The following is a 115,343-nucleotide window of genomic DNA, read 5'->3' on the forward strand; positions in this document are numbered from 1 at the left end:
ATGATGATGAATTTAAGGAAATGGTTGAGGATGTGAATGTTTATGCGAGGGTTTTTCCTGAACAGAAGGTTCGTATCGTTGAAGCGTTGAGATCAAGGGGACAGGTGGTGTCCATGACAGGAGATGGTGTAAATGATGCACCCGCCCTTAAAAAGGCTGCGATTGGTGTTGCAATGGGTTCAGGCACAGATGTTGCAAAAGAATCTGCTGACATGCTCCTTCAAGACGACAACTTTGCCACCATAGTTAAGGCAGTTAAAGAAGGACGTACTATCTTTGATAACATAAAACGTTTTGTAAAATTCCAGCTTTCAACAAACATTGGGGCAATACTCACGATAACTGTTGCATCAATTTCTAACTTACCCATACCCTTTAATCCAATTCAAATACTCTGGATAAACATAATAATGGACGGCCCTCCTGCCCAGTCTCTGGGTGTTGAACCATCGGAGGCAGATGTTATGGAGCGCCCTCCAAGTAAGGGAAATATTCTCAATAAAAAGAATCTCACGAGGATAGCAATTGCTGGAGTTGTAATGAGCATAGGAACGCTCATATTGTATTATTTCGAACTTAAAAGTGGTGTACCTGTCATTAAGGCAACAACCATAGCTTTCACAGTATTTGTGATGTTCCAAATATTCAACGTGTTCAACTGCAAAGCCAAAGGCATGGTACCTAACAAAACACTTATCATTGCTGTTGCAGCTTCATTCCTGCTTCAAGTATGTGTTATTTACGTGCCGTTACTTCAGGGCATATTCCGGACAACTGCCCTCTCACTTGTGGATTGGGGACTTATCTTGGTGGTTGCAGCCTTGATATTTGTAAGTGAGTTCATTTCAGAGAGGATATTAAATGAATGGGGATAAAACTAACAGATGAAACAGGATGGCAGGTACGCAAATGAAAGCAATTATGATGGTGGGTGCATAATGAATGTAATTGTAATGGCAGGTACATCTGATTCGGTTCGCATTATAGAAAAACTCCGCGACTTTAAAGATATTGAAATATTCGCTACAACAACAACAAGGTATGGTGCAGAACTTGCAAAATCTGCAGGTGCCCATGATGTTATATCACATGGACTTCGAGACGAGGAAATTGTTGATCTTATAAATAAAAAAAATATAGATCTGTTGGTAGATGCGACCCATCCATTTGCAGTTGAAGCGACTAAAAATGCCTTAAAATCAGTTCATAAAACTGGAATAAAATATTTTAGGTTTGAAAGGCCACAAATTATCGTTCCGGAAAGTGAATTTGTACATGAAGTTCAATCCTTTGAAGACGCTGCATCAAAGGTTATTGAGTTGACTGATAAATCCGTATCCATAAATAGAAAAATAATGCATCTTGCAGGGGTTTCGACCATCCATTACCTTACGGAAGTTATGGAATCAGAACGGATCATTGCGAGGGTTATCCCTTCTGTCTTTTCCATTAAAAAATGTCTTGAAATGGACCTTCCTGGTGAGAATATAATTGCCATGCAGGGAACTTTCTCCAAAGAGTTTAACAAGGCTTTGATGGAAGAGTACAACGTATCTTTAATTGTTACCAAGGAAAGTGGTGAAAGTGGTGGAACTCCTTCAAAAATAGAAGCTGCAATTGAACTGGGGATTCCTATAATTATTGTTGTAAGGCCAGAAGTTCTAGAACTTGAAAATGAAACTGTTTTTAATGATATTGATGATATTTGTGATGAAATAATGTTTTTTAGGCATGTTCTATAACGTTTTGATTGTAACTTTTTATTAAAATTATTCTTTATTTATTCCTTATTTTTCTGATATTTTAAATTCTAATTTTAAAAATATTGTAAAAATAGATTAGTTGTAAAAAGTAGATCTAGATCTAAAATACTAAAAGATTAGATCTAAAATAGTTTAATATGGTTAAAATTGTTAATTAATAATTAGTTATTACAGACAAAATTAAGTAAGCCTCAGTTCGCCCATCAGTCATCACGTATCAGAGCTCATAGGGTTCATCACAGGCTTAATGGTTTTTGATTATCAATATATTTCTAATTTGTATATCATTATTATTCATCCATAGTGAATCAAGTCGCGTTTGAATATTTAATTCACAAAATTGATCTTGAAAATAAAATATTATGAATGCAAATATAAACTGGAATTATCTGACACAGTTTATCTTATAATAAAATTATTGCCCTCCACATTATAATAGTTTACTTTTTATTTAACTGATTTATTATACTTACCATTATATTTCTCTAATTTAAATGAAGCATTGAACGTGTTGTTATATGATGAACAGTTAAGTTTAAGTTACTGATTCGGTTTAAGTGAGTTATTGCCATCTAATTCTGCACCAAAAATATATCGAAATTGGAGATTTAAAAATTATTGATGTATTCTTAATTTTAAGGAAGTAATTCGTTTTTTTTATACATTTTTTTTAATGAAATCATAATCCTTTTAATATCATTTCTAATGGTATGGTGAATAAGTACACTATCGAAGACCATTGAGGGATTATAAATGAAAGAAATATTGCTAAAACTGCAAGAATAACGAAAGAAAGGTTAATTCTTTTAGTGAATGTTATTTGGTTATCATCTACTTTTTCATGAATAAAGTTACTTCGAGTGGCGTAATGCCAGTTCAAATATAGAAGGGATGCTATCCCCAGCATGTTTACATTGAAAATAACGTTAGAAATAGGAAATTGCCCGTAATCTCCAGTTAAACTTGCTGAAAATGGAACCAATACGATAAATAAAAGCCAGATCATATTTATCCATAATAGTGTGCCGTTCATCATTTTTATCTGTTTGAAAATACGATGATGTATTTTCCAAAAGATCGCTAGCAGGATGAAACTTATAACTAACGAAATAAAGTTAGGTAAAATGTTATAAAGGGCAGTTTGAACTGCCATATTCGATAATGGGCCATTAATTTGGGGAACAGCTAATCCCAAAACCAGTAAAGTCATTGCAATGGCAAATATGCCATCCACCAGTGTTTCAAGACGGCTTGTGTCCATATATGGACTGGAACCTTCATACTCACTCATTTTAAATTTCTCCAAAAAATTGTTAAGTTATTAGTGAATGTAAGATATATCACTTCAATATTTGCGATGTTTGTTGATATCCAGTTTATTATTTAGATTTAATTCGATCCAATTCGTGTATAAATGTTCTGTTTGTTATAATAAACAAAACGTTTATAAAGAAATAAAATTTAGATTTAATCGATTACAATTCCCTAATACAAAAAAAAATTTCTAATGTTCTTAAATGTTCCACAGATAAGCCATAAGAAAAGAGATTATCATTAAGCCAATTTTCATTAAGCAATTAAAGACAGTAAACAATAGGACAGGAAAGTTTAACATGAAAAATGAAATGAAAAATGAAAAACCAGTGCTGGGATATGATAAATTCCTGATGATGGCCCTTCTAAAGGAAGGCCCACTTGATCTGGGAAAATTATGGGAAAAATCTATACTGTTCTTATCATTGATCTGGTACCAGCAGTTACCAGGTAAGGGCCAGCCATTGACAGAAAGGCTATTTTTCGATTTTTTACGTCTGCGCTCTAAACTAGAAGATGAGAGGGTTAATAAGGCCACTCACGGTGTTGAGGGTGAAATGAATAAATTAATCGAAAAAGATTGGGTTAAATTAAATAAAGATAATAAATATGAACTAACTGATGAAGGATTAAATAAAGCTGAAGAATTTGAAGCTCATATGAAGAAAGAGGCTTCAAGGGTAGATAAAGAATTAAAACCTTCTACCACAGCTAGAAATACCACTTTTCTCGACTTTTTTTTGGCTCTTATGAAACTCTCTGCGGGTTTAGTAAGCGGCAGTATGGGGTTAATTGCTGATGGAACAGATGCTACCATGGATACAATTTCTGCTTTTATGGTTTGGCTGGGAATCAAATATCATCGGGAAGCTTTAAGCACTCTGCTGGTTATTTTAGGACTATTTGTGGCTTCCATTACCGTAGGAAGTGATTCTATATCCCATATATTGCAGGCTTTAAATGGAACTTTAAATCCAATTGGCTTACCATATCTGGTTATAGGTGTGGAAGCAGTGGCCATATTAGCTGCATTTTTCCTCTTTTATTATCAGCGCTTCGTGGGAAAAGTTAACTCTAACTTAACCCTGATTTCTCAATCTGTGGATTCTAAAAATCATATATTTATTGGTACTTCAGTCATAGTGGGGGCTATTTTTGCCATCTACGGTATTTACTATGTTGATGCTATCATAGGACTTTTTATAGCAGTAGGAATATTTAGAGATGCCGTTAGTTTACTACGGGACGTTATTTCCGCACGTCAAGGAAAAGAAGAAGATTATTCACAGTTTAAAATGCCACTGGAAGAATGCTGGGAAGAAAATAAATTAATTGCCTTCAGAAACTGGATATTGTACGTCATATGGGCTGAAAAACTAAAAACACGCCACGAAATTGTTTCATCCCTCCAAAGGGTTTTTCACCCTGAAAATTACATTCCAGTGCTCAGTGAGCTCAAAGCCACTTGTTCGCATGATTATGATTTTGAAGGAAAATTTGAAACTCTTATAAAACCATTAAAAGAACATGAACTTTTAATTGAGGAAATTGAAGAGTATGATTTAACAGAAAAAGGCGGGAAACATCTGGAAGTTTTCATACACAATTTCAAATACTACGACGTGCATCAGTCTGACGACATACTGTTAGCCATGGCTCGGGATGAAAGTATTGATTATGATGCCTGATCTTTTCCTGATCTTTTGATTTAACAATATAATGAATGACAACCATTTTATTTTTTTTACTCAATTTTTTTTCTTGAAACGGTCTTTTGTTACTCTGTTACAATCACTGAAAAATAAAGTATGAGTTATCGAAACTCTTTAACTCTTTGGATATATGAAGCTGGATTTTTCGATCATTTATCCAAATTTCATTCGATTCTTCTTATTTAACCTATTCTTTGTTCGCTTAGTCTCTTTCCCTTTACTTCACGATAAAAATTAATAGCTTTCAGATATATTCAGGTGATTTAATCTAAGTTTCTCTTAAAAACTAGGTTTTAAAATAAAATTTCATTCTGATCCTTTTTTACTCTTTTTTAGGATCAGATACGTTTAATAAAAATAATAAAAGTAAAATAATAAAAGATATGGGATAAATCTAGTGTATGCTAGACTATCCGAACATAACTCCCGCTTCTCTTTTCATTTCTTCTTCGCGTTCCATGCCGATTATTTTGTCGATGGCGTCCATGAAGTCGTTAACTGTAACTGTGGACCTTTCTTCTCTTATTGCGAACATACCTGCTTCGGTACATACTGCTCTGAGGTCTGCTCCTGATGCTCCCTCAGTAAGAGATGCAATGAGTCTTATGTCCACTTCTTCATCCAAAGACATGTTTTTGGTGTGAATCTTAAGTATCTCCATTCTACCATCTTCATTTGGAACAGGAACTTCTATGAATCTGTCGAAACGTCCTGGACGTAGTAATGCAGGGTCAAGTATGTCTGGTCTGTTGGTTGCTGCAACCAGTCCAACATCACCCCTGGCTTCGAAACCATCCATTTCTGCAAGTAACTGCATAAGAGTTCTCTGAACTTCTCTATCACCGCTTGTTGAACTTTTTAGTCTTTTGGCTGCGATAGCGTCGATCTCATCTATGAATATTATGCTTGGTGCTTTCTCTTTTGCAAGTTCGAAAACGCCCCTGACAAGTCTTGCACCTTCGCCTATGTATTTTCTGACAAATTCAGCTGCTACTATCTTTATGAAGGTTGCATTGGTTTCGTGGGCAACTGCCTTTGCAAGCAGAGTTTTACCGGTTCCTGGTGGTCCGTAAAGAAGGACACCTTTTGGTGGTTCAATTCCAATGTTGGTGAATAGTTCGGGTTTTTTAAGAGGAAGTTCTACTGTTTCTTTTATTTCGACTACCTGGTCCTCTAATCCACCTATCTGTTTATAGCTTACATCTGGTTTTTCTTCTACTTCCATACCCATTACCAATGGGTCTTTTTCTGATGGTAAGATATGAACTATGCTGAATGTCTGCTGGTTGAGTGCTACTCTTACTCCAGGTTCAAGTTCTTTTTTATTTAAGAATCGTGAGTATCCAATAACAAAGTTAGGGCCAGTACTACTTTTGACAACAACCCTTCCATCGTCTAAAACTTCTGTTACTGTGGCTATTACAAGTGGCGGTGATCTGAACCTTTCAATTTCTCCTCTCAGAGTTTTTGCTTCTCTGTCCAGTCTCATTTTCTCATTTTCGATTAGGACTTTGTCCTTTTCGAGTTTTCGCACTTTCCACATTAAGTTACGTTTTGTTTTAGTATTCTCCTCTTTGAGGATCTTTATTTCCTTTTTAAGATCTTCTATCTTTGGGTCCATCTTCTTGGTTCACCCCTGAGTTTTATAAAAATGATTTTTTATAATTTAAATAATTATATTTTTTTTATATACTTTTTGATAATGTATAGAATATATTTTGATATTGTAAATTTTATTGTCCTTAATAATATTTAAACATAGAGGTGCACATGTATATTAATGACAGAAATCTAAAGGGATCAGCATGAGATGCGAGATATGTGGAAAAAAAATAGTTGAAAAACCAATTAAAACAAAAATTGAAGGATCAATAATGCTCACGTGCAAAGACTGTTCCAAGTTTGGTAAAGTTCAAAGAGAACCTCCAAAACCGAAAAGACCAGGAGCTGCAAAGGGTATAAGGAGACAGTATAAACCAATTGAGCCTGTTTATGAAGTTCTTGAAAATTATAATGAAATTATAAGGATGGCACGGGAGAAAAAAAGGTGGTCTCGTGAGGAATTGGGCGAGAAGATATACGAAAAGGCTTCCGTTGTAAGTAGAATAGAATCCGCTAAAATGGTTCCAGATATAAAACTTGCAAAAAAATTTGAAAGAATCCTCAAGGTTGAACTTCTTGAAAAAACAAGTGATGTAACACAGGAAGATACTGGGCCTTCAAATGTAAAAGGAACTACTATTGGTGATATAGCCCGGATAAAAAGACATTAATCGAGGTTTAATCTGGAGATATTCCGCCTAATTAAAAAATAGGATTAAATATTAATGGAATATCTTTGGAGTATCTCCAATATTTTTTCTAAACACATCCCTTAAAAACACTAATTTTAGATCTATTTTAAAAATATTTTCTATTTGGGTATTTTTTGAGGACTGTTTATTTGTTTTGGGATTAGTCCGACAATATTTGTCTGTTTCAAGGTTTCTTACCTTTATTTTTGTGGGAATAATATCCTTTAAATGGTGGAAGTTCTTTAAAATTCTTTTCAATCTCTTTAAACTCTTTATACTCTTCACTTATAACCATTACATGGGCTGGAGGGTGTATTTTTCTTACGTGGACTATGCTCTTTGTTGTGTCATCTTCAACTTTTGTTATAACTGCTATTTCTGATTTTGACCTTAATTTCTGTTTAATTATTTCTTTTACAATTTTATCAGCGGATTCGGAAGGTATAACTCGAGGTTTTCCCTCTATTTTCAGTTTTGCATGTCTTTCAATGTCTGCAAGAGTATTTAAAAGTTTTTTTTGATTTTCTGCTCTTATTAAAATTAAAGCCATTTTTTCACCTATTTATATAGAATATTTAAATTTAATAAAATTTTTAATAATTCCTGAAGAATAAGGGTTTTAAGGTTTTTAAATTTATTATTAATATGAATTCTTTATTTAACACTCTATAATCTAATAATCCAATTAATATCCAAAAATTAAAGTTTTTTTGCAAATTAAAGAAAAAAATTGTAATGAAATAATAATCTAAACGTTTTTATAATTCTTTAGATTATCTTTCATTTTTTCAGGAAAGACTTTATGAGGGTGCTTCTGAAGAGAACCAGAATAACCAGTATTAAACCTATTGCAGTCTGTATGTTTCCGAACATATTCAGAACTGAGGAGCTTATTGGTAGATCCCATGAGGGGGATGTCCTACTATCTGAGAGTGGTTTAAAATAGACACCCACAGCTTTGGTGTTTTCTTTAACGTTTATATCTTTTGGTTCTACGTAGTTAACCCCTACAAGTAGGCCAGATTTTATCCCTGCATTTATGTCTTTTGCTATTTCATCAGCATCGTATCCATCTTTTTTAACAGAAGCGACAACTATTTCTTGGGTTGTTTCTGTTATTCCTAGTTCATCACTCCCATATACTGATACTGCGGTGCTGTTTGATGTTACTGTTATGGCATTTTCAAGGGCCTGATAAGCGTAAACAATTTTAAGCGATGCTCCAGTATCTGGATCTGTTTGATAGTTCTCAGCGGCAGGGTAATTTACACTCCAACCAGTTTCTGAATTCACTTTCATGTAAGGATCGTTCATGACGAATCCCGTTTCATTTAGCTCAGCCGGAGTGAACATGTCTCCTGTGCTTATTCCTGAAACCAGGTTAATGGCACCTCCACCGTGATTCTCTCCAGCATCTGTTGCAACTTCGTCAAAGGCTTGTCCAATTATATAAGTTGCAGGGTAACCGTCCCTTATCATTTTACCAATATTTTCAGCGGTTTGCAGACGCACAGTATCTGCAGTACCGTACAGGGGGTTTCCTTCGGTGTTTCTCAAGTGGATTATGGCACCTTTCACTCCTGCAGGCAGTACAGCGACTCCTGATGTGGAATGATTGATGCTTATGGTACCGTCATCTGCAACAGTAATCACGTATGCATCAAAATATCCACCTACAGCAGCCCCAACGGTGGGACCTCCGCACATGACCCTTATACCAGAGTAACTGTTTGCTGTGTTTGCTGCCTCTGCTGGTGTTGCATTGTCTTCAAGTTTGCTAATAGCTCCAGTTACAGCTTCGAGTCTGGGAATCGCTGAACCTTCACCACCAGAGAGAACTGCAAAGTGGTTAGTCTGTGAGTACAGGAACGTTGATTGAAACATGTTTGCGGCATAGGACATACTTCCAGCTGCGGCACCGTTTGGATCCTGTCCTGTTGGGTCCGTTATGATTACCATGTTAGTTGTTGCCGCGGATGTACTGATGACCATGACTACGGTTAATAGAAATATAAAAACTTTTATCATGTTACTTTGTTTCATTGCCATCACCCCGTACTACTATTGACATTTAAATTGGCAAAGTTCTCTATCACATTCACAGTTACAATTCCGGTTTGTGTGTCCACCTTAACATCCGCTGCTACTATTGGAGTTACAGTTGTTCCGGGGATAGGTGTCAACATGATAGCTTCTTCTGCATTTGTTATGGCTTCACTGAGGGGCAATGAACGTTTGCTAGTAACTAATGTGTCGCCCTGTATATAACTTCCTGTTCTAAACCCTGCGTTAGCTACACTGATACGTATTGAGTCTGTAGGTATTATGTCATTTCCTTTTATTTGAACTCCGGATATTTGCACCCCTTGATCCGTCTGGTTTGAGGAAGCATATGCCATGTATGTCATTGCTCTGCCTGAAACAATGAGCATAAATGCAAGTATTAAAATGATTAGAGTATCTCTCCTTATTTTTATGAACATTATATTCCACCAGCTATTGCTTTTACAATTAATCCATGATATTATTCTTAATATTATTTTTATGAGAATTACTGTCTGATATTTTAAGTATATCAATTAAATTTTATTTCTAATATAATCTTATTTCTAATAATTCATTCTAATTTCAATATCTTTAAATTTGTCTTGAGATTTAAATTTTGATCTTTTATTTAATTAATTATTTTATAAGTTTTCAATTTTAAATCAATTCAATTAAAGTCAAATATTTTTTTAAAAATTTATAAAAAATCATATTTCAATTTCATTATTATCAAAGGTTTAAACATCTTCTTTTAAACTTTTTTCGAAGGATTTAACATAATCCCTATATTTAAAGGCAGCCTCACCAATACATACAACTGCGTTTGCGTTACATTTCAAACCTTTTTCAGCCCCCCAATAACTTGATCAGGGGTTGCTCCAAGAGTGCCTTCCTTAAATTTATCCTTTGATTCGTTGGTTAGTATAATTTTATTGGATGAAGTAGTGGATGAATCAAATGAACCAAATTTCTCTGCAGCTATCCTTGAGTTATATGATCATATTATGAAGTCCCATGATCTTTAAATTCAAATCTTATGGAATATTCTGGGCATAATTGACGAAATCATGACGGTTCTCAAGGTGATCTGACGTTATGTTAGTTAAAACACCACAAGAGGGTTCACAGCGTTCGACCATTAGTTTTAGGTCTCCTGGAATTCCAAACGTTCCAGTTTTCAGTATGGCCACATCTCCGTCGAGTCTACCTTGCAACGGCGGTATGTAATTGATGTTTCCCTGAGATTCTTGAAACCGTGCTCTGTGGGTTTTAAACCTTTGGATCGCATATAGTTTAAGTAAGTGGTTGTTTGGTCTTACCATTTGTTCCACTAATACAAAGAACTGGCTTATTTGGTTTAATATTCCTTAAAATGTCATCAACTTCTAGAATTTCTGCTTTAGATTCTTTTATCCTTTTAAAAAGTTTGAACTGTTAGATAAGCTTGGTAGCAGTATTACATAATCTGATTCTTTAAAAATGATTCAGGATTGCCTGAAAAATAGATGGTAGGATTATAATTTTTTATATACTCCTCTAATATGTATTTGAACTTACATTCTTCCTTGGATTTTGTGTCTGTACAAATTTACATTGAATCCGTAGATCCATTAGCACCCTGGCCACAAGGTTTCCAACCACGCCACAAACACCTATGACCCCTAAGTATCACTTTCATTATTAATCTAAAAGTTTTATCAATTCTAAATTTTGAAAATCACAGTTCAATGGTTTTCAGGGACATGATTGATTCTTTGTACTTGAAGGCGGCTTCACCAAGGCACACAACTGCACAGGCATCACATTTTAGACCCCTTTTCAACCCTTCAATCACCTGATCCTGTGTTGCTCCAAGTGTTCCCTCTCTGAATTTTTCCAGTGATCTACTGGTCATTACTATTTTGTCGTTGGGTAAATGTTTTTCTGCTGCTGTTCTTGAACTGCTTGATGCCGGAACAACAAAATCTGCAAGTTCAAGGACCTTTCTGAATATTTCCTCATCGCCTGACGCACCAGACTCTGATGAAATGGTAACGACGGCGGTCAATTTATTATAAACCTTTTTAAGCTCCCTCAGCACGGTTTCAACACCTGCAGGGTTGTGTCCATAGTCAACGATAACGTCCTTTTCATTGAAGGTGAACATGTGCTCAAGACGTCCTGGAACCCCTTCAAAACTTTCAACAGCTTCTTTTAAATCCTCCAGGGGTATTTTGAAAAATTCAACAGCCCCTGCAACAGCCCCCAGAATGTTGTAAATGTTGTGGAGACCCATGATCTTTGGATTTAACTTCATAGAACCGTGGGGTGTTTTCAGCGTAAAGCCACTCTCATTTATATCTGTTGCCAAATAATCAGGTTCGGACCTTTTAAGTCCACATTCGCACTCGTAGTAACCAACACCAGATATGGTCTCATCAAGGGAAATTTCACGGCCACACCAACATTTTTTCATACCTTTCACTGTGGATTGGGAATCCATACCAAAACTTACAACATTAAAACAGTTTTTAGACTTGATCAAGCCCCAAAGGGTTGGATCATCTGAGTTCACAATTAGCTGTTTATTTTTCAGGTATTCAATGAAATCTCCCTTTATGTTTGCGTAGCTTAAAAAGTCCTGATCTTTATCAAGGTGATCAGGAGTAATGTTAGTAATGATGCCACAGGAAGGTTCCGAGCGTTCTATCACTCGTTTAAGATCTTCTGGAACTCCGAAGGTTCCAGTTTCAAGTACTGCCACATCTCCATTGAGCCTTCCCTGTAAAGCTGGTATGTAATCAATGTTTCCCTGAAGATCTCTGAAACCGTGTTCTGTTGGTTCCAGACCCGCAGATCTGCATATATGTTTTAACAGGGTGGTTGTTGTGGTTTTACCGTTCGTTCCTGTGATACAAATAACTGGTTTATCCGGCTTAACCCACCTCAAAACATCCCCAACTTCTAAAATGTTTGTTCCACTTTCCTCTATCCTTTTAAAGAGCTTTGAAGTTTTTGAAAGGCTTGGTGGAGGTAGTATATAATCTGATTCAGTTAAAAATGACTCAGGATGGCCTGAAAAGTATATGGTGGGACTGTACTTTTTTATGTAGGGCTCTAACGTGTACCCGAATTTGCACTCAGCCTCAGGTTTCATGTCCGTGCAGGTAACTTTGAAGCCATGATCCATGAGCACCCTTGCAATGAGGTTTCCAACCACACCACAGACACCCACAACTCCATAGGTGCCATCTTGTGGAAGCTGTCCTTCATCATCTGATGATTCTTTGCCTGTTCTTGAAGATGTTTCATTTTCCATGTTTGAACCGGGTTCACTCATGTTTTCTACGTCTTTACTCATACTTTTTGCATCCTTCCTCTATTCCAGACATCATCTTGAACTTAGTGCTATCGTAGCTGGTTATGGCACCGGGACCCACATGTATTATAACATCACCAGGTTTTGAATATTTAATTGAAAGCTCTCCTGCAGTTTTTAGATAATCAACCCCAATTTTCAGTATATTTGGGTCTTTAACTCCTTTAAAAGTCTCAGGAATAACATGTCTCTCCAACCTGTCCATTGTTTCATTGTATGCACTGCAGATCATGACATTTGCATATCTGGCAACCACTTCTCCAAGTTTCTCCTTGTCTCGAGAGTTTGCTGTGTCAAAATTTTCTACTAACACAATGAGGTTCCGGCCTGGAAAAAGACTGAGGGCTTTTATAAATCCTTCAATCACATGGGATGGATCAAGGTAAACATCTCTTCCTTTATAATCTCCAACGTATTCCAGGCGTCCTGGAACTCCATTGAACTTGCTCAGGCCTTTTTCAATGGATTTTTCATCCAAACCGTAACACAGTGCAGCTGTGGCTGCACCTATTGAGTTTTCAAGGTAGTATCCGAGGGGTTTAAATGGGGTTTTGAGTTCACCCGATTTATTGCCTGATACATGGGGAACTCCTTCCAGATTATACTTCAATCCCAACATGCCATTTTCAAAGTAACCTGAGATATGGCATTTGGAATTTTCATATTCAGGAGTTTCGGATTTTTTAGAAACATCTTCTGAGTCAGACCCTTCAATATTTGAAAGCTCTGAAGCAAATTCAGGTTCATTAAAACAGTAAAACACGGTATCCTTTAAATCCCCAATGTACTTCCTGCAGGGTGCACCTGCAACCAGTAAATCGCTTGAACAGCTTATCATACGCTTTCTAGCTGCATATTTTTCCATGGAATTGTCAAATTCATCAAGGTGGTCAATGTAAATATTTGTAAGCACAGCCACCTTAAGATGAACCTTGAACATTATCCCTAAAGTTCCGTGGGGTATTTCAAGCACTGCAATATCATTTTCCTTGGGAAGACCCCTGACTATTCCATCGATTATGGTTTCACTTAAAAGGTTGCCCATTCTGGAGGAACACAGCCAAACTTTGTACCCGGCGTTTTTAAATATTTCATAAATTGCGTGGCTGGTGCTGGTTTTACCAACGGTTCCTGTTATTCCTATAGTATCTATATCAATCAGATCGTTGATTATGGATGATACATCTTCATTACTAACTAACTTTAATTCTTTGTTTTCTATTTTACTGGCTATTTCTTCCATAATTGGGGCTTTTTTGGGTATTGCCGGTGAAACATATACAGAGTCTACACCACTAAAATCTGGAGTGTTCGAGCCAAGTTGTAGTTCCACTCCTTCTTCTTCCATTTTTAAAAGGGTTTCTTGCACTTTTTCCGGGAATTTTTCCAGATTTTTGCTGTCTGTGATCCTTACCTTATTGCCTATGTGGTTTAAAATCCTTGCAACAGGACGTCCTGCGTTACCTGCACCTATAACTATACAATTCATAATAAAAGCTCTCTTTTTGATTTTTTTGGTTCAAAGTTTTTTTCAGATGTAAGGTTAATTCGCTACTTAAAAGTTATCATGATTAAAATGTGTAACTGTTAAAAAAATTTTGGCGTCTTTAATGTGATACTTTGAAAAGTTAAACCTTTTGAATTTAATTTTCTTTGACTCTTTAAAATTTTTTAAAATCTAATCTTTAATGACTTAATTTTGAATTTAATTTTTTTGTACTCAACTCGTGTGAATGAAGATTTTTTTGAAAAAATATTTTTATTTCTTAATTCCCATGAACTATTAAAAAAATGTTTCGTTGAATTATCTTTCTTTTAAATTGTGTAAAAGTCACTTATAAACTTATAAATTATTGATTTTATTAAGATCAGTATTATTAAATTTTTGAAGTGTAACGGTTAATTGGGATGTAAAATTTAGATCAGCAATAAGAATTTGTAATTTAGAAATAAATTTGAAAAATATATGCTGAATAGAAAGAATAGAAAAGATAGAGAATAAGGTTTGATGCTGTAGTCAGTCTGTTAAACGGGTTTTTTCATAAATATAAAAGTTATTGTAGTTAATTACCAAAAGTTTTACACTAATTTTATTGTATTGGAGTTGGGAGGTTTTGAATTTTGTGTTTTGATAACAATTTCTTTCTATTCTTGTTTAAACTCATTATTTTTTGGAATAGAAACCTAAAAACTTTTATAATAAGTGGGAGCATAGTACACAGGCTTAATTTTAAGTAATCTAATTTTAAGTAATCTAATTTTAAGTAATCTAATTTTAAGTAATCTAATTTTAAGTAATCTAATTTTAAGTAATCTAATTTTAAGTAATCTAATTTTAAGTAATCTTAATTTAAGTAATCTAAATTAAATAATTTAATCAATTGATCTAAGAACATCTGATGCAGGATCCATTCCTTGTGCCCCAATTAATAGGATAGTATCCTCTTTTCCTGCAGATTTGAGGGCAGCTTTTAATGCATTGTGTAATGTTTCATGGAAAATATAACTTAAGCCTTCTTTTTCAAGCGTATTTAGAAATACATCTTTTTCAGAGTTTTTCACAACGTTTGCTTTGTCAACAAAGTCAGTGCTCGTGGTTATTATTAAATTGAAATTAGTTCCCTTTTCAAGACCCTTAAGACCTTTAACAATTGCTTCTGCATTTGCAAGGTTTATTGGGTCACCTCTTGAACCCCTTATTGCAGTTACGAGGCATAACTTTCCTTTAGTTATTTTGGCTGCACTGTTTATGGTTACAACTATTCCATTGGGGTTGTGGGCAAAATCATCAATTATGAGCGGATTTTGACTTAAGATGTTGAACCTTCTTTTCAAAGGTTTATATGAAGTTACAGCACTTTTTATGTATTTTAAATCTACATTTAATGATAGAGATGCTTCTATTGCTGCCATTGTATTCTGGATGAAGTGTTGACTCTTGAAGGGCAGATCCTCTTTTTTAATGAGAAGTTTGCCTTCATAAAATATCCCTTCCGCCTTGGATTCTACGGCTGCGCCTTCCCCATAAAAAATAACTTCAGTATCATTGCCTTTGAAATTTTCCATCTTTCGTATTAGAGGATCATCATGATTTAAGACGGCAATGGTCTTTTTGGGTTTTTTCAATGCTTTAATTGAACCTGATATTTCATCAAAGGCCTCTTCAACTGAATTTACAAGACCTATATGATCCAGTGCAACGTTTGTAAGTACGACCACGTTTGGGTCAATTGCAGAGGTCATTAAACTGGCGTGGTTTTTCATTAACTTACCAAGCCAGCCTTGGACCTCTGAAACCTCCACGACCATGGCTTCAATTTTGTCTGGAAACTCTGCAATCTGCTTTGAAACGATGGGATCAATCAATGTGTTGAATTCAGATTTTGAATCAGTGTTTGTGTATGTGTTGTAACCAGCTTCCTTAAGGATACTGTAAATCATATGGGTAGTTGTTGATTTACCATTTGTACCTGTTACAACAATTCGAATGGAATCTGTTGCAAAGTTCTCAACTGCCCAACTAATTGCGAAGGCATTGGCAAGTTCTATCTTTTCTGTGATTATGAGTGGGAATTTTAACTTTTTTGCAGTTTCAATGGCATTTCCTTGCGGATTTTGGGTTATTATACATGAAACGCCCTTGGAGACTGCGATTTCAACACCTTTCTCATCTATCCAGTGCCTTATTACAGCATCTCCTCTTTTTGAAGTATTAAGAAAATTGAAAATGCCAGAAATTTCTTTATCTGGTCCGATAAGTTTTCCATTTACTTTATCTGCCAGATAAGATGTTTTAATGATGTCCATTTTTTCTTCACGTACCCATTCAATCTTTTTTTCAATGCTTTTGGAGGTTCAATCGATGTATTTTACATTAATGACTAATTTGCCTAACTGACTTACTAAAGTACATCTTAGAGATCCAGACACATAACTACCCATCCAGACACATAACTACCCATCCAGACACATAACTACCCATATATCAATAATACAAGAATTAGATTGCATGGTAGAGATAAATCGCAGCTGCGCATATTATTAATGTTAAACCCCAGTAGAGAGCTATTATCTTTTTCTCAGACAATCCTTTGTAGTTCAGGGTGTGGTGTAAAGGTTCAACAGGTAACTTTATGATATGAGCCCTGTGCATGAGGCTTACTACAACTGAGATTATAGGAACTGCCAGTGCAATCACTGCAAAGTATATAACGTTTCCTAAAAATGCGGCAGTTATGTATCCTGCTCCCAATGCAAATGAACCGGTATCACCCATGAATATGGTTGCAGGATACTTGTTGAATACTAGAAAACCGAAACAGGCACCAGCTATTACTATAAATGGTATTGAACCATCCACGTTACCTGTGGATATTGAAAAGATTGCACATGCCACTGATGCTATTGCAATTATACCTGCTGCAAGTCCGTCCATTCCATCTATAAGGTTTACAGCATTTATTGATCCAACTATACCAAATATTACAACAGGGATCACGAAAAGACCAATATTAAATCCCATTACAGATGTGCTAACCGCTCCAGATGCCACCAAGAAGAGTGAGATCAATATCTGAGCGAATATTTTCTCGTTTTCTTTCACTTCTTTTTTTATTGGAACTTCATCGATGATCTCGATTTTTTTCTCTTCAAGAAGTTTTTTAAAATCTTCTTTTGCTTTAGGTGTTGTGACCCTTGCATTTTCACCAGTTTTTAAGGTTAATCTACCTATTTCTATGGGTTCTGATGATATGTTTCTTATAAGTTTCTGGAATTCCTTGGTTTTAAGGCCTATCAGATCATCAACCAGTCCAATGAGTCCGGCTGTCATCATGATCATCACGGTCAGGATCAGGTTTTTGTCTGTGAAATAAACACATGCTGCCAAAAGGACTCCAAGTAATATTGCAAGACCTCCCATGGTTGGAGTTCCTGCCTTATAACGATGTTCCGTTACTATTGGATTGTCCCTTACGTCTGCGTATTTCAGCACCTTCCTCATAAAAAGAGTGAAAAACAGTGTTGATAGGAATGCGATAATGAATATGAAAAAGCCTATCTGAATATTGCTCAAATTACCACCTTTGTATTATAATTATTTTTTTATAGTTATTTTTACTCTAACTTTCTATTTACCCTTAATTTTATTTTAAATTAATAAATCTGTTAACTTAATTAAATCAATTAATTTAAATCATTTATAATTTATTCTTCAACATAAGTTTAAATTATTCTTCACAGTTAAATCTTAAAATTTATATTCAAGTTCCTGACATTTTTCAAAGCATCTTGACATGTTTTACCACGAATTGTTACACGTTCATAATTTGCAGGGCCGTGAACGATCCAAGAGTTCTCTTCGGGGAAATCCCTGAATTTATAATTATTTCTGTTGCTTTCGTAACTTCCAACCGGTATCTCAAGGGCAGAAAAAGATTTCATCATCTTTTTAAGTTTACGGGCATCCCATTCCCCCAATGCCATGTTAACCAGTTCTTGCACGGGATTTATCCCTGTTGAAGCTGCTGTGATGTACCTTGTACCGCTTGGGCGGGTGTTCATTTCTATGACGTAATTCTGCTTTGTTTCTTTATCAAATATAAGGTCAATGTCTACGGTTCCTTCAACACCTACTAGATTAGCAATTTTATCTGCAAGTTCTCTTATGTTCTGATTGTTCTGTTGATTGTTGATACCATCTATTTCTAATGGGGCCTTTTTAACTTTATTGAGGGGATGAATACCTTCCAGAGTAGTGTTTCCCTTATATACAGGTACTAAAGGGACCGATTTATTATTGTACCTTAAAACTTCTATTGAAACTTCAATTCCATCTATAAACTTTTCTAAAAAGGTCTCTTCAAGATCGTTACCAACTTCTTCAAAGTAATTATCAATATCACTTGGGGATGAGGCAACTTTTACACCAGAACCACCCTGTCCTTCGGCCTGTTTTAGAACAAGAGGTAGGTGGGTCTTTAAATATTCTTTTGTTGAAATATTTTGGGAATTATCATTTTTTAATGATTTAAAAGCTTTTTCTGAATGTGGAGGATTGCTTTCTGGAATAGAAATTTTTTCTGAAATTTTACTAAATTGAGGAGTTTTTATACCGTTTGCAGTCAAAAATTCCTTTGTTTTAATTTTATCTCCTGAAATTGAAGTTGCAGCAACTCCGGATGTAATAACAGGCAGTCCATACACTCTTTCGAGCTCTTCTTTCATCTTTGCAATTTCACGTAAGGGCCCATCAACCCCAATGAGTGGTATGATTGCGTCAACATCTTCTTTGAGTGCAATTTCCTTCGGTTCTTCCATTCCTCGCGAAACTATATAATAAGAGTCAGCAAGTTTAAGGTTAGATGATTTTTTGTTTGATTCTGTTAAAATCGTTGTTATTCCTTTTTTTTCCGCATAAAGCGCAACATCGTCGAAAAGTCTGGCGCCTATAAACAATATTTTCATTTTATCACTGGATTATCTTTAAAATACTATTAAAATCTTTTAGATAGGTAGAAACTAACTCATACCACCTTATTTGGTGGTTAGATATTCTTCTTTAATCTTAGATCAACCTTTTATTTATATTATAAATTTATTGTTACCTGCGTAATCAATTTGTTGTTAAAGGGGTAGATATTGTTAAGATGCGAAAGTTAGGGGGATTATCAAATAGATACAAAATAACTAATCAAATAATATATAATGCCTGAGTAAATAAATAAACATGATATTGATGTGTTGATGAAACTTGAATCAGAGAATAAGCACTAAAAAAAAAGTTTAATGATTCAAAAAGGTATTATGTGGAATTATATGATTATATAAATTGGTATCTTACTAAAATATAGAATATTAAATTAACATTTTTAAGTTAAATCTAAGTCAATCTTTTATTTAAGTCAGATCTTTTAATTTAAAATGCTTTTTAATATTTCAACAATCTCCTCAATACTTTTTTCAACTTCACTTGAAATAACATCTTTTTTTAAAGTACTTTGAGTCATGTCCATGTTTTTAGGTTGAATTCCGATTAATATTATCTGGGCGTCCACTGAAGATTCCAGGTACTTTATTAGGAATGATATTGGCATTGCATGGGTTGAAATGCTGTAATTTGCAATTTCATCCTTTTCAACGAGCCTTATATGTCCAGGTTCTTTTCCCATTTCCACAGCGTCAATAAAAATTAGATGGGATGGGGTTTCCCTTCGGATGATACCTGTGTAGTTTTCAGGCACTGTTCCTCCGTTGATGACCATGATATCTGTGCGTCTTTTGAAGATTTCTGATAATTTATTTACTGTTACAGGCCCAATAGCATCATCGCCCAACATATCATTTCCTATTCCTAAAAATAGGATCTTTGTGTGGGTATGGTTTTCATTGTGGCATTTATCCCCATCACTTTTTTCAGCGTGATCTTTAAGAAATTCTTTTAATTGAAGCTTCAATGCTATTTAATCCACCACCCATAATGTAACTTAAACTGAGCTTTATACTGTTCCCTTCATCAACCTTCAATTTGTTTGTTGGAATAATTAAAGGAGGATTTAACATGGGTGTGGGGCCGCATATTATGTCCTGTGTTATCAATGTAAAAGTTGTGATCTTTATTCCAGAAACAGTCCCTTTTTTGTTTATTTTAAGATCAAGCATTAGATCAATGTTTTCGTCTATCCATTTGTTCTTGTCAATTTGATCTTTAAAATCGATCTTGTCGTAGATTAAAAGGTCGCCAAGCACCTTATTTTTGGGGCTACCATCCTCATCATAACAGATATGTTCAACATCAATTTCTACAGGTTCAACACCATTAATAATTCCGTTTGGAATGATTTCGCCACATGCTTTCAGATTTTTTGCAACTGAATTGAGAACAGGGACCTGCTCCTCGTCTATGAGTGCAGTGTCCAGCATTTCACAGATTATAAGGTCTGCTTTCTCTAAATTAGCCTTCTGTAAAAAAAGAGTATTTTTTGCATCGCCCAGTATCACTTTGATGTTTTTAAAATCTTTTAATTGTGATTCTGTACGTTTTGCAACGTTCGGATTTATTTCAACTGCATAAACAAAATTTGCATACGGGGCAGCCCAGGTAGAAAGAATCCCTGAACCTGCACCTATATCGTATACAATTCCGTTAGCATTATTTATTATGGCTTCATAAAAGCCAGCCAATCTTTCATAATCTGATGTTAAGTCGTGGTGATAGGATGTTTCATACATTTTTAATCTTTAATGCTTGTTTATCTTTTTTTTGTTTTGAAGGTTTCCCAATTCAAACTTTACTTCCTTCACAGACTTATATAGGCTCAGATTATAATATTACGACGTTCATTTAGGTTTTATCTATTTTCTCGCCGCTGGCCGTGCTCGTGAGTTTCACATGTTCCACGCCTTTGAGTCTCATTATTTTCTCTGTTAGGTCGCGGATGTATTTTACGTCCCCTTTAACAACAACTACCTCAAGACAGTACTTTTCTGTCATGTGGACGTGCATAACTGCATTTATGTAATCTCTGTAGTCGTGCTGGATATCTGTTAGATCTTCCATCACTCCGGTGTAGTGGTGATCGTATATAACAGCGATTATTCCTATCCTGTCACCTTCCATTTCATTCATCCACTGGTATCGGACTATGTAATCTTTTAGAGCGTCTCTAATTCCTTTTGATCTTGATTGATATCCTCGATCTTTAAGTACTTCATCAAATTCATTTAAAAGCTTCTTTGGCAATGACATACTAATTCTCATCACGATTTTCCCTCCATTTTTATATTATCGTAATACAATTATATTACTATATAAAGCTTACCTTTCAATAGCAATATTGCTTCTTTTAAACAATATTGGTAATATAGTAACTCATAGAAGTGATTAAATCTTAATGCAAACTTAATACTATTCTATGGTTTTTTTAAGTATTTAATTAGTATTTAAATTTTGTCCTATAAGAACAATATTGTTCTATGTAAACAAAATTTATTGGAATTAAAATTAAAATTAATATACTATAACACCAGATTAAATCTCATAACTTATTAATCAATGTTTGAGTATATTATATTATGTAATATCTTATGTAATATTTTTATTGATCAATGCTAATTTGGAGTGGTAAAATGAAAGTTAAAGAAGCCATGAATAAAGGAGTTATAACTGTAAACCCTGATATAAAGCCATTGGAAGCATTTGAGAAGATGTACAAAGAAGGCGTAAGAAGACTTTTTGTTATGGATGAGAAAGGGAACCCTCGGGGTGTAGTATCTTACTCAGATCTGATAGGCGTTCTTGGAAGTATAAAACCAACCACAAAGGAAATTGGAACCCTTAAAATTGAGGATATTATGTCAGAGGACACTATAACCATATCTGCTGATGATGGAATTGAAGATGCTGCTAATTTGATGGTGAGAGCTGATGTTTCAGGACTTCTGGTTTTAGAAGATGAAAAGCCTGTAGGGGTAATCACTAAAACAGATATATGCCGGATGGTGGCAGCAGAATTACTGGTGCCCATATAATAAACTTATAAATAGGTTCTGTTTATTTTAAATCTTTTTTTATCTTTATATATCTATGAAACATTGTTGTTCAATAAATATTCCAAAATACTTTATTGATATTTTTGAAATGAAACTATAACAGAAATAGGTATGATAATTAGTAGAAAATGAAAAGACTGAAAGAATAGAGTTGAAAATAGGGTAACTGAACAATAAAAAGATAAAAATGCGGCTGCCGGGATTTGAACCCGGGTCGTAGGCTTGGAAGGCCCAAGTCCTAACCAGACTAGACTACAACCGCAATGCGGCGTCCGGGATTTGAACCCGGGTCACTAGCGTGGCAGGCTAGTGTCTTAACCAAGCTGGACTAACGCCGCGTGTCTTGGCTATGACCGCGTATCATGGTTTTATGTTTATTCTATATAAGCTTTTAGGTTTTAATAAGATAAAAAAAAATTTTAATTTGGGATATCATAAAAATAACTGTAAAAAACATACTTAATGACTAATTTAAGGATAAACTTAATATAGGTCTTAACTTCTTAACATTATGTTTACTATTGATTAATTTGAGAAATTAAATGAAAAATACAATGTTTAGTTAATCAGAAAGAATTTGGTTTAAAGTTTTAGAGTATTTTCCCAAATTCAGATGATTCAGAAAAAAATATCCATTATTATCATAATCCATGAATCTATCATAATCCCTGAATCAATTACAATCAATAGATATGATGATAAAATTTTAAAAGTTAATTCAGTTAATTTGTTAAGATATTCTGGTTAAATGGGTTAAATGGTTGTTTAAAGACTTCAAAACTAAATTTTACTGGAATAAATCTTAATTTCAGAAACATTTATATGGTGGTAGAAGGTAACTTACTTCCGGTTATGATGTAATCCTTTAATCTTAATTGATGTGTCTATTTTAAAGGGCATGAACTCCATGAATTGGGTTATAATGATTAAATGTTAGAAATTTTAGTTAGAAATTAATCAATGTTTTAGATATTGTATTTAATTGGATTTTGTGGATATTTTATGGGATTGTTAAATGGTTTTTAATAATACGGATGTTTTATCTGGAAAAAGAGGTGGGGGTATAAAAAACGAATTCAGACGTTAATAAAAAAGTTGTTGGTTTTGTTGTGGGTATTTTAGCTTTTTTAGTGGTTTTATTGGTTCCTCTGAGTGGTTTAAGTTATCCGGGTCATGCTGCTCTTGCGCTTTTGGTTTTTGCCATTGTGATGTGGGCTAGTGAGACTGTTAATTTGGCTGTGACGTCCATTATGATCATGTTTTTGCTGCCTTTGCTTGGCATTGAGAGTTTTAGTAATGCTGCGGTTGGGTTTGCTAATCCCATCATCTTCTTGATGATTGGTGGATTTATCTTGGCTGAGGCTATTCGTAAAAGTGGGCTTGCAAAACGTTTTACTTATTTCCTTTTGTCAAAGCTTGGTACGAGTCCGAGTATGAGTCTTTTTGCTGCTATTTTTTCTACGGGAATTCTCTCTGCTTGGATTGAGAATGTTGTGGCATTTGCAATGCTTCTCCCTATTATTAAGGAGATCATTCCTTTGATGGGTGTGAAGGATGCTGAGAAGGGTAACAGTAACTTTGCTAAGGCTATGGTTTTAGGTGCTTCATATGGTTCTCTTGCTGGGGGATTTGGAACGGAGATTGGTACGGCGCCGAACTTGATGGCAGCTGCTTATACGCATTTGCCTTTTGCTAATTGGATGGTCTTCGGATTTCCGCTTGCGATTGTTATGCTTTTTGTTATTTGGAAGACGTTGCAGTGGGTGTTCCCTCCGGAGGTTGAGGGTATTGTTGGTGGTAAAGAGACTTTGACCAACACGTTGAGTAAGCTGGGGTCTATAAATAGAACTGAGAAAATCACGGCTGTTATTTTGTTTTTCACCATAGGTCTTTGGGTTACAACAGGAATCACAGGACTCGACAGTTACTCGGTGGCACTTATCGGTGCAGCACTCTACTTTATAACAGGTGTTATTGACTGGAAAGATGCTCAGAAGAACATTGATTGGGGATTAATCATATTCTTCGGAGGTGCTTTAGCCCTTGGAGCAGCACTCTTGAACACTGGAGCCGCAAACTACTTGATACATGATGCAATTGGTATGCTTGGAGGTAATCCTTCAACGTTGATCATTATGCTCTTGCTGATGGTTGTTGCTGTGATTTTCACACAGGTTATGTCCAATATAGCACTTTCAGCTATTTTGGTGCCTATTGCCGTGACTTTGGCTTCTGCTCAGGGTCAGCCGGTTGGTATTTATGCTGTGCCTGTGGCAATTGCTTGTTCACTGTCTTTCATGTTCCCAATGGCAGATCCAACAGTTGCAATGGCATATGGGACAGGTTACGTGAACATCAAGGAGATCTTGAAAGCAGGTGTGCCTATGGTTGTGATAGGTATTATTCTGACCATAATTGTCTTACTGACAATCGCAGTGCCATTCCTGGGTTAACTACAGAAAAAAAATCTAAAATATGACTAAACATAAATTTTAGATTCGAATTTGGAAAAATTAAGGAGAAGGAGTAATTGCAGAACAAAAAGCTAGTTGCAGAAAAGTTATTATCTGCAATTAACCCCCCTATTTTTAATTTATTTTTTTTAAAATCAATATTGCATTTTAAAGTTGTTTCTCTAAATAAGGGTTTTAGCTTAAGCGACCTTTAAACTTTAAATTCATTAAAGTTCGGTTTTTTATTTTAATAGCTATTATTAATCTTTTAATAAAGATATCTGGTTTTTTTATGGGTTTAAAATGCATTTAAGACAATTAACAATAGGAAAATTTATATATGATATTGTTCAAAGAATAGAAAGTTCTAAAGTATGAATTTATTAATATTACACTAATAGAAATGGGTTTAATAATTCTAAAATTTTTAAAAAGCTTAAAATGATGGAAAAACTTGATATATTATTTTAAAATTTTTATTCCTCAAGAATATATCTGATTGAAGTTGATCCTGGTTTTAAAGGATGGTTTTAATATGTATACTGTAATAATGGGTGGCGGAAGGGTAGGACTAAATCTTGCTTCTGCACTGGTTTCTGTTGGACACGATGTCACCCTAATTGAAAATGATGAAACACTCTGTGGAAATGCTGCGGCTGAATTAGATGCCCTTGTTATTTGCGGTAATGGAACAAATATAAAAACGCTTGAAGAAGCAAACATTGATGATGCAAATGTATTCGTGGCAGCTACTGGCAACGATGAATCTAATTTACTCTCATGTATCCTTGTGAAGGATTACAAGGTTCCTAAGATTATTGCAAGGGTAAGCAACCCAGATCATGAAGAAGCATTCAAAAAGGTAGGAATAAATGCAGTCATAAGTCCAGAACTTACAGCTGCAGGATACCTTGAAAAGCTTATAACAAGGCCCAAAATAGCAGACCTCATTATCATTGGAAAGGGAAATGCAGAGTTACTTGATATAAGCGTTACCAATAAAAAAGTCATAGGCAAAAAAGTAGGGGATGTAAGTCCGACAGATAACTACATAATAGCTGCCATATACAAAAATGGTGAAATAACTATTCCTAAGGAGAATATGGTGATTGGTGAGGGAGATAGGATATCAATTCTTGTGAAAACACCTAAAGTACAGGCTGTTACGCACATGTTTGCTAAATGAAACGCACAATTGCTATGAATTTTAAAAGTAGATAGTCAGAATATTTACATGATCAGATATTCGCATGATTATTCAGTTATATTTATCTATAAGAATTTGTTCCGAATATTCCTAATTTAACATTAAATTATGAAAATAGCATTAATAAAAAATAAAATTGATTTTAAGTTAAATTAAATTTTTAAACAATTAAAATACTGTTTTTACAAAACATTTGTTCATTTCATTTACTAATATTTTCATGTTGCATCCATAAGATAAATCTAAGATCAAATATCCAGCATCTGATCAATGACTTGCATATCCACGTTATCTTCAAATATTTTTGCAAGTCTGTCTATTGAAAAATTTTTCAGATCTTCAAAGTCATCTTTAACAAGTCCAAGTGGTTCAAGACCCTTTGAGGTTCTTAAATAATCTGTGAAAAACCTTCTAAAGTGGAAGTTGTGGAATATGCCATGGAAATAGGTCCCTGCAGTAGCCCCGTTTACAGCCCCATCGTACTCGGAGGTTGGATGGTTTCCACACCCTTCAATAACTCTGAATAATGGTTTTGATGTTCCAAGTGTGGTAAGGCCTTCATGTAGTTCGTAACCCTTTACATTGTCGCCTTTAAGGTCTTCAAATATCCCCCCTCCAAGCACCTCGCCACGGCTCTGGGTGACAACTTTCTCAACAGAATCAAACCGTGTTTTGGCATCTAAAAGTCCAATGCCCTCAATGTTACCATATTTTGATTCTTTAAGTGTTTCATCAATGATCTTGGTTCCGAGCATTTGATATCCTCCACATAAACCAAAAACAGGAATATCCTGTGATAGTTGTTTTATCTCATCTGTGAAACCAACCTTCTGAAGGGCTAAAAGGTCGCTTATGGTGTTTCTGGTGCCGGGCAATATGATTGCATCCACATCCCCTATTTTGTCCCCAAGCTCAATGAGTTTTATTCCAACATCAGGTTCGTATTCAATTGGGTCAATATCTGTGAAGTTGGAAATTCTGGGAAGTCTCATAACTCCAACTGTTAATTTCTCATTTTTCCGGTATTTATGCTCTGAAAGTGATGCTGAATCCTCTTCCGGAAGTTTGAGGTTTTCATCGTAGGGTAAAACTCCAAGAACTGGCACACCAACTATTTCTTCTATTTGACGTATTCCTGGAATTAAAATGTCCAAGTTTCCTCGGAACTTGTTTATTACTATTCCCTTGATCCTTTTCCTGTCTTCTTCTGGCAGAAGGGAGAAGGTTCCTGCAATGGATGCGAAAACGCCACCTCTATCAATATCAGCAACCAAAATTACATCTGCATCTGCAATGCGAGCTATCTGCATGTTTGCAAGGTCCTTATCCAGCATGTTTATCTCTGCAGGGGATCCTGCTCCCTCAATCACAATTATGTCATATTCCATTTTTAAAGCTTCGAGTGATGTTTTAATGGCTTTTAGAGCTTCATCTCGAAAGTTGTTCTGGTAATTGTAAAAATTCATGTCACCTGCGGGCTTTCCATGCACGATGACTTGGGATATGAAATCTTCTTTGGGTTTCAATAGAATAGGGTTCATGTTGTAGGATGGTTCAACCCCTGCAGCTTCAGCCTGGAGAACTTGGGCCATCGCTATCTCTGCATTTTCAGTTGTTGTGTAAGAGTTCAGGGACATATTTTGAGATTTGAACGGTGCTACTTTGTAACCCCTTTTTGAGAAGATTCTGCAGAGTGCAGCAACTGCAACACTTTTACCTGCATTTGAGGAGGTTCCTTGAACCATGATACAGGTTGTTTTCTTTTTTAAATCCATTTAGATACCTATCCTTGATTATTAGTTTACACTAATGCAAAATTGATGTTCAGATTGTCATATTGATTTCAATTGAATGATTATGTGAGTTGACAAATGCAATACGTATTACGTAATTTTCTGATTGATGTCTCCATGATCTAGCTCTTTAATCATTTTTAATCATCAAATTGTTGATATCAACGTTTGATCCTTATTGATTCTTATCATGTTTATGTACAATAAAAAAGTTTAGTTCTTGTTTTGTATTTGAGAAGTTTTTTATTTTTGGCGCTTGTTCATCTAGTTAAATCATTTTTTGGCATAGTGATCTATGCTTTTATATACTTGAAGTTACTAAAGTAAGAAAAATCTTAGAAAGTTTTATATGAATGAAAGTAATAGTAAAGATTTCTAAAAGCAAATATTCATATATAATATATAAGATAGTATATATTTAATAAAGCATATCAATCTAAAAAAAAATCACTTTGATTTTTGTATAATGCAAAATTTGAGGAGGTTGTCATAAATTATGGCAAATTTAAATTCGAATTCTACAACTTCATTAAAAGATAAGCTTAATTTTAGAAGTTATAAAACTTCTCAGGACATAGAAGTTCCTAAGAAGATCATAGATCAAATTATAGGCCAGGAAGAAGCTGTTGAAACTGTAAAAAAAGCAGCAAAACAGAGGAGAAATGTCCTGTTAATTGGAGAACCTGGTATTGGTAAATCCATGCTTGCCAAAGGAATGGCAGAGTTACTTCCACCAGAAGAGCTTCAGGACATACTGGTTTATCCAAATATTGAAGACAACCACAATCCCCTTATAGGTGCAATGCCTATTGGTGAAGGTAAAAAAGTGGTTATGAACCACAAAATAAAGGCTAAGGGACAGGAAGAGAAAAAGAATATGTTCATGATGATCATAATAACCTTTATTCTGGTCATTGGATTCATTTTACAACAATTTTTAGCTGCAATAATAGCAGCTGGAATAGTATTCCTGGCCATTCAGCAGATGAAGCCAAGAACTTCAATAATGGTTCCAAAACTTCTTGTAAACAATGAAAATAATAAAACAGCCCCATTCGTTGATGCTACAGGAGCTCATGCTGGAGCGTTACTGGGTGATGTTAGGCACGACCCATATCAGTCCGGAGGACTGGGAACACCTGCTCATGAACGTGTTGAGGCTGGAATGATACACCGTGCAAATAAAGGGGTGCTTTACGTAGACGAAATTGGAACTATGCAAATGAAAACTCAGCAAGAACTTCTTACTGCAATGCAGGAGAAGAAATACTCCATAACTGGACAGAGCGAGACAAGCAGCGGTGCAATGGTGCGTTCACAGGCAGTACCGTGTGACTTTGTATTGGTTGCATCTGGAAACCTTCAAGTGCTAGAGGGCATGCACATAGCACTCAGGTCAAGGATACGTGGATACGGTTACGAAGTCTTCATGAAGGATTCAATGCCTGACACACAGGATAACAGGGATAAACTGGTTCAGTTTGTTGCTCAAGAAGTTGAAAAAGACGGTAGAATACCTCACTTCAGTAAAAAAGCTATAGCTGAGATTATAAAAGAAGCACAGCGAAGATCAGGTAAAAAAGATTCATTAACCTTAAAGTTAAGGGATTTAGGTGGTCTTGTAAGGGCTGCAGGTGACATAGCAAAAGGTGAGAATGCAGAATTTGTAACAATTAAACATGTTTTAAGCGCTAAAAAACTTGCTAGAACCCTTGAACAGCAGATAGCTGATCGTTACATAGTTCAAAGGAAAGATTACAGTGTGTTCAAAACTGAAGGTACTGAGGTTGGTAGGGTAAATGGTCTAGCTATAATTGGTGATAGAAGTGGTATAGTGCTCCCAATAGCTGCCGAAGCTGCTCCATCCCAGAGTAAGGAAGAGGGTAAGATTATTGCCACAGGTAAACTTGGAGAAATAGCTCTGGAAGCTGTTCAAAATGTTAGTGCGCTTATTAAGAAGAACACAGGAACCAACATATCCAACTATGATATACATATCCAGTTCCTCCAATCTTACGAGGGTGTTGAAGGTGACAGTGCAAGTGTTTCAGTTGCAACATCGGTCATCTCTGCACTTGAAAACATCCCTATAGACCAGTCATTGGCATTAACTGGATCACTCAGTGTTAGGGGAGATGTTCTCCCTGTTGGTGGTGTTACTGGAAAAATCGAAGCTGCAGCTGAGTCAGGTATCAAAACGGTTCTTATACCCAAATCCAACATGGATGATGTCATGATTGAAGAAAGGTATAAAAATAAGATTAAAATAATTCCTGTGGAAACCTTGAGTGACGTTCTAGAACATGCACTTGTTGGAAAGGAAAAAGAGAGCATTATCGTGAAGATGAGGAAGATCACAGAAATAGTTCCAAAGGGTATACTTCATAACCCAACAACTAATTAATTTTAAATGATTGAAAGGATATTTCCCTTTCCTTTTTTTGATTTTAAATAAATTGAAAATTTTAAATGATTTTATATAAATTGATTTTAATGGAGTTATGGAATATCACAACAATATAAAATTAGTTAAACTGATTTTACAAATAGATATAAATAGATAAAAAAAGGAATATTAAGTTAGACGTAAATCTTTTCTAAAAATTACAAATTTAATAAATAATATTTTCAATAGGTTGGTTTGATAGTTCATCACTGAATTGATTTTAAGATTTTAATAATTTTAATGGATTTTAAGAAAAATTCATGGAATTATATTATAAATGCTCATACTATTACCTATTAAATAATATTCAACAAATAAATATTCAATTATTCAAAGGATTCACGATAATGCTGATTATAATAGTATTAAAATAAAAAAATAAAGGACAATAAAACATGAAAAAACTTAGATTTAAAGATTTAGATATATCCAGTGAAATAGAGAACGCTGTTGCAGATATGGGATTTGAAGAAGCCACACCAATTCAATCTTTAGCAATACCTCACGTACTGGATGGAAGAGATGTTATAGGCCAAGCACAGACAGGTACAGGAAAAACAGCCGCATTTGGAATTCCGATTCTAGAAATGGTTGATCCTGGCGACAGAAGTCTGCAAGCCGTGATACTCTGCCCAACAAGGGAACTTGCAATTCAGGTTGCAGAAGAAATCAGGAAGCTCTCAAAGTACATGAGTAAAATCAAAGTACTGCCAATTTACGGCGGCCAGCCGATAGAGAGACAGATAAAAGCCCTTAAAAAAGGTGTACAAGTTATAATAGGCACTCCAGGTCGTGTTATGGACCACATGAGGAGAGGAACCCTGAAAATGGATTCAGTGAAAATCATGGTTCTGGATGAAGCTGATGAAATGCTTGACATGGGATTCCGAGATGATATTGAAATTGTTTTAAGGGATATGCCCTCTGAAAGGCAGACTCTTCTTTTCTCTGCAACAATGTCCCGGGACATACTTAATTTAACCCGTAAATACCAGAATAACCCTGAATTCCTTAAGGTAGTCCATCAGGAACTCACGGTACCCGAGATCCAGCAGATCTACTTTGAAGTTAAAGAGAAAATGAAACTTGAACTTCTATCACGTTTACTGGACATACACAACTTCAAATTATCACTTGTTTTCTGTAACACCAAAAGAAGAGTTGACAAACTTGTAACACATCTCCAGATAAGAGGATATGCTGCAGACGGACTCCATGGAGACATGACCCAAAGTCAGAGGGACAGAGTTATGGCCAAGTTTAGAAACGGTAAGATCGAAGTCCTGGTTGCAACAGATGTGGCTGCAAGGGGAATCGATGTAGAAAATGTTGAAGCAGTTTTCAACTATGACGTGCCAAACGACGATGAATACTATGTTCACAGGATTGGAAGAACAGGTAGAGCAGGTAAAACAGGTATGGCATTCACTTTCGTATCTGGAAAAGAAATCTACCAGCTTAGAGATATACAGAAATACACCAAAACCAAGATAGAACAGCATCAGATACCATCCATCAAGGATGTTGAAGCGATCAAGACCAACAACTTCCTTGAAAATGTTAAACATGTTATAAACACAGAAGATCTGGAAAAACAGGTTCATCTTATTGAAAAGATGATGGAAGAAGATTACAGCTCCGTGGAAATGGCAGCAGCACTTCTTAAAATTGTCATGACCAGGGAAACCAGTGATGTTAAAGTGGAATCCGCGTCTAACGACTTCGGTGACACAGGAGCAAGTCCAGGTATGGTAAGATTTTTCATCAATGTGGGCCGTAAACAGAAGATCAGAGCAAAAGATATAATAAAAGCTATAAATGACAAAACAGGTCTTACAAGCTCATCAATAGGTAAAGTGGATGTTTTTGACAAGTTCTCTTTTGTAGAAGTTCCTGAAGCCAGTGCAGGTGAAGTTCTTTCTTCAGTAAGTGGATCTAGAATAAAAGGTAAATCTGTGAATATGGAACCTGCAAATAAAAGGGAATAAATAAGGGATTGAAGTCCCCATAAAACTCCTTTTTAGGTTGTTTTTTAAATTTCTGGATAGATCTTATTTTATTCTTATTTTTATCTTTGCAAATTCTCTTTTCTTTTAAAATTTCTATTTTTATATTTATTTGTTCGAGGCAATCCTATTCTAATTAAATTTTTTCAGATTGTAACTGAATATTTTTTAACTCTCAGTTTAGATTTAAACCGTTCGAAAATTTTGATTTAAAGACTTCAAAGAACTGAAAAAGTGAGATACACTTCTTTAATTTGAAATGAAGATATACCATGAAAATAGTACCCTAAAATTAAGGATAAAGAATTGGATTTGGAAGGAGTTAAAAGGATGCTTAACTGGCTGGTTTTAAATTAAATTTAAAAATAAAATAGAAAATAACTAATAGTGATTTGATACAATGGAATTCTGAAATAGAAGGATTCTAAAATTTTAATGATTATAAATTATTCTAAAGATATTAAAATATTTATAGTATGTTACGATTTTTTGGAAGGAGGAACATGAATGTTGAAGTCAAGTGATTTAAATGGCAAATGGCAAAGCCAAAAATCAGAACCAATTGAAAATCAAAATGGAACTGTTCTTTACATCAGAAGGGAAGCTTCCTTTTCAGATGATAACTGGGAAATAATGATCAGGACGTTCCTAGATGAGAACTGTAAACATTCTCTTTTTAACGTGCGTGCTACAGGTACATACAATTTAGATAATGAATCCAAGGATGTGCCCGGTGCAACATGTGTTGATTTCCACAACACTGCCAGATATGTAACAGCCAATAATGAACCCATTGTTGAAATGTTGAATCACGCAACCATTCTAAGCAGAGGATGGGAGCTGGAAGTGGAGCAAGATGTGAGTGAAAATGGATGCCTTCTGGTGCCTTCGGTTGCAGACTGTCCTGTGGAATATGACATTATTAAAAAGGATGAAAATGGACTTTATTTTGGAGATTACACTCCGGATCAAGAAGAAGAATTGCAGAAATTGGTAGGTAAAAATGTAAGTAACTCTGAGACTTCTCATGGAACATGTAGTCCAAATATTAGGCCAAAACAGTTGATAAAGCATCCTTTGGTGAAGATTAATTCCAATTAAGATTAAAAAATATGAAATAAAGATTAAAAAATGGGAGAACTAGACGTAAGCTAGACATAAAATAGGAAAGAATAGACAAAAAAAAGTTTTTTCCTGTTTTAATTTGTTTTGTGATGTTTTTTTAAAATGAAAAATTCTTCATCTTAATTTGATTTTGTTTAAAAATTAAAAAATCAAGGTGTATAAAAAGAGAATATTAAAAAAAATGGATGTTAAAAAAACAATTTCTGGATAAAAACTTATTTTCAATAAAACTGCTTTTGGTTATTTAAACTGTTTCAAACCTTCACAAACAACTGAAGCTACAGAAACTGTGCTAACATCAGATCTGAGGGTGTCGGTGGCAAATACATCTTCCACGCCGGCTGTGAATATCTTCAGAAGAGCATCCTCAACCAGTACAGGGTGTACACATCCAACAACAACATTTTCTGCACCAAGTTCCCTTAAAATCTTTGTAGCATTAACGATCGTCCCGCCTGTACTTATGATGTCATCGATTATGACAACTTCACGGCCTTTAACGTCTATGCCCTTTAGTTTGGTTTCAACCTTTGTTGGTGACAACCTGGTTTTCTCAAGATGGTCGCACTCGCAGCCAAGTATCTCTGCAATTTCCTCTGCAAACCCGAGAGCACCCTTATCTGGTCCAATTACGATTGGATCATTCATGTTTGTTTTGATATGTTCTGCTATTGCGGGCATTGCAGATAATTCATGCACAGGAATGTTAAAAAAGTCTTTTATATTTTTTTCATGGAGATTTATGCAGAATAGTTCTGATGCACCTGCTGCTTCAAGGAGCTCAGCAACTATGGCAGCTGAAACTGCTTCTCCCTTTTTGAACACGCGTTCTTGCCTTCCGTATCCAAAGTAGGGGATCACAACCCTTATTTTTTTAACTCCTAAATTCTTAAGGTTTTTGAGGATTAAAAAAAGTTCCATGAGATTTTCGTCCTGAGGATAACCTGTCGATTGAACTACAACTACTTCCTCTGGGATTTCACCTTTTATTCTTATATATCGTTCACCATCTGGGAATTTACGGGTTTCAATGGGACACAGAATATCTTCTAATTCCCTTGCAACCTTTGCAGCTAATTTTTGTGAAGAAGATCCACCTATTATCAAAAAAACCACCTATTATTGTTAATATAACCGTTGTAAACTTTAAATGTCATAAATTTAACTTATTCAAACAAGTATTTATCAATTTGTAGTTAATCTTAGTTACCCAACTAAAATTTGCATTTTGAATTTTACTATTCCTAAAATAATTATACTATTTTAAATCAACATTCAATCAATTAATATTCAATTTAGTATATCCTATAAAAAGAATTTCATTATTCAATATTTGTTAACTTTATTAATAAGCTTCCTCTAATAATAGGATTAATATTAATATGATAGAAGAGGTGGCCAGATGCACGAACTTTCAATGGCCGACGCCATGGTTAAAACAGTTCTGGACGTTGCAGAGAAAAACAACGCTACAGAGATCATTGAAGTAACTATAGAAGTTGGAAAACTCACCATGCTCAACCCTGAGCAGCTTAAATTCCTTCTGGATGTTCTAGTGGAGAACACATTACTTGAAGGATCAAAAATCAATATAGAAGAAGTTTCAGTAGAAATTAAATGTAATGCATGTGATTATGTGGGATCAGCAAATATGGAAGGCTCTGATCATTATCTGGCAATAATCAAGTGTCCTAAATGCAGTGGACGGGATGTAGAGATAACTGCGGGGCGAGAATGTAATGTTAAAAAAATTAGAATAGAGCAGGATGATGATTTAGAGAGTGATGATCCAGTAAATGATAATGGTAATTAACCATCCATGCATATTGATTGAAATTATTGAACAATAATTGAAATGTATAATTAAGTTATAAAGTTTTTTAAAAGAGTGATAAGATGCACAAAATCGCAGACATTGAGATACAACATGATATCATGGTTGCAAACAAAAAACTTGCAAAAAGAAACCAGAAAATATTCGATAAAGCAAATACATTTTCAATAGATGTTTTAGGAGCTATAGGCTCTGGAAAAACATCACTCATAGAAATCTTGATCCAAAAAATGGATTATAAAATAGGTGTCATAGCCGGAGATGTAATAAGTAAGTTCGACGCAGGAAGAATTGAGAGGCATGGTGTGCCTGTTGTAGGACTTAATACAGGTAAAGAATGTCATTTAGATGCCCATCTTGTGGAACACGTCCTTGGAGACCTGCCACTGGAGGATATAGATATTCTATTTATAGAAAACGTTGGAAACCTGATCTGTCCAGTTGATTTCGACCTTGGATCCCATATAAGGATGGTCGTTATAAGCGTCACTGAAGGAGACGACACAGTTGAGAAACACCCCCTAATCTTTAAAGATGCAGACCTGGTCGTTATAAACAAGGTTGACATTGCAGACGCAGTTGGTGCTGATCAAGATAAAATGGTTGCAGACGTTAAAGAACTAAATCCTGATGTAGCTGTAATAAAAAGTAGTCTTAAAACAGGACAAGGTCTTGATGAGATTATAAACGCTATTGAAGGATTTATTAAGGAGAATTGAACCGATAAATTGGATCAATTATCCATTGTCTTTTTATCGTAATATTTTTTTATTGAAATACTTCCGTGTTCTCTGATGGTTTGGGATGTTCTGATTAACACTAAACTTTTATATTCAGTTTTTAATGAAAATTTCATAAAAAAAATATTAAAATCATTGATTTAAGAAGCAAAAACATAGCACCAAACTTTTTCAGCATGTTTTGATTTTTGTGATGATTATCTTAAAAAGATGATTTAATTTTAAAAGAACGATTATATTGGATATTAACCGAAAATGAAAGCAATCAATTTAAAAACAGATAAAAAGTTGTAGAATTAATTAAAATAAGTTAAAATTAATGGACTGGCCGGGATTTGAACCCGGGGCCTCCGCCATGCCAAGGCGACGCTCTACCTCCTGAGCTACCAGCCCTGTAAACTACTTTAACTTGGTGATATTTAAACTTAATGCTATTTCTTTTAGGGGGAAAATAATGAAGGATATCAAAATAAGAAATGTTCAGGGAGATGATTTTCTCAAAATAGCTGAACTTGCAGAGAAATGCAGTCCAATGTTAACAGAGAGAAATTCTATTTATCATATGTTCACGAAATTTTTTAGAAATACTTCCTTTATAGTTGAAGATCATGAGGGTGGGAAGATTCTAGGATTTCTTTTGGGGTTTATTTCCCAGACAGATCCTAATAATGCTTACATACAATTTTTGTGTGTGAAACCTGGCTTTAAAAAGGAGGGTATCGCAACACGTCTCCTTAAAAATTTCTTTGAAGTTTTGAGGAATAAAGGATGTAGAAAAGTTTATCTCATCACAAAGCCACGAAATAAGGTTGAAGTTGAATTTTATAAAACTCTTGGATTTAAGGTGTATGGAAATAATAAAACAATTGTTATTGATGGATTGAAGGTTATTAAAGATTATAATGGTCCTGGAGAGCACAGAATAATCTTTTTTAGATTGATTTAATCATTTCCACAATTTAATTTATTTCATAAAATTTTTAAAGAGGTTTCTTAATAGAATATAAAATAAAGTAAAGAATTAATGATCATGGAAACTAATTCAATTAAATGGAATCCGTTATTTTAAACATTTATCTTCTTAACTGCAATATAATTGCATATTTGATGTTTTGAAGAATTAAATGAGAAAATTAAGGAACAAGTATGGAAAGGTTAGGAGAATAAAAGCATGAAAAAAGCTTTGATATTATTAGGATGTCCAGAAGCACCGTCTCAAACGCCTATGGCAGTATATGCTACATATAAACTCACTAAAATGGGATATGACGTTACAGTTGCAAGCACACCTTCTGCAATGAAACTTATTGAAGTTTCAGATCCAGAGACTTTCTACATAAAAAGTAAGATAGACATAGAGTCCTGTCTTGAAAATCTTGAATCAGGGGCATTTGACCTTCTTGTGGGCTTTGTGCATAAAGATGCTGCAGTTTCTTACTTTGTAACATTTTATCATATTCTTAATACGACTTCAATTGCCCTGGTATTTGAGAAGGATCCAGATTTACTTGAAAAATTCGAAAAAATGGTGAAAGAAAATACTGATGCTGAAATAGTAGCGGTCCGAGCTTACCACAACCCTACACCTATGAAGGTTAAATTTGATAGGGCTATTAAGAAATTGGAGGGTTAAAATGTCATTCTGTCTTGAAACGTATCTGCAGGAATCAGAAAACTACCGCATAGTAATAGCTAAAACAGGATTTAAGGAATGTGCCCGGTTGATAGAGAAAGAAGCAAAGGAAGTAATTCATGTAAATCCTGGAGAAAAGATACTTGGCGCAAGGATTATAGGCTTACCTCCAGTACCTATAGGTATTGACGAGGAAAAGGGTACTGTCATGCTTCCCTACACGAAACCATGCTATGGAACAGCAGTAGTTGAACTACCCATTGAGAAGGATGAGATAAACAGAATCAGAGCCGTTGCAATAAAGTAAAGGGAATAAGTAAAAAGATTTAACTAATATGTCCTTTAAATAAATTAAATCTTAAAATAGCTTTAATTTGGATACATACCTTTAAAACTATTCCCTTACTAATCTACTTCAATTATCTATTCCTAACCCAATTCAAACTCTTAATAATGAACTTTTAATAAGCTTATTACTAACTAAAATAATGATTAGATTAGTTGGAATAATAATTAATTAATCAAATTAAAATAGGCGATATTATGTTAAAAACTGTTGTAGGAAGTTATCCTGCATTTCCACAGGAACCATCATCGGTATCATCCAAAATAGCTGATTTATTTGGATCTTACGACAGATACAAACCAGCTCTGGAACTTGCTGTACATGATCAGATAAAGGCCGGAATTGACTTGATATCTGATGGACAGGTTCGAGGAGATATGATCGAGGCCTTTGCAGGGAAAATACCTGGCATGACAGTTGAGGGAAACATCTCAAAGATCGTAGGAAAAATAAAACCACTTCCACATTCTTTAGGAGCATCAGACCTTAAATTAACAATAAACACGGCAAAAAAAATATCCAATGAATTTGATAAATCTGAACTGTTGATTAAAGGTAAATTCAATGAAAACTTTAAAGGGGTTAAAGGAATCGTAACAGGACCCACAACACTCGTGCTTTCATGTAGAATAGAAGGGTTCTATGATAAAGATAAAAAAGACGATGCAATAATTGATCTAGCATGGGCGCTTAAAAAAGAGGTAGAATATCTTGAAGAAGCGGGTGCAGCAGTTATTCAGATAGATGAACCATTTTTATCCACAGGTGTTGCTGATATAAACACAGCAAAGAAGGCGGTTGAAATCGTAACAAAAGACATAAATGTTCCTGTTTCAATGCATGTCTGCGGAGGTATAGGTTCAGTTTTTAACGATCTTTTAGGGTTTAAAGTTGATATAGTAGATTGTGAATTTGCAGGTTTACCTGAAAATATCCATGCTCTTGAAAGTTCAAATTTAAGGGGCAAAAAAATAGGTTTTGGATGTATAGACACCAAAAAAGAAGAGGTTGAAACTACAGAAGATGTTTCAGATCTAATAAAAATGGGTATTGATTTAATTGGAGAGGAAAACATGATAATTGACCCTGACTGTGGTATGAGAATGCTTTCTAGAGAAACAGCGTTTGCAAAACTCAAGACTATGACGGAGGCAGTAGAATGGCTATCTTGATTAAAGTTCCAACCATAAAAACAGGTTGGGAAACTCTTGTGAAGAAGGTAATAAAAAAAGGCGTGGAAATAAAAGATGAAAGAGGTTCTTTAACAAAGGAACTTTTGAACACAGTTGTAATGGTGAAAAATCCCCTTGACATAGAAGCACCTGAAGGCTACTTCTGGAGCGGTGAAAAGCTTGAAAAATATGCAGAACAATTTTTAAGCAATGACAGACAGGGATTTGTTTACACCTACGGCAACAGGCTCAGAAAACATTTTGACGATGTTGACCAGATACAGGAAGCTATAGAACGGCTTAAAAACTTTAAAGAATCAAGAAGAGCCATATCTGTAACATGGGATCCAACAGTTGACACTAAAAACAATGAGGTACCCTGTATGATCCTTGTTGACTTTAAAATAAGGGATGGGAAACTTAAAACCACTGGTTTATGGAGGTCTCATGATATTTATGGCGCATGGTTCCCCAATGCAGTTGGGCTCAGCCATCTTGCACAGTACGCAGCGAAGGAAGTTGGCGTGGAAGTTGGAACTCTCACAATTCACTCAATAAGCGCACATATCTATGAAGTTAATTTTGAAGAAGCTGGACGGGTTTAAATCTATTTTACACATTTTTTTAGCATCTTTTTAGTATCTTTTATAATTAACTGATTTTAAATTGGATTTTATTGAATTTAGGTTAAATAAATGAGTTTTATATAATAATTAGTTTGAGTTAATTAGTTTATACTAAAATTATTGGTTTAATGTTATTGGCTAAAAAATCAAATAAAAAAACTTAAAAATATAGTTGGATTAAACAGATTTAATTAAAAAAATTTAGATTAACTAAAAGTAACTTGTCGTCGATATGAGGGCATAGATATAATGGTTAAATTTGATTTATGAGGTGAAATAATGGTAAGTGTCAATCTTGAAGCAAAAAAAACAGTAGATCAAATGATTGAAAAGGCAGACATGCTCAACATAGCAGTAAGTAAACTTGAAAACGGTTCAACAGTTATAGATTGTGGTGTTAACGTTTCTGGAAGCTTTAAAGCAGGAGAACTCTACACAAAAGTGTGTTTAGGTGGACTTGCAGAAGTAGGAATTTCCATACCGGGAGATCTCTCAGAAAACTTCGCAATACCTTCTGTTAAAATAAAAACAAACTTTCCAGCAATATCAACCCTCGGAGCCCAGAAAGCCGGTTGGTCAGTAAGTGTTGGCGACTTCTTTGCACTAGGTTCAGGTCCAGCAAGGGCTCTAGCATTGAAACCTGCAGAAACATATGAAGAAATAGGATACAAGGACGATGCAAATGTTGCAATATTAACACTTGAAGCTGACAAACTTCCAGGTGCAGATGTGGCAGATTCAATAGCATCTGACTGTGGTGTCTCACCAGAAAATGTTTACCTGCTCGTTGCCCCAACATCATCACTTGTAGGGTCAATCCAGATAGCTGGAAGGGTTGTTGAAAACGGTACCTACAAAATGCTTGAGTTCATTAAGTTTGATGTCACAAAGGTCAAACACGCAGCAGGAATAGCACCAATAGCACCTGTAGATCCCGATGGCTTGAAAGCAATGGGTAAAACCAACGACGCAGTTCTATTCGGTGGTAGAACATATTACTATGTGGAATCAGAAGAAGGTGACGACATAAAATCCGTTGCAGAACAGTTACCATCCTCATCATCCGATGGATACGGAAAACCATTCTACGATGTCTTCAAAGAAGCTGGATTTGACTTCTACAAAATAGACAAAGGAATGTTCGCACCTGCAGAAGTTGTAATAAACGACCTTAGAACCGGAGAAATGTTCCGTGCAGGATCCGTGAACGTTGAGCTACTCAAGAAATCATTTGGATTGTAAGATCCAGATTGATTAAATAATTTTTAAATAATTTACATTTCTTTTATTTTATCTTATCTTCAATTATTTTCTAATTTTTTATTTCAAATAAATTATTCAAAATAACTTTATAGACCTATTTATATACTAAGACTAAATTTAACAAACAGATCAATACTTAAGAAAGAACAGAATTGTGGATAAAAATAATTGATTCTCAAAATTCTAATTTATGGTGATAAAATGAAGATAGGAATCTGCGATACCACATTTGCAAGGTTTGACATGGCTGGAGCTGCATTAGACCAGATTAAAGAACAAATTGGCAACATAAAATTCATAAGGCGCACTGTACCTGGTATAAAAGATCTTCCGGTGGCATCAAAAAAACTCATTGAAGAAGAGGGCTGTGAACTTGTCATGGCGTTTGGAATGCCTGGGCCTGAAAAAATAGACAAATTATGTGCACATGAAGCATCAACAGGGCTTATTACTGCTCAACTGATGACCAACACTCATATAATAGAGGTTTTCGTTCACGAAGACGAGGGTCAGGATGATAAAGACCTGAAACAGCTTGCAGAAAACCGTGCAAGAGAACATGCAGATAATGTGGTTAAAATGTTATTTAAACCAGATAAAATGCGTCGAGAAGCAGCTATGGGTATGAGGGAAGGTAGAGAAAATAAAGGACCGTTGTAATTATTTTACTTTTTTAATTTTATTTAATAATAAAAAAAATTACACCCATATTCAGGATAATGCCAATGTTTAAGTTTATTTATCCTATTTTATGACTTTTAATGATGTTAATCACTTTATCACGTGGGCTTTAATTAAGATTGTACTACTTAATGAGTTTAAAAAACTCAGAGGAAATGTTAAATGGAGAAAAAAACCCTTTAAAACTGTCGAAGCGGCGGTTAAACAATCTTACCATGAAATAGATCTGGAAAATGGATAAAAGCTGGTTATTAAATGAATTTAAACTGGAAAAATACATTAAATCATTTTTTAAACAATTAGATAAGTTTTATATGTTTTAAAAATCATAAAATTAATATGAATAAAAAAGATTTGGGGGTAATGTAATGAAAGATGAAGTATTTTTCAGCAAAGGGATGATACATCTTAAAGAGGACTATCCTGACCTTTATGATGTTAGTGTGGCATTAAATGAGGCAGCTTACACAGGAAAGGTTCTTGACTACAAAACCCAGAAACTTGTGGCTATTGGCATAGCAGCGGCAGCTTCTGATGATAGGGCAATAAAAAAACAGATCTTAAGTGGTATGAAAGAGCTGGATATAACAAAAGATGAGATAGTCGATGTTTTAAGAGTGGTTCTTTTAACTGCAGGAAAACCTGCCTTTACAAAGGCTATTAGGATATTATACAAAACAATGGAGTGAGCTGTTAAAGTTTAAACTCAGTTTCACTTCTAAAATCAATTTTTTTAAGATAATTTTTATTATAAACTCATAGGTCCAATTAATTAGGTTCATAAGTCCATTTATAGGAATTCCATAAATTGGAAGTTAAGTCATGAATAAAAAAATTTAACCAATGAAAGATGGATGAATAGCAACCTTTTTAAATGCATTTAACTAATAATGATCATCGCTAATTTTTGGTGATATACTAAATTATATAACCTAACTTTTTTGAGATGTAAGTCTCATGGATGTGGCGAAAGCTGAACAAAAGAGGTGTTTTAATGTACAAATATATAAGAGACGCATGGAAAAATCCAAGCAACTCCTACGTTAAGGAGTTAATGAAAGAAAGAGCTCCTGTTTGGAGAAGAGAAAGTGTAATAGAGAGAATAGACAGACCCACCAGGATCGATAGGGCAAGATCTTTAGGTTACAAAGCTAAAAAAGGATACGTTGTTGTAAGAACCCGAGTCCGTAGAGGAGGAAGGCGAAAAACAAGGTTCACAGCAGGTAGGAAACCTAAAAGGATGGGTGTAGTTAAGATTACTCCTATAAAATCCATCAAAAAAATAGCAGAGGAAAGGGTTGCAAGAAAATACCCGAACCTTGAGGTTTTAAACTCGTACTGGGTATGGGAAGATGGAAAATTCAAGTTCTTTGAAGTAATTCTCGTTGACCCTAATAGTCCTTCAATTAAAAATGACCCTAAAATAAACTGGATCTGTGAGAATCAGCACACCAACCGTGTGTTCAGAGGCCTCACCAGTGAAGGTAAAAAAATAAGAGGACTTAGGGGCAAAGGAAAAGGAGCAGAGAAGGCAAGGTAATCTATGATCCATAACATCTCATACAGAGCATTTGTTTATGGAACAGAAAACCAGGAAAAAGTGGAAAGTGCTATTAAAACACTTTTTCCAACTTCTTCACCTCAAAGTGAATTCACGGAAGGCTACTTTAAAAATCCTGTTTTAATTTTACACGACAAAATCACCAAAAAAAGGGAACTAAGGGATTTTGTCAAAAATTTGGATAAGTTGAAAGATCCTGATAAAAAAAGGATTGTAAATCAACTAGAAAATAAAATGGATCATAAAGGAAATTTATTTTTAAGATTTGATAAACAAAGAGCCTACCTTGAAGATCTGAAGGTGGTTGAGCACGGCGATTCCATTCACGTTAAGATCAAGATCGCAGCTTATCCTGCGAAAAAAGAAGTTGCCTTGAAAATTGCAAGGGAAATATTTGGTGAGTAAATGGTGAGTAAAGTCTTTTTTGATTTTCACGTTCATATTAGCAAAGGAAATGAAAACCTCATCATAGAAGCAGAAAGATTGGGCTACACAGGTATTGCTGTTGTGAAATACTGGGATGAATATGATAAAAATACTTCAAATGATTTTGAAAAGCTGAAAGAAGGAATAAATGAAAATTCCGACCATATTCCCATTAACAAACGTAACTTCCAGATAAAAAGCGCTGTTGAACTCGTTGCAAAGAACCCTGAAGACCTCAAAAGGAAAGTTCAGAAGTTCAGAAACAAAGTTGATATTCTGCTGGTTAACGGCGGCGATGTAAAGATAAACCGGGCTGCATGTGAGGATCCCCGGGTTGATGTATTGTTACAGCCGTATAAAGGTTGCAGAGACAGTGGAATAAACCATGTGCTTGCAAGGAAAGCCGCAGAGAACAGTGTTGCAATAGAGTTAAACCTTAAGTATCTATTTAAAACAGGTTTAAGGCATAGATACAGGGTTTTCAATCAGTTCAGGCATATAATAAATCTTCAACGGAAGTTCGATTTTCCCGTGATCATCACAAGTGATGCTACTTCTATATATGACCTCAGAACTCCTCAAGACATAATTGCACTTGCTCATTGTTTTGGAATGACAGAAGATGAAGCAGAATGTGCTATTTCCGAAACCCCCAAAAGAATAATTGAAAGGACTGAACTGAGAAGTAGTGTTGTAGTAGATGGGGCACGGATAATAAGCGATTTATAATAGTCTTGGAGAATGTTTTTAGAAAACTGTCTAAATCAAAAAGACCCTATTTACAAAAAAAAGCACAATTGGATAAACAAGACTGGTGCTTATAACGTTGATGATATTATAATAATAACTTTCAGTTTAAAATTTAACTTAAGATGATTTAAATGATGAAACTCAAGATACTGCCTCCAACCCTCAGGGTTAAAAAGAGGTACATTGCATTTGAGGTTATATCCCAGTTACCACTCACCAGAGATGATGTTATAGCTATGATCTGGGATGGTTCACAGGATCTTTATGGTGCATGTGGAACAGGCCGATTCGATCTATGGATTGTGAAGGTCTGGAAGTGTGATTCTAACAATCATGAAAGTAGTATGAGAGGAATTCTACGCTGTAATCGGGATGAATTAAATCCTGTAAGGGCCATACTTCCGACAATAACAAAGTTTAGGGGTCGAAGAGTTGTATTCCACACACTTGGAATTTCTGGGACCATCAAATCTGCAATAAAAAAGTTTATTAAACCAGAAGAATAAGATGAATAAATAGTTTATAAACAAAAATAATTTAACTGGTTTATAATAAAGTCTTATAATACAATTTCCAGCAAAAAAAGTTTGATATTTTTTGAGAGCAAATTTCATTTCTTTATTGAAAAATTTAGAGAGGTATATATATGCAACCGTTTCCAGGAGCAGGATATGATAGGGCTATAACTGTATTTAGCCCGGATGGAAGACTATTTCAGGTTGAATATGCAAGAGAAGCTGTAAAAAGAGGTACAACTTCTTTAGGTGTAAAATCAACTGAGGGCATCGTACTTGCAGTTGATAAAAGACCAACAAGCAAACTGGTCGAACCCAAATCCATAGAGAAAATATTCCAGATAGACGACCATATAGGGGCAGCAACCTCTGGATTGGTGGCAGATGCAAGATCTCTTATTGAGAAGGCTAGGATGGAATCTCAGATCAACAAGATAACCTACAATGAGCCAATAAGGGTTGAAGGCCTTGCCAAAAAGATATGTGATATGAAGCAGATGTACACCCAACATGGGGGAGTTAGACCCTTTGGATCAGCTCTTATAATTGGTGGAGTCAACGAATCAGGGTGCAGGCTCTTTGAAACAGACCCAAGTGGTGCTTTAATTGAATATAAAGCTACTGCAATTGGTGCTGGAAGGCAGGTAGCAATGGACGAGTTCGAGAAGAAATATCATGAAGATATCAAGCTTGAAGAAGCCATTGAACTTGCATTAGATGCTGTATATGAAGCAACTGAAGGTAAAACCACAACCGAAAGCGTTGAAATTGCAGTGATTGGGGTTGAAGATAAAAAATTCAGAAAACTTTCAGATGAAGAGATTGCAGAACATGTTGAAGAACTCCTTATAAGGAAATCCAAGGAGGAAGAAGAGGAGTAAATTATGGTTACTCTTGAAGATGCAGTTATAGCCCGTTTGGAATATTATGGTGAACACTTTGAGATTTTGGTAGATCCAGATCTTGCATCGGACTTTAAAGACGGAAAAAAGATAGATATTGAGGAAATACTTGCAGTTGAAGAAGTATTTAAAGACTCTAAAAAAGGGGATAAAGCTTCTGAAGAAGCTATGATGAAGGCTTTCAACACAATCGATCCGCTTGAAGCCGCTGTAACTATAATAAAAAAGGGTCATGTACAGTTAACAGCCCAACAGCGGAAGGAAATGCAGGAAGAGAAACGAAAGCTCATCATTGCAACCATAACAAGAGAATCTATAAATCCTCAGACAAAGCTCCCTCACCCTGCAAGAAGGATAGAAATAGCCATGGATGAATGTAGGATCCATGTAGACCCTTTTAAAAGCGTTGATGAACAGGTAAAAACTGTTATGAAAGCCATACGTACCAAGATACCCATTAGGTTTGAGAAGGTGAGGGTGGCAATAAGGATACCTGGAGACTTCACAGGAAAGGTTTACGGTGTGATCCCTGAGTTTGGAAAGACTAAGAGAGAAGAATGGCAGAAGGATGGGTCATGGGTGGCTGTGGTTGAAATACCAGGTGGTCTACAGGACAGTTTCTACACAAAGTTAAGTGAGCTTACAAAGGGACAGGTGGAAACAAAGCTGATTAAATAAGTTAATAAATTAAGCTAATCACTGACAGTTAGCAAATCACTAGTTAAATCTAGTTAGTAACCTATAGTATATTATAAAAACTAATTACTAACATAAAAGTATTAACGAAGTAATAGACTAAGCTTAAATTAACTTTTTAATTTTTTTGGGCATTCCACATAAAGGAGGCAGAATGTGATATTTGTAAAGGATAAGGAAATAGTAGTTCCTGGAGATGTTCTGGCAGATGAAGAATATCACTCAGGAAGAGGAACTTTCAGGGAAAATAGTAATATATGTTCCTCCCTTGTGGGTCTAGTGGCCATAAGGGATAAAAAAATTAGTGTGATACCCTTACAGAGCAAGTACATTCCAAAAAGGGGAGATGTGGTCATTGGTGAAGTCACAGATATAAGATTCTCCATGTGGAATCTGGATGTAAACTCCCCATATTCCGGATTTTTACCTGCCTCAGACGTTTTTGGAAAGGAAAAACGTGAACTAAGCAGAACATTTGATGTTGGTGACGTTTTATTTTTGAGGGTTGTAGATGTTGACGAGGTAAAAAAGGTGAAACTGGGTCTTAAAGGTAGAGGGCTCGGTAAATTTAGGGGTGGAATTCTCATAAATATCACCCCAACCAAGGTCCCAAGGCTCATAGGTAAAAAAGGCTCCATGATAAATATGATAAAAGATGAGACTCGCTGTGATGTTGTTGTAGGTCAAAACGGTGTTGTATGGGTTAAAGGCGAACTTGAAATGGAAAGGGTGGCTGAAAAAGTTATAATGATGATTGAAGAACAGTCACACACCTCTGGATTGACAGATAGGGTACGGGCCATGCTTTTAGAGCTTCTTGGCAAAGAACCTGAAGAAGAATCTGTAGATGAGCCTGAAGAACTTCAAGAACTGGAAGAACAGGAATCTGAAGAGCCTCAAGAACTGGAAGAACAGGAATCTGAAGAGCCTCAAAAATCTGAAGAACAAGAAGAGGAAGAAGATAAAGAGGAATTTATCCAATAAGCAGGTAATAGCAGGGGTGATTAGTATTATAACAAATAGCAATTTAAGCACAGGTACAGAAACCAGTGCACGGGCTGATGGAAGAGCTTTTGATGAACTAAGACCATTAAAAATAGAAGCAGGAGTGCTTGAAAGGGCTGATGGATCTGCCTATGTTGAAATGGGAGGTAACAAAGTACTTGCAGCAGTATATGGGCCAAGAGAACTTCATATAAGGCGCATAATGATGCCAAATAAGGCTGTTTTAAGGTGCAAGTACAACATGGCGCCATTTTCAGTGGATGACCGTAAAAGACCAGGACCGGACAGAAGGTCTGTAGAAATATCTAAAATAACATCAGAAGCACTGACACCTGCAGTGTTCCTTGAAAAATTTCCACGCTCAACCATAGATGTCTTTATCGAAGTACTTGAAGCCGAAGGCGGAACAAGATGTGCCGGAATAACCGCAGCATCCGTTGCACTTGCAGATGCAGGAGTTCCAATGAGAGATATTGTTGTTGCATGCGCAGCAGGAAAATCCAATGGACAAGTAGTTATGGACCTCTCAGAAGTTGAGGACAAAGAAGGTGAAGCTGACCTTCCAATAGCTATGATGCCAAGAACAGGTGAAATCACTCTTCTACAAATGGATGGACACCTTACAGGGGAAGAATTTGAAAAGGCTCTGGATCTTGCAGTAGAAGGATGTAAAAGAATAAGTGAAGAGCAGAAAAAAGCCATAAAAAATAGGTATGGTGATTAGATGGTCAGTATAGTTCCTGAAATCATAAGGGAAAGTGTAGTAAATCTTATAAAAGAAGGAAAAAGAACAGATGGCAGAGCCTTCGATGAATACCGTGAAATATCCCTTGAAACAGGTGTCATTGATAAGGCTGAGGGTTCTGCAAGGGTAAAAATAGGAAACACTCAGATAATGGTAGGTGTAAAAACACAGATAGCCGCACCATTTTCAGACACACCCCAAATGGGAGTGTTAATGACCAATTCAGAGCTACTTCCAATGGCAGCTCCCAACTTTGAACCAGGGCCACCTGATGAAAATTCTGTAGAACTTTCAAGGGTCACAGATAGATGTGTAAGAGAAGCAAAAGTGGTTGACCTTGAGAAACTATGCATAATTGAAGGTAAAAAAGTATGGATGATATTTGTAGATCTCCATATTTTAGATTATGAGGGCAACCTTATGGATACAGCTGTTCTTGGAACTGTAGCAGCTCTTATGAATGCCAAGATACCCACCGCTACTGTGGAAGATGATGAAATCGTTTTAGATTACGATAAAATGATCCCGTTACCATTCAATGAAAAAGCTTTAATGTGTACATTTGCAAAAATAGATGATGAACTAGTTGTTGACCCATCCCGTGAAGAAGAAGAGATCATGGATGCTCGTATCTCAATTGGGATGAGAGCTGATGGTACTATCTGTGCAATGCAGAAAGGTGGTGCAAAACCATTTAAAAAAGATGAAATCCTAAAAGCGGTCACCATTGCAAAAGAGAAGACAAAAGAGCTTCGAGAATATCTAAAATAAATTAAATAAAATTTATCTAAATTTATCTAAATAACTGATATAATTTAGTATATAACAAAATAAAGTTGATACAATACTTATAAGGTGATATAAAATGGCAAGAACGAAAAAAGTAGGTATAACAGGAAGATTCGGTCCAAGATATGGAAGAAAAGCAAAGAGGACCGTTAAAGCAGTAGAAGAAAACATGAAAAAGAATCATGTTTGCCCTCAATGTGATAGGCCCTCTGTAAAAAGGGTTTCAGCAGGAATATGGAAATGCAAAAAATGCGGTACAGTATTTACTGGAGGAGCATACCTTCCATCAACTCCAATGGGTAAAACAGCTGCAAGAAACATAAAAAGGATAATTGGAGGTTTATAATTGTATAAATGTGGAAAATGCGGTACTTTTGTTGATATCAAAGGCTACACTGAGTCCAAATGTCCAAGCTGCAGGTACAGAATACTTTTTAAAGAAATCCCTCCTGTAAAAAGGACAGTAAAAGCAAGATAAGCAGCATATACAATTAATTAGTATAAACCTAAAAACAGAAACTTAGGCAGCACATGTTGATAACAACGTCCAGAAAACCATCACAGAGGACAAGGTCCTTCTGCAAAAGCCTTAACAGGGTATTAAAATCAGAATACACCAACCGCGGCAAGATGAGCATTCGGGACGTTCTTTTAAAATCTTCTGAAAGTGGATTCAATAAAACAGCAATAATATCCGAGACTAAGGGGAACCCAAGTAGAATTGATTTCTATGATAAGAAAGGGGATATCCTCATTTCTCTTGATGTTACAGTTTCAGTTCCAGTTTCAAAGGGTCGAGTGAAAAAGCGTGATCTCGCATTTAGATGTGAAGTTGATGATTTGAGTAATCTCGGTGAAAAACTCGTTGAAATTCTTGATATTCCCAAATGTCGTGATGATTCAAAACAAGAAAACATTTTACTCCTTAAAAAAGGGAATAGTGAAAAGAAAGCGGTCTTGAAATTTTACGATAGCAATGGTGAGGATACTGGTCCTAGAATATATATATTAAAAACTGGTGACTGTAAATCTGGTTTCGTGTTGTAATCTGGATGAATTGTAATTTTTTGATGGATTTCAATAACTCGTAGGAATAATCCGCCAGAAATGACTAAAAATATGGAGCTTTTACTTTGGGGATAATTGAAGGCGTTGAAACAGAGCTTGAAATGAAATTTGAAACTCAGCAGGACGCTGAGATTGTTTTAAGGTCAGTGGAACCTGAGATTCGAACGGCACCTTCAGAAAGGACATCTGTGAATATTGATTTATCCGGTAACGTTTTAAAGATTAAAATCGATGCTGAAGATACAACATCTCTCAGAGCATCTTTAAATTCATATTTAAGATGGGTAAAACTATCATATGAAGTTTTAGAACTTAAGAAATTTGTTAATAGGCCATCAAAAAATTAGATCAAGGAATCTCAATAAAATAAATCCTATTTGAACTTAAAAACTAAAATTTAATTAAAAATTACTAAACTTGAAATTTTTTAGTAATTACTAAAATTTAAATATTTAAAAATTAATTTCGTTATTTATCAAGATTTAGATTAAGATTTTAGGTGAAATCTTTAAGAAGATTTCATTCTAGATTTATGAGGTGATACAAATGGAACTTCCACAAAACATCCAGCATCAAATAACTCAATTCCAGCAGGTACAGCAGCAGGCACAGGCAATTTCAATGCAGAAACAGAACGTTGACCTGCAGATAAAAGAAACTGAAAAGGCACTTGAAGAGCTTAAAAAAGTTGAAGAAGACGGTGAGGTTTACAAAACAGCAGGAAACCTGCTTATAAAAGTTAAAAAAGATGAAGTAGCCAAGGAACTTGAAGAGAAAGTTGAAACATTACATCTTCGTGAGAAAACAGTGAAACGCCAGGAAGATCGTATTATGGGTAGACTCCAGGAAATGCAAGCATCCTTACAGGAAGCAATGCAGAACTCCGGATTATCCCAGGGGTTAGGTCAGTGAGGAAACTCACAGACCAGGAACTCGACGAGATCTCGGAAGTTGCGGCCGATGCCGCAGAAAAATTCATTTTTTCAAAGATCTCCAAAAAAGAGGTTCTTGGTCTCGATATAAATGTGGAACTCGACCACAATGACGGACTGGACGTTGATGTTGTGGTTGAGATTCTTTTAGATGATTTATCATCGGCAGATGAGAGTATAGCTAATGAAGCAGCTTCTCATGCCATAAAAGCGATTGATAAGTTCGTTGAAGATCTTTAAATGTTTGAAGATCATTCATTTGGTCTTAAACTGGATTTTTAAACTGTAAATGTTTTTAATTTTTTAAGTGTTCTTTTTTTTATTTTGAAAGGTAGATGGATTAGTTGGAGATACTATGATAATCCCTGTATTAGATATTAAAAATGGAGAAGCTGTTTCCGGCAAATCGGGAATGAGGGAAACATATAAACCCCTTAAAACCGTGTTCACTGATTCATCAGACCCCTTAAAGATTGCAGTGTCGTTGAAGGATGCTGGTGCTCAGCGCATGTACATTGCAGATCTGGACGCAATTGAAGGTAAAGGTTCAAACCTTAACGTTATAAAAGAAATAAACAGAATAATTCCTGTAATGTTTGATGCAGGTGCAAATGATGTTCGCAGTGTTGCAAAAACCTTGAATGTTGCAAGTAAAGCCATAGTTGCAACAGAAACCCTTCACAGTTTTGAAGACCTTGATGAAATATTTGAATCATTTGAAAAAGACAAGTTAATTGTAAGTATAGACATCAAGAACAACCATATTCTCAGTAAATATATGGATACTAATTTTGACACATTAATTAATAAAATAGCTGATTTAAAGCCTGATGAAATTATTTTGCTTGATATTTCAAGGGTTGGAACTGAAAAAGGTGTTGATCAAGGTTTTATAGATAGATTGAGCAAAGTTGAAACTTCAATAATAATTGGGGGTGGCATCAGAGATGAGGATATTGATGTACTCTCTAAATCAAGTGTTGAAAAGTTCCTTGTTGGTTCTGCACTTCATAAAGGCAAAATAAGACACAGCTTCCAATAATATATTTCCAATAGATATCCTTTCCAATAGATAGCCTAATTTCCGAGTATTTATCACTTCTTCTGGTTTTAAAAAATATACTATCCTAATATAGTCAATATAATATCCTTTATATATCCGGAATATTTTTAGAGGACTTAACATTATCCAACAATTACTAAAATATTAATAAGGTCGTTTAAAAGGTAAGAACATGCCGAAATTTCTGATCATGGGCCCCGTAACCATGGACACAATCGTAAGAAACGAAACAGTTTACCACTCTATAGGTGGGGCGGTTTACTATCAAGCAGCAGTACTTTCAGGTCTTGGAGTAGATACGACAGCTGTTATAACGGTTTCAAATGACGATGAATCCATTTTAGACGTTTTTCCAAATGATATTAGTATTGTACCTATTTTTGTTGATAAAACAATGAAATTTGAGAATATCTACCCGAACCATGACCCTAATCACAGAATACAGCGGGCTGAAATTGAATCTAACCCCATAAAACCAGAGGACATTTCAAACTTGGATTTAAAAAATTTTGATGCATTTATTCTGTCCTCACTATCCCCATTTGACATTCCAATTGAAACAGTTAAATTCCTATCGCAATTTCAGATTCCAATGTATGTGGGTGTACAAGGATATCTAAGACATATAAAAAACCATAAAGTTATTCTAAAACCCTGGAATGATTTTCAGAAATTTTTGAAGTTTTTCGATGGAATATTTCTCGATGAGATGGAGGCAAGGGTCATACTCGGCACACACGTCCATAAACTTGAGGGCGTTGCAAAAACTTTGGCATCTTTTGGACCAAAGGAAGTTATTATTACCCGAGGAGATAGGGGAGCCATAATATATTCGGAGAAAACTGACAGCATCTATCAAATTCATGCATTTCCCTCAAAGCAAAGAATAGATCCTACGGGTCTAGGTGATACATACATGGCTGCTTATGTAAGCAGAAGGATGGAAAAAATTGATCCTGAAACTTGTGGTATCTTTGCGTCTGTGGTAGCAACAATAAAACTTGAAGGTGAAGGTGTATTTATGGGAAACAGAAAATTAATTGAAGACAGATTAATGAAGACAGACTTCTTAATGGATAAAAAATCCTCATAATATTTACTTGCTTTTAATAATTCATTTTCAGTTCATCTATCCTTTTATTTTCCATCAACTTATTTTTCAAATTGTTATTCCATCAATTCCATTAAAAATTATTTCATAAAAATTAATATTTCATAAAAAATCACTTAAAAAAATAAAAATAAAAATTTTGTTCTTGGTATTTAACTGCCTAAAACAACTGGTAGGACCAAGAACGGTAGAAGTCCCCCTGCAAAGAATAGCAATATACCTAAAATTGTGTAAGGTGTTTTCTTATCCATTATACCTGAACAAATAATCAGAATGCTTATAAATGCAATAAGTGGAGGAATTACGTGGGAATACAGTATAACAGATGAATCTACCATTTATATCACTTCTCAACTTTATTTTTGATGTAATTATTTGATTTAATATTGATGAACTATGATTTTAATTATTTCTAAATTAACTTCGTTTAATAGTTTGCTAGTAATCTATCAGTTAATCGATCTTATATTTTGATCTATTAATTTAGGAAATTATGATTCAAGAATGGTTTTTCGCAGTTCTTTTATTGATTCTGCAATCAGATCTACTCTGTCCACTTCAATACCTTTATTATTTAAGTATTCAACAAGTTGAACAGGTGTCACACTCTCATCCACATCCAGAATAATGGCATTTGATTCGTGTACAATTTCATTTACACCATAATCTGAGAGGGTTTTGTATGCCTCTTTTATATTGCTTGTTTTAACACGATATGTTCGTATTTTTTTTGCAACCTGGGTAATGTCAATTTTCATCTTTTGAAGTGCAATCAAAACATGTTTTTTGAGTGATTCATTAAGAACATCAACATCCACGCGATCCTTTCCTTGGTTTATACGTACAGCCTGAGTTATCTGTGCAACATCTCTTGCGTGGGCAAAACTTGGCTTAAGACCATCTCCACCGTTTTTTTTCTCATCATACACATTTACAAATCTTTCTAAAACATCTGCATCGTATTCTTCGTTAATAATATCCATATTCCTTTTGAATACCGTTGCAACTTCATTAAGCTTGGGTGTTTTAAGGAAAACATGTAATGGTGCCCTTCGGAGGTGGGCCTCGTCCATTATACTTATATCAAGATTGGTTGAGAATGCTGGTATGAAGTGGCTGTGAAAAATTACGGGGGCTCCTCTTACGTAAAGAACATCCTTTTTATTTTCCATAGGTACTATGAGTCGGTTTAAAATAAGTTCATGGTCATCCCTTTGTCTTCCAAGGTCATCAATTAAAAGAACTCCACCATTTGCCTTTATGATGGGAGATGTTTCATAAACTCCTTTATTTGGGTTGTAATTGGTTTCAAGTTTATTTAAACTGAGTTCAGCACCCGTAATCACAAATGGGGCGTATATTTTAACCCATCTTGGATCTTGTGGCTGTTCTTTGCATTTTTTGTGGAAATCTGGGTCGTAGATCTGAATCACTTTCCCTCCGAATTCTATGAACTTTGGAATTATAAGAGGAGGTAAAAGGTTCGGCATCTTGCTTACGAGGAAAGTTTTTCCTGTTCCTGGTGCTCCGTAAATGAAAACTCCTTTTCCAATTATGCAGGATTCAATAAGGGATTCTTTTGCATAAGCTACACCTACAACATCTTTAAATGCTTTTTCTGCTATTTCTGGGGGTATAACTAAAGGGTATCGGTTTTTTAATTGGGCTTCCATTATTTTATAATAAAATTCATAGGGAACAGGTGCAATGCCAATGTAAGGATTCTCTTCAATAATTCCCCGGGCTTTATCATGCCCTTTCTTTGTTATACTGTACTTAATACTTGAAAATAAAAATCCACCACTTACTGGTGCGCAAAAACCCTGTTTTTCAAGTTCATCGAGTATCCCTTCGAGAATGTCCCAGTGTATTCCAGTAATCTCATTCATTGTGCTGGTTTTTACAGTACCGTAACTTGAGAGTATCTTGAGGATCAAGTCATTTACAAATGACTCTGAAAGATAAAGTTCCTCAAGGGATCGTGGTTGTTTCAGAATATCAAAGATTTTCTCCATTTTGGAATCATGGTAGTAACTCATTGCAACACCTTAATTTTTTAAATAAAATGGATTATTAATGACCTCAATTTATGCAGTCATTTTACAGGATGTTTCTATTTAGAGAATGTTCCTAAGTTCACTTAAGTCCTTTATAACATCCACTTTTAAATCCTCTTTTTTTATGTATTCCTTTTCAGATTCTGTTAACGTTGAATTTACAAGTATTGCAGACATTCCTGTGTTTATTGCTCCCACTATGTCTTCACTGAACTTGTTACCGACCATAACAGATTTTTCAGCCTTACATCCCATTTTGCCTATAGCAAGTTTGAATATTTCTTCGTCTGGTTTTTCGACCCCTGCTTCTTGGGAAGTTATAATTTCGTCAAAGAAATGGTGCAAACCGAGTCTTATTAATTTTTCCCACTGTTTTATGGTTATACCATTTGAAATAACTCCCAAATGATAACCCCTACTTTTTAGATAAATTAATGTAGACATGGTGTTTGGGAACAATCTTAAAAGAGCGAATTTAACGTTGTGGTATGTTATCATTCCGAGGGCTATCAAAAGCGGTTTTTCTTCTCCAAAAACCCGCTTTGTTAAGACATTGAAGTGTTTGTCATAGTTAGAACCCTTTTCTTTTATTATTTCCCTTAAGAGTTTATAAGCTTCGTCAAATTCTAGTGGAAGTCCTGCGTCGATCATCGCATTAATAGCAGCCCTTCTTGCAAGTTTTGCAAAACTTGAAGTGTCGTACAATGTATCATCAATATCAAAAAAAACAGCTTTTATCATGTTTACACCAATTTTTACATAACAAAATTTCTATACATAAAAATTGATATTAGTTAACTACTTATTTAAAACTAATGAAATAAAATTAGTATTATAAAACATTAAAACATAATACAATTAATAATATTACGTAACCCTTTTACGGGTTATGTGTAACCTTTAAATCCAATTTTTTCATTGTATTATATATCTAACTGAAGAATGCATCAAGACTGCTTTGTTTTCCTTTATGCATTATTTCTTCTTCTGAATAACCAATAGAAGTTAAGATCCTTGAAACAGCTGGTAAAAGCTGGTTTTCTATATAATAATTAGGATCATAATTTGAAACATCAACATCTTCTATGGGCTCTGCACGTTGGCTTATGGGTTCTTTTCCCTTAACAACCACGTATCTTATGATGGACCCTGGCCCCACTTTTCTACCTCTTTTGATGGCTTTTTTTGCAGCCATAACATGAGGAGCCCTCTGAACGTATTGTTCTGGATTTTTTGTAAGTTGAGTGTGTATAACAAGGTCTTCAAGAGGTATATCTCCCTTTTTTATTTCCACAATAACATCCCTAACAATGCTGGCGGCTTTTTCTGGAGATGCGTCCTTGAGTATTGCTTTTAGAACTTTTTCCTGAGTTTTTTTTGCTACAGGTGCCCAATCACGCCTTACAAGCTCTAAACCCTTTACAACTATGTTGTTGTTTTCTATGAGGGCGTATCTTTTTTTTGTAACAAAGAAACCCCTTTCATAGAATCCTTCATATTCAAGTTCCATTCCTTCAGGGAGGTTTTTGTTCACATCCCCGAGGAACTCATCTACTTTTTCTAAAATCTCTTTATTCAACCATTACACCATTTACCACGCCGTCTTGGCCGGGTCTTGATGTGACTTTAACCTTTCCAAGGCTCGTCTCAACAACAGCTCCTTTTGTAATGATGTTACGCCTTACAAAATGAGTGTTTGCGGTGTTTTCAATAACGTTAAGGATGTCTGTAACCTGAACCTTGTTGGTTTTAGGGTCTACAACGTTGATTCTCTCAGCGTTTGTGAGCCTTATTTTTTCGTTTCCACCTTTTGTTCGGATTTTCTTGACTTTTCTGTCTCCGATTTTGGTTTCAGCGGGGTCTCTTCCGAATTCAGCATTCCTTTTGTTTTTATTTTGTGTTGCACGTGCACCACTTGGTCTTCTTAATGATTTTCCTTGCCATATAGCCATTATTTCACCTCTATCATCTTAATTTGTAATTTATTCAAACGGTTGTAATTATTTATTCAAAGAGTCTGAAATGCATTCTTGAAACATTGAATCTTTCAGTATCTTAACTATATTTATTATCACTATCTTTTAACTCTTTGAATTTAAACTTAAATAAAACTATAAACTAAAAAAGTCTTAGTCTCAGAATAAATTTGTTTATTCATCACAGTATATTAATTTTTTCAATTTTTGATATTATATGCAATTTTATTTTATTATAATCTATTGATTTAATATTCATCTTAGTTTGATATAATTTCGCTTGTAAACTGTTGAATAGTATAGTTAATATTTATGGTACTTTAAATATTTTGTTTACAACACATTAAAAAAAACATATTTAAATATTTTAAATTCAAACCTCACATAAGAAAAAACTCTTAAGAAAATCTTATCAAAGATATAATTTTGAAGTTTAAAACAGTTTAAATTAAGTTTTAGACAGTATATGGCATGTTTTAGAGCTACTTAATGTTTTAGCAAATTTTTAAAGCTTGAATTATTGAATGGATAAAATGTGTCAGAATAAATATAATTTAACTTAAACCATTTAAAAAAATAAAAAACAGTGGGTGAGTCTATGAAATTCAGTATGTCACATGGAGCTGGTGGAGAGGTCATGCAAAGCCTTATATCAGACATAATACTTGGAAACTTAAGTAACAAAAGGGTCAACGGTGGAGTTGGACTTGACGACCTTGATGATGGGGCAACGATACCGTTTGGGGACTATGAAATTGTGTTAACTACAGACAGCCACACAGTAAACCCAATTTTCTTCCCGGGGGGAGACATTGGAAAAATATCAATAGCAGGAACTGTAAATGATGTTTCTGTAATGGGAGCAAAGCCCCTTGCAATTGCAAATGCCATGGTTGTAAGCGAGGGCTTTCCTGGCGAGGACTTTGAAAGAATAATAAAATCCATGGATGAAGTCTGCAGGGAAGTGGATGTTGCCATAATAACAGGGGACACAAAGGTCATGGAACAGGATAAACTTGATAAAATCATTATATCCACCACAGGAATAGGCATAGTCAAAAAAGGTGAAGTTAAAAGAGATTCATCCCTTAAACTTGGTGATAAAATCATATTAACCGGGAGCATTGGGGACCATGGAGTTTCCTTGATGTCTTACAGGGAAGGATTTGGTTTTGAAACAGACCTTAAATCAGACGTTGCACCTGTATGGGGAATGGTTAAAGCCGCACTGGATGTTGGTGGTGTTAATGCAATGAAAGACCCAACTAGAGGTGGAGTTGCAAACGCATTGAACGAGCTGGCCTCCAAATCTGGTGTTGGAATGCTTCTGGATGAAGAAAAAATTCCTATTAAAAAAGAAGTCATAGCTGCCTCTGAAATGCTCGGAATTGACCCCTATGAAGTTGCAAATGAGGGTAAGGTAATCATGGGTGTTGAGGCTGACAAAGCAGAGGAAATCCTTCAGGCCATTCGTAAAACCAAATATGGAAAAGATGCCCAGATAATCGGCGAAGTTACAACTGATAAACACGTGATCCTTGAAACTGTTATGGGCGGTAAAAGGATTCTTGAGGCACCAATAGCTGATCCTGTACCAAGGGTCTGCTAATCTTTTATTATTCAAGATTTAATTTTTTTTGAGCGTGTTGATTGTAATAAAATGCGTGGATGAACTGCAGAATAAAAAAGTTATAAATGAATTAACAGAACCATTTAATAACACCATTTAATAACACAATTGCATTAAAATTATTGAATAAAGGATGTTGAGCGATGAAAATGCAGAACTTTTGGGGCAGAAGGTTTTTGGCTTTGATAATTGATGCAATAACTATAACCCTGGTCTTATGGGTCATAAGTGCAGTGATATATCCATTGATAGCGGCGACCAACATATTTACGGTTCTAAATTATTGGCTTGTTCTGGCAGCTTTCATTATTGTTGGTTATTTCACCTACATGGAAGGGAAAGACGGTGCTACTCTGGGCAAGATCATGATGAAGTTAAAGGTTAATGCTGCCGATGGAGATATGAACTACAAAAAGGCGTTTTTAAGGAATTTATCCAAAATCTTATGGATTCCCCTTGTTTTAGATGTAATACTTGGGTTCATCTTTGGAGATTCCAATGACAGATTCCTTGACAGAGTTTCAAATACAGTAGTGTTCAAAGTTGAAGATTAGGTTAAAAAGGTTAAAAGACTTAACTTAACCTCATATAATGCCTAATCAAATTAATATTTTTTAATCAAATCAATAAATCTTATTTTAAGTTTATTTTTTTTAAATTAGTTATAAAAATAAAACATAGAATAATTAAGGAAAATAGAAATTAAAAACCTAAAATTAGCTATTTTCTTATTCTTCTGGCAGCTCCATATCATATCTTCCAAGGGTTCTACCTATAAATATAGTCACCAAAACTGCTATTATTGTTATTAGGATTGCATAAATAAACAATCCAGTAAGTTCACTTCCCATGGGTACATATTTGGCTATAAAAGCTTTTATGGCTTCGTTCCATGCTAATGCTGCAATTAGTCCAAATGCAGCAGTTAGAAGACCGGCCATTGCTTGAAGAATTTCTTTTCTAATATTATTTTTGGCCATAGAAAACCTCCATTAAAGAGCATTTATTAATTAATCATTAATTATTAAGAACAAAATATAAAAATCTATACTCAAACATCTTTAAAATAACTAAAAAAAAACTTGAAATTGAAAAAAGAGATCTTAAAAAAATAGAGCTTTAAAAAGAATCTTAAAATTATCCCAATTTACGAATCATAAAAAAACCTATAAACTCTTTTAATCTATTTAAAAATTAATCAATCTACAAATCATAAAAATTACAAATCATAACTGAAAAGTGGTAAGTGAAGATCATGTCAATGGGCGCATCAACAAAGCAGGGCTATGAAATAGCCGAAAAGAGTAGAAAAATAGTAAAATCCCTCATAGATCATAAAACAAGGCATTTAGCTCCAGAAGAAAGGGCCATAGTTGAGAGGATAGTTCATTCGACTGCTGACCCGGAATATGCAGATATAACCAAAATGAGCGGTAATTTTGTCAAGGAAAGCATGAAATCCATAGAAGAAGGTAATGACATCCTCACAGATATAAACATGGTTAGAGTAGGGATAAATCGTTACAATGGTGAAGTTAAATGTTACATAAACCATGATAAAGCTGTTGAAATTGCCAAAAATGAGGGAATTACCCGTGCAGCTGCAGCTATGAAGGTTGCAGCTTCTGAAGGTTTTGATGGGATCGTTGCAATTGGAAATGCACCAACAGCACTTTTAGAAGTTTTAAAACTTGTAAAATATGGTGATATGAATGTTAAATCAATGATTGGAGTTCCAGTAGGTTTTGTAGGTGCTGCAGAGTCTAAAAAAGCACTTCAAGAAACTGAAATACCTTACATTGTAACTGAAGGCCCAAAGGGCGGAACTCCAGTTGCTGTTGCAGCTGTAAATTCGCTAATTAATCTTAAAAAGGAGTGATAAAATGATTTCAGAGAATTTATTCAATGAAGCTAAAAAATTCCTTCCAGGAGGAGTGGATTCACCAGTAAGAGCTTACAAACCATATCCCTTCTTTGCAGAGCGTGCAGAAGGTTCCAAAATATATGATGTGGATGGAAAAACCTACATAGATTACTGCCTTGCATACGGACCCCTGGTGCTAGGCCATGCAAACCCTCTTATTATTGAAGAAGTTACAAAACAGCTTAAAAATGGAACAGCATACGGAGTTCCAACAGAAAATGAAATAAAACTCGCAAAACAGGTTGTAAAAAGAGTTCCATGTGCTGAAATGGTAAGATTTGTAAATTCAGGCACAGAAGCTACAATGAGTGCAATAAGACTTGCAAGGGCTTTTGCAGCTAAAAATAAGATCGTGAAGTTTGAAGGGTCTTACCATGGTGCTCATGATTGTGTTCTTGTAAAATCAGGTTCTGGAGCGGTGGGACTGCCAGATTCACCCGGAATACCAGAAGATACTACAAAAAATACTATTTTAGTCCCATTCAATGATGAAAAAGCAATAACAGAGCTCATCAAAAAAGAGGGTAAAAACATAGCGGCCATAATCATTGAACCTGTAATGGGCAATGTAGGGTGCATACCTCCAAAAGAAGGGTATCTTAAATTTTTACGTGAAATAACCGCAGAAAATGATATAGTTCTCATATTTGACGAGGTTATAACTGGTTTCAGGATAGCTGAAGGTGGTGCACAGGAATACTTTGGAGTAACACCTGACCTTGTAACCTTTGGAAAGATACTCGGGGGCGGTTTCCCAATTGGAGCTTTAGCTGGTAAAAAGGAGTTTATGGATATGATAGCACCATCTGGTACCGTTTACCAGGCAGGAACATTCAATGGAAATCCAGTATCCATTAAAGCAGGGCTAACGGCATTAAAACAGCTCGACAGTAATTTTTACAGTGAAATGAATTTGAAAGGAAATAAATTAAGGGCAGGCATTCAGGAAATCCTTGACAGCCAGAATCTGGACTTTAAAGTAGCAGGTTTAAGCTCAATGTTCCAGATTTATTTCACAGATAGGGATGTATTGAATTATGAGGATGCAAAATCTGCTGAAACGGACATATTCCAGATTTATTTCAATAAACTCCTTCAAGATGGCGTATTTATACCTCCATCCCAGTTTGAATGTTGTTTTTTATCCTTGATGCATGATGATGACGATATCCAGAAAACCCTTGAAGTCATGGAGAATGCAATTAAAACTGTTAAAAATAGCTGTTAAACTTTAGATAGTTGTTAATTTAAATTTATTAGCATTTTTTTGGTTTAAAACTGTTTTATCACTTTTTTAATTTTTTTATTTAAAATTTGTTCAATATTTTTAAAATATTGTTTTGGAGTTTATAAGTATTAATTTGAGCTTTACTTTTCTAAAATTTTTTATTCTTAAAATTCTATTTCAAATCTAGGCTCATTTTTTAAATATCCTTTAAAAATATTCTTTAAATTGTAAATAAATTAAAAGTCCTTTCAATGCTTGATTTCATATCATTTTCCTGCGAGCATGAAAAGGATTATAAAAACAACTATAACGAACACAATTACATAAATTTCCAAGCCCCTTGTTTCAAGGATAGAATTAATGTCAACAACTGGATTTTTAGCCCTTGCCCTTTGTTCTTTGAGGATCATGTTGAACTTCTCTTCCTGCCTCATGATCTCGTCTAAAAATATTTTTTGGCTTTCAGCATCTGTTTGAAGACGTTTTTCCTCTAATAAATCCCCTAAAGTCCATTTATCATCTTTTATATCCTTTAAAAGTTCGTCTTCTACTGTGCCCTGTTTTGATAGAGTGTTGATCATCAATTTTCTTTCTTTGGTTTTGGTCTTGAGAATGTTTACCATTTTCTCTATTTCAGCATATTCCCTGCGTTGGATGTTTTTTCTATCTAATTCTATTTTAAAATCCTTTAAGGTTTTATAATAATCTAAAGGACTTCCACATTCGCATCTTTCAAAATCCTCTGGAGATTCGCCATCCTTGAGTTGGTAATATCCCTTGCAATTTTCGCATACCAAATACCCCTTTAAATTTTTTCTCGGATATTTCATGTTGTTTTTATTTTCATTATTCCTAAAATTCAAGAAAACACCCCGAATTGTAAAAAAACCAATCTTTGATATAATCTTTTGATTTTTTTGTTGTATAATTTTTAATGTTTATCATAAATAAATTTGAGGCCATAAATTATGGTTTGGTTACGTGTAAAAATGATTGGAATTTATAAGATTTATTAAAAAAGATCTTAGAAGCGGGAATTTAACATAAGATGTTGTTTTGGAAAACCAAAACTCAAATTGTTAAATAAGCAAAAAGATCATTTAAAACTTTTTAATTTGAATTCTGGGATTTTTTATTCATTTCCCAGCAAACACACGTTTTTTTGTCTGATCGAACAGATCTCCATGTATTTTCCAGATACCTTTGAGAGAATCAGGGGATTTTTGGCATTTTTAACTACTTTTCCTGTTGCATAATCTGTTAAAATCGCCAATTTAACACCTTACTTACTTAAAATTCTTTTTAATTCCTATTGATTCATAATACTTTTATTCAAAAAACTTCATATAAAAAGCTTTTTATCCCATAGATTATTAAACCTTATATACTAATAATTGGATCAAACGATAGGATGAAAGTTGTTGCAGGTGTGGGCACGAATAAAAGTATAGTTGAAGCTTCACGTAACGTGGACTTTGAGGTTATACTAACAGAATCTGAAGATGAACTCGTTGATCTACTTTTAAACGGTTCTGTTGATGCTGCAGTCCGCGGCTCTCTCAGCGCCTCAAAAATAATGGCCAAATTAAGAGTTAAATATCAAAATAAAATTTTAAGGGCCTCATTTTTGGAGATAAACGGTCACAAATTCCTTTTGGCACCTGTTGGAATTGATGAAGGGGACAGTGTATCCCAGAAGGTTCAGATAGTTGAATCTGGAGCTGAATTTTTACTTGAATTGGGAATAAAACCTCAAGTAGCGGTACTTTCTGGAGGAAGAGCCCAAGATAAAGGCCGAAGCCAAAGGATAGATGATTCAATTGCAGAGGGGGAGCTTGTAACTGCAATCACAAGAGATAAATATTCTGTGAAACATTACTTTATACTAATAGAGGATGCTCTGAAGGAGGGTTCAAACTTCATACTAGCCCCCGACGGCATCACTGGAAACATAATATTTCGAACCCTTGTTCTGGTTGGTGGAATAAAAAGTCATGGTGCTGTAACCTTAGGAATCGATGAGATATTCGTTGATACCTCAAGATCACAGGATGTGGAAGGATATGTACGGGCATTGAAATTTTCACATTACCTTGCAAAATTAAAAACTAAAAAAACTGGTTTAAAATACTAATATCAACAGGATATAAAAGATTAAAGGGATTGGAATTAATTAAATGATTAATTAAACAATAAATGCTTAATGTTGTCGAACGATAATTTAAAAGGATATTACTTAAATTCAAGTTAGTAAGTTTTAAGTTAGTAAGATGATTTAGATGAGGAGAAAGGAGCTAAAAATGTCTGTATTGAAACCTATTTATGATTTATACGAGTGGTACATATCACGAAATCTCACCCCTGAGAACATGCCGAAACACGTGGCCATAATAATGGATGGTAACAGGCGATTTTCAAAAATTCAGGGGAATATGAATGCTATAGATGGGCACAAACGTGGTATAAATACTCTTGAACGTGTTCTGGATTGGTGTGTTGACCTGGGAATAGAAATAGTCACTGTTTATGCGTTTTCCACCGAGAACTTCAAAAGATCTAAAGGTGAAGTGGAAGGTTTGATGCAACTTTTTAAGGAAAATTTTGAAGGCATAGCAAAAAATGTGAAGATCCACAAAAATAAGGTTAGAATAAAAGCGGTGGGTCAACTTGAGCTTCTTCCGGATGATGTGAGAGAAGCAATAAAAATTGCGGAAGACTCCACGGCTTCATACGACAAACGGCTTGTGAATATTGCAATAGGATACGATGGACGTCTTGAAATAGTTGATGCTATAAAAAAGATTGTAATGGATGTTGAAGCTGGAAAACTCGACATTAATGATATCAATGAAAGAAGTGTGAGTTCAAATTTATACACAGCAGGGTTGGATGACCCTAACCTTATAATAAGAACGAGCGGTGAGGAAAGACTCAGTGGATTCCTTTTATGGCAGTCATCTTACTCAGAACTTTACTTCTGCGACAGTTTATGGCCTGAACTAAGGAAAGTTGACTTTTTAAGGGCTTTAAGGTCTTACCAGCAGAGAGAAAGACGTTTCGGAATTTAAAACCTTCAATTTAAAAATTTATTTTGAGGTTTAAGAGAGTTTAATTAAAGATATTTTTTAGGGGACATGGAATGATAGATGTACACTGTCATGTTGACTTCAAAGCGTACAATAAAAATCGTGAAGAAGTAATGCAAAGGGCAAAAGATAAATTAAGTGGAATAATAAATTCTGGTGCGAGTTTAGGTGGTAACAGGCGCACATTGGAATACATGAAACAATATAAAGGATTTATGCATGCAAGTTTAGGTTTTCATCCTGTAAATGCGTCAAAGGCTGATTCTAAAATAATTAAACAGGCATTTGAAGAGATAACTGAAAATATTGATGAAGCCGTTGCAATAGGTGAGAGCGGACTTGATTTTCACGAGGTAACAGATGAAGGAGGAAGGCGCAGACAGCTGAAGGTCTTTGAATCATTCATAGAAATGGCAGTTGAATATGAAATGCCCCTGGTTCTTCATGTAAGGGATGCTGAAAAGAAAGCTTTTGAAATGGTCAAAAAACACTCCTCAATTCCCGACGTGGTGTTTCACTGTTACGGGGGCGACCTCGAGACTGCCCAAAAAATCGTTGAGGAAGGATATTATCTCTCATTTTCAACAATATTAAGCTTTTCAGACCATCATAAAAGATTGGTAACAGATTTACCCTTATCAAACATACTCACAGAAACTGACAGCCCATATTTATCCCCATTTAAGGGCAAAAGAAATGAACCGGCATTTGTTGAGGAAGTTGTAAAAACACTGGCTGATGTAAAGTCAATTCCGCTTCGAGAAGTTGATAAAGTAACAGAAAGAAATGCTAAAAAGATATTTGGGATTTAAAAGAGTTTAAAAGAATTAATATGGAAAATTAACTAAAAACTACTTTTTAACTAAATTGTTTTATTATTTCATGTTTGGTTAAACAACTATTATTTCTCTTCATCCAATTTTTTGAAAAACTTCTTTGGCAGCTTCTATACCATTTATGGCTGCGGGAAAACCAGCATAAGCCACCATCTGGATTATTACTTCAACTATTTCTTCACGGCTGCATCCAACGTTTAAAGCCCCTTCTATATGATCCCTTAATTGAGGACCTGCATTGCCCATGGCCGTCAGGGCTGCAACCGTTGCAAGCTCTCTGGATTTCAAATCAAGCCCAGGACGTGTATATAACTCACCATAGGCAAATTCAACTACAAAACGCCCGAGATCCGGTGCTATGTCTTTTAAATTTTCTATAAGTGCCTTGCTAGCATCTGGATGTATCGTATCAATCATTTCCTTTCCTTTACTGTACTTTTTATCCATTTTTTAATCCTCCCACTAACTCTAATTTTTCCAATTTTTTCAAGTATGAATACTAATGAATTATTTTGATATTAATGAATTATTTTATAGTAAATTAAAAGATGTTTGATCTTTTTAAACCCTAAATTTCTTTATTTTTGTTTTTTACTTAATATTTTTTTTAAATAAATCATATTAAGAAACGCTTTGGGGAAATGCTTTTAAATCCTGCTTTTAAAATATACATTAACTTGAGGTGGGAATATGAAACCACATAATATGAAACCACATGTTATATTAAACTCAGCAATGACCCTTGACGGGAAAATAGCAACAAAAATGGGCAGTTCAGAGATTTCAGGCAAAGAAGATCTTATACGTGTTCATAAACTCAGAAAAGAGGTTGATGCCATAATGGTGGGGATAAATACAGTTCTTGTAGATGACCCCAGGTTAACAGTTCATAAGATTCCTGCCGAACCATCTGATAACCCTGTTAGAATTGTTGTGGACAGCAAGGCTCGCACTCCATTGGAGTCACGAATTTTGAACGACGATGCACCCACCATAATCGCAGTATCAGAAAGTGCAGACCCTAAAAACCTTGAAAACCTGCAAAAAAGCGCAGATATAATTCTATGTGGCAAAAAAAGAGTTAATTTAGACTGTTTAATGGAAAAAATTGCCAAAAAAGGTATAAAAACCTTGATGCTTGAGGGGGGCTCAACTTTAAACTATTCAATGCTCACTGAAGGCCTTGTGGATGAGGTGAGGATTTGTATAGCCCCCATGATTGCGGGTGGTGTTCATTCCAAAACACTTGCAGACGGCGAAGGTGTTGACTTTATGAAGGATGCAGTACCTTTAAAGCTAAAAAAAAGTTATAAATTAGGAAACGACCTTGTAGTGGAATATGATGTTGTTTAGTTTGTATCCATTTTACTTTGAACTAATTTTGAACTAATTTTGAACTAATTTTGAACTAATTTTGAACTAATTTTGAACTAATTTTGAACTAATTTTGAACTAATTTTGAACTAATTTTGAACTAATTTTGAACTAATTTTGAACTAATTTTGAACTAATTTTGAACTAATTTTGAACTAATTTTGAACTAATTTGAATTCTTTTTACTAATTAAATTCAATAATTGGTTTTAACTGATTTGCTGTTTAAAACAGATTAAAGAGCTGAACTTCTGTTTTCACTTGTTTTCCACGATTTTTTTACTACTTTTTCCTACTACTTTTTCACTAAGAAATATAAACCTAAAATAAATAGTCCAATTGCCACAACCCATATTAATATGTCAAAGAACTGAGGTACAGCGTACTTGACAACAATTATCAAAAGAGCCACTATGATATAGCATATTCCTAAAATTTTATCGCTCATTGTACATACACTCCATTTAAATCTTTTTTAATTCTTTTTTCATTAATGTTGATAGTTTTCCTATATTTTATGTTTTTGGATTAAATTCTCTAAAAAATAGGTAAATAACTGAGAATTATATAGAAAATTAAAAAATTTTAATTGAATAATTGGATGATATTTTTTAAAATTAAAAAAATATTTTAAAAACGGATTGATCTCTAAAATTAGAAAAAAGATTCATTAAAAATGGAATAGTTAACAATTTGATGTTTTTTTATCAAACACACTATCAACCATTTATAAATATTTTTTTAGAGTATAACCTTAGAGTATACCCTTATTTTTCAGTATTCTTTGAGGGTTGTCCTTTAAAGCTTTTTCAATTTCTTTTTCAGGTAATCCTGCTCCTGAAGCTACTTTATAAGCAGTTTCATATGATATCAAATCTTCTGGCATGTGGGTGTCGGTATCCACCACAAGTTTTGCCCCAACTTCGAGAGCAACCTGGGCAACGTGACCATTTCCAAGGCAGTGTCCCCTTCTTGAACTTATTTCAAGAGCAACATCATTCTCTTTGGCCATTTCCGCTTCTTCAACTGTTATAAGGCCAGGATGTGCTAATATGTCGACTTCTGGGCAGTTAACGGCTTTCCAGTTGGTGCCTTCAATTACAGGTTCCACTATGGTTTCACCGTGCACAACTACGATCTCAGCCCCTAATTTTCTAGCCTGATCTGCTAGTTTGTCAATTATTTCAGCGGGAGCATGGGTTATTTCAGCTCCTGGAACAATCTCTATGTCCCAGTTGTCCCTTATGTCAAGGACCGCTTTTATTATATTTCCAATGCAGTCTATGTTAGATGCATCAACATGGTCTGTAATTGCAACGGCCCGGTGATCTAATACGTATGCTCGTCTTGCAATTTCAGATGGTAGTAGTTCTCCATCGCTGAATATACTGTGTGTGTGGAGATCAATTCTTTTGGTTATAGTGGAGTCCCCCTTTGCTTTGATACATTATTTATGGTTATAGATCATATTAAATATACTGATAAAATAAAAGTGATACCATGAAATGTTCTGTTTTTGCCCCATCACATATAACGGGTTTTTTTGAAATAATAGACAACCCAGACCCATTAAAAATGGGATCAAGAGGTGCAGGAGTCGCACTTGAGTCGGGAGTTACCACTGATGTGAAGATAACTGAAGGTAATGGAATTGTTGTCAAAATAAACGGTAAAAATGACCCTAAAAATGCTTCAATAACCTACAAAACTATTGATTTAATAAAAAAACAATTTAGTGTTGATCAATCTATTGATGATAAAAAGAATCTGGATCTTAAATTGAGTAACAAAGAACTAGACTTTAATAAAAAAGAACTAGGCTATGAAAAGGGATTAAATGATGAAATAAGCTTTGATGGGATTGATAAACCCTTTTTTGATAGGAAAATCAGCATCGAACACACTGTAAATGTTCCAATTGGTGCAGGTTTCGGAACTTCTGCAGCATTTGCCCTTGGAACTTCCATTGGAATAGTAAAAGCTCTTGACATGCCAGTAACATACAACAAAGCAGCTTCGATCGCTCATCTTGCAGAACTGGAGATGGGAAGCGGGCTTGGAGATGTGATAGCAGAAGTATGTGGAGGTATTGTTTTGAGGCTGAAAGAAGGGGCTCCGGGTGTTGGTGCTGTTGATAAAATGATTTTGAATGATTCAGACAGTGAAAACAATTTCTTTGTCATAGCAAAGAGTCTGGGTGAAATTGAAACATCAAGCATAATAAATGACCCTTCTTACAAGAAAAAGATAAATCAAACAGGAAAGGATCTTCTTTTTGAACTTTTGAAAAACCCGTATCCAGGTTTTTTCATGAAATTATCAAGAAAATTTTCAGAAGAAACACAGCTCATGAACGAAGAGGTTTTGGAAGTAGTTAATGTACTGCAAGATGAAACAATCGGTGCTTCAATGGCAATGCTTGGAAATACAGCGTTTGCAATATCAAAAAGTCCAGATACAAGTGTTGAAGGAGCTTTAGTTTCTAAAATTGATTCTTGTGGTTGCATGTTTGTATAACCGTCTGTACTACTGATAATTTTTATAAAAAAATAGTATTGAAGAATTTATCTTAATTTCAATTTTATCTAATTTCAGGTTTATCTATTTCATCTCAAATTTTTTACTTTTACTACTTATTCAGATTTCAGATAATTATTCCGATTTTGTAACATCTTTTATCACGTAATTCACTCCTTCTGAGTCGAGTTTGCGTGTTATACTGTTTGTCATCTTTCCAACGGCAAATACCAGTACATTAAGACCCCTTTTTGCTGCAGCCAACGTGGCATCAGGAGTTGCAAATTCAAAATCTGCCTTGATGTCTAATTTTTCTGTAACGGCCCTTGATACGGTTCCCATCTCTCCAACTCTATCGAATCTCCTGTTATCAGATCCTTTTTCATATATTGAAATGATCTTTTCAAGATCACAAGCCCTTGATCCTCCTTGATTTATAGTTGGAAGCTTTAGTATGATGACAGATCCTGGTTTTAATTCTATGGTGCCTCCAAGTTTGATTAAGGCAACATCTTCACCCGTTGTTGCTTCATTAAGAACTTCGGCGTAGGCTGATTTTTTTTCCTTCGTTGCATACAATGTTCCGTTTTCCATTTCAAGCCAGACCTTCTCACCAGGTTTCAGTTTTTGACGAGCTATTGCAGGCCAAACTGATTTATATGTGTTCATGGTTTCAAGGACATTATCTGCATACTTTCTAAGGTTTGCAGCCTCAGTTTTCACCTTCTCAATGCCACGTTTTGTGATCTTGTATTTGGAACGTCCCATTCCTGTTTCAACAAAACCTTCATCCACAAGGTTCTTTATGTTTTCAGAAACAGCCTGAACAGTTATTCCCAACTTATCTGCAATGTCCTTCTGGCGGAGGTGGGGTTCCCCTCGGGCTATCTCTGCCAGTATCTGAAAGTGTGTAAGCTCACCCTTCTTTTTGAAGACCTTCATAAATTCACCGGTTTTTTTATCTTAAATTTTAAGTTCTAATGTAATGATTGATGTTTTAATTAATTTTTTATTGAAATTTACCATCTTGTATGGATTATTTCATAAAATTCTATTTAATTAAACTTTATTATAATACCATTAAATTATTTATTCACGGGTTTATTCTTTGGATTGAAATCTCATTAGATCATTCCGTTCAAGCTTTCATCAAAGATGTTCAAGAATGCTTCGGTACTGCCTTCAGGTATGTAAGCTCCACAGGCTACTGAATGGCCTCCACCGGTGCCTCCTACCTTTTCGGCTACTTTTCGTATTAAATTCCCGAAATGTACTCCGTTGTAGGCAAGGAGGCGTGAACATCTCAACGACACTTTCAATCCGTCTTTTCCATCTCCAATTTCTGTGAAACCTATTATGGGTTTTTTCCAGTCCCCATAACTTAGGATCATACCTGCTATAGTTCCTATAACGTTGCTTTTTATTTCGCTGCCGTTGAAGTACTGGATGTTGTTCATTGGAATGATCCTTTCCTCTTCCCGGACCCAATCCATTTTTTGGGCGAGATACCTCTTGTGTTCACGTGCTAAATCATCCATATCGTCCAGTGCAAGAGCTCTATCTCCCTTCAAAACTCTCATGGCGATTTCAGGATGTTCATGGCGACTGCATGCATTCACGGCAGTTGAGAATTCACTGGCATCCCTTAATGGGGAATATTTTTTCTCATTTAAAAATTCATAAGAATCTCCGCAAATAAGTTTTGGAATATACCGCACGTATTTTGGTGGAACTTCCCTGCTTAACATTCTCACGAGCTCGGAGAATAACGTACTTTTCTCTTCAACACTTAAATCGCATAAAGATCTGTTTTTTCTACCGTTTTTTGTTGGAATGCCCAGTTTGTTCAACATTAAAATACATTCAGTTTTATTATTTGTTATTGGAAGATTTACATCTCCAAAATAAGATAAAGCTACAAATAAAGGTCTTGTTTGCCTTCCATAGATTGAAAGGTCATTTATTGATTCTACAAAGTTGTTCTGAACACTATCTGTGAGTATGTCCTGATTCAAACCCTGTAGTTTCCCGGTTAAACTATTTTGCATGTCTCCAACAGCGCTTAAAACACCCATCCAGCTTAAATCATAAAATCCAAATGTTTTAGCGAGTAGGTATGTCATTCCGCCGCCTGAAATCTCGTATGATCCATCCATATTGTAGAAATGGGGGTTTATCTCAAGAAATTCACATTTTTTGTAGTGGTTCATTTCCCTTAATGGAGGATGGTGGTCTAAAACCAGAACTTTGGATGAAGAAGTGCAAAATTTATCTAAATTTTGTCCAGAACCGAGATCAGAGAATATGGTAAGTTCATTGGTAGTTTTAAGATCGTCTATCTTATCTAAACTTATGAATTCGATTTCATGTTCTTTTCCAAGTCTGTCCAGCATTAATGACAATAAAGACCCTGCAGTTATGCCGTCGCAGTCTATGTGGCTGTATATTTTGATGTCCTCGGCTTTTTCAACCATTTCATGGGCTTTTGAAAGGGCTTTGTTCATTGGATTTTCCTGACTCTCGACCATAAATTGACTCCTGATTAAATATTTGAGATTAAATATTGAAATTAATGATTTATGAATAATGATTTATGAAATGTAATTATCTGAATTAAACTCATTTGAATTGAAATCTAAATTACTTAAAAAATTTTATTTAGATGGAATTATGAGATTATGAAAACAGCATACTATTGAACCAGCATACTTCAAATTATATTCCTCAAAATTATTCTTAATTTTATGTTATGTTCTATTACTCAGTTCACTTCGCTCTATTTATCTTATTTAAATTAGGTATAGATTATAATTAAATTTAACTCTTTTGAGTTATTATTAAACTTCTAATTGCTTAAAAAATTAATAAAAATTAATTAAAAATAGAAATTAAAAGATTAAAAAAAAAGTTCTGTTCTGATTGGAAAATAAACTAAAAATGGTGTTAAATTAGATCTTTTTGAGGGTTTGTTCATGTTAAATAGGAGTTGTTGAGTTCGATCATGGTTTATTGAACTGCCGTGAATTTAATATCGGAATTGTGGATTTGTTTCATGGATTGATATGGAAACTGGTTGCATGTTCCATGACTTTTATCAAACTACGACCGTGAACTTTTAATTAAATTACTTATTTTAAGGAGAATCTCCCTTTTTGGCATGTTCCTGTCAACAACAACCCTTCCTGACAGTTCCCACCATGATTTAGGGTAAGCCTTACTGTTTTCGATTTTGGGCTTCATTCCAAGTTTTTCAGCAGCCTTTGAGATCTCCCGCAACTTTGGAGAAGTTACTGCACTATCTTTAGATATTCTCCTTCCTTCCCCTTTTGTTTTCTTTGAATCAAGGTAAACCGGCCATATTATTGCTTTCATGGTTTTCACCTATTTAATAACTAAGTTTTACTTCCTAATCCCTTTTATATTATTAGGTTTTACTTTAATTTACTATAATCTATTATTACTAATTCTATTAGATTGTTTGTAGAATCAGATTTTACTGTTCATTTCTCCAAACAATTTCTCAAGCATTGCTTTAACCGTGTATTCATCTGGAGTTATTGCATTGATATTTTCCTCTTCAAGGGGTTTAGCTGTTACAGGGCCGATTGCAGCAACTAAAACGTTATTTTGTAGGGATTCAATCAATTCCTCTTTTTTCTCTTCTTTTTCTGCTACTTCAAACAGATTTTTAACGGTTAAAGTACTTGTGAAGGTTACAGCATCCACATCTTTGCTGATTACACTATTTATAAGCTTTTTAACTTTCCCTTTATCCTTTGGAACAGCTGATTTATATGCTTCAGCCAGTAAAACCTCTGCACCCATAGCTTTTAGGCCTTCGGGGAGCACATCTCTTGCTGCCATGGTTCTTGGAATTCCTATTTTTTTATTACGAACATTTATATCCTTAAAAATTTCAAGAAGTCCCTCTGCAGTGTAATCTTCAGGAATGATGTCGGCGTCCAGCCCCTGTTCATTTAGATATTTTCCTGTTCTGGGGCCGATAACTGCTATTTTACAGTTGGGGTTTAGTCTTTCTTTTAGATCTTTGCAATGTTTAATTATGGATAAAATTCCTGTTGGGGAGGTGAATATCATCCAGTCAAGTTTATCTGCTATTTTACAGAGATTGATCAGTGATTTGGAGTTGGAAACTTGAAGTTCAAGGGTTGGTGCCACCAGAGGTATTCCACCGTACTTTTCAACGATGTCCGCAGCCTTTTGACTTCGTTCAGCTGGTCTGGTTATGGCTATTACTTTACCTTTGATGTTAAGATTGTCGTTCATAATCGGGCCTTCTTAAACACATCCACAACATGTCCCACAACCACAAGTGCAGGTGTTTTAATGTCCTTTTGGGTTATGTCTTCGAGGGTTCCGGTTATTACTCTCTGATTGGGCAGTGTACCGCTTTCAATAACGCAGACTGGTGTTTTAGGGTCTTTGTATTTCATTATTTCTCTGGTATTCTCTTCAAGCATTCCAATGCCCATTAATATTACTATTGTATCTGCATTGAAGTTCCATTTCACCTGTTTATGGGATTTAGTTGGGTCTTCATGTCCGGTTACTATCGTTAGTGATGTTGCAACTCCTCTGTGGGTTACAGGAAGTCCTACGGATGTTGGAACACCTATAGCTGATGTTACGCCAGGTATAAACTCAACGGGAATTCCTTCTTCAAGGAGAGCCAGCATTTCCTCACCGCCGCGTCCAAAAACGAACGGATCTCCCCCTTTGAGTCTCACAACCACATCGTGTTTTTTACCTTCATCTACGAGAATCTGGTTAATTTCTTCCTGTTTCTTGTAATGTTCTCCGGCCTTTTTACCGACGTAGATGAATTCTGCAGATTCTGCATATTTCAAGATTTCTTCATTTGCAAGCCTGTCATATACAACAACATTGGCCTTTTTTAAGGCGTTTATGGCTTTAACTGTTATTAACTCAGGATCTCCGGGTCCAGCACCTACTAAATATACTACCATAGCTTCATCCCCTGACTTTTATGATTATTTGTATTTTATGTTACTAATTGTCATTAGTTAGATTCAATAATTAAAGAACTCTAAATAAATTAAATAATTTGGTTAAAACTCTTAAAAAAATTTTAATAATTGACAATTCCTTTAAAGAATTTTAAACCCTCATCAGATCCAAGAATAGTCTCGGAAGCTCTTTCTGGGTGGGGCATGACTGCACACACTAACCCTTCCTCATCGCATACACCAGTTACAGCTTCTATTGACCCATTAGGGTTTTCTGATTCGAAAGAAAGCACGATCTGGTCGTTTTCATGCAGCTTCTCAATTTCTTCTGTGTAGTAACGACCTTCAGCATGAGCTATAGGCATTCTTATTACTTCGTTCTTTTGGTACATGTTTGTGAAGGGTGTTCTTGTTGTTTTAACCTTTAATTCTGCCCAGTTACATATGAACTTTGCATTTTCGTTTCTTGTGAACACTCCTGGAACAAGTCCAACCTCTGCGAGTATCTGAGCTCCGTTACAGATTCCAAGAACTGGTTTATCTTCTTTAACAGCCTCTTTGATACCTTCTATAACTGGGGTTATTGCTGCTATGGCTCCGGCCCGTAGATAATCTCCATATGAGAAACCACCAGGTATAACGACGGCTTCAAAGTCTGAAAGGTCTCTTTGACTCCACCAGATGTAGTCAGGTTCTGCACCTGCAAGTTCAAGGGCGTGGAAAACATCTCTATCACAGTTTGAGCCAGGAAATCTTATAATTCCTACTTTCATTTTATCCCTCGTGAATTTATTCCTTTTTGGGGCTTATTTTTATCTTGTAATCGTGAATTACGGGGTTGCAAAGGAGTTTTTGACACATCTCATCCACATTTTGGTGTGCAAACTTCTCATTTTCCCCTTCAAGTGAGAATTTTATTATGTCAATGGTGTCGGTATTTTCAACGTTGTAATCCAGAAGAGCCAGAGCCCTCTGTATTGTGGCTGCTTCCGGGTTTAACATACCCTTTTTTAGGCTTATTTTAACCTCAATATCGTATTTCATTATGATCAATCCTCGAGAAGTTAAATAGACTTTATTTTGTTATAGTTATTAGTTTATTTATTTATTATTTTATCCTTTAATCCACTCTTCATCTTTTAAAATAAAGGTTATTAAATTTAAAGGAATAAATTTTTAATGGAATTTCATTCTTATTTCCATTAGATATCTAAATTCCACTTTTTCTTGTCCTTTTCATCGAGTACAATGGATGCAACCTTGATATATGCATCCATAACACCAGATTCACCTTTTCTGAAGAGGTCTTTGTCAAGGTTATCACAAGTTTCAATATCCCAAAATCTGCAGGAATCTGGGCTTATTTCATCACCCAAAACTACGTTTCCCTGGTTATCATGCCCGAATTCAATCTTGAAATCCGGAAATAAAAGTCCTCTTGACTTAAGGAAATCTTTTAAAACCGTGTTTATCTTTAAAGTGATCTCCCTTATGGTGTTGAGTTCTTCTATTGTTACAAGACCTAAAGCAACTGCGATATCATCGTTGAGTGTGGGATCGTGGTATTCATCACTTTTATAATCCATCTGTATGATCGGAGGCTCAAATTCCTGTTTCTCTTTAAAAGGGAAATTTCGAAGCAGACTTCCTGCAGCGATGTTCCTTGTTATCACCTCAATTGGAATCATCTTAAGCTTTTTAGATAGCATGTAACCTGGTTTTAAGAGATCTATGTACTGAGTTTTAACTCCGGCTTCTTCAAGGATTTCAAAAAACTTTGCAGAGATTATAGAATTATAAAAACCTTTTTTATTGAGGTTTTCTTTTTTGGCGCCGTCTCCTGCGGTTATATCGTCTCTGAATTTAACTATAACAATTTCAGAGTTGTCTGTTTCGTATACGTCCTTTGCTTTACCCTTATATATAAGATTTCCAACCTTTGCGTTCATTTTAACTCCATTCTTTGTATTTTTGTATAAATTTGACTATTTTTATAAAATAATTATCTAGTATTATATGATTATCAAATGTTTATATACAATATAAATTACAATTAGTGATATTGTACTTTCTGGTTATAATTTATTGACTGACTGGCTGATTGACATTAACGAATTTGGATCAGTGAAAAAACACCTTACAGGTGAAACCAATGTGTGGAATTGTAGCATGTATACTTAACGATAAAGAAGCAGCACCCGTACTTTTGGGTTGTGTTAGAAGATTAGAGTACAGAGGTTATGACTCAGTTGGCATAGCAACCTCATCATCGGAAATTAAAATTAAAAAGGACAAGGGAAAAATAGGTGAAGTCCAAAAAATGCTTGATCTAACAGATTTACCTGGAAAAATGGGCATAGCGCATGTTAGATGGGCAACCCATGGCTTACCAACCAAAGAAAACGCTCATCCTCACACAGACTGTAAAAAAAGGATAGCAGTTGTTCACAATGGTATAATAGAAAATTACAGGGAATTAAAGGATGAACTTCAGGAAGAAGGGCACGATTTCAAATCAGAAACAGATACAGAAGTTATCCCACATCTAATTGAAAGATACATGGATAACGGGGCAGATTTGGAGGAAGCAACAAGGCTTGCAACTGAGGATATTAAAGGATCCTATGCAATAGCCGTAATGTCCATGGATGAACCGGATAAAATAATTGGTGTTAGGAAGGAGAGCCCACTAATTGTAGGTACAGGAGATGGTGAGTATTTCATAGCATCAGATGCACCTGCAATACTCCAGCACACAAACCGGGTTATATATCTCAACGACAATGAAATGGTAATCCTAAACAGGAACGGTATAACTGTAAAGGACATGGATGGTGTTGTAATTGAGAAAGAGATTGACACGATTGACTGGACTCCGGACATGGCAGAAAAGGGTGGTTACGATCATTTCATGCTCAAAGAGATCCATGAAGAGCCTGATGCTGTTAAAAAGACCATTATGGAAGTTTCAGATATAAAGAAAGTCGTTGAAAAATTCCCCAAGTTCAACAGAATCTGTTTTGTGGCGTGTGGAACATCATACCATGCATCGATGATTGGAAAATATTTATTTGAAGGCATTGTTGGTATTCCAACAGATGTTATACTTGCCTCTGAATTTGAATTCTCGGCAGGGGCTCTTGATGAGAAGACACTTGTGATATTCATAAGCCAGTCTGGTGAGACTGCAGACACCCTCAAAGCCCTGAGAACAGCTAACGAAAAGGCTGAAACCCTTGCAATAGTAAACGTGCTTGGGAGCACAGCTACACGAGAAGCAGATCATGTATTGTATACAAGGGCAGGACCTGAAATAGGGGTTGCAGCAACAAAGACTTATGTAAGCCAACTCACATGTATTTATCTTCTTGCAATTTGTATGGGTCAGAATGAAAAACTTCTAGAGGAGATTCATAAGATTCCTGAGTACATGAAAAATGCACTTGAAAAAGAAGACCAGATAAAGGATATAGCCAAAAAATACAAGGATGCTAAGGATTTCTTCTTCATAGGAAGGGGTTTTTCATATCCAACTGCAATGGAAGGAGCCCTCAAACTTAAGGAGATAACATACATACACGGAGAAGGATACGCTGCAGGAGAACTCAAACATGGGCCATTAGCCCTTATAGAAGATAATGTGCCTGTTGTTGCTGTTGTACCTCCGGGTGAAAGCCATGACCGGACACTGGGCAATGTTCAAGAGGTAAAAGCAAGGGGTGCTAGTGTAATAGCACTGGGTTCGTGTAACGATGCAGTTTTAAGATCTGAATCAAATGATATCATTGAATTTGAGGATGAGATCCGTGATCTATGGTCCCCATTACCATATGTGGTTCCACTGCAACTTTTATCCTATTATATGAGTGTTGAAAGGGGTATAGATCCTGATAAACCTAAAAACCTGGCTAAATGTGTTACAGTTGAATGATTAACTGGTTTGAGGATAGTTGGAGTAACTTGGAGATAAACTTCAAAGTTCCTTGATTTTTTGGATTTTTTATGCTGGAGTGAGTCTTTTTAATTGTGTTTACACCAATTTTTTGGGCGGTAAATACAGTTTTGTTCTGTTTGTGGTTTGAGGGCATGGTTATTAGGAATTCTTTTATAGTTGGATCATCTGATATGTTCACAACAAGATAGTTCAGATAGTTCATCTATCCTAAAAAAACATTTTAAAACAATAAAAATTTAAAAATGGATTTGAATAATCTGATATATACGTATAATATAAAAAAAAACGTAAAAAAACATTTTTAGAAGATATATGTCTTTAATAAATAGTTAGGTAGGTTTAAATGAATCCAAAGAAAGCTGGAGCCGTTTTCATAATTTTGATGATAGCATTGATTGCATATGGGTTCGGTTCATTTGCAAGTGTTGTTGATGTTGACAATAATATTGGTGTTGGTATTATACCTTCAAATCTGAGCTTAAGTGGTCAACAGGCGATTTCAACCATTGGAGATCCTTCATTTGATCCTGTGTCTGTTAATAAAAGAGTTGTTGTTAACGTGAGTAATAACACCACTGTGACGGTTACGAATCTAACAAACCAAAGCAATGGAACTAATAATCTATAAATTTTTAATTTCATAATTGGTAAATAATTCATAAAATTTAAAAAATAAAATTAGATAACATAAATTTAGTTTATAGTTTATATAAATAAAATTAGATAACAGAAAATTATAATTATGCAATATAAATAGGAACCTACCTTCTAATTTTAATTAAATGTTCTAAATAATTCTATTTTGAACAAAAAGAAATACTATACAGCAATAACAATAAAATATGAATTCAGAAATGGAAAATTAGATGAGATCAAAGGTTTTTATTGTAGATTCTATTTAAGTGAAGGTGATTTTCAATGTCAAATGAAAACAAAATTGGAGAGAAAATTCGTCAAATAAGGGAAAGTCAGGATATTTCTCGCGAACAACTTGCACAGGCAAGCCAGAACAGTGTTGAACTTATAGAAAGACTTGAAAGCGGGGCACTGGTGCCTTCACTTACACCATTGTTAAAGATCGCAAAGGCTCTTGGTGTTCGTCTGGGAACTTTTATGGACGACGCACCACAAACAGGACCTTTTGTTGTTAAAGCGGGTAAATCAAAAAATATCATACATTTTTCAGGAAAGGATGATACAAGTAAAGAAAGTGCCCTGGACTTTTATTCACTTGCATATGGAAAGGGTGACAGGCACATGGAGCCATTTGTAATTGATGTGCACCCTCCAAAGACGGATGATTACAAATTATTATCCCATGAAGGAGAAGAATTTATATATGTTATGAATGGAGAAATAGAAATTTCATACGGTTCGGAGAGTTATCTGATCTCTGAAGGAGACAGTATCTACTACGACTCTGTGGTGCCCCATGATCTGCATGCCTACGGAGGCAAAGATGCAAAAATCCTTGCAGTGGTGTACGCAGCGCTTTAGTAACACCCCTTTTAACCAACTTTATTAAAGTTATTTTATTAAATGAAAATTATTTAAAAATTATTAATATTTGAGAAAATTATTGTATAAGAAACCCTAATTACACTTAAAATTCAAATTTATACAATTGTTAAATCTAAGAAGGAATTTAAATGTTTAAGACAGTAGTAACACCAAGATTCGGTGATATAGATGGACTTCGCCATGTTAACAACACAGTGCTTGCAGTTTGGTTCGAGCAGGCAAGGAACCCCATATTTAGAATGTTTACACCAGACTTGGACCTGAGTTATGAAAACTGGAAGTTAATAATGGTCAGGACAGATTTTGACTTCCTCTGCCAAATGTATTATGAAGAAGATGTGGAGATCAGAACCTACGTTGCAAAAATAGGAAATACCTCTTTTACACTCCGACATGAGGCGTGGCAGGAAGGTAAACTCAAAGTTAAGGGAAATGCGGTAGTTGTGCATTTTGACTTCATAAATGAGAAATCAGTACCAATACCGGATTCAATAAGGGCACAACTTGCTGAGCATCTTTTACCTGAAGAAGAAATTGAAACTATGAACAACAAGTAATCATCTAGTTAACGAAATCTGTGAAAAAAAAGTAGGGTCTGCAGCATCTCAAAGTTAAATGGCTCACAGAGTGTCCAAGTCCAATTAAAAAAATTTAGACTTAAAGAATTAAAAAAAAGAATAGAAAATAAAAAGAATAACAATATAAGGGGTTCACATGCTTTTTACAGAGGATACAATAGGCGAATTTTTTGAAAAACAGGTTGAAAAAGCTCCTGAAAAAGATTTCATAGTTTATCCTGACAGAAATCTTAGGTTCACCTACAAAGAGTTTGATGAAAGGGTTAACCTGCTTGCAAAAGGTTTACTCTCTATAGGTGTGGGTAAGGGAGATCACGTCGGTATATGGGCCAGAAACGTACCGGACTGGCTGACATTCATGTTTGCAACAGCCAAAATAGGGGTAGTCCTTGTAACTGTTAACACAGCCTACAAAAGCCATGAACTTGATTACATACTCAAACAATCTGATATGAAAGCTTTAGCAATCATAGATGGTTTTAGAAATGTTGATTATGTTGATACAATCCATGAACTTGTACCTGAGCTTAGAACCCAGGAAAGGGGCAAGATCACAAGTAAAGAATATCCTTACCTGAAGCATGTGATCTACATTGGACCGGAAAAACACAGGGGAATGTACAACACCAACGAGCTCATGCTCCTTGGGAAACACACACCTGATGAAGAACTGATTAAGGTTAAAAAAACCGTCAGCAACCGAGATGTTGTGAACATGCAGTACACTTCAGGAACCACAGGATTTCCAAAGGGTGTGATGCTCACCCACAGAAATATTCTCAACAACGGATTTTACATAGGTGATAGACAGGACTTCACAGAGAAAGATAGACTTTGCCTTCCTGTGCCATTATTTCATTGTTTTGGCATAGTTCTTGGAGTCATGGCACTACTTACCCATGGAGGAACCCTTGTAATGCTTGAAATATTTGACCCGCTCCTTGCACTTGCAGCAGTACATAAAGAGAGGTGTACAGCTTTATACGGCGTTCCAACCATGTTCATAGCAGAGTTAAACCATCCTATGTTTGATATGTTCGACCTCACATCCCTCCGGACAGGTATAATGGCAGGATCACCCTGCCCAATAGAGACAATGAAAAGGGTGGTCAAAGACATGCACATGACTGGTATTACCAGTGTTTATGGTCTTACTGAGGCTTCTCCAGGATTCACACAGACGAGTGTGGACGATCCACTTGAAATTCGAGTCAGTACGGTGGGTAAGAAAATGGAAAACTGTGAAGTTAAGATAGTGGACATTGAAACAGGCGAAACAGTCGGAGTGGGCGAACCAGGGGAGATATGCTGTCGAGGTTACAACATAATGAAGGGATACTACAAAATGCCTGAAAAAACAGCGGAAGTCATAGATGAAGATGGATGGCTCCACAGTGGAGATGTACTTACTCAGGATGAGAATGGATATTATACAGTTGTGGGACGTTTAAAGGATATGATAATCCGTGGAGGAGAGAACGTCTACCCTCGAGAGATAGAAGAATTTATTCATGCCATGCCTGAGGTCAGGGACGTGCAGGTTGTTGGAATACCCGATGAGAAATACGGGGAAATAGTTGTGGCTTTCGTTATTCCTGAAGATGATGTGGATCTAAAAGAAGAGGATGTTAGGGACCATGCTATTGAAAAAATAGCACGTTACAAAGTTCCTAAACATGTTTTTATTGTGGATGAGTTCCCATTGACTGCAAGTGGAAAGATACAGAAGTTCAAACTGAGGGAGCAGGGTGTTGAACTCTTGAAGAAAAAACTGGAAGAAGAACCAGAACTTTAAGGATGGATCGTAGAATATAATGGGATTTTCATTTTATGGAATGCCCATTTCATCATTTTATTTTATTTTCCGGTTTCATCTTATGAACCATTTTTTATGAACCATTTTCTTTGAAGAGGAAAATTATTAATTTTAACTCGTTTTTTCATTTTAAACAGGTGTTTAAGTGGATTTAATATAAATTCTGAATTATGGTGTATTAACAGATTAAAGATAATAATTTAAATTAAAATTTAAATAAATAGATAAAAATTAGTATGAAAATTCAGATGTATGAAATTCTAAGTATCTATGAAATTCTTAATTTAATGGGTAACTTAATTTAATGGTTATATTCGATGGATTTTAAAATAAGATAAGAATTTCAAAATAAGAATTAAATCGAAGTAATAAATGAATAAGAATTTTCAAAATAAAGTTTAAAAATCAATTAAAAATTACAAACTAGATCTAAATGATAATTTTAAGAAAAAATAAAAAGATTCTGGAGTTATTTCCAATAGGCAGTTCCAAGGGTGCTGTTAATACACGGAGAAAACCACTTTTCTACGGATACCTGAAGCTGGGAAAAGATGGAGATCAGGTACGGCCTTATAAATTTATAGTGAAAAAGGACCCTGATAAGGAGATATTATTTCCTCCAAGTGAAGCCATTAAGATTTTAAGAAAACAGAACGTTTATCTCATCGGAAAAGATGAAGAAACAGAGGAAATGCTTAACTCCTTAAACATACCCTTTAAAAGAACCATAATGTGTAGACACTGTACATTTGAGGGTTACATAACTCTAATAAGGCGTGATTCATCATACCTTTATCATAAAGAATATATCTGCAGGTTGTGTGCAGAGGAAGAAATAAAGAGGGAGTTAAAATCAAGGGGCTTTGATATGAGCACCTTCCGAAACTTCAAAAGGATGCTGGATAAGACCGGAGACCTTAAAAAAGTTTTAAGCGTCTTAAATCCGAATTTTAACCCTGTAAAAAATCCAGATCTCACGTTGTACGATAAAATAATCACAGGGAAAGATTCTGACATTCCAAAGGTGAGTATGGATGAACTTAAAATCCCAGATAAACTTAAAGGTGTAATGAAAGGTCATGGAAAGCATTTACTTCCAGTACAGGTTCTTGCTTTAAATGCTGGGCTTCTTGAAGGTGAAAACCTTCTTGTTGTATCTGCAACTGCCAGCGGTAAAACATTGATAGGAGAACTTGCAGGACTGCCCAATGTTTTAAATGGAAAGAAGTTCATGTTCTTAACCCCACTTGTAGCCCTTGCAAACCAGAAGTACAGGGATTTCAAGAAAAAATACACAAAACTTGGACTTAAAGTTGCAATACGTGTGGGAATGAGTAGAATAAAGGCAAAAGAAGAACTTTCACTTGTGGATAATAAAGTAATTGATGCCGACATAATTGTGGGAACCTATGAAGGTTTGGACTTCCTTTTAAGATCTGGAAAGGCTGCAGAACTCGGAGAACTCGGCACTGTGGTAGTTGATGAAGTGCATATGCTGGATGATGAGGAAAGGGGTTCCAGGCTCAACGGACTTATAAAACGGTTGAAGGATTTGTTTCCAGATCTGCAGATCATTGGTCTATCTGCAACAGTTAAAAACTCCGATGAGATCGCAGAGGAGTTTGGAATGAAACTTGTTAAGTATGACAAACGTCCAGTTCCCCTGGAAAGGCATCTGATATTTGCAAGGTCTGAATACGATAAGGAAGATATGATGGCACGTTTATCCCGCCAAGAATATAAAAATATTTCCAATAAGGGATTTCATGGCCAGACAATCATATTCACCAATTCAAGGAGGAAAACTCACTCAATTGCAGATTATCTGGCAAAAAGAGGTATTAATGCAGCAGCTTACCACGCAGGACTTTCTTATCTAAAAAAAAGCAGGATAGAAAAGGATTTTATAAAGCAGAAAATGTCAACTGTGGTTACAACTGCTGCACTGGCTGCAGGTGTGGATTTCCCAGCATCCCAGGTTATCTTTGAGACTCTTACCATGGGAAATAAATGGCTCACACCCAATGAATTTTCACAGATGTTAGGAAGGGCTGGAAGACCTTCATATCATGATATGGGGAAAGTATATCTCATACCTGAAATTGGAAGAACATTTGATGACCAGGCAGAAGATATGCGTGCTGTGGAACTATTGGAAAGTGATGTGGAATCAATAAATGTGCATTACTCAGAAGATGATGTTGTGGAACAGTTTTTAGCAGATATATGTGCTGGAAGGGTTCGTAACATTGATGGTCTTAAAGATGCGTATGAAAAAGAGGATATACCTCTGAATTTTGATGAAGCTTACAACATAGTACTTGATCAGGGTTTGGTAACCGAAAGAAACGATAGTATATTACCTACAAAATATGGTAGGGCTGTTTCAGTCTCATTTTTGAATTATCATGATGCAAATTATATAAAAAAGAAAATAAGGAGCAAAAAAAAGTTGCAGCCACTTGATGTTGCAGTGTCCCTTGATCCATTTGAAAATGCATACTTATCCAATAGAATAGGTCAGAAACTCTCTAAAGCCCTTAAGATCAACATGTCTGTAAGGCTTTTTGCAGATTCAACCCTTGACATCCTTTCGTCTGGGGATGCGATCTCAAAACTGGAGCCAAACCTCAGAGATCTGCTCATAAACCTGCAGATCGAATTTTTATCGTGTAGATGTAAGGATAGACCGTTTTGTGGTTGTCCTCAAGAAGAACTTTCAAGGAAGATCTTGAAGTATCGTATGATGAAGCGTGACCCTGTTGATATAAGTAAAAAGCTCTTGAGGGACTATGGTATGCACGTCTATGCAGGAGACATATTCTCATGGTTGGATTCCATCATCAGGACACTTGAAGCCGTGCGCAGGATTGCTGGAGCTTTCGATAAACCTAACGTTGTTGGTGAATGTTCAAGGTTGATTAAGGCGATTGAGAGCGGATGATTTACTTTTGATTAGATTTAATCGCTTAATGATTTCCATTGAAATTTAATCCTTTTTTATAGAAAGAGGCTGTCTCAATTATTTGTGACTTCCATAATTTTCATTATTTTTGAATTTAAAACTTTATTTACTCTTATTTTTTTGCAGATTTTGAATTATGAAACAACCTCAGAAATTTCTAAAAATCCTTTAAAATACAATAGTGTAAAAAAAGAGGAATTTAAAGAAATTAACTCGATTTATTTAAAATACTTTAAAAAGTTCATTTTAAATTTAACAGCTGTTTAATATTTCCAACAATGTCCTCAACAGCTTCATCAAGCAGTTTCTTACCTAACTCCCGATCCACGCAGACTCCTTCATTTTCAACAGCTCGGGCACCCTTATCAATTCCTTCTTCAGCTTCACGGGCCTCATTTAAACCGACCATACCTACTTCAGGATATTTCTGGAAGTTGCAGTGTTCATCAAGTTTGGACTCATCTAAAAATCCTAGCACGGCCCCCATTGAGAGTTCGCCTGTTCCCGCATGAGGACCTTCTATCTCAACGATACTATTGTTGAATATGATTTTAAGGTTCAGATCCCCTTCTAGATCCTTAATATAGCCTTTGATCGGCACGTTACCGCCGTGGCCGTTTACCAGAACCACCTTCTCAAGACTTAAAGATTTCTTTGCGGATCTCAATGTTGGCTTTAACTCATTTTCAACGAGTTCATCCACAGGCATGTGGTCGCCATGTTTCACGTAATCGTATTCTGTGGCAGCGTAAAGTATACCAATGAAGGTTGCCCCTGTTTTTAATGATGCATGAAGTGCAAGATATGCGGCGACCTTTGAATCAGTGTCAATTGGCAGGGCAGCACCATGGTTCTCACGGTGCGATCCAACTGCAAGCACACCTACACTGTGAACATCTGGTGAGAGAACATTTCCTGATGAGTATCTAAGTTTTACCATTAAAACACCTTTAAAATCATTAATTTTAGACTCATTGTGGCTTTAAGATCTATAAAAGATTAATTTAAAAAACCTAATCAACTTCAGATTTCAAGATTCCATATGTCATCACCAATGTAATGCAAGCTTTCCACAGCTTTTCCTTCACGGTTTTCAACCATTTCAGGTCCTGAAATCAAACTTCTACCTGTTGCAAGTGGTTTTCTGTGGTTTTCATCCACAATTATGACGAGCTCCCCTTCGGTTATAGTGGGGTCTGCTTCGGTTATGCCAGGGGACATTATGTTTGCACCTTTTATAACAAATTTAACGGCTCCCATGTCCACAACAACATATTTGGATGTTATTTCAGTTTGAAGTGCACCTTTTAGCGTTGGAAATGGCATATCATCGATCATCATTATATCAGGGTTACCATCTACAAGTAAGATGTCGTTCATGTCTGTTTCTAACAACTCAACCTTGCTTTTTGGGGTTATAATCTTTGAATAATCACCGAGTTTCTCTTTAACTTCTTTTAACTTCTTTTTTTTAAGATAAAATCTTTTCCTTATCTTCAATTTACAACACACCTTATAGGGATATTATCCTTTCGTAAACTTCAATTGAAACTTTTATATTATTCCAATTGAAACTATTTTATAGTATATTATTTAACAGCGGTACATTTAAATATAAATCACACCAACATTGAAGTTATAGGAAAGGTGATATTGTGAATGCACAGAAGAATTTGAATACATCAAGACCACTTGATGTGTTAGGTAAATCATTAAACTCCCAAGTACTCATAAAACTCAAAGGTGGAAGAGAGTTTAGAGGAGTTCTTAACAGTTTTGACATGCATATGAACTTGGTATTGAACGACGCTGAAGAATTAGAGAGCGGAGAATCATCTAGAAGGTTAGGAGTTGTCCTCATAAGAGGGGATAACATAGTATATATATCTCCAGAATAAATAAAATAACCTTCAAAGTTCAAGAACCTTTAAAAATTTCAAGATTACGGAGGATAGAAAATGAAAGGAACACCATCGTTTGGTAAGCGTAATAAAAAAACCCATATCCGATGCAGGCGTTGTGGTAAAAACTCTTACCATGCACGTAAAAAATACTGCGCAGCATGTGGGTTCGGAAGGTCCAAACGGATACGAAGTTACAACTGGCAGAATAAAAAAATTACAGGCTACAGGTTGAAATAAATGGATGCGAGAAATCCAATAGATGTTAGGATAATTGTGGAAGGCGCATCTGATGTGGAGAAAGTATCAAGGGCAATGCAGAATATAGCCCTTGGTGCGGAATACCGCATCACTATTTCTTCTATAATACCGACCACAAATCCTGAAATAGCAAAAAAAGCAGTTCGAGGTGCTGATATTCTGTTAATTGCAACGGATGTTGATGCACCAGGTAGAGAACTTGCAGATAAGTTTCAAAAATGTCTTAAAAAGGAAGTAGGACATATTGAACGAATGAAATTCCCATTTGGTCATGATGTAGAATACATTGACCCTTTGATTATAAGAAAAGAGATCAAAAATGCCATAGTAAGGGCAGGACTCCTTTCAATAGCAAATATACAGAAATACACTGAAATTGAAGACGAATTATGGAGATCAAAGGATAAATTAAGATCTTTTAAACAGGAAAACGAAGATCTCTCCGTTGAAAACCAGAAGTTATTATCTCAAAATCAGGAAATCTTGGATTCAAACGAGAAACTCGAAAACAAACTTAAAATCGTTGAAGACGAGTTCCAAAGTGCAAAAAATAAGCACGCAGATATGAAGAACAAATATCATATCCTCAAGAATAAAAAGTTATTTGAAGCATTTCCATTGAAAGAACTGTGGAAAGAAGCTTTTAATGAAGAATTAATTGATGAAGAACAAATTTATTTTATATCAAATGAATTTAAACCTGAAAAAATTATTTTAGGTCAGGGTTACATTGCATCACATTCAAAGGAAGATGCAGTAAATTGGTTGAAGATAATTAGGACTGTTCTAATTTTTTATGATTCTAAAATTGACGATTTAAAAGAAGATTTTGGTGATGAAAAGTTCAGCCCCAACTTACTCAAACAATAATCCTAAAACAATATTTTTATCTAATTTTCATATTAACTAGAGTTATCAAGATAATATCAGGGAGAATTTGAATTGCGAGATAAATGTGGCATTGTAGGAGCTTACTCTCATAAACAATCTAATAATACCTCAAGACAGATATATTACGGATTATACGCGTTACAACACAGAGGACAGGAGTCTGCAGGCATATCTGTTTATAATGGCGAGAAAATGAGTACCTATCGAGGTATGGGGCTTGTATGTGATGTTTTCAATAATGGAAATATGGATGGGCTCGATGGTTACGTTGGTATTGGCCATGTACGGTACTCAACCACTGGCAGATCAGAAATAGAAAATTCGCAGCCGTTTTTCAGTGAATTTGAATCTGGAACAATTGCAATCGCCCATAACGGCGATATCATAAATTCCATGGAGCTTCGAAATGAACTGGAACTTTTAGGCTACAAATTTAAGTCAACAACCGATTCAGAAGTTATTTGCCATCTTTTAACAATGGAATACTCCAAGACAGGTGACATTGTTGAGTCCATTCAAAAGGTTTCAAAAAGACTCATAGGCTCTTATTCTCTCGTTATACTTATAAACGATGATCTTATTGTTGTCAGGGATCCCATAGGAATAAAACCACTTGCCATGGGAAACATGGATGGTATGACGCTTGTAGCCTCAGAAACAGTTGCTTTTGATGTTGTAGGTGCAAAGTACGTTCGTGATATTGAACCCGGCGAAATTCTTCTTATAAATGATGAAATAAAAAGTTATAAAATGGTCAGGGATGAAAAGATCCCTCGTGCTCATTGTATGTTTGAATATGTTTATTTTGCACGTCCTGACAGTATATTAGACGGCAGATCAGTTTACAACGTGCGTTTAAATATTGGAAAAGCTCTGGCAAAGGAGTTTCCAGTTGATGCAGACGTTGTCATGCCTGTTCCAGACTCTGCAATAACCGCTGCAATAGGTTATTCAAGAGAATCAGGATTGCCTTACGGTGAAGGACTTATAAAGAACCGTTACATAGGCAGAACTTTTATAATGCCAACTCAATCAGAGAGAGAAACATCTGTCCGGCTTAAAATGAACCCTATAAAATCTGAACTTGAAGGTAAACGAATAGTACTTGTGGATGACAGTATAGTTAGGGGAACAACTTCAAAATCACTTGTAAATGTTCTTAGAGAAACAGGAGTTAAGGAGATACATCTTAGGGTAGGATGTCCACCGATTGTTTCGCCCTGTTACTATGGAATAGCCATGGCAACCAAGAAGGAGCTTATAGCATCGGACAAGGAAGTTGAAGAGATAAGGAAAACCCTTGGTGTTGATTCGTTGGGTTATCTTGATAAAGCTTCTCTTGTAAAATGTATAGGCCTTGAAAGGGAAGAACTCTGCATGGGATGCCTCACAGGTGAATATCCAACGTCGCTTCCAAAAAATATCCAAGAATACGAGGCTAACCGTTGTTGAAGATTTGTTTTATGATTTAAAATAACTAAATAGTTTTAATTTAGATTTTTGAGTTATTTTATTGTTCATGGAAATCTTTTTTATTTTTTTTATTTTTCCCGGTTTATCCTGCACTTTTTTTAATTTAAGCACTTTTTAAGGTTATATAAACTGTGTAGGGCTAAGTAGAACCCATTACACATCTTAATTTAAAAATCTTTATTCTTTAAAAATAAAGGTATATGAAACTAACTATAATAGAACTAAGGACAAACCAGTTAAAAATAATAATAGAATAAGTAATTGAAATGAAAATGGTGGTAAAAATCGTTGAACTACTCGCACCTGCAAGGGATATGGCGGCACTGAACGCAGCCATTAAAAATGGAGCAGACTCAATCTATGTTGGAGTTGAAGGGTACAACATGCGTGCCAATGCAGCCAATTTTGCAGTTGATGATCTCAAAAAAGCTGTAAAACGTTGCCATGATAGTGATGTCAAGCTGTACGTCTGTACCAACACCATAATGGATGACAGCCAGATAGAAGACCTTAAAAATCTCATGCCCACTTTCTATTCTTGTGGTGTGGATGCGGTAATAGCTTCTGACCTTGGGGCCCTTAGTATCGCAGTAGAAAATGATTTAGATGTCCATATGAGTGTTCAATCAAATGTATCCAATTTAGAATCTTTAAAGGTTCTTGAAAGGTTAGGGGTTAAGCGTGCAGTTCTTTCAAGGGAGCTTTCACTTTCGCAGATCAAAAATATCGCTGGGAACACCAATCTGGAGGTTGAGGTGTTTGTGCACGGTGCAATGTGTGTTGCTGTTTCTGGAAGGTGTTTTTTAAGCTCATACCTTTACGATAAAAGTGCAAACTGTGGAGAATGTTTGCAACCTTGCAGGAAAGAATGGAAACTGGTATCTGAAGATGGAGAAGATTTCGAGTTAGCAAAGCTTGACGTTGTTGACGAGGTTTTTGAGGGGAATATTGTGGATTCAAGAAATATTTTGGATTCAAATAAGGATAAAACCCATATACTCAGCCCAAAAGACATCTGTATGGTAGAAAACATACCTGAACTGATTGAAGCAGGAATTAATGCTTTTAAAATAGAAGGAAGGGCAAGGCCTGCAGATTACGTTGCAACTGTTACAGGGGTTTACAGAGAAGCCATCGATACTTACATGTCAGGGTTGTGGGAACTCAATAAAAGAGAGCGCACTGAAAGATGGTTTAAAGAACTTCGAAAGGTTTTCAACAGGGGTTTTGACACGGGTTTCTACTTCAAAACACCCAATGAAACCAGTGAATATAATCAGTCAACCCATATAAAGAAAGATGTAGGGTCTGTCGTTAATTATTACAGCAAGGTCTTTGCAGCAGAAATAAGATTATGGGAAGACCTTGAATGTGGGGATGAAATCATTATCCAGGGCCCAACAACTGGTTCACTCATCCAGAAGATTGAATCTATGCAGATCGATGGTAAAAATATTCAAAAAGGGTTTAAAGGTCAGAATGTGGCTATATTAGTTAAGGATAAAGTTCGACCAAATGATTCTGTTTATAAGAGAGATAAAAGGTAGGATTTTGGAATTCAATTTAAAACTTAAAAATGTAGGACTTAAAAAAATATTTTATTTATTTACAGTTTCACACGTAAATGAAAAATTAGACTAAAAATAACTTTTCTGATTCGTTATTTTAATTAATAAACTATTTTAATTAATAAACTAATTGTGTTTTAATTACTAATATTCCATATTAATCAGAATGTTAATCAGTAATGTCCATTTTAAAAATCTAATTTTTATTTTAAAAAAGTAAAAAATGGATTATCTGATTCTTTTTATTAGATAACCTATTGCAAAAGATATGGCAGATACGAATTATATGCTGAAATATGGCATTTGAAGGTTAATTAGGGTCTAGACTACGCCTTAATCTGCTGATGTAGGTGTGTGCCCATGTGTAAGCAACCGCACTTCCTGCAATGTCTCCAGCAACGATTCCCCACCATACTCCCTGTTGCCCTAAACCAAAGGTTATTGCTAGGATGTAAGCAAACACAACAATGAAAGCCAGGTTCCTAAGCAAGGTTAGTGTGAGGGAGGTCATTCCTTTACCAACGCCCTGGAAGACTGAACCAGACATCACTCCAGGTGGCATGAAGATGTAGAAGAAACACATAACCTGGAGGAATGCAGCAATGGTGGGGGCCAGTGGTGCACTTTGGGGGGTGTAAGCGAATATCATGGCAATGTAAGGTGCGAATATGAAGGTTAAAACACTGGTGATGGCTGCGATGATGAGTCCAACCTTTATCGAGTATTTATGTGCTATGGAAATGTTTTCATATCTTCTGGATCCATATGATACTCCTGCAACTGTGATTGTAGCTGTTCCAATGGCTATTATTGGCATGGTGGCCATCATCACAACCCTCCATCCTGCAGAGTACACTGCAACTGCATCTGTTCCTGCAACTATGACAAGGATACCGTTAAGAACACCTGCGACTACTGACATTGCAAAAAACTCGGCGCTTGCAGGCAGACCAACATTTAAAATGTTTTTCGTGACTTTTCGATCAGGTACGAAGTCCTTAAACGAGAATGAAACGTATGTATCCTTCTTCACGAAGAACCAGTAAAGTATGACAACAGAAACCAAGGCCATTGATATAACAGTACCCCATGCAGCTCCTGAAATACCCCAACCTGCCCAGTAAATGAGTATGGGATCTAGGATCATGTTAAGAACTGATGATACTGCCATTGCATACATGGTCCTTTTAGCATCTCCCTCCGCACGGAGCACACCGTAAGCTGCACCTGTGAAAAGCATCAAGATGGTTCCTCCGAAGGTTACCTGTCCAAACTGAACTGCAAGGTCTATGGTGCTTCCTGCACCCAGAAGCATAAGTATTGGTTTTAGGAACACGAGCAGCAACACAGTTAGAACAATGGAAATAGCTACGGTGATGATTAATGTATGCATTGCAGCGTTGTTTGCACACGTCTTGTTATCTGCACCTATGTAACGTGCTATTGCAGATCCGGCACCTGCACCCAAACCGTTGCTGAGTCCAATGAGTATCATAAATAGTGGTGTTACAAATCCCACTGCTGCAAGGGCATCTCCACCAAGACCTGCAACCCAAATCGCATTGACCAGGTTGTAAAGGGTCATGAGGATCATTGAAACGATCATCGGGCCTGAAAGTTTAATTATGGCTCTTTTTGGGTCTCCTGTGATCAGAGTGACTCCCTCTGTTTTGTCATCTCCTGGCGGAGAATTTTGATTTGGTTTTGATGGTTCGTTTTTTTGCATTATATTTCACCAAAGATAAATACAATTAATTTATTAAATTTAAAGTTTTTACTATTATCTGACATTTTTTACTATTATCTGACATTTTTAAACATTAAATACGATTTTTAAATTTTTTCAATGCTATTTTTTGCAAGTACATTCAAGAATTCCAGTAACTGAGAATGTTCCTTGTCTGAAAGTCCTTCACATACCACCTTTTCCCATTTCCTTTCGATACCTCTGATTTTGGGCACAGTTTGTTCTCCTTTTTCTGTTAAAAAAATGAGGTATTTACGACGGTTTTCAGGGTCGAGGGTACGACTTATAAACCCTTTGTCCTCCAGTTTCTTCACTGCGCGAGCAATGGTTCCTTTGTCTATGTGAAATTTCCTTGCAATGTAGTCTTGAGTAACTCCTTGTTTGTGTGAAAGTAATATTAAACAGGGTAATTGACCCCCTGTAAGGTTTAAATCTTTTGTTTCTCTGTTAATGTAAATAAAATGGTTTCGAGTGATAACTGATAAGAGTCCCTCAAGGGGAATGTCTAATTTCATCTTATTTCTCCTATTTTTATTTTTGGTCAAAAAAAACTCAAAATTACTAGGATCGAGGATTATTCTAGATTTGTTTTATGAAATAAAATTGAAATTCAGAAAAGATAATGAATGTAACTTTAATGAATGTAACTTGCTTCCATTGTACTATTGACCTTCAACTATTTAAATATGTTGTCTAGACAACAATTGTCTAGACAACAAAACTTTTTAATCTTGATCTTCAAAATAATGGTAAACTTTATATATTAAGATCGAGAGAATGAAGCTTTCGTTATTAATATTATGAAACTATGCATAGTTTCCAGAGGGTGCAACTACAAAATGAGATTAAATGGAAATTCTTTTAATGAAAACAAAATGAAAAAACGTTTTAAAAGAGTTAGTGACATTTGTTTTAAAAAATTTGATGGCTTTTTTAAGATAATTGAAATTAAAAATGGACACACAATTTTAAAGTCTGCTTTTTACAGTTCATAGGTCCTGATAAAACGGAAGATGAATACAGTAAAAAATGGCGGATATTACTGGCAGTTTCACTTGGATCAATGATGGTTCCATTGAATGCCAGTATTGTAAATGTTTCCATTCCAACGATATCCAGTTTTTTTAATATTGGCATTGGTACTGCAGAATGGGTTTTAACAGTATACTTCATTACTTTTCTAGGATTAGTGCTATTTTTTGCACGATTCGGAGATTTCTACGGTCATGAACGTTTATTCTTTATGGGCCTGGTTGGATTTGTGATCTCATCTTTTCTGTGCAGTTTAGCTCCGTCAATCATGGCTTTAATCATATTCAGAGGATTGCAGGGAGTTACAGCGGCCATGATACTGTCTGTATCCATGGTTATCATCGAAAGATCATTTCCAATACGTTATTTTGGTAAAGCATTTGGTTTTTACTCTGTAGCTATTGCAGCAGGTCTTGCATTTGGTCCTGTAATAGGTGGAATTATGGACGGCCTGATAGGTTGGAGAGCAATATTTCTGGTGAATTTACCAATAGGAATCATTGATTTTATTATATGTTACTTTACTTTAAGGCCTGGAAAACGAATCGAAGTTAAATGGGACATACCTGGAACTTTACTGGAGTTTGTTGCGCTGTTCTTAACGATCTATACATTAAGCCTTGTAGGTGATGCTAACTATGGTCAGGCTGTTGTCACAGGAATTTTAGCAGTGATCTCAGCCATATTATTTGCCTACATTGAGTTACATGCAGATAAACCTCTGCTTAACCTAAGATTATTTAAAAACAAGATATTTTCGGCTTTTAACGTCACTTTACACTTCAACTACATTTGTGTTTATGGTATCCTGTTTGCAATGCCTTATTACCTGCAAAAAGTTTTGTACTTGGACCCTCTCACAACAGGATTAGTTTTAACGGCTTCACCTCTTATGATGATGGTCATGGCACCGGTAAGTGGTGCAGTATCAGATAGATTTGGTTCAGTGCCGCCCATAATCATTAGTTCGGTGATATGTTCCATTTCAATGCTTTCATTGACGCAGTTAACCCCTGCGTCCACACCTGAAGATGTTTTTTTGCGTTTAGCAGTGTTTGGCATCGGTACGGCCCTGTTCCAGGCACCTGTAAACAAAATTTTGATGTCTGTGTTCCCGTCTGGAACTGCTGGAACTGCTTCTGGGGTTATAGCCACTGTAAGAGATATGGGAATGGTTTTTGCAGTGTGTTATGCGGGCCTTCTCATCACCTCAGCCATACCATCAGACCTTCTACTGCAGAGCCAGCTCTTTGCAGGTGCGGCTCAGCAGCTCACAACAGGTATACACAGAGTTGTAATCTTTGGGGCAATTTTAAGTGCTTCAATAGCTTTAATAGCACTTGTAGGCATTAAAAACAAGAAAAAATCCGTTTTGGAATATGAACATAAAGCAGTAAATAGGACATTGACATTTAAAAAGAGACTTGAGGGTAAATGAGGATTTATTCTCGTTTTCTCTAGTTTATTCCCAGTTTTTTTTAATTTATTCCTAAATTTCTTTAAATTTGGAGATTTGAGCTTTTGACAGGTAATGAGTCTGAAAAATTATATAATACGTTTATACAGTATTCTTCTTGTTTCAATTTATTCTGTTTATGAGCACATCAATATTCATTTGATTTAACTTTTTTCTTTAATTCAGTTTTAGATTTCTCTAATTCAGTTTTAGATTTCTCTAATTCAGTTTTAGATTTCTCTAATTCAGTTTTAGATTTCTCTAATTCTGTTTTAGATTTTTTTAATTCTATTTTATACTTGTTTAATTCCACTTTGGCATGTTTTAAGTCTTTTTTGAGTAATAAATTTTTTATCCATAGATAAATCGACAGAACAATGAATAAAATTACAATTAAAGATAAAAATCCGGTGATGATCCCTGCAGCCATTGCTTGCCAGATGATGGTAAAACCATAGACCAAATAAAGAACAGCGCCCAGCACTCCAATAATCAGGGCCATTATTGCTACGATCTTCAAGTTTTTTACCAGTTGATCTCCATCCATAAAAATTCACCATTTATAATTTCTTTGTTTAATTCCATAAAAAATAATGGCTTTTTAAGAACCTCCAATGAATATCTGCCTTAAATATATCTGAATATATTTTATAAAATAGGGGAAAACTTTTATACCGTCAGGTTATATCTGGATATCCTGTTGTATATTGGATAATTTCAATTTTATTAATTTTATAGGTGATATTATTAAGAAGTACGATGTTGTGGTGGTGGGGTCTGGAATCAGTGGTTTATTAACGGCTTTAGCACTCTCAAAGGAAGGTAAATCTGTATTGATTTTGGAAAAATCGGATTACATCGGTGGTGTTTGCCATTCTTATGAAGTTGAGGGCTACCGTTTGGATACGGGTCCACACGCCATAACTCGACTTGAAAACGGGCCTTTTAAAGAATTAATGGATAAATATTTTGATGTTGTTCCCCAATTTGTCCCATTTGGAAAGTACTACGTTAGGATAGGTAGCGAAATAAAGCCATTTCCATGGAACGTTAATGCGTGGCTAAAATTTGGCTTAATCCCTAAAACTGATAGGCTGTTGCTGATGAAATCATTATTCAACACCCTTTACATGATAAATACAGGTAATAATCTATCCAACACCCCCTTATCTGAACTTCTACCCTCAAATATTTCAATTACCGGCAAAAGGTTTATGAATTGGCTTTGTTATTTCACAGTTGGTACTTCCATAGAAAACACATCCCTTTCAAGATTTATAGATAACAAAACTAACAAAAGAGATTCAGTGGGTTACGTTGGAAAATTATACGACCTTTTCATATCAGAGGGTGCTACAGATCAAGGATACCCTAAAGGCGGTCTTCAATCTATAATCCGTTCTATTACTGCATCGTTTCCCAATAAAAAAGTTGAAATCAGGGTTAATGAAGAAGTAACAAATATAGAATGTAATGAAAGAGTTGAAAGGGTAGTTACTAAAGAAAACGTTTATGAATGTGATTCAGTGATTTACTCGGGATTTGCCTCAGATCTACCCAATTTAGTTGACAATTTACCTGTAGATTATGCTGAAAATTTGCTTTCAATTGAGAAGATCAATTCTTTAACCGTATGGATGGGACTGACCAAAAAAATATTTAAAAATTACGGTTCACAGATGTGGATAGATTCAGATCCATTTGCATGGGTTGTTCCAACCTCAAACTACGATCCTGCATTAGCACCCAGAGGAAATCAACTTGTAGGTTTTGCATTTATTTTACCTGAAAAATATAATGTATCAAAGATGAGAAAAAAGGCATTTAATTCCATAGTTGAGATTCAACCAGATATTGAAGGGCACATAGATATGATACATTATCAGGACTTAATTCCAGAAAAGGCATCGTGGAGTATTAATTCAGGTTTTGGGGATGTTAAAACACCGATAAAGAACCTGTACTGTGTCGGAACTGACACAGAAAAGAGAAGTGCGGGTGTTAGCAGAGCTGCTTACTCTGTTTTAAGATGTTTAAATCTTATGAAACACGATGGAAACTTATGATTTCTCGCTTCCAGTATTTACCATTAATAATTTAGATTTTTATGCAGTTTCATCACAGTCCCTAAAATTAAAGTTATGCTGATAGTTTATTCCATGATGATAAAATTGGAATTATTAATAAAAAAAATTTAAAAAAAGAGATTTATCTTTGATTTTAGGGGGTTGTTTTTATAAGGAGCACTGTACAGGGGGCAGAATGAACTACCTTTTCTGTGACGCTTCCAAGGAGATGCTTGTCAATTTTGCTTTTACCTGAACCCATTATGAGCATATTTACCTTTTCATTTTCTGCCACTTTTATTATTTCATCTGCAGGATCCCCTTCTACCAAAACTCTCTTAAATTTTATGTTAGGTTTTTGAAGTTTTTTCTCTAATTTAAACAGTACTTCATTACCCCTTGTTCTCAATTCTTTGACCATCATTTCCTTTACTCTGGTGGGTGTTAGAAATGGTGTGGAAGTTTCAACCACATACACACCAATGATTTCTATTTCCCGATCCCCGAAAAGTTCCAGGGTATGTGCCCCAAGTTCGTCCACGTATTTACCCATACTTGCAATTAAAACTTTTTCATACATCTTATCACACCGAAATATAGATTCTTATAGTTATGTATGCAATATAAACCAACATTAGAACCAAACCCGCCCATCGGGTTAGTTTTTTCTTTCTTGAAGCCATGATAAGCAGTAGGGATGTTACGAAAATCATCACAGGCGCATCAAAGGTCACAGAAAGCCTTTCAATTGGAATTGCCATGAAGAGTGATGGAACACCTATACCTATGAGTATGTTGAAGATGTTACTTCCAAGTATCGTTCCCATTGAAAGACTGTGAAGTCTTTTCATGGCGGAGCTTAATGTTACCACAAGTTCTGGGGCGCTGGTTCCAATTGCCAGGGCAAAAAGTCCGATTATCATCTGGGGTATGTTCATGATCTCTGCAATTCCAACTCCACTCCAGACCATGATTTTGCAGCCAATCACCAGACCAGCAATTCCAACAAGTCCCATAATATAATTTCTTTTCAGGTTGTGCTCTTTTTTAATTCCCTCTTTAATCTCATTTTCATCTCTGTTTTCAACTTCATCTTCTATTTTGAGGTTTTCATTCTCAGCGTTTTCTGCATTATTTTTTTGTTCTAGACTGTGTTCTTTTTGTTTTTTTATTAAAAACCAGAGGTAGACGCAGTAAGCCGCTATCATAATGATTCCGACTGCTGCATTGAGTTTAGTCATAAAGATCATGAAGAACATGAGGATAAGAGCAGTTATAAGGGTCATAATGCCGTCCCTTCTAAGCTCCTCTTTGTTTGTTTCTATAACTCCTGCCACAAATGCAGAAATACCTAGAATACCCGCTATGTTCCAGATGTTGGATCCTATAACCACACCAACCCCAATATCAGGGGTACCACTTAAAATAGCTATAATGGCAGAGCCAAACTCAGGAAGAGACGTTCCAACGGCTGAAGCAGTGACTCCTAAAATAATTTGGGATATTCCCTTAGCTTCTCCTATTTCCACTAAATTGTCTACAAATACGTCTGCTGTTTTTATTACTAAAAACAGTGAGGCAATTAATGCAAGAACATACACGATCACCATATTCATAAATTTCACCAGATTTTAAAAAGTTATATAAAATATTTATAGTCCACCTAGTTGAGTTTGTCAAGCCATGTTGAAGCTTATCAATCAGCTAGGTAAGAGATTGATGCGATAACCTATCCCTCAATTATGACCATCATAATTTTATATAAAAAAAAGTAGAATAGTATTACTTACAGTATTCAAAAATTAGTTTACTAATACTCTAAAATCTCCAAAAAATAGTTTATTTATAGTATACTCCAAAAATAACAGTGCTCAACAGTAAAATGCCAATTAAGATTAATGCAGGATATAATTCAATTACAGGATCGTTGCCACGTTCTAACAGGTTTCTCATAAATGGCAGATTGTACTGGACCCAGAACCAAAAACCAATCCCAATACTGTTTAATCTTAGTCTTTTCTTTTCTTTCTGGATAGCTCTGTATTCTGCATTGAATTCTTCCTTTGGATTGCTACTTAAAAATCCAGATCCAAGCTTATAAACCTGAGATATCTTCAAAACGTCCTTATAGTTTTCCCTGTATTTATGTGCGGCTTTACGCCAGCTTTCACGTTTGGCTTCCTTGCTGCAGTTCTTGATATCTGGTGAACAGTACTTCTGGTTTGGTGATTTGACTTCAAAGGGTTCACCACACCATTTACAGTACTTGATTGCAGTAAAATTTTTACTCATTTTTACACCTTGAATTTCAAGTTTTTAGAAAGATCCTCTTATGAATTTTGATTTATAAAAGGTTAGCTGGTAAAAACCAAGATCGAAATCCACTTGAACAACCATCATAACTTATATAAAAAATACTTTAAAGTTATTACTATTTAAATTGGTTTGTTTTTTGGTGACAAATTGGAGATTTAAGTCATTATATTCCATGGAATTAACAATTTAAGGCCGTTTAAAGTTAAATAAAATGCCAATATCAATAATAATAAACCCATAAACCTCATTATATTAATATACAGTTTTCCTGTCAGGAAGCTGCGGGACTTTCCAGTAACAACTGCCATCACAATCTTAGATCCTATAAGGCAGACGTAGAAACCTAAGATAAACCAGAGAGGACTAAAAATGTTTTGATTGTAAGCGGTAATTATTATAGACCCACCAACAGTTATCCAGAAGAGATAGGGTTGTGGATTTAAAAAATTGACCATCACTCCTTTTGCAAATGATCTTGCTTCTTTTAAATCAATGTTTTCTGTTAAACCTTTAGTTTTTATGCTTTCATAATCTCTTAATTTCTTATTTAAAGTTAAACTATTTAAGATTAAAAAAAATAGACCTAGGATATTCGCAGGACCTTAAAAATATTATTAAAAATCGATTTGTTGTTGAAACTAATTTAAATCAGTCATTTAGAAAATTTAAAATTTAAAAATAAAAATTTAAAAAAATTCATGTAGCATCTGTTTTCATTGATTTACGGTAACTAACCAAATCTTCTACAGTAACAACGGGCATGCTGTGCTTTGTGGCGAAGGCCACTACTTCGGGTAAGCGTGCCATTGTACCATCGGGATTTGTAAGCTCACAGAGTACACCGAATGGTTTCAATCCTGCCATTTTCATCAGGTCAACAGCTGATTCAGTATGTCCCTGACGTTCTAAAACACCACCGGAACGGGCCCTTAATGGGAAAACGTGTCCTGGGTGATTTAGATCTTCAGGTTTAGCATTATCTTCGATAGCAGTTTTAACTGTGGTAAGTCTATCTGCAGCTGACACACCGGTTGTAACACCTTCTGCAGCTTCAATTGATATGGTAAATGCAGTTTTATACTGGCTTGTATTGTTTTCCACCATCAAAGGTAGTCCAAGTTCATGCACCTTGTCATCGTCCAGGCACAGGCAGACAATACCACTGCATTCCCGGATTAACATAGCCATCTGGGATTCGGTGAGGGATTCTGCGGCAAAAATTATGTCCCCTTCATTTTCCCTTTGTTCATCATCTGTGACCAGTACACCACGGCCGCTTTGCAATGATTTTAGGGCATTCTCCACCCTTTCAAGTGGTTCACCGAATTGGGATAATAGATTTTGATTCATGGTATATAACCTCCTTTTTTGAGTGACCTACCAGAACCAGGGCAAAAAAGACGTAGAGTTGCCTAAAGATTATAAACTCGCATTAAACGAATTTAGAAATGTTCGGGCAGCCTTATCCTCTTCAATCCGGACTGTGACCGTCGGCTCTGGTTTTTCACCAGATCTGCTGACCTCCATCAATCGAAGGAGCGCTCGCGGGCTCCCCAGTATAACCTGGGATACCGCCGGTGGGGATTTTCACCCCGCCCTGAGAATAAGTCAATGATACATCACTTTTCATCTTTAAAATATTTATCGTCAAATGATCATGCAAATTTTATTTACAAAATTTTTAGGTGCACCAAAACTTTTATATGGTGTGTGAATAAACAGTTGTTCAAAATAAGTTAGGTGAGCCTAAATGTTTAACGATAAAAAGATCAGCCCAAACATCGAGGAATATCTGGAAGCCATATACAAGATAGAGAAGAATGGTGAGAAGGTCAAAACCACTGAAATCTCAAAAAACCTGGATATAGCCCCCGGAAGTGTTACACAAATGATTAAAAGAATGGAAAAATTAGGATACTTAAATTACTCCCAGTACCAAGGTGTTCAATTAACAGAAAACGGACTTAAAATTGCCAAAAAAATCACAAGAAAACATAGATTACTGGAAAGGTTCCTTTATGATATTTTAAAACTTAAAAAAAATAACTTACACGATCAGGCATGTGAGATGGAACATTCCTTATCTGATGAAGCCGAAGTAGCTCTCTGTCAGGTTTTGGAACATCCTGATAAATGCCCCGACGATGATGAGCTCATTCCAGCATGTGATCTGAAATTTTCAAGTTGCGAAGAATGTATGAAATACAGGTCAAGCGGATCAAGCATAGAAGAAGTTGGAAAACGAAATGAAAATTTAATTTCGGTAATTGAACTAGAAGAACATCAAAAAGCCAAAGTATGCTTTATAAGGGGAGACCACAAGGTTTTAAGACGACTTCTAGACATGGGAATTACCACCGGTGCCACCATAAGTCTTATGAGATTAGCACCGCTGAACGGACCTGTGGAAGTTGCAATAAGGGGGTCAAAATTGGCTCTGGGACGTGAAATAGCCTCTAACATATTTGTGGAATGTTTTAGGGGAGACTAAGGGGATTAATTAATGGATAACAATGAAGACGAAGACTTATCAAAGAAAAATTTAACCATAGCCCTTGCAGGAAACTCAAACGTCGGTAAAAGTGTGGTGTTCAACGAACTTACAGGTTCAAACCAGATAATTGGAAACTGGCCCGGAAAAACCATTGAAAGGGCAGAGGGAAAACTCCACTTTGAGGGTCAGGATATAACTGTGATAGACCTGCCCGGTATTTACTCATTTTCAACTTTTTCAATGGAAGAAATGGTATCCAGGGAGTACATGGCATTTGAAAAACCAGATGTTGTGATCAACGTTGTTGATGCTTCTGTTTTGGAGAGAAACCTGTTTTTCACCCTACAGTTAAAGGAAATGGATGTTCCAATGGTTGTCTGTGTCAATCAGGTGGACATAGCCAAACAAAAAGGAATAGTCATTGACACAGAAAAACTACAGGATATGCTAGGAGTACCTGTTGTATCCACAGTGGCAGTGAGGGGTGAAGGGCTCCATGAACTAATGGAAAAAACCGTGGAACTTGCCCAGAAAAAACCTCAAATAAAAACGATGGAGTATGGTGCGGAAGTTGAAAAACGAATAGAGAAATTGAGGGAAACAATCGAATCTGAAAACCTTGATTTAGGATATCCACCTCGATGGGTCGCTATAAAGTTACTTGAAAACGATCCAGAGATTAAGGAACTGGTGGAATCCAGATCAAAGAAGGTTTCAAGATCAGTGTATGACATGTCCCAGGAAATAGAAGAAATTCATCAAGAACCTGTTTTTGCAGTCATAGCCTCTGAAAGGTATTCACTTGCAAATAAAATTGCATTTGAGGCCCAGATACAAAGTGAAGTGAACATTACATTTTCTGAAAGGTTGGACAGACTCTTCACACACAGGGTATGGGGTTACGTGATGGCAGTTGCTGTGCTGGGAGGACTGCTTTTATGGACATTTGTGGTTGGAGATTTCTTCTCAGGTTTACTTTCAAATGCTTTCAGCTTCTACCAACCAGTAGACCCTAAAGTAACAGGTTCTATGGCGAGTATACTTTGGAATGGGGCATTTGGAGGTATTGTAGCAGGAGTTACCCTCGTAATTCCATTTGTAATTCCATTTTATCTTATGCTCAGTGCGGTTGAAAATTCTGGAGTGCTGACAAGGGTGGCATTCATGATGGACAGTGCAATGCACAAGATAGGACTGCATGGAAAAGCCATAATACCCATGATCCTGGGTTACGGATGTAACGTTCCTGCAATTGACAGTACCAGGATTTTGGAGACTCGGCGTGAAAGATTATTAGCATCGTTTGCCATCACATTCACGCCATGTGCAGCCAGAACAATCGTTATACTGGGTCTTGTAGCAGTGTTTGTCAACATATGGTGGGCTCTTGCACTTTACGTAATTGACCTTATGGTGATATTCGTATTGGGCAGGATTGCTTTGAAGGTTGTACCTGGAGAATCAACAGGACTGATAATGGAGTTAAGCTCATTTAAAGTTCCATCTTTAACAGCCATGTTCAAACAAACATGGTCAAGAACCAAGTCATTGATATATCTGGTTTTCCCACTGTACATAATTGGAAGCGCAGCCATACAGGCTTTATATGCTTGGGGTGTTCTTACACCTATAAGCAATGTTCTTGCACCACTTACAGTTGGATGGTTAGGTCTCCCCCTATTTGCCGGCATACTACTCATATTTGGAGCTGTCAGAAAGGAATTCACACTACTGATGCTGGTGGCTCTGGTTGGTACGAACTTCGCAGCATTTTTAACACCGGTTCAGTTAATAGTACTGGCACTTGTAAGCCTGCTTTTCATACCATGTATATCCACAATCGCCATACTGGCTCGTGAATTTGGATGGAAAGCCACAGGGGCCATATCACTGGCCAACTTTGCCTCTGCAATGATTATTGGAGGTATAGCTTTCAGGGTGCTTAGTTTAGTATTCTAAGTAAATCTATAAGTTAAACTTGGTTAAATCTCTAAATTTACCCTAACCTGTCATTGGGGAAAAATTTTATTTTTTTTTTAAATTCAATGAAAACTTATGAAATCTCCTAAAAAAGGTTAAGTTTATTAAAGAAATGATAGTTAGAATTGTACTTACATCCTAATTATTTAATCATTTAATACAATTTAAAAGAATTTACTATCCGTATTGAAATTAATAAGCAGATATAAATAATTTATTAGACTAACTTAGAAAGTAAACGGAGATTAATATAATGTCAAAGTTAACAAAATTATTGATAATTATTGCGGCGTTTTTAGCAATAGTTATTGGCTATTCCTATGCTGCTGCAGCAAATGGTCCTGTAGAACCGTTAGGAAGAGCAGCATTTGTTAAATTTATGAATCCTGATTTTTATCCCGGACATCCTCATTCCCAGCTCCTTGCTAAATATGCAGAAGATCGTGGATCCCAGTGTGCACTTGTTGTACACTTTGCAGGAAGCTCGAGTTACAAAAGTTACCAGCAAGGTGACGTCTACATAATTGAAATGGGATTTGTAGATTCAGCCGGTGCAAAAGAAGATATAGATTGGGGGCAGGCGATTCAATACTTCTTATTTGGAGTTCCAGATGACAAATGGACTTATAGGGTAAATGGTATAGAATTCAGCAACTTCACAGACGCCATGAATGAAGTTACAAAAGAAGCGCAGGAACATGGTCAGGTGGGACCAATTCCAATGGTTTGGCATGGAAGTGCCAGAGCTGGAAGTCCTATAATCAATCCCGGCTGCGGATTCCCACTCTACTACTACATATGCTGGAAGGAGTACGGTCGTTTTGCAGCATACTACTACGTGGTTCAAGGACTGATATTCCCATATCTCAACAGCCCATTCGCACAATATGAATTGACAAACGCTCAGCAACTCCAGACTGCTTACACATCCGATCGTTTGGATTATACTGTACTCAGTACGAGTGAAAAACAGGGAATTAACCAATCTTTGACGAATTCTGCGCTGTTCCCGAGTGTTTATCAGGAAATAGTTTCACAAACCGAAACTCCACAGGCTGCAGTTAACTACGATTGAATAAAAAATAAATAAATCCATTTTTTATTCCTTTTTTTTAATTTATTCCTTTTTTAAGAAGATCTTTTTTGTTGAACTTGTTAAAAGGACTTTTAGATGCATAGTTTTAGCAGACTCCAATTTAACGGAAATAGAATTTACACTAAAAATTCTAAATCAGCTAACCTATAAAATCTAAAACTACCATAAAAAGTGTATATACTCTAAAAGAATAATCTAAAAGGACTTTTTTTATTCAATAATTGGGAATGAGTTTAAAAATGATTTTTAATTCGTAATTTTTAATTTATGAAATGACTTTTTTTACGGTAAAGACAAATCTTTTAATGAATGATGTTTTTTCATATAGCTTTTGATAAATGACGTTTTTCTACTAAAAAAATAAATTAAGGAATATTTTCAGATCATTTCCTTGATAACAGCTGCAATGGTTTTAAGAAGCATAGGGCCGTCCATCTGCATCTGTCGGAAGATGTAACCTGGTCGGAGGTAGAATTTACGAAAAGCTGTGTTTTGCATCTTTTTAAGCTCTTCTAAGGAGCATTCCATGGTTTCCAGAATAGGGGAAATGAGTGTGTATTTGGACCAATCTTTGACCTTGATCAGGTTCTTCTCCAGTGTCTGCTGGTAAAACCTGGTTCCAGGATATGGTGTGGCCAGGCTGAAAACAGCGTAGGATGGGTTCAACTCTTTCACAAATTTCACAGTCCTTTTTATACTCTCTTTGGTGTCTCCGGGCATTCCCAGCACAACCGAAGCAATGGTACGCATTTTCTCTTTTTTGGAAAGTTCGAACGCACTTCGAATCTTTGCAATACTTGTGTTTTTATTCACCTCATCAAGAACCTGTTGATCTGCAGATTCTACACCCATAAACATGGCAATACATCCAGCTTCCCTCATCTGCTTTATTACATCCCCTGATAAAGTATCTACCCGGGCAGTGCATCCCCAAAGTACATCAAGGTCCCTTTTTTTGATCTCTTCACATATTTCAAGCACCCTCTTCCTGCGTAGTGTGAAAGTGTCATCCATGAAGGCTATGGTTCCCACATTATGGTCCTTTACAAGGTGCTCCATCTCATCCACAACATTTTTTGGAGATCTTAAACGCAGTTTAGGCCCGTGAAGGGCAGCAGAAGCGCAAAAAGAGCATTGCATGGGACAGCCGCGGGTGGTGATCATGGTGGACATGTTGGTTTTCATGTTGAAGAGTTTGTAATGATCCATTGGAAGCAAGTGTCTTGCAGGGAATGGTAAATTGTCCAGGTCAGTTATGGGCGGACGTACGGGTGTAACCGTATCTTTAAATGCTATTCCTTTAACTTCAGCTAGATCACCACCATTTTCCAGGGTTTTCACAAGGTCAAGCATGGTGTACTCTCCCTCACCTCTGACCACCACGTCGACAGAATCACTCTCTAAAACTTCCTCATAGTTGAAGGTCGGATGGTAACCACCCATTACAATTACAGTATCTGGACAGGTCTTTCTTGTTATATCTGCACTTTTCAAGGCCTGACTTATTGTGGGAGTTAAGGCAGTGATGGCCACAACATCCGGTGGAGCCATCTTAAGTTCAGCTTCCAGATCTTCCCAGGTCATTTCCAGGGCAGAAGCATCTATAATGCTCACGTTGATTCCATTTTCTTCAAGAACAGCTGCCATATAAGCGATTCCAAGAGGCGGGGCCACCACTCCTATGAATTTGTACTTGGAACTAGTTTGGGGTGGATTTATAAATGTTACTTTCATTTATTCACCTGTTTTCATTTATTTACACATATCTATAATCTATTTAAGTTTTAATAACTTGAACTATTTATGTACTGAAGTTTCTATACTTAAAACCTTTGAAACTAAATTGTAAAACATTACAGAGTATGAAAATTTTTATTCGTGAGGCATACAAAGCTGTGGAGCCCAAGTTATAGATAAAATTCACAACATATAAAGGGTCATGTTTTCATGTTAAATAAAATAAATAATACTCATTGGGTGAATTAAAAATGTACGATGTATTAGTGGTAGGTACAGGACCTGCAGGGTGTATGACAGCAAAAATGACGGCTGAAGCGGGTTATAAAGTTTTATTAGTGGAAAAGATGCAGTTACCGCGGGAAAAATCCTGTTCAGGCATCTTAATAAAAAAATCAATCGATATGGTTGAAGGTGAATTTGGAAAAATACCTGATGCTGTTTTATGCAGACCCACTAAAAATAAGGGAATTATCATTAATGATGAGGAAAATAGGGTCTTTAAATTTGAAAGCGAAGGTCTTAACGTATGGAGAAACCTGTTTGACCAATGGTTGGTTTCAGGGGCAGAGAATGCTGGTGTTGAATTTAGACAGTCAACTGCAGTTATCTCCTGTGAGGAAATGCAGGATCATGTGCTGGTCACGTTGCAGGGCAACGAGATCTATCATGAAAGAGCAAAGATCGTTGTTGCAGGTGATGGAGCAGCCAGTAACCTTAAAAAGAACCTTTTGAAGACACAGGACAGTTATATTTTTACTTATCAAACCTTCTGCAGCGGCACCGTAGATCTGGACTACAACTTTTTCCATGCCTTCATGCAACCCCAGTTATCCCAGTACGATGCATGGTTCAATGTAAAAGATGATTTTCTAATTTTTGGGATAGCTGTCAAGGATTTCAACAAAATAAAAGGTTATCATGAGAAGTTTCTCTCATTTCTTGCTTCAAACTTCAAAGCTGAAATAAAATCATTTGTTAAAGGGGAAGTAGGCATAATGCCTTGTGTTCTACCTGAATACCGTGTTGATTTAGGAATAGGAAGGGTGTTATTTGTAGGTGAAGCCGCCAATTTTCTTAATCCTATTGGAGAAGGAATATCAAGTGCACTTGCAAGTGGTTATGCTGCAGCAGAAGCAATAAAATCTACATATGACGTAAGTGAGGATGTTGATGTGCCGGCCTTGTTAAATGCTTATGAAAAGAATGTTGAACCGGATAAACAGTACATGATCAGGCAGTGGAAACTCTTAGCCAGAATTTCTCCCAAATTCTCCCATCTGGGATAGACAATATCCTTTAAAAAAGTGCTCCTAATGTTCTATGTGGAGTTGTGTGATTTAAATAAATGATAATTCCCAATAAAATTAGGGATAACGGAATTCCTATAAAATAACCTGATCTGGAGTTAGGTGGCCATTTTCCTTTAGGATGTTTATGGTAAGCCATCTATCATGTTATATACGGTTGTTGTTGGTTTTGACCCTACTTTCTGGAAGAGTGCAATTGCAGCAGGAATTTCTACTTCACTTCTCCTCTTTTCAAGGGCTTCTTTACTTTCCCACACACATTCAATTACATAAATCTCAGTTTCTTTACTATCATTCAATAGATAAGAGGCTATCAAACCGTCAGGCAAATGTTTCAAAGATCTATAAGCTGCTTCAAACTCGTCTGATTTAGAAGAAGGAACATTTCCCTTAACAAATGTTATAACTTCCATATTATCACCCTTAATTTATCTGTATTTTGTAGAATTAATAATTAAAGATAGAGAATTAATCTATTAAATGCCTAATTTTAAGAATTAATTTCCTTTACCCGGGCCATATGGCTGCAAGTTTGAAAATTTAATTTTCTATCATAGTTATTGAGCTGCAGTTTGAGAATTAATTCTTTATCAGGTTTATGGAGTTACAGTTTGAGAGTTAAATTTTTTTATCAAGTACATGATGTTGAGAATTATTTTCATGTTTAAACAGTTGATAAGTAACAAGAAATCATTTCAAATCTTTTAAACATTTTTTAACATTTTTAAAGTGAATTTTTCCTACTTCAGGAAGTAGCTCCCGTTTTATATCTTCGGGTTTAGATTTTCTAAGATCGATGTTGTATTTTCTGTTTAATTTGTCTACTTCATTTTCAAAAATGTATTTAGCTATAATGCTGGCTGCTGCAACAGCAGTTTCAGATTCAGCCCCTGATTTTTGAATGATTTTGAGGTTGGTTTTATCAACCTTTTCAAGTCTGTAATGGGTTTTTTCAAAATCAAACTTGTCGATGACCACTTTAGCTTTTTTAAACTGGATTTTTTCTAAAAGATCTTGAATTACAGCAGAATGAGCCCATGCCATCATATCGTTAAGGTTTTTATTTTCCCTCCGGAATCTGGAGTAGAGATCGTTGTACTTTTTGGGCCTTAATACAATTGAGCGATGTTCAAAACTCATTTTTTTAAGTTCTTCGGCAATTTCCATTAATTTCGTTTTCTTAATGGTTTTACTGTCCCTGACTCCCAACTTTCTTAAGTTCAATATGTCCTCTGCCGACAGGGCTGTTGCAACCACAACCAGAGGGCCGTACCATTCCCCTTTGCCAGTTTCATCCGAACCTAAAATATAATCGTATACTTCTTCTCTTTCCAAAATAGCATTAGTTACCCTTTTAGAATCTTCACTGCCGTTATGAACCAGTTTACCTGATTTATAAAGGACTATGCTGATATTTCCGTCTTTAACACGTAGTAATTCGTATTCAGTAGTAGAAGTAGCTTTTTTTAATCCTCTCTGTGAAATAAAACTTTTTAAGTTCTCGATTTCATGTGCATTGAGAGTTAGGGATGTTACCTTCATGTAATTGGTTATATATGGTTTTGTTATTACCTTTTTTTATCTATCAAAAAATGTTTATTTTCTTTATAATGCTTTTTTTTCTTTAAATAGCATCACGGAGTGTATATTTGCCCTTGCATTTTATAACAGTATCTTGTTTAATATGCTCCTTAAGCTAAGAGAAGGGTTTTCTATTTAAATTGGAGGGTATCTTCTTACAAACCAGTGGATTTCAGAAGAACCTAAATGTGATTGGATATTTCTTCTCTTTCCAAAATAGCGTTAATTACCATTTTAGAATCATCACTGCCGTTATGAACCAGTTTGCCAGATTTATAAAGGGTAATACTGATTGTACCGTCCTTAACACGCAGTAATTCATATTCATTGATGGGATCAGCCTTTTCTAACCCTTTTTTTGAAATAAAACTTTTTAAGTTCTCGATTTCAGGTGCTTTAATGGTTAGGGATGTTATCTTCATACCGATTATTTATGTCTGATTTTATTATTATTTGTTTTTATTGTATGAAAATCATGAAAACATTTCATTTTCTTTTAATGAACTATTTCCTTTAAGCTTCTTTAAATATCTAATAAAAGGGTTTTATTTGTTTATAAACTTTTTTTATGGTAATATATCATACTCCTTTAAGAGAGCATAAAGTTGTGGTCTTTTAATAACTCTGAATGTTTTATAAACCTCAATTATTCCTTTTAAAAATTTAGATAGAGCAGACGCAACTTCATAAATTCCAATAAATTGGATTGCAGATAGGAGCAGGGATATCAGACCAGTCACGCTGAAACTTAGATTAACATTAACTATGTCCATAAAATGATTGATAAGGAGGTTCACAACTAAAAAAAGCCCTAAACCAACGATAAACTGAACTGTGGCTACGAGAAATGATTCACCTGCAATTACCATTGATGTTTTTACTTTTTCATGTAAATCACTCATTGCTATTATGTAGGTAAAAATTAAAAGAGATAAAGTGGCTGAACTCAAAACAAAAACTTCAACAAGGCTTAAAATCTGATCAGAATTATGCAATGCAAAATTACTATTGATCCACGGTGTTACGAAAATTATGACAAATATAAAACTCAGATAAGGAGATATTAAATTAATGATTTTGTAAAAAAATCTTATAAGATATGTTACATTAAGTTTTGGATTCCTGTTCATTAGGGTCAAATCTCCATTTTAGAATTTTAAATTCATTTTTTAGATGTTTTATAGTACCTTATTCTAATTAAAATGGTTTATTCTAATTAAAATGGTCAAATTTTCATGATACATGTTTTAACAATTTTTATCATGCATAGGATCGATACTTAAATTCAAGAATTTTTATTTAAAATAAGATATAAAAAGAGTTTTTCCCAAGTCCCACCAGATTTGTACCCAATTTTTTTTATTCATTTCCTGCTTGGATCATTCAATAATGAATTTGATCTTTTCTGTATTTGGACTCGGTTAGAACAGATGGTCTATCCCGTTAAAAAAACATTTTTTAATGTAATTTTTAGCAATTTTCATCATCAAAAAGACTGAAAACCACTAAAAAAATATTTTTTTAGGTTGTCTAATAATTCAAAATCTGTGAAAATTAAGAGCAAAAATAGCTTTAAATTTAAAAATAAACAAAATTTGTATGTCAAAATATTAGTGGAAATCCTAATTTTATAAAAAAATAAAAAATGGGGTTGTTTTAGTCCACTTTTATGGTGGAAATTATTTTTTGGAACGTTGGAATTGAATCCTCGAAAACACTGGAATTTTGAGTTAGATCGGTACCGTTTTGTGCTGTTGTATCTGTCTCTACTACCGATGTTGGATTGAACTGCAGCATGTACGCCATCTGATCCTTTATAATTATTGCGAAGAATGTTTCTGAGCTTGTGTTGTCCGGGTTTGTGAAGTTCACTAACATCTCGTTGACGATTAAGCCGTTGATGTTTGTAGTGTTTTCACTGAGTATTGTTGCATTTGAATCCTTCAAATCTTCTTTATTCCGGTCTAAGAAGTTCTGAGCGGAGTTTGCACCGAAATCAGATAAACTGTACTTCTGGACCATAAGGTCGTAACTTCCATCTGACGAGCTTAAAGATCCAAGGGTAGTTCCAGACAATATACCAATGAAATCCCCTGCTAAAATTTCATCCATAATACCTGAAGATTCAGACCAATCCTGAGGATACTCAAAACTTATTCCTCCATTTGAAAAGGTTTTGGTTCCATTTGAATTTGCAGATGCCGTGATAATAGGTGCAGTAAATTTAACCACTAAAAGTATCGTTAACAAGATTAATCCAAAGATAACCAAGGCTGCTCTCTTTTTATCCATAATAAAACACCAAATATTAATATAATCAACTCATATTTAAAGTTATTATTCAAGGAAGTCAAAAAAAAGTTTAATATGAGTTTACAGAGGAGCTAACAATTTTGTTGTACATTTGTTTTACTATTAAAGAAAACTAGTTAAGCCGTAGATCGAAGAATACAAAATTAAAAGGTGTTTTGTTCTATTATGTTGAAAAACGAACTTCTACATGCAGAATATCATTATAATTCTTTAGTTTTTCTGGTTTAAGGAACTGAAACTGTTATGTTATTTCCAGTATAAGATTTTAGAATATCGTAGTAGGTTATATCCCATTTGGTCCCAGTGTACTTTGCATCAACAAGTGTGTAATATGAATTCCATTTAAACTGTTTAACCACTGGGAGGTTATTTGCAATGTTTATAGCATTTTGGGCAGAACTATAGTTACCATTTTCAATTGAAGGAGTATTAAATGTTCTAACATTTGATTCCTGATCAGACCATGTATTATATTCTGATACAATATAACTGCTGTTTTGAGCATTAATTTTCACAACATTCCATTCGAACATATCAGTGGTAGGATAAACAGATATTTGATTGTAATTCCCATTTAATGTAGGAGTTTCGTTTTCAAGAACATTAAATTTCTCGCATGCCCTTATCCCTCCAAATGATATTAGGATAATCATGAAAATGGCCATAGCAGCTTTTTTATACTTGTAATCCAGTTTCAAATATAAGATAATTAGTACTATGGCTGCAATTATGATGGTTAAACCATCTAAAGATTGATAGATTCCAGCTGCGTATCTTGTAACTGAAAATGGAAAGAACAGAGGAATTCCTAGTGTTGTGAGATAATCCAGGAATAGATGGATTAGAACACCAAAATATGCAATTGCAATGGTGGTTTTTGTAAACTTTACGGATATGTCACGTCGTATTAGGTTGCTGATAAATCCATTCACCTGTTTTCTTGATATTACATACAAGAAGATGGTAGATGTTACCAAACCAAAGATAAAAGAATGTGTAATTCCCCTGTGTGAAAAAATGAAAAACTGTGGAGCTAAAATACCAATCCAAGCCACAAAGATGGTATCAAAATCCGGTGAAATTCCACCAAAACCTCCTGCAAGTTTATTCTTACTTTTCACAGCGACTAATATTATGTATGGAACCAGAAAATGTGTAATTAAATCCATAGTTTATTCACCATAAGTTGAAATGTGTAACCTGCGAATTATTGAGAGTTTTTAATTGAATTCCAATTGATATAAATTAAATGTGTTCTTCAAAGAATTAATGTGTTCTCAAAGGATCTTTAATTTTAGTTGTGATATTGTATTTTCATCATGCAAAAAATGGATAATATTTTATCTTTTAAATCTTATTGGATATATTGGTGAGATACATGGGTTTATTTGATGTTAATCCAAACGAAAATGAGATGATCAAATGAAATTATCTTCACTTATTGTTGATGTCAGCTTCTTTGGATATATATTGGTATGTATCTTTCTTTATGTTAAAGGAAGAGCTAAAATAATACTACATCCTATTTTAGCTATTTTTACGGGATTTGCAGTAACATTTGCCATTGATTTTATTTTATTTGCATTTTTTGCCTATTTTAATGTTGTTAATTTAGTATCCGCATTGTTAACATTAGCAATTGCAGCGTTTATTGGAGGATTCGTAGCAACATTCCTTTCAAGAGAGAATAAAGCGATAATAGGACTTTGGGAAGGGATAATTTTTGGGATGATCTTGTTAATAACAATATTTGTTTACGCATCTACAAACATTGAATTTCTTAATAGGAATATTTTGTTAGCGTTTTTTGTTATTTGTTTAGTATTTGCGGGAATTGGCGGATTCATAGCTGAAAAAATTTCAACGAGATGTTCTGTGATGGGACTTTTTGATGATTATAAAAAGAAATCTTTGGTCAAAAAGGCTATTAATTTCATGACTCAAGAGAAATATCAATCATTAACCGGTTTTAATAATGCGTTGGAGTTCGCTAATGAAGCATTGGAACTGGATCCAAATTACGCTCTAGCATGGCATATAAAAGGTGGTGCACTTATAGGGATGGCGAAGCCTGAAGAAGGACTTAAATGTTTGGATAATGCTATAGAACTAGATCCTGAATTAGGACTTCCATGGTATGGTAAAGGTTTGGTTTCTCAGAAGTTAGGTAAATATGAAGAAGCTATTGATTATTATAACAAAGCTTTGAAATTAGGTTTAAAAAACTTTGATAATCTTCATGTTGATATTCTTTATAGGAAAGGCATAATTTTAACAGAACTTGGTAAATATAAAGCGGCAATTGGACCGTTTGATAAAGCCTTAAAAATAGATCCTAACTTTGTAGATGTATGGACTGCTAGGGGCATGGTTTCTTTGATGTTAAATAAATCCGAGGAAGCACTTGGATATTATGATAAAGCTTTGAAAGTGGATCCTCAAAATTTTGGAGCTTTTATGGGTAAATATATGGCTCTTATGGATCTTGATAAGCATCAAGAAAGTTTGGAATATTTAGATAAAGTTTTAGAAATTGAATCTCAGCAGGCTTCACTTTGGGCTAGCCGGGGAATACTTCTTAATCAATTGGGAAGGTATGAAGAAGCCATAATATGCTTGAATAAAGCTTTAAAATTAGACCAAAAAGAACCACGTGCATGGAAAACTAAAGGAAAAAGCCTTGTAAGACTAAAAAGACCTGAAGAAGCTTTAAAGAGTCTTGAAGAAGCATTAAAGTTAGACCCAAA

At 35.3% G+C, this 115,343-nt stretch carries 116 protein-coding genes, 3 tRNA genes and 1 riboswitch (2 of these 120 cut by a window edge); of the genes, 64 read left to right on the top strand and 55 right to left on the bottom strand.

Annotation, left to right across the window (positions count from 1 at the left end; genetic code table 11):
- Both MSWAN_RS02085 and cobK read left to right on the top strand, forming a co-directional pair.
- Positions 1 to 875 carry the end of a calcium-translocating P-type ATPase, PMCA-type gene (locus tag MSWAN_RS02085; RefSeq protein ID WP_013824961.1) on the top strand. Its footprint begins 1,648 nt before the window's first position, so the window shows 875 of its 2,523 coding nt (coding positions 1,649-2,523); its start codon lies off the left edge, out of view; its stop codon occupies positions 873 to 875.
- Between the two features lie 9 nt (positions 876 to 884).
- Positions 885 to 1,742: a precorrin-6A reductase gene (cobK, locus tag MSWAN_RS02090; protein WP_013824962.1), complete on the top strand. Its 858-nt coding sequence runs from the start codon at positions 885 to 887 to the stop codon at positions 1,740 to 1,742.
- Positions 1,743 to 2,442: 700 nt separating this feature from the next.
- On the opposite strand, the gene MSWAN_RS02095 is transcribed toward cobK, so the two are convergent.
- The gene (locus MSWAN_RS02095) at positions 2,443 to 3,054 is read right to left on the bottom strand and encodes a TMEM175 family protein (RefSeq protein ID WP_013824963.1); all 612 of its coding nucleotides are present in this window, start codon (positions 3,052 to 3,054) and stop codon (positions 2,443 to 2,445) included.
- 322 nt (positions 3,055 to 3,376) lie between these two features.
- Between MSWAN_RS02095 and MSWAN_RS02100 the strand changes: the two genes are divergently transcribed.
- Positions 3,377 to 4,765: a cation diffusion facilitator family transporter gene (locus tag MSWAN_RS02100; RefSeq protein ID WP_013824964.1), complete on the top strand. Its 1,389-nt coding sequence runs from the start codon at positions 3,377 to 3,379 to the stop codon at positions 4,763 to 4,765.
- A 433-nt stretch (positions 4,766 to 5,198) separates the two neighbouring features.
- On the opposite strand, the gene MSWAN_RS02105 is transcribed toward MSWAN_RS02100, so the two are convergent.
- Positions 5,199 to 6,410, bottom strand: a complete 1,212-nt coding sequence (locus MSWAN_RS02105) for a proteasome-activating nucleotidase (protein ID WP_013824965.1) — start codon at positions 6,408 to 6,410, stop codon at positions 5,199 to 5,201.
- A 184-nt stretch (positions 6,411 to 6,594) separates the two neighbouring features.
- On the opposite strand from MSWAN_RS02105, the gene MSWAN_RS02110 reads away from it, so the two are divergent.
- The gene (locus MSWAN_RS02110) at positions 6,595 to 7,062 is read left to right on the top strand and encodes a multiprotein bridging factor aMBF1 (protein WP_013824966.1); all 468 of its coding nucleotides are present in this window, start codon (positions 6,595 to 6,597) and stop codon (positions 7,060 to 7,062) included.
- Between the two features lie 205 nt (positions 7,063 to 7,267).
- Here MSWAN_RS02110 and MSWAN_RS02115 read toward each other — a convergent pair whose 3' ends face one another.
- The 12 genes from MSWAN_RS02115 to nikR form a co-directional block, all read right to left on the bottom strand.
- Positions 7,268 to 7,633 (bottom strand): DUF356 domain-containing protein, encoded by a 366-nt coding sequence (locus MSWAN_RS02115; RefSeq protein WP_013824967.1) that lies wholly within the window; start codon positions 7,631 to 7,633, stop codon positions 7,268 to 7,270.
- 230 nt (positions 7,634 to 7,863) lie between these two features.
- Entirely contained in the window at positions 7,864 to 9,126 is a 1,263-nt protein-coding gene (locus MSWAN_RS02120; protein WP_048187833.1) for a hypothetical protein, read from the bottom strand.
- A 5-nt stretch (positions 9,127 to 9,131) separates the two neighbouring features.
- Positions 9,132 to 9,566 carry a hypothetical protein gene (locus tag MSWAN_RS02125; RefSeq protein ID WP_013824969.1) on the bottom strand — a complete coding sequence of 145 codons (435 nt, stop codon included), beginning with the start codon at positions 9,564 to 9,566 and terminating at the stop codon, positions 9,132 to 9,134.
- Positions 9,567 to 10,163: 597 nt separating this feature from the next.
- Positions 10,164 to 10,451, bottom strand: a complete 288-nt coding sequence (locus MSWAN_RS12985; RefSeq protein ID WP_048187836.1) for a Mur ligase family protein — start codon at positions 10,449 to 10,451, stop codon at positions 10,164 to 10,166.
- Positions 10,452 to 10,846: 395 nt separating this feature from the next.
- Positions 10,847 to 12,469 (bottom strand): Mur ligase family protein, encoded by a 1,623-nt coding sequence (locus MSWAN_RS02135; protein ID WP_013824970.1) that lies wholly within the window; start codon positions 12,467 to 12,469, stop codon positions 10,847 to 10,849.
- Positions 12,462 to 13,976, bottom strand: coding sequence for a Mur ligase family protein (locus tag MSWAN_RS02140; RefSeq protein WP_013824971.1), 1,515 nt, complete (start codon positions 13,974 to 13,976; stop codon positions 12,462 to 12,464). The genes MSWAN_RS02135 and MSWAN_RS02140 overlap by 8 nt, the downstream gene beginning before the upstream one ends.
- Positions 13,977 to 14,860: 884 nt before the next feature.
- The gene (locus MSWAN_RS02145) at positions 14,861 to 16,294 is read right to left on the bottom strand and encodes a Mur ligase family protein (RefSeq protein ID WP_013824972.1); all 1,434 of its coding nucleotides are present in this window, start codon (positions 16,292 to 16,294) and stop codon (positions 14,861 to 14,863) included.
- 193 nt (positions 16,295 to 16,487) lie between these two features.
- On the bottom strand, positions 16,488 to 17,489 hold the full coding sequence (locus MSWAN_RS02150) for a glycosyltransferase family 4 protein (RefSeq protein WP_144011603.1): 1,002 nt from the start codon (positions 17,487 to 17,489) through the stop codon (positions 16,488 to 16,490).
- A gap of 239 nt (positions 17,490 to 17,728) precedes the next feature.
- Positions 17,729 to 18,952, bottom strand: a complete 1,224-nt coding sequence (locus tag MSWAN_RS02155; protein WP_013824974.1) for an ATP-grasp domain-containing protein — start codon at positions 18,950 to 18,952, stop codon at positions 17,729 to 17,731.
- A gap of 446 nt (positions 18,953 to 19,398) precedes the next feature.
- Positions 19,399 to 19,941 (bottom strand): hydrogenase maturation peptidase HycI, encoded by a 543-nt coding sequence (gene hycI, locus MSWAN_RS02160; protein ID WP_013824975.1) that lies wholly within the window; start codon positions 19,939 to 19,941, stop codon positions 19,399 to 19,401.
- Positions 19,913 to 20,716 (bottom strand): methyltransferase domain-containing protein, encoded by an 804-nt coding sequence (locus MSWAN_RS02165; protein ID WP_013824976.1) that lies wholly within the window; start codon positions 20,714 to 20,716, stop codon positions 19,913 to 19,915. Before MSWAN_RS02165 ends, hycI begins: the two co-directional genes overlap by 29 nt.
- A 112-nt stretch (positions 20,717 to 20,828) precedes the next feature.
- Positions 20,829 to 21,245 (bottom strand): nickel-responsive transcriptional regulator NikR, encoded by a 417-nt coding sequence (gene nikR / locus MSWAN_RS02170; protein WP_013824977.1) that lies wholly within the window; start codon positions 21,243 to 21,245, stop codon positions 20,829 to 20,831.
- Between the two features lie 368 nt (positions 21,246 to 21,613).
- On the opposite strand from nikR, the gene MSWAN_RS02175 reads away from it, so the two are divergent.
- The gene (locus MSWAN_RS02175; protein WP_013824978.1) at positions 21,614 to 22,015 is read left to right on the top strand and encodes a CBS domain-containing protein; all 402 of its coding nucleotides are present in this window, start codon (positions 21,614 to 21,616) and stop codon (positions 22,013 to 22,015) included.
- Positions 22,016 to 22,224: 209 nt separating this feature from the next.
- On the opposite strand, the gene MSWAN_RS02180 is transcribed toward MSWAN_RS02175, so the two are convergent.
- Both MSWAN_RS02180 and MSWAN_RS02185 read right to left on the bottom strand, forming a co-directional pair.
- Positions 22,225 to 22,298, bottom strand: a tRNA-Gly gene (locus tag MSWAN_RS02180).
- Between the two features lie 2 nt (positions 22,299 to 22,300).
- Positions 22,301 to 22,374 (bottom strand) — tRNA-Gly (locus MSWAN_RS02185).
- A 792-nt stretch (positions 22,375 to 23,166) separates the two neighbouring features.
- Between MSWAN_RS02185 and MSWAN_RS02190 the strand changes: the two genes are divergently transcribed.
- Together MSWAN_RS02190 and MSWAN_RS02195 are read left to right on the top strand one after the other, a co-directional pair.
- On the top strand, positions 23,167 to 24,489 hold the full coding sequence (locus MSWAN_RS02190) for a DASS family sodium-coupled anion symporter (RefSeq protein WP_320406976.1): 1,323 nt from the start codon (positions 23,167 to 23,169) through the stop codon (positions 24,487 to 24,489).
- 535 nt (positions 24,490 to 25,024) lie between these two features.
- Complete coding sequence (locus MSWAN_RS02195) at positions 25,025 to 25,675, top strand: potassium channel family protein (RefSeq protein ID WP_013824980.1); 651 nt, start codon at positions 25,025 to 25,027, stop codon at positions 25,673 to 25,675.
- Between the two features lie 269 nt (positions 25,676 to 25,944).
- On the opposite strand, the gene cobQ is transcribed toward MSWAN_RS02195, so the two are convergent.
- Positions 25,945 to 27,471 carry a cobyric acid synthase CobQ gene (cobQ, locus tag MSWAN_RS02200; RefSeq protein ID WP_013824981.1) on the bottom strand — a complete coding sequence of 509 codons (1,527 nt, stop codon included), beginning with the start codon at positions 27,469 to 27,471 and terminating at the stop codon, positions 25,945 to 25,947.
- Positions 27,472 to 27,985: 514 nt separating this feature from the next.
- Here cobQ and lonB point away from each other — a divergent pair.
- The 3 genes from lonB to MSWAN_RS02215 all read left to right on the top strand — a co-directional run bounded on the left by lonB (position 27,986) and on the right by MSWAN_RS02215 (position 33,042).
- Complete coding sequence (gene lonB / locus MSWAN_RS02205; RefSeq protein ID WP_013824982.1) at positions 27,986 to 29,893, top strand: ATP-dependent protease LonB; 1,908 nt, start codon at positions 27,986 to 27,988, stop codon at positions 29,891 to 29,893.
- 437 nt (positions 29,894 to 30,330) lie between these two features.
- A complete protein-coding gene (locus MSWAN_RS02210) occupies positions 30,331 to 31,923 on the top strand; it encodes a DEAD/DEAH box helicase (RefSeq protein WP_013824983.1) in 1,593 nt (530 codons plus the stop codon).
- Positions 31,924 to 32,448: 525 nt separating this feature from the next.
- Entirely contained in the window at positions 32,449 to 33,042 is a 594-nt protein-coding gene (locus tag MSWAN_RS02215; protein ID WP_013824984.1) for a hypothetical protein, read from the top strand.
- A 264-nt stretch (positions 33,043 to 33,306) separates the two neighbouring features.
- Here the strand turns inward: MSWAN_RS02215 and MSWAN_RS02220 are convergent, their stop codons facing one another.
- The gene (locus MSWAN_RS02220) at positions 33,307 to 34,173 is read right to left on the bottom strand and encodes a ribose-phosphate diphosphokinase (protein ID WP_013824985.1); all 867 of its coding nucleotides are present in this window, start codon (positions 34,171 to 34,173) and stop codon (positions 33,307 to 33,309) included.
- Positions 34,174 to 34,468: 295 nt separating this feature from the next.
- On the opposite strand from MSWAN_RS02220, the gene hypA reads away from it, so the two are divergent.
- Positions 34,469 to 34,879, top strand: coding sequence for a hydrogenase maturation nickel metallochaperone HypA (gene hypA, locus MSWAN_RS02225; protein WP_013824986.1), 411 nt, complete (start codon positions 34,469 to 34,471; stop codon positions 34,877 to 34,879).
- Positions 34,880 to 34,962: 83 nt separating this feature from the next.
- A complete protein-coding gene (gene hypB, locus MSWAN_RS02230) occupies positions 34,963 to 35,619 on the top strand; it encodes a hydrogenase nickel incorporation protein HypB (RefSeq protein ID WP_013824987.1) in 657 nt (218 codons plus the stop codon).
- A gap of 341 nt (positions 35,620 to 35,960) precedes the next feature.
- Here the strand turns inward: hypB and MSWAN_RS02235 are convergent.
- Positions 35,961 to 36,033, bottom strand: a tRNA-Ala gene (locus MSWAN_RS02235).
- Positions 36,034 to 36,094: 61 nt separating this feature from the next.
- Here MSWAN_RS02235 and MSWAN_RS02240 point away from each other — a divergent pair.
- The 25 genes from MSWAN_RS02240 (at position 36,095) to MSWAN_RS02360 (ending at position 52,906) form a co-directional block, all read left to right on the top strand.
- Positions 36,095 to 36,586 (top strand): GNAT family N-acetyltransferase, encoded by a 492-nt coding sequence (locus tag MSWAN_RS02240; RefSeq protein ID WP_013824988.1) that lies wholly within the window; start codon positions 36,095 to 36,097, stop codon positions 36,584 to 36,586.
- 225 nt (positions 36,587 to 36,811) lie between these two features.
- The gene (locus MSWAN_RS02245; protein WP_013824989.1) at positions 36,812 to 37,273 is read left to right on the top strand and encodes a DUF1890 domain-containing protein; all 462 of its coding nucleotides are present in this window, start codon (positions 36,812 to 36,814) and stop codon (positions 37,271 to 37,273) included.
- Position 37,274: 1 nt separating this feature from the next.
- Positions 37,275 to 37,580 carry a DUF1894 domain-containing protein gene (locus tag MSWAN_RS02250; RefSeq protein ID WP_013824990.1) on the top strand — a complete coding sequence of 102 codons (306 nt, stop codon included), beginning with the start codon at positions 37,275 to 37,277 and terminating at the stop codon, positions 37,578 to 37,580.
- Positions 37,581 to 37,816: 236 nt separating this feature from the next.
- Positions 37,817 to 38,791 (top strand): methionine synthase, encoded by a 975-nt coding sequence (locus MSWAN_RS02255; protein ID WP_013824991.1) that lies wholly within the window; start codon positions 37,817 to 37,819, stop codon positions 38,789 to 38,791.
- On the top strand, positions 38,779 to 39,396 hold the full coding sequence (locus MSWAN_RS02260) for a thymidylate synthase (protein ID WP_013824992.1): 618 nt from the start codon (positions 38,779 to 38,781) through the stop codon (positions 39,394 to 39,396). The genes MSWAN_RS02255 and MSWAN_RS02260 overlap by 13 nt, the downstream gene beginning before the upstream one ends.
- A gap of 300 nt (positions 39,397 to 39,696) precedes the next feature.
- Positions 39,697 to 40,659 carry a methenyltetrahydromethanopterin cyclohydrolase gene (gene mch / locus MSWAN_RS02265; RefSeq protein ID WP_013824993.1) on the top strand — a complete coding sequence of 321 codons (963 nt, stop codon included), beginning with the start codon at positions 39,697 to 39,699 and terminating at the stop codon, positions 40,657 to 40,659.
- A 222-nt stretch (positions 40,660 to 40,881) separates the two neighbouring features.
- Entirely contained in the window at positions 40,882 to 41,340 is a 459-nt protein-coding gene (gene ribC / locus MSWAN_RS02270; protein ID WP_048187840.1) for a riboflavin synthase, read from the top strand.
- Between the two features lie 389 nt (positions 41,341 to 41,729).
- A complete protein-coding gene (locus MSWAN_RS02275; RefSeq protein WP_013824995.1) occupies positions 41,730 to 42,050 on the top strand; it encodes a carboxymuconolactone decarboxylase family protein in 321 nt (106 codons plus the stop codon).
- Positions 42,051 to 42,355: 305 nt separating this feature from the next.
- The gene (locus MSWAN_RS02280) at positions 42,356 to 42,901 is read left to right on the top strand and encodes a 50S ribosomal protein L15e (protein WP_013824996.1); all 546 of its coding nucleotides are present in this window, start codon (positions 42,356 to 42,358) and stop codon (positions 42,899 to 42,901) included.
- 3 nt (positions 42,902 to 42,904) lie between these two features.
- Positions 42,905 to 43,327, top strand: coding sequence for an RNA-binding protein (locus MSWAN_RS02285; protein ID WP_013824997.1), 423 nt, complete (start codon positions 42,905 to 42,907; stop codon positions 43,325 to 43,327).
- Positions 43,328 to 44,077, top strand: a complete 750-nt coding sequence (gene rnp3, locus MSWAN_RS02290) for a ribonuclease P protein component 3 (protein ID WP_013824998.1) — start codon at positions 43,328 to 43,330, stop codon at positions 44,075 to 44,077.
- A gap of 152 nt (positions 44,078 to 44,229) precedes the next feature.
- Positions 44,230 to 44,604, top strand: a complete 375-nt coding sequence (locus MSWAN_RS02295) for an Rpp14/Pop5 family protein (RefSeq protein ID WP_013824999.1) — start codon at positions 44,230 to 44,232, stop codon at positions 44,602 to 44,604.
- Between the two features lie 140 nt (positions 44,605 to 44,744).
- Positions 44,745 to 45,494, top strand: coding sequence for an archaeal proteasome endopeptidase complex subunit alpha (psmA, locus tag MSWAN_RS02300; protein WP_013825000.1), 750 nt, complete (start codon positions 44,745 to 44,747; stop codon positions 45,492 to 45,494).
- A gap of 3 nt (positions 45,495 to 45,497) precedes the next feature.
- Entirely contained in the window at positions 45,498 to 46,193 is a 696-nt protein-coding gene (locus MSWAN_RS02305; protein ID WP_013825001.1) for a ribosome assembly factor SBDS, read from the top strand.
- A gap of 174 nt (positions 46,194 to 46,367) precedes the next feature.
- Positions 46,368 to 47,195: an exosome complex RNA-binding protein Rrp4 gene (gene rrp4 / locus MSWAN_RS02310; RefSeq protein WP_013825002.1), complete on the top strand. Its 828-nt coding sequence runs from the start codon at positions 46,368 to 46,370 to the stop codon at positions 47,193 to 47,195.
- A 16-nt stretch (positions 47,196 to 47,211) separates the two neighbouring features.
- Complete coding sequence (gene rrp41, locus MSWAN_RS02315; RefSeq protein ID WP_013825003.1) at positions 47,212 to 47,940, top strand: exosome complex exonuclease Rrp41; 729 nt, start codon at positions 47,212 to 47,214, stop codon at positions 47,938 to 47,940.
- Positions 47,941 to 48,732 (top strand): exosome complex protein Rrp42, encoded by a 792-nt coding sequence (rrp42, locus tag MSWAN_RS02320; RefSeq protein ID WP_013825004.1) that lies wholly within the window; start codon positions 47,941 to 47,943, stop codon positions 48,730 to 48,732.
- A gap of 94 nt (positions 48,733 to 48,826) precedes the next feature.
- Entirely contained in the window at positions 48,827 to 49,096 is a 270-nt protein-coding gene (gene rpl37A / locus MSWAN_RS02325; RefSeq protein WP_013825005.1) for a 50S ribosomal protein L37Ae, read from the top strand.
- Positions 49,097 to 49,228 carry a DNA-directed RNA polymerase subunit P gene (locus tag MSWAN_RS02330; protein ID WP_013825006.1) on the top strand — a complete coding sequence of 44 codons (132 nt, stop codon included), beginning with the start codon at positions 49,097 to 49,099 and terminating at the stop codon, positions 49,226 to 49,228.
- Positions 49,229 to 49,281: 53 nt separating this feature from the next.
- Positions 49,282 to 49,797, top strand: a complete 516-nt coding sequence (locus MSWAN_RS02335; protein WP_013825007.1) for a Brix domain-containing protein — start codon at positions 49,282 to 49,284, stop codon at positions 49,795 to 49,797.
- A gap of 86 nt (positions 49,798 to 49,883) precedes the next feature.
- The gene (locus MSWAN_RS02340) at positions 49,884 to 50,165 is read left to right on the top strand and encodes a KEOPS complex subunit Pcc1 (RefSeq protein WP_013825008.1); all 282 of its coding nucleotides are present in this window, start codon (positions 49,884 to 49,886) and stop codon (positions 50,163 to 50,165) included.
- A gap of 199 nt (positions 50,166 to 50,364) precedes the next feature.
- Entirely contained in the window at positions 50,365 to 50,730 is a 366-nt protein-coding gene (locus MSWAN_RS02345) for a prefoldin subunit beta (protein ID WP_013825009.1), read from the top strand.
- Positions 50,727 to 50,990 (top strand): DUF3194 domain-containing protein, encoded by a 264-nt coding sequence (locus MSWAN_RS02350; protein ID WP_013825010.1) that lies wholly within the window; start codon positions 50,727 to 50,729, stop codon positions 50,988 to 50,990. Before MSWAN_RS02345 ends, MSWAN_RS02350 begins: the two co-directional genes overlap by 4 nt.
- 115 nt (positions 50,991 to 51,105) lie before the next feature.
- Entirely contained in the window at positions 51,106 to 51,792 is a 687-nt protein-coding gene (locus MSWAN_RS02355; protein ID WP_013825011.1) for a HisA/HisF family protein, read from the top strand.
- Between the two features lie 193 nt (positions 51,793 to 51,985).
- Entirely contained in the window at positions 51,986 to 52,906 is a 921-nt protein-coding gene (locus tag MSWAN_RS02360) for a PfkB family carbohydrate kinase (RefSeq protein WP_013825012.1), read from the top strand.
- Positions 52,907 to 53,076: 170 nt separating this feature from the next.
- On the opposite strand, the gene MSWAN_RS02365 is transcribed toward MSWAN_RS02360, so the two are convergent.
- The 5 genes from MSWAN_RS02365 to MSWAN_RS02385 all read right to left on the bottom strand — a co-directional run bounded on the left by MSWAN_RS02365 (position 53,077) and on the right by MSWAN_RS02385 (position 56,933).
- Positions 53,077 to 53,262 carry a hypothetical protein gene (locus MSWAN_RS02365; RefSeq protein ID WP_013825013.1) on the bottom strand — a complete coding sequence of 62 codons (186 nt, stop codon included), beginning with the start codon at positions 53,260 to 53,262 and terminating at the stop codon, positions 53,077 to 53,079.
- Positions 53,263 to 53,415: 153 nt separating this feature from the next.
- Positions 53,416 to 54,963 carry an ATP-binding protein gene (locus MSWAN_RS02370; protein ID WP_013825014.1) on the bottom strand — a complete coding sequence of 516 codons (1,548 nt, stop codon included), beginning with the start codon at positions 54,961 to 54,963 and terminating at the stop codon, positions 53,416 to 53,418.
- Between the two features lie 78 nt (positions 54,964 to 55,041).
- Positions 55,042 to 55,722: a TIGR02253 family HAD-type hydrolase gene (locus MSWAN_RS02375; RefSeq protein WP_013825015.1), complete on the bottom strand. Its 681-nt coding sequence runs from the start codon at positions 55,720 to 55,722 to the stop codon at positions 55,042 to 55,044.
- Positions 55,723 to 55,912: 190 nt separating this feature from the next.
- A complete protein-coding gene (locus MSWAN_RS02380; protein ID WP_048187841.1) occupies positions 55,913 to 56,560 on the bottom strand; it encodes a DNA polymerase domain-containing protein in 648 nt (215 codons plus the stop codon).
- Positions 56,553 to 56,933: a 30S ribosomal protein S8e gene (locus MSWAN_RS02385; protein ID WP_013825016.1), complete on the bottom strand. Its 381-nt coding sequence runs from the start codon at positions 56,931 to 56,933 to the stop codon at positions 56,553 to 56,555. Before MSWAN_RS02385 ends, MSWAN_RS02380 begins: the two co-directional genes overlap by 8 nt.
- Before the next feature lie 622 nt (positions 56,934 to 57,555).
- Between MSWAN_RS02385 and hypE the strand changes: the two genes are divergently transcribed.
- Together hypE and MSWAN_RS02395 are read left to right on the top strand one after the other, a co-directional pair.
- Positions 57,556 to 58,566: a hydrogenase expression/formation protein HypE gene (hypE, locus tag MSWAN_RS02390; RefSeq protein ID WP_013825017.1), complete on the top strand. Its 1,011-nt coding sequence runs from the start codon at positions 57,556 to 57,558 to the stop codon at positions 58,564 to 58,566.
- 164 nt (positions 58,567 to 58,730) lie between these two features.
- A complete protein-coding gene (locus MSWAN_RS02395) occupies positions 58,731 to 59,141 on the top strand; it encodes an RDD family protein (RefSeq protein ID WP_013825018.1) in 411 nt (136 codons plus the stop codon).
- Positions 59,142 to 59,315: 174 nt separating this feature from the next.
- Here MSWAN_RS02395 and MSWAN_RS02400 read toward each other — a convergent pair whose 3' ends face one another.
- Positions 59,316 to 59,567: a DUF5654 family protein gene (locus MSWAN_RS02400; protein ID WP_013825019.1), complete on the bottom strand. Its 252-nt coding sequence runs from the start codon at positions 59,565 to 59,567 to the stop codon at positions 59,316 to 59,318.
- Between the two features lie 275 nt (positions 59,568 to 59,842).
- On the opposite strand from MSWAN_RS02400, the gene MSWAN_RS02405 reads away from it, so the two are divergent.
- Positions 59,843 to 60,466 (top strand): cobalt-precorrin-8 methylmutase, encoded by a 624-nt coding sequence (locus MSWAN_RS02405; RefSeq protein ID WP_013825020.1) that lies wholly within the window; start codon positions 59,843 to 59,845, stop codon positions 60,464 to 60,466.
- Between the two features lie 4 nt (positions 60,467 to 60,470).
- Entirely contained in the window at positions 60,471 to 61,739 is a 1,269-nt protein-coding gene (hemL, locus tag MSWAN_RS02410) for a glutamate-1-semialdehyde 2,1-aminomutase (RefSeq protein WP_013825021.1), read from the top strand.
- Positions 61,740 to 62,005: 266 nt separating this feature from the next.
- On the opposite strand, the gene MSWAN_RS12890 is transcribed toward hemL, so the two are convergent.
- Positions 62,006 to 62,602: a hypothetical protein gene (locus MSWAN_RS12890; protein WP_052296836.1), complete on the bottom strand. Its 597-nt coding sequence runs from the start codon at positions 62,600 to 62,602 to the stop codon at positions 62,006 to 62,008.
- A 269-nt stretch (positions 62,603 to 62,871) separates the two neighbouring features.
- The gene (locus MSWAN_RS12685; RefSeq protein ID WP_154645725.1) at positions 62,872 to 63,012 is read right to left on the bottom strand and encodes a hypothetical protein; all 141 of its coding nucleotides are present in this window, start codon (positions 63,010 to 63,012) and stop codon (positions 62,872 to 62,874) included.
- A gap of 138 nt (positions 63,013 to 63,150) precedes the next feature.
- Between MSWAN_RS12685 and mtxX the strand changes: the two genes are divergently transcribed.
- The 3 genes from mtxX (at position 63,151) to MSWAN_RS02430 (ending at position 65,637) form a co-directional block, all read left to right on the top strand.
- Entirely contained in the window at positions 63,151 to 63,873 is a 723-nt protein-coding gene (gene mtxX, locus MSWAN_RS02420; protein ID WP_013825023.1) for a methanogenesis marker protein Mmp4/MtxX, read from the top strand.
- A 166-nt stretch (positions 63,874 to 64,039) separates the two neighbouring features.
- On the top strand, positions 64,040 to 64,807 hold the full coding sequence (gene uppS, locus MSWAN_RS02425) for a polyprenyl diphosphate synthase (RefSeq protein WP_013825024.1): 768 nt from the start codon (positions 64,040 to 64,042) through the stop codon (positions 64,805 to 64,807).
- A gap of 71 nt (positions 64,808 to 64,878) precedes the next feature.
- On the top strand, positions 64,879 to 65,637 hold the full coding sequence (locus tag MSWAN_RS02430; RefSeq protein ID WP_013825025.1) for a TatD family hydrolase: 759 nt from the start codon (positions 64,879 to 64,881) through the stop codon (positions 65,635 to 65,637).
- A 99-nt stretch (positions 65,638 to 65,736) separates the two neighbouring features.
- Here the strand turns inward: MSWAN_RS02430 and MSWAN_RS02435 are convergent, their stop codons facing one another.
- Entirely contained in the window at positions 65,737 to 66,108 is a 372-nt protein-coding gene (locus MSWAN_RS02435; RefSeq protein ID WP_013825026.1) for a carboxymuconolactone decarboxylase family protein, read from the bottom strand.
- A 258-nt stretch (positions 66,109 to 66,366) separates the two neighbouring features.
- Here MSWAN_RS02435 and MSWAN_RS02440 point away from each other — a divergent pair, with 258 nt between their 5' ends.
- Positions 66,367 to 67,014, top strand: coding sequence for a 2,5-diamino-6-(ribosylamino)-4(3H)-pyrimidinone 5'-phosphate reductase (locus MSWAN_RS02440; protein ID WP_048188215.1), 648 nt, complete (start codon positions 66,367 to 66,369; stop codon positions 67,012 to 67,014).
- 315 nt (positions 67,015 to 67,329) lie between these two features.
- Here MSWAN_RS02440 and MSWAN_RS12925 read toward each other — a convergent pair whose 3' ends face one another.
- Together MSWAN_RS12925 and MSWAN_RS02445 are read right to left on the bottom strand one after the other, a co-directional pair.
- The gene (locus MSWAN_RS12925) at positions 67,330 to 67,482 is read right to left on the bottom strand and encodes a hypothetical protein (protein WP_013825028.1); all 153 of its coding nucleotides are present in this window, start codon (positions 67,480 to 67,482) and stop codon (positions 67,330 to 67,332) included.
- A gap of 306 nt (positions 67,483 to 67,788) precedes the next feature.
- Positions 67,789 to 68,454, bottom strand: a complete 666-nt coding sequence (locus MSWAN_RS02445) for a histidinol phosphate phosphatase domain-containing protein (protein ID WP_013825029.1) — start codon at positions 68,452 to 68,454, stop codon at positions 67,789 to 67,791.
- An 80-nt stretch (positions 68,455 to 68,534) separates the two neighbouring features.
- Here MSWAN_RS02445 and MSWAN_RS02450 point away from each other — a divergent pair, with 80 nt between their 5' ends.
- Positions 68,535 to 69,551, top strand: a complete 1,017-nt coding sequence (locus MSWAN_RS02450; RefSeq protein ID WP_013825030.1) for a pantoate kinase — start codon at positions 68,535 to 68,537, stop codon at positions 69,549 to 69,551.
- Positions 69,552 to 69,686: 135 nt separating this feature from the next.
- On the opposite strand, the gene MSWAN_RS02455 is transcribed toward MSWAN_RS02450, so the two are convergent.
- The 8 genes from MSWAN_RS02455 to purC form a co-directional block, all read right to left on the bottom strand.
- Entirely contained in the window at positions 69,687 to 70,493 is an 807-nt protein-coding gene (locus tag MSWAN_RS02455) for a DUF7839 domain-containing protein (protein ID WP_013825031.1), read from the bottom strand.
- 182 nt (positions 70,494 to 70,675) lie between these two features.
- Complete coding sequence (gene recJ, locus MSWAN_RS02460) at positions 70,676 to 72,079, bottom strand: single-stranded-DNA-specific exonuclease RecJ (RefSeq protein WP_013825032.1); 1,404 nt, start codon at positions 72,077 to 72,079, stop codon at positions 70,676 to 70,678.
- Positions 72,080 to 72,650: 571 nt separating this feature from the next.
- Positions 72,651 to 72,923 carry a signal recognition particle protein Srp19 gene (locus MSWAN_RS02465; protein WP_013825033.1) on the bottom strand — a complete coding sequence of 91 codons (273 nt, stop codon included), beginning with the start codon at positions 72,921 to 72,923 and terminating at the stop codon, positions 72,651 to 72,653.
- Between the two features lie 114 nt (positions 72,924 to 73,037).
- On the bottom strand, positions 73,038 to 73,838 hold the full coding sequence (locus tag MSWAN_RS02470; RefSeq protein ID WP_013825034.1) for a uroporphyrinogen-III synthase: 801 nt from the start codon (positions 73,836 to 73,838) through the stop codon (positions 73,038 to 73,040).
- Positions 73,835 to 74,539: a uroporphyrinogen-III C-methyltransferase gene (cobA, locus tag MSWAN_RS02475; protein WP_013825035.1), complete on the bottom strand. Its 705-nt coding sequence runs from the start codon at positions 74,537 to 74,539 to the stop codon at positions 73,835 to 73,837. The genes MSWAN_RS02470 and cobA overlap by 4 nt, the downstream gene beginning before the upstream one ends.
- A gap of 122 nt (positions 74,540 to 74,661) precedes the next feature.
- Positions 74,662 to 75,312: a phosphoribosylformylglycinamidine synthase subunit PurQ gene (gene purQ / locus MSWAN_RS02480; protein ID WP_013825036.1), complete on the bottom strand. Its 651-nt coding sequence runs from the start codon at positions 75,310 to 75,312 to the stop codon at positions 74,662 to 74,664.
- Between the two features lie 16 nt (positions 75,313 to 75,328).
- A complete protein-coding gene (gene purS / locus MSWAN_RS02485) occupies positions 75,329 to 75,583 on the bottom strand; it encodes a phosphoribosylformylglycinamidine synthase subunit PurS (RefSeq protein WP_013825037.1) in 255 nt (84 codons plus the stop codon).
- 158 nt (positions 75,584 to 75,741) lie between these two features.
- On the bottom strand, positions 75,742 to 76,488 hold the full coding sequence (purC, locus tag MSWAN_RS02490) for a phosphoribosylaminoimidazolesuccinocarboxamide synthase (protein WP_013825038.1): 747 nt from the start codon (positions 76,486 to 76,488) through the stop codon (positions 75,742 to 75,744).
- Positions 76,489 to 76,691: 203 nt separating this feature from the next.
- On the opposite strand from purC, the gene glmS reads away from it, so the two are divergent.
- The 6 genes from glmS (at position 76,692) to MSWAN_RS02525 (ending at position 85,353) form a co-directional block, all read left to right on the top strand.
- The gene (gene glmS, locus MSWAN_RS02495; RefSeq protein WP_013825039.1) at positions 76,692 to 78,470 is read left to right on the top strand and encodes a glutamine--fructose-6-phosphate transaminase (isomerizing); all 1,779 of its coding nucleotides are present in this window, start codon (positions 76,692 to 76,694) and stop codon (positions 78,468 to 78,470) included.
- A gap of 367 nt (positions 78,471 to 78,837) precedes the next feature.
- On the top strand, positions 78,838 to 79,122 hold the full coding sequence (locus MSWAN_RS02505) for a hypothetical protein (RefSeq protein ID WP_013825040.1): 285 nt from the start codon (positions 78,838 to 78,840) through the stop codon (positions 79,120 to 79,122).
- A gap of 290 nt (positions 79,123 to 79,412) precedes the next feature.
- Entirely contained in the window at positions 79,413 to 79,991 is a 579-nt protein-coding gene (locus tag MSWAN_RS02510) for a helix-turn-helix domain-containing protein (protein WP_013825041.1), read from the top strand.
- Between the two features lie 152 nt (positions 79,992 to 80,143).
- Positions 80,144 to 80,572 (top strand): acyl-CoA thioesterase, encoded by a 429-nt coding sequence (locus MSWAN_RS02515; RefSeq protein WP_013825042.1) that lies wholly within the window; start codon positions 80,144 to 80,146, stop codon positions 80,570 to 80,572.
- 157 nt (positions 80,573 to 80,729) lie between these two features.
- Positions 80,730 to 82,388 carry an AMP-binding protein gene (locus tag MSWAN_RS02520; RefSeq protein WP_013825043.1) on the top strand — a complete coding sequence of 553 codons (1,659 nt, stop codon included), beginning with the start codon at positions 80,730 to 80,732 and terminating at the stop codon, positions 82,386 to 82,388.
- 454 nt (positions 82,389 to 82,842) lie between these two features.
- Positions 82,843 to 85,353, top strand: a complete 2,511-nt coding sequence (locus tag MSWAN_RS02525; protein WP_013825044.1) for a DUF5814 domain-containing protein — start codon at positions 82,843 to 82,845, stop codon at positions 85,351 to 85,353.
- Positions 85,354 to 85,615: 262 nt separating this feature from the next.
- Here MSWAN_RS02525 and arfB read toward each other — a convergent pair whose 3' ends face one another.
- Both arfB and MSWAN_RS02535 read right to left on the bottom strand, forming a co-directional pair.
- Positions 85,616 to 86,314, bottom strand: a complete 699-nt coding sequence (gene arfB, locus MSWAN_RS02530; RefSeq protein WP_013825045.1) for a 2-amino-5-formylamino-6-ribosylaminopyrimidin-4(3H)-one 5'-monophosphate deformylase — start codon at positions 86,312 to 86,314, stop codon at positions 85,616 to 85,618.
- 83 nt (positions 86,315 to 86,397) lie between these two features.
- Positions 86,398 to 86,874 carry a DUF1947 domain-containing protein gene (locus tag MSWAN_RS02535; RefSeq protein WP_013825046.1) on the bottom strand — a complete coding sequence of 159 codons (477 nt, stop codon included), beginning with the start codon at positions 86,872 to 86,874 and terminating at the stop codon, positions 86,398 to 86,400.
- Between the two features lie 155 nt (positions 86,875 to 87,029).
- Between MSWAN_RS02535 and MSWAN_RS02540 the strand changes: the two genes are divergently transcribed.
- From MSWAN_RS02540 to MSWAN_RS02555, 5 genes are all read left to right on the top strand, one after another.
- Complete coding sequence (locus MSWAN_RS02540; RefSeq protein WP_013825047.1) at positions 87,030 to 87,272, top strand: LSm family protein; 243 nt, start codon at positions 87,030 to 87,032, stop codon at positions 87,270 to 87,272.
- A gap of 60 nt (positions 87,273 to 87,332) precedes the next feature.
- Positions 87,333 to 87,515 (top strand): 50S ribosomal protein L37e, encoded by a 183-nt coding sequence (locus tag MSWAN_RS12425; protein WP_013825048.1) that lies wholly within the window; start codon positions 87,333 to 87,335, stop codon positions 87,513 to 87,515.
- Entirely contained in the window at positions 87,516 to 88,406 is an 891-nt protein-coding gene (locus MSWAN_RS02545) for a toprim domain-containing protein (protein ID WP_013825049.1), read from the top strand.
- Between the two features lie 72 nt (positions 88,407 to 88,478).
- Positions 88,479 to 89,879: an amidophosphoribosyltransferase gene (purF, locus tag MSWAN_RS02550; protein ID WP_013825050.1), complete on the top strand. Its 1,401-nt coding sequence runs from the start codon at positions 88,479 to 88,481 to the stop codon at positions 89,877 to 89,879.
- 287 nt (positions 89,880 to 90,166) lie between these two features.
- Complete coding sequence (locus MSWAN_RS02555; protein ID WP_013825051.1) at positions 90,167 to 91,447, top strand: peptidase U32 family protein; 1,281 nt, start codon at positions 90,167 to 90,169, stop codon at positions 91,445 to 91,447.
- A gap of 331 nt (positions 91,448 to 91,778) precedes the next feature.
- On the opposite strand, the gene MSWAN_RS02560 is transcribed toward MSWAN_RS02555, so the two are convergent.
- Both MSWAN_RS02560 and MSWAN_RS02565 read right to left on the bottom strand, forming a co-directional pair.
- Positions 91,779 to 93,194, bottom strand: coding sequence for an MATE family efflux transporter (locus MSWAN_RS02560; RefSeq protein ID WP_013825052.1), 1,416 nt, complete (start codon positions 93,192 to 93,194; stop codon positions 91,779 to 91,781).
- 107 nt (positions 93,195 to 93,301) lie between these two features.
- Positions 93,302 to 93,730 carry a MarR family winged helix-turn-helix transcriptional regulator gene (locus MSWAN_RS02565; protein ID WP_013825053.1) on the bottom strand — a complete coding sequence of 143 codons (429 nt, stop codon included), beginning with the start codon at positions 93,728 to 93,730 and terminating at the stop codon, positions 93,302 to 93,304.
- Between the two features lie 548 nt (positions 93,731 to 94,278).
- Between MSWAN_RS02565 and MSWAN_RS02570 the strand changes: the two genes are divergently transcribed.
- Entirely contained in the window at positions 94,279 to 95,685 is a 1,407-nt protein-coding gene (locus MSWAN_RS02570; RefSeq protein ID WP_227716983.1) for an MFS transporter, read from the top strand.
- A 166-nt stretch (positions 95,686 to 95,851) separates the two neighbouring features.
- On the opposite strand, the gene MSWAN_RS02575 is transcribed toward MSWAN_RS02570, so the two are convergent.
- Positions 95,852 to 96,250, bottom strand: coding sequence for a hypothetical protein (locus MSWAN_RS02575; protein WP_013825055.1), 399 nt, complete (start codon positions 96,248 to 96,250; stop codon positions 95,852 to 95,854).
- 160 nt (positions 96,251 to 96,410) lie between these two features.
- On the opposite strand from MSWAN_RS02575, the gene MSWAN_RS02580 reads away from it, so the two are divergent.
- Entirely contained in the window at positions 96,411 to 97,769 is a 1,359-nt protein-coding gene (locus MSWAN_RS02580) for a phytoene desaturase family protein (RefSeq protein ID WP_013825056.1), read from the top strand.
- A gap of 154 nt (positions 97,770 to 97,923) precedes the next feature.
- Here MSWAN_RS02580 and MSWAN_RS02585 read toward each other — a convergent pair whose 3' ends face one another.
- The 5 genes from MSWAN_RS02585 to ribB all read right to left on the bottom strand — a co-directional run bounded on the left by MSWAN_RS02585 (position 97,924) and on the right by ribB (position 101,435).
- Positions 97,924 to 98,349, bottom strand: a complete 426-nt coding sequence (locus tag MSWAN_RS02585) for a universal stress protein (RefSeq protein WP_013825057.1) — start codon at positions 98,347 to 98,349, stop codon at positions 97,924 to 97,926.
- 4 nt (positions 98,350 to 98,353) lie between these two features.
- Positions 98,354 to 99,385, bottom strand: coding sequence for a calcium/sodium antiporter (locus tag MSWAN_RS02590; protein WP_013825058.1), 1,032 nt, complete (start codon positions 99,383 to 99,385; stop codon positions 98,354 to 98,356).
- A gap of 223 nt (positions 99,386 to 99,608) precedes the next feature.
- Positions 99,609 to 100,061, bottom strand: a complete 453-nt coding sequence (locus MSWAN_RS02595) for a hypothetical protein (RefSeq protein WP_013825059.1) — start codon at positions 100,059 to 100,061, stop codon at positions 99,609 to 99,611.
- A 179-nt stretch (positions 100,062 to 100,240) separates the two neighbouring features.
- Positions 100,241 to 100,675, bottom strand: a complete 435-nt coding sequence (locus MSWAN_RS12430; RefSeq protein ID WP_320406977.1) for a LysE family transporter — start codon at positions 100,673 to 100,675, stop codon at positions 100,241 to 100,243.
- Positions 100,676 to 100,781: 106 nt separating this feature from the next.
- Positions 100,782 to 101,435 (bottom strand): 3,4-dihydroxy-2-butanone-4-phosphate synthase, encoded by a 654-nt coding sequence (gene ribB, locus MSWAN_RS02600; RefSeq protein WP_013825060.1) that lies wholly within the window; start codon positions 101,433 to 101,435, stop codon positions 100,782 to 100,784.
- A gap of 110 nt (positions 101,436 to 101,545) precedes the next feature.
- Positions 101,546 to 101,694, bottom strand: a riboswitch (FMN riboswitch).
- Positions 101,695 to 101,835: 141 nt separating this feature from the next.
- On the opposite strand from ribB, the gene MSWAN_RS02605 reads away from it, so the two are divergent.
- The 3 genes from MSWAN_RS02605 (at position 101,836) to MSWAN_RS02615 (ending at position 105,634) form a co-directional block, all read left to right on the top strand.
- Positions 101,836 to 102,576, top strand: a complete 741-nt coding sequence (locus tag MSWAN_RS02605) for a metal-dependent transcriptional regulator (protein WP_013825061.1) — start codon at positions 101,836 to 101,838, stop codon at positions 102,574 to 102,576.
- A gap of 12 nt (positions 102,577 to 102,588) precedes the next feature.
- The gene (gene feoB, locus MSWAN_RS02610) at positions 102,589 to 104,538 is read left to right on the top strand and encodes a ferrous iron transport protein B (RefSeq protein WP_013825062.1); all 1,950 of its coding nucleotides are present in this window, start codon (positions 102,589 to 102,591) and stop codon (positions 104,536 to 104,538) included.
- Positions 104,539 to 104,812: 274 nt separating this feature from the next.
- Entirely contained in the window at positions 104,813 to 105,634 is an 822-nt protein-coding gene (locus MSWAN_RS02615; protein WP_013825063.1) for a hypothetical protein, read from the top strand.
- Positions 105,635 to 106,033: 399 nt separating this feature from the next.
- Here MSWAN_RS02615 and MSWAN_RS02620 read toward each other — a convergent pair whose 3' ends face one another.
- Positions 106,034 to 107,389: a B12-binding domain-containing radical SAM protein gene (locus tag MSWAN_RS02620; RefSeq protein WP_013825064.1), complete on the bottom strand. Its 1,356-nt coding sequence runs from the start codon at positions 107,387 to 107,389 to the stop codon at positions 106,034 to 106,036.
- A 254-nt stretch (positions 107,390 to 107,643) separates the two neighbouring features.
- Between MSWAN_RS02620 and MSWAN_RS02625 the strand changes: the two genes are divergently transcribed.
- Positions 107,644 to 108,681, top strand: a complete 1,038-nt coding sequence (locus tag MSWAN_RS02625) for an NAD(P)/FAD-dependent oxidoreductase (protein WP_013825065.1) — start codon at positions 107,644 to 107,646, stop codon at positions 108,679 to 108,681.
- 146 nt (positions 108,682 to 108,827) lie between these two features.
- Here MSWAN_RS02625 and MSWAN_RS02630 read toward each other — a convergent pair whose 3' ends face one another.
- The 6 genes from MSWAN_RS02630 to MSWAN_RS02655 all read right to left on the bottom strand — a co-directional run bounded on the left by MSWAN_RS02630 (position 108,828) and on the right by MSWAN_RS02655 (position 113,765).
- Positions 108,828 to 109,115, bottom strand: a complete 288-nt coding sequence (locus tag MSWAN_RS02630; protein ID WP_013825066.1) for an antibiotic biosynthesis monooxygenase — start codon at positions 109,113 to 109,115, stop codon at positions 108,828 to 108,830.
- 277 nt (positions 109,116 to 109,392) lie between these two features.
- The gene (locus MSWAN_RS02635) at positions 109,393 to 110,244 is read right to left on the bottom strand and encodes a ribonuclease HIII (protein WP_013825067.1); all 852 of its coding nucleotides are present in this window, start codon (positions 110,242 to 110,244) and stop codon (positions 109,393 to 109,395) included.
- A gap of 221 nt (positions 110,245 to 110,465) precedes the next feature.
- Complete coding sequence (locus MSWAN_RS02640; protein ID WP_013825068.1) at positions 110,466 to 110,705, bottom strand: hypothetical protein; 240 nt, start codon at positions 110,703 to 110,705, stop codon at positions 110,466 to 110,468.
- A gap of 144 nt (positions 110,706 to 110,849) precedes the next feature.
- Positions 110,850 to 111,278 carry a hypothetical protein gene (locus tag MSWAN_RS02645; RefSeq protein WP_227716984.1) on the bottom strand — a complete coding sequence of 143 codons (429 nt, stop codon included), beginning with the start codon at positions 111,276 to 111,278 and terminating at the stop codon, positions 110,850 to 110,852.
- A gap of 661 nt (positions 111,279 to 111,939) precedes the next feature.
- On the bottom strand, positions 111,940 to 112,575 hold the full coding sequence (locus tag MSWAN_RS02650) for a hypothetical protein (RefSeq protein WP_013825070.1): 636 nt from the start codon (positions 112,573 to 112,575) through the stop codon (positions 111,940 to 111,942).
- 245 nt (positions 112,576 to 112,820) lie between these two features.
- Positions 112,821 to 113,765, bottom strand: coding sequence for a metal-dependent hydrolase (locus MSWAN_RS02655; RefSeq protein ID WP_013825071.1), 945 nt, complete (start codon positions 113,763 to 113,765; stop codon positions 112,821 to 112,823).
- 253 nt (positions 113,766 to 114,018) lie between these two features.
- Here MSWAN_RS02655 and MSWAN_RS02660 point away from each other — a divergent pair, with 253 nt between their 5' ends.
- Positions 114,019 to 115,343, top strand: partial view of a tetratricopeptide repeat protein gene (locus MSWAN_RS02660; protein WP_013825072.1) — the 5' portion only. The gene runs 265 nt beyond the window's last position; only the first 1,325 of its 1,590 coding nucleotides appear in the window; the start codon lies at positions 114,019 to 114,021; its stop codon lies off the right edge, out of view.

The sequence above is a fragment of the Methanobacterium paludis genome (genome assembly GCF_000214725.1).
Classification (GTDB): Archaea; Methanobacteriota; Methanobacteria; order Methanobacteriales; family Methanobacteriaceae; genus Methanobacterium_C; species Methanobacterium_C paludis.

Excerpts from the sequence above, each read along its gene's own strand:
- cobK (WP_013824962.1), top strand. The coding sequence starts at position 885 with ATGAAACAGGATGGCAGGTACGCAAATGAAAGCAATTATGATGGTGGG.
- MSWAN_RS02095 (WP_013824963.1), bottom strand. The coding sequence starts at position 3,054 with ATGAGTGAGTATGAAGGTTCCAGTCCATATATGGACACAAGCCGTCTT.
- MSWAN_RS02100 (WP_013824964.1), top strand. The coding sequence starts at position 3,377 with ATGAAAAATGAAATGAAAAATGAAAAACCAGTGCTGGGATATGATAAA.
- MSWAN_RS02105 (WP_013824965.1), bottom strand. The coding sequence starts at position 6,410 with ATGGACCCAAAGATAGAAGATCTTAAAAAGGAAATAAAGATCCTCAAA.
- MSWAN_RS02110 (WP_013824966.1), top strand. The coding sequence starts at position 6,595 with ATGAGATGCGAGATATGTGGAAAAAAAATAGTTGAAAAACCAATTAAA.
- MSWAN_RS02115 (WP_013824967.1), bottom strand. The coding sequence starts at position 7,633 with ATGGCTTTAATTTTAATAAGAGCAGAAAATCAAAAAAAACTTTTAAAT.
- MSWAN_RS02120 (WP_048187833.1), bottom strand. The coding sequence starts at position 9,126 with ATGAAACAAAGTAACATGATAAAAGTTTTTATATTTCTATTAACCGTA.
- MSWAN_RS02125 (WP_013824969.1), bottom strand. The coding sequence starts at position 9,566 with ATGTTCATAAAAATAAGGAGAGATACTCTAATCATTTTAATACTTGCA.
- MSWAN_RS12985 (WP_048187836.1), bottom strand. The coding sequence starts at position 10,451 with ATGGTAAGACCAAACAACCACTTACTTAAACTATATGCGATCCAAAGG.
- MSWAN_RS02135 (WP_013824970.1), bottom strand. The coding sequence starts at position 12,469 with ATGAGTAAAGACGTAGAAAACATGAGTGAACCCGGTTCAAACATGGAA.
- MSWAN_RS02140 (WP_013824971.1), bottom strand. The coding sequence starts at position 13,976 with ATGAATTGTATAGTTATAGGTGCAGGTAACGCAGGACGTCCTGTTGCA.
- MSWAN_RS02145 (WP_013824972.1), bottom strand. The coding sequence starts at position 16,294 with ATGGACATCATTAAAACATCTTATCTGGCAGATAAAGTAAATGGAAAA.
- MSWAN_RS02150 (WP_144011603.1), bottom strand. The coding sequence starts at position 17,489 with ATGAGGAAGGTGCTGAAATACGCAGACGTAAGGGACAATCCAATAGTA.
- MSWAN_RS02155 (WP_013824974.1), bottom strand. The coding sequence starts at position 18,952 with ATGAAAATATTGTTTATAGGCGCCAGACTTTTCGACGATGTTGCGCTT.
- MSWAN_RS02165 (WP_013824976.1), bottom strand. The coding sequence starts at position 20,716 with ATGTATGAAACATCCTATCACCACGACTTAACATCAGATTATGAAAGA.
- nikR (WP_013824977.1), bottom strand. The coding sequence starts at position 21,245 with ATGAGAATTAGTATGTCATTGCCAAAGAAGCTTTTAAATGAATTTGAT.
- MSWAN_RS02175 (WP_013824978.1), top strand. The coding sequence starts at position 21,614 with ATGAAAGTTAAAGAAGCCATGAATAAAGGAGTTATAACTGTAAACCCT.
- MSWAN_RS02195 (WP_013824980.1), top strand. The coding sequence starts at position 25,025 with ATGTATACTGTAATAATGGGTGGCGGAAGGGTAGGACTAAATCTTGCT.
- cobQ (WP_013824981.1), bottom strand. The coding sequence starts at position 27,471 with ATGGATTTAAAAAAGAAAACAACCTGTATCATGGTTCAAGGAACCTCC.
- lonB (WP_013824982.1), top strand. The coding sequence starts at position 27,986 with ATGGCAAATTTAAATTCGAATTCTACAACTTCATTAAAAGATAAGCTT.
- MSWAN_RS02210 (WP_013824983.1), top strand. The coding sequence starts at position 30,331 with ATGAAAAAACTTAGATTTAAAGATTTAGATATATCCAGTGAAATAGAG.
- MSWAN_RS02215 (WP_013824984.1), top strand. The coding sequence starts at position 32,449 with ATGTTGAAGTCAAGTGATTTAAATGGCAAATGGCAAAGCCAAAAATCA.
- hypA (WP_013824986.1), top strand. The coding sequence starts at position 34,469 with ATGCACGAACTTTCAATGGCCGACGCCATGGTTAAAACAGTTCTGGAC.
- hypB (WP_013824987.1), top strand. The coding sequence starts at position 34,963 with ATGCACAAAATCGCAGACATTGAGATACAACATGATATCATGGTTGCA.
- MSWAN_RS02240 (WP_013824988.1), top strand. The coding sequence starts at position 36,095 with ATGAAGGATATCAAAATAAGAAATGTTCAGGGAGATGATTTTCTCAAA.
- MSWAN_RS02245 (WP_013824989.1), top strand. The coding sequence starts at position 36,812 with ATGAAAAAAGCTTTGATATTATTAGGATGTCCAGAAGCACCGTCTCAA.
- MSWAN_RS02250 (WP_013824990.1), top strand. The coding sequence starts at position 37,275 with ATGTCATTCTGTCTTGAAACGTATCTGCAGGAATCAGAAAACTACCGC.
- MSWAN_RS02255 (WP_013824991.1), top strand. The coding sequence starts at position 37,817 with ATGTTAAAAACTGTTGTAGGAAGTTATCCTGCATTTCCACAGGAACCA.
- MSWAN_RS02260 (WP_013824992.1), top strand. The coding sequence starts at position 38,779 with ATGGCTATCTTGATTAAAGTTCCAACCATAAAAACAGGTTGGGAAACT.
- mch (WP_013824993.1), top strand. The coding sequence starts at position 39,697 with ATGGTAAGTGTCAATCTTGAAGCAAAAAAAACAGTAGATCAAATGATT.
- ribC (WP_048187840.1), top strand. The coding sequence starts at position 40,882 with ATGAAGATAGGAATCTGCGATACCACATTTGCAAGGTTTGACATGGCT.
- MSWAN_RS02275 (WP_013824995.1), top strand. The coding sequence starts at position 41,730 with ATGAAAGATGAAGTATTTTTCAGCAAAGGGATGATACATCTTAAAGAG.
- MSWAN_RS02280 (WP_013824996.1), top strand. The coding sequence starts at position 42,356 with ATGTACAAATATATAAGAGACGCATGGAAAAATCCAAGCAACTCCTAC.
- MSWAN_RS02285 (WP_013824997.1), top strand. The coding sequence starts at position 42,905 with ATGATCCATAACATCTCATACAGAGCATTTGTTTATGGAACAGAAAAC.
- rnp3 (WP_013824998.1), top strand. The coding sequence starts at position 43,328 with ATGGTGAGTAAAGTCTTTTTTGATTTTCACGTTCATATTAGCAAAGGA.
- MSWAN_RS02295 (WP_013824999.1), top strand. The coding sequence starts at position 44,230 with ATGATGAAACTCAAGATACTGCCTCCAACCCTCAGGGTTAAAAAGAGG.
- psmA (WP_013825000.1), top strand. The coding sequence starts at position 44,745 with ATGCAACCGTTTCCAGGAGCAGGATATGATAGGGCTATAACTGTATTT.
- MSWAN_RS02305 (WP_013825001.1), top strand. The coding sequence starts at position 45,498 with ATGGTTACTCTTGAAGATGCAGTTATAGCCCGTTTGGAATATTATGGT.
- rrp42 (WP_013825004.1), top strand. The coding sequence starts at position 47,941 with ATGGTCAGTATAGTTCCTGAAATCATAAGGGAAAGTGTAGTAAATCTT.
- rpl37A (WP_013825005.1), top strand. The coding sequence starts at position 48,827 with ATGGCAAGAACGAAAAAAGTAGGTATAACAGGAAGATTCGGTCCAAGA.
- MSWAN_RS02335 (WP_013825007.1), top strand. The coding sequence starts at position 49,282 with ATGTTGATAACAACGTCCAGAAAACCATCACAGAGGACAAGGTCCTTC.
- MSWAN_RS02345 (WP_013825009.1), top strand. The coding sequence starts at position 50,365 with ATGGAACTTCCACAAAACATCCAGCATCAAATAACTCAATTCCAGCAG.
- MSWAN_RS02355 (WP_013825011.1), top strand. The coding sequence starts at position 51,106 with ATGATAATCCCTGTATTAGATATTAAAAATGGAGAAGCTGTTTCCGGC.
- MSWAN_RS02360 (WP_013825012.1), top strand. The coding sequence starts at position 51,986 with ATGCCGAAATTTCTGATCATGGGCCCCGTAACCATGGACACAATCGTA.
- MSWAN_RS02365 (WP_013825013.1), bottom strand. The coding sequence starts at position 53,262 with ATGGTAGATTCATCTGTTATACTGTATTCCCACGTAATTCCTCCACTT.
- MSWAN_RS02370 (WP_013825014.1), bottom strand. The coding sequence starts at position 54,963 with ATGAGTTACTACCATGATTCCAAAATGGAGAAAATCTTTGATATTCTG.
- MSWAN_RS02375 (WP_013825015.1), bottom strand. The coding sequence starts at position 55,722 with ATGATAAAAGCTGTTTTTTTTGATATTGATGATACATTGTACGACACT.
- MSWAN_RS02385 (WP_013825016.1), bottom strand. The coding sequence starts at position 56,933 with ATGGCTATATGGCAAGGAAAATCATTAAGAAGACCAAGTGGTGCACGT.
- hypE (WP_013825017.1), top strand. The coding sequence starts at position 57,556 with ATGAAATTCAGTATGTCACATGGAGCTGGTGGAGAGGTCATGCAAAGC.
- MSWAN_RS02395 (WP_013825018.1), top strand. The coding sequence starts at position 58,731 with ATGAAAATGCAGAACTTTTGGGGCAGAAGGTTTTTGGCTTTGATAATT.
- MSWAN_RS02400 (WP_013825019.1), bottom strand. The coding sequence starts at position 59,567 with ATGGCCAAAAATAATATTAGAAAAGAAATTCTTCAAGCAATGGCCGGT.
- MSWAN_RS02405 (WP_013825020.1), top strand. The coding sequence starts at position 59,843 with ATGTCAATGGGCGCATCAACAAAGCAGGGCTATGAAATAGCCGAAAAG.
- hemL (WP_013825021.1), top strand. The coding sequence starts at position 60,471 with ATGATTTCAGAGAATTTATTCAATGAAGCTAAAAAATTCCTTCCAGGA.
- mtxX (WP_013825023.1), top strand. The coding sequence starts at position 63,151 with ATGAAAGTTGTTGCAGGTGTGGGCACGAATAAAAGTATAGTTGAAGCT.
- uppS (WP_013825024.1), top strand. The coding sequence starts at position 64,040 with ATGTCTGTATTGAAACCTATTTATGATTTATACGAGTGGTACATATCA.
- MSWAN_RS02430 (WP_013825025.1), top strand. The coding sequence starts at position 64,879 with ATGATAGATGTACACTGTCATGTTGACTTCAAAGCGTACAATAAAAAT.
- MSWAN_RS02435 (WP_013825026.1), bottom strand. The coding sequence starts at position 66,108 with ATGGATAAAAAGTACAGTAAAGGAAAGGAAATGATTGATACGATACAT.
- MSWAN_RS02440 (WP_048188215.1), top strand. The coding sequence starts at position 66,367 with ATGAAACCACATGTTATATTAAACTCAGCAATGACCCTTGACGGGAAA.
- MSWAN_RS12925 (WP_013825028.1), bottom strand. The coding sequence starts at position 67,482 with ATGAGCGATAAAATTTTAGGAATATGCTATATCATAGTGGCTCTTTTG.
- MSWAN_RS02450 (WP_013825030.1), top strand. The coding sequence starts at position 68,535 with ATGAAATGTTCTGTTTTTGCCCCATCACATATAACGGGTTTTTTTGAA.
- MSWAN_RS02455 (WP_013825031.1), bottom strand. The coding sequence starts at position 70,493 with ATGAAGGTCTTCAAAAAGAAGGGTGAGCTTACACACTTTCAGATACTG.
- recJ (WP_013825032.1), bottom strand. The coding sequence starts at position 72,079 with ATGGTCGAGAGTCAGGAAAATCCAATGAACAAAGCCCTTTCAAAAGCC.
- MSWAN_RS02465 (WP_013825033.1), bottom strand. The coding sequence starts at position 72,923 with ATGAAAGCAATAATATGGCCGGTTTACCTTGATTCAAAGAAAACAAAA.
- MSWAN_RS02470 (WP_013825034.1), bottom strand. The coding sequence starts at position 73,838 with ATGAACGACAATCTTAACATCAAAGGTAAAGTAATAGCCATAACCAGA.
- cobA (WP_013825035.1), bottom strand. The coding sequence starts at position 74,539 with ATGGTAGTATATTTAGTAGGTGCTGGACCCGGAGATCCTGAGTTAATA.
- purQ (WP_013825036.1), bottom strand. The coding sequence starts at position 75,312 with ATGAAAGTAGGAATTATAAGATTTCCTGGCTCAAACTGTGATAGAGAT.
- purS (WP_013825037.1), bottom strand. The coding sequence starts at position 75,583 with ATGAAATACGATATTGAGGTTAAAATAAGCCTAAAAAAGGGTATGTTA.
- purC (WP_013825038.1), bottom strand. The coding sequence starts at position 76,488 with ATGAACGCAAAGGTTGGAAATCTTATATATAAGGGTAAAGCAAAGGAC.
- glmS (WP_013825039.1), top strand. The coding sequence starts at position 76,692 with ATGTGTGGAATTGTAGCATGTATACTTAACGATAAAGAAGCAGCACCC.
- MSWAN_RS02505 (WP_013825040.1), top strand. The coding sequence starts at position 78,838 with ATGAATCCAAAGAAAGCTGGAGCCGTTTTCATAATTTTGATGATAGCA.
- MSWAN_RS02510 (WP_013825041.1), top strand. The coding sequence starts at position 79,413 with ATGTCAAATGAAAACAAAATTGGAGAGAAAATTCGTCAAATAAGGGAA.
- MSWAN_RS02515 (WP_013825042.1), top strand. The coding sequence starts at position 80,144 with ATGTTTAAGACAGTAGTAACACCAAGATTCGGTGATATAGATGGACTT.
- MSWAN_RS02520 (WP_013825043.1), top strand. The coding sequence starts at position 80,730 with ATGCTTTTTACAGAGGATACAATAGGCGAATTTTTTGAAAAACAGGTT.
- MSWAN_RS02525 (WP_013825044.1), top strand. The coding sequence starts at position 82,843 with ATGATAATTTTAAGAAAAAATAAAAAGATTCTGGAGTTATTTCCAATA.
- arfB (WP_013825045.1), bottom strand. The coding sequence starts at position 86,314 with ATGGTAAAACTTAGATACTCATCAGGAAATGTTCTCTCACCAGATGTT.
- MSWAN_RS12425 (WP_013825048.1), top strand. The coding sequence starts at position 87,333 with ATGAAAGGAACACCATCGTTTGGTAAGCGTAATAAAAAAACCCATATC.
- MSWAN_RS02545 (WP_013825049.1), top strand. The coding sequence starts at position 87,516 with ATGGATGCGAGAAATCCAATAGATGTTAGGATAATTGTGGAAGGCGCA.
- MSWAN_RS02555 (WP_013825051.1), top strand. The coding sequence starts at position 90,167 with ATGAAAATGGTGGTAAAAATCGTTGAACTACTCGCACCTGCAAGGGAT.
- MSWAN_RS02560 (WP_013825052.1), bottom strand. The coding sequence starts at position 93,194 with ATGCAAAAAAACGAACCATCAAAACCAAATCAAAATTCTCCGCCAGGA.
- MSWAN_RS02565 (WP_013825053.1), bottom strand. The coding sequence starts at position 93,730 with ATGAAATTAGACATTCCCCTTGAGGGACTCTTATCAGTTATCACTCGA.
- MSWAN_RS02570 (WP_227716983.1), top strand. The coding sequence starts at position 94,279 with ATGATGGTTCCATTGAATGCCAGTATTGTAAATGTTTCCATTCCAACG.
- MSWAN_RS02575 (WP_013825055.1), bottom strand. The coding sequence starts at position 96,250 with ATGGATGGAGATCAACTGGTAAAAAACTTGAAGATCGTAGCAATAATG.
- MSWAN_RS02585 (WP_013825057.1), bottom strand. The coding sequence starts at position 98,349 with ATGTATGAAAAAGTTTTAATTGCAAGTATGGGTAAATACGTGGACGAA.
- MSWAN_RS02590 (WP_013825058.1), bottom strand. The coding sequence starts at position 99,385 with ATGAATATGGTGATCGTGTATGTTCTTGCATTAATTGCCTCACTGTTT.
- MSWAN_RS02595 (WP_013825059.1), bottom strand. The coding sequence starts at position 100,061 with ATGAGTAAAAATTTTACTGCAATCAAGTACTGTAAATGGTGTGGTGAA.
- ribB (WP_013825060.1), bottom strand. The coding sequence starts at position 101,435 with ATGAATCAAAATCTATTATCCCAATTCGGTGAACCACTTGAAAGGGTG.
- MSWAN_RS02605 (WP_013825061.1), top strand. The coding sequence starts at position 101,836 with ATGTTTAACGATAAAAAGATCAGCCCAAACATCGAGGAATATCTGGAA.
- feoB (WP_013825062.1), top strand. The coding sequence starts at position 102,589 with ATGGATAACAATGAAGACGAAGACTTATCAAAGAAAAATTTAACCATA.
- MSWAN_RS02615 (WP_013825063.1), top strand. The coding sequence starts at position 104,813 with ATGTCAAAGTTAACAAAATTATTGATAATTATTGCGGCGTTTTTAGCA.
- MSWAN_RS02620 (WP_013825064.1), bottom strand. The coding sequence starts at position 107,389 with ATGAAAGTAACATTTATAAATCCACCCCAAACTAGTTCCAAGTACAAA.
- MSWAN_RS02625 (WP_013825065.1), top strand. The coding sequence starts at position 107,644 with ATGTACGATGTATTAGTGGTAGGTACAGGACCTGCAGGGTGTATGACA.
- MSWAN_RS02630 (WP_013825066.1), bottom strand. The coding sequence starts at position 109,115 with ATGGAAGTTATAACATTTGTTAAGGGAAATGTTCCTTCTTCTAAATCA.
- MSWAN_RS02635 (WP_013825067.1), bottom strand. The coding sequence starts at position 110,244 with ATGAAGGTAACATCCCTAACTCTCAATGCACATGAAATCGAGAACTTA.
- MSWAN_RS02640 (WP_013825068.1), bottom strand. The coding sequence starts at position 110,705 with ATGAAGATAACATCCCTAACCATTAAAGCACCTGAAATCGAGAACTTA.
- MSWAN_RS02650 (WP_013825070.1), bottom strand. The coding sequence starts at position 112,575 with ATGGATAAAAAGAGAGCAGCCTTGGTTATCTTTGGATTAATCTTGTTA.
- MSWAN_RS02655 (WP_013825071.1), bottom strand. The coding sequence starts at position 113,765 with ATGGATTTAATTACACATTTTCTGGTTCCATACATAATATTAGTCGCT.